This window comes from Tenuifilum sp. 4138str, from assembly GCF_041102575.1.
GTDB classification, from domain to species: Bacteria; Bacteroidota; Bacteroidia; order Bacteroidales; family Tenuifilaceae; genus Tenuifilum; species Tenuifilum osseticum.
This window is the reverse complement of sequence record NZ_JBGCUE010000007.1, coordinates 1-115,343: the sequence shown is the minus strand read 5'-3', so window position 1 is coordinate 115,343 and position 115,343 is coordinate 1. Positions and strand designations below refer to the sequence as shown.

At 43.5% G+C, this 115,343-nt stretch carries 94 protein-coding genes and 4 tRNA genes (1 of these 98 running past the window's edge); 53 read left to right on the top strand and 45 right to left on the bottom strand.

Going from position 1 to position 115,343, the window contains the following annotated elements; all coding sequences use genetic code 11:
* The 6 genes in view from AB6811_RS08355 to AB6811_RS08330 are tightly spaced (at most 26 nt apart) and all read right to left on the bottom strand, a layout consistent with a single transcriptional unit that may run on beyond the window.
* Window positions 1-48, bottom strand: partial view of a tetratricopeptide repeat protein gene (locus tag AB6811_RS08355; RefSeq protein ID WP_369489997.1) — the 5' end (the start) only. It extends 543 nt beyond the left edge of the window; only the first 48 of its 591 coding nucleotides appear in the window; its start codon is at window positions 46-48; the stop codon falls past the left edge of the window.
* Window positions 49-74: 26 nt separating this feature from the next.
* Window positions 75-1,343: a tetratricopeptide repeat protein gene (locus AB6811_RS08350; protein ID WP_369489996.1), complete on the bottom strand. Its 1,269-nt coding sequence runs from the start codon at window positions 1,341-1,343 to the stop codon at window positions 75-77.
* The gene (locus tag AB6811_RS08345) at window positions 1,331-3,505 is read right to left on the bottom strand and encodes an urea transporter (protein WP_369489995.1); all 2,175 of its coding nucleotides are present in this window, start codon (window positions 3,503-3,505) and stop codon (window positions 1,331-1,333) included. The genes AB6811_RS08350 and AB6811_RS08345 overlap by 13 nt, the downstream gene beginning before the upstream one ends.
* Window positions 3,506-3,524: 19 nt before the next feature.
* Window positions 3,525-4,871, bottom strand: a complete 1,347-nt coding sequence (locus AB6811_RS08340) for an alanine racemase (protein ID WP_369489994.1) — start codon at window positions 4,869-4,871, stop codon at window positions 3,525-3,527.
* Window positions 4,872-4,891: 20 nt separating this feature from the next.
* Window positions 4,892-5,938 carry an ATP-grasp domain-containing protein gene (locus tag AB6811_RS08335; protein WP_369489993.1) on the bottom strand — a complete coding sequence of 349 codons (1,047 nt, stop codon included), beginning with the start codon at window positions 5,936-5,938 and terminating at the stop codon, window positions 4,892-4,894.
* Window positions 5,939-5,942: 4 nt separating this feature from the next.
* On the bottom strand, window positions 5,943-6,188 hold the full coding sequence (locus AB6811_RS08330) for an HPr-rel-A system PqqD family peptide chaperone (protein WP_369489992.1): 246 nt from the start codon (window positions 6,186-6,188) through the stop codon (window positions 5,943-5,945).
* A 142-nt stretch (window positions 6,189-6,330) separates the two neighbouring features.
* On the opposite strand from AB6811_RS08330, the gene AB6811_RS08325 reads away from it, so the two are divergent.
* The 6 genes from AB6811_RS08325 (at window position 6,331) to AB6811_RS08300 (ending at window position 11,206) form a co-directional block, all read left to right on the top strand.
* Window positions 6,331-9,120, top strand: a complete 2,790-nt coding sequence (locus AB6811_RS08325) for a tetratricopeptide repeat protein (RefSeq protein ID WP_369489991.1) — start codon at window positions 6,331-6,333, stop codon at window positions 9,118-9,120.
* Window positions 9,121-9,155: 35 nt separating this feature from the next.
* Window positions 9,156-9,437: an ATP-dependent Clp protease adaptor ClpS gene (locus AB6811_RS08320; RefSeq protein ID WP_369489990.1), complete on the top strand. Its 282-nt coding sequence runs from the start codon at window positions 9,156-9,158 to the stop codon at window positions 9,435-9,437.
* Window positions 9,438-9,447: 10 nt separating this feature from the next.
* Window positions 9,448-9,906, top strand: coding sequence for an NfeD family protein (locus tag AB6811_RS08315; protein ID WP_369489989.1), 459 nt, complete (start codon window positions 9,448-9,450; stop codon window positions 9,904-9,906).
* Between the two features lie 9 nt (window positions 9,907-9,915).
* Window positions 9,916-10,896 carry a flotillin-like protein FloA gene (gene floA / locus AB6811_RS08310; RefSeq protein ID WP_369489988.1) on the top strand — a complete coding sequence of 327 codons (981 nt, stop codon included), beginning with the start codon at window positions 9,916-9,918 and terminating at the stop codon, window positions 10,894-10,896.
* Window positions 10,897-11,027: 131 nt separating this feature from the next.
* A tRNA-Ser gene (locus tag AB6811_RS08305) sits at window positions 11,028-11,116 on the top strand.
* Between the two features lie 16 nt (window positions 11,117-11,132).
* Window positions 11,133-11,206: transfer RNA gene (locus AB6811_RS08300), tRNA-Pro, on the top strand.
* Window positions 11,207-13,864: 2,658 nt separating this feature from the next.
* Here the strand turns inward: AB6811_RS08300 and AB6811_RS08295 are convergent.
* Both AB6811_RS08295 and AB6811_RS08290 read right to left on the bottom strand, forming a co-directional pair.
* Complete coding sequence (locus tag AB6811_RS08295; protein ID WP_369489987.1) at window positions 13,865-15,091, bottom strand: dipeptidase; 1,227 nt, start codon at window positions 15,089-15,091, stop codon at window positions 13,865-13,867.
* A gap of 94 nt (window positions 15,092-15,185) precedes the next feature.
* Window positions 15,186-17,024, bottom strand: coding sequence for a GNAT family N-acyltransferase (locus tag AB6811_RS08290; RefSeq protein WP_369489986.1), 1,839 nt, complete (start codon window positions 17,022-17,024; stop codon window positions 15,186-15,188).
* A 245-nt stretch (window positions 17,025-17,269) separates the two neighbouring features.
* Here AB6811_RS08290 and AB6811_RS08285 point away from each other — a divergent pair, with 245 nt between their 5' ends.
* The 5 genes from AB6811_RS08285 (at window position 17,270) to AB6811_RS08265 (ending at window position 22,890) form a co-directional block, all read left to right on the top strand.
* A complete protein-coding gene (locus tag AB6811_RS08285) occupies window positions 17,270-18,115 on the top strand; it encodes a hypothetical protein (RefSeq protein ID WP_369489985.1) in 846 nt (281 codons plus the stop codon).
* Between the two features lie 79 nt (window positions 18,116-18,194).
* Window positions 18,195-19,868 (top strand): energy-dependent translational throttle protein EttA, encoded by a 1,674-nt coding sequence (ettA, locus tag AB6811_RS08280; protein WP_369489984.1) that lies wholly within the window; start codon window positions 18,195-18,197, stop codon window positions 19,866-19,868.
* Window positions 19,869-20,385: 517 nt separating this feature from the next.
* Window positions 20,386-21,684: an AAA family ATPase gene (locus AB6811_RS08275; protein ID WP_369489983.1), complete on the top strand. Its 1,299-nt coding sequence runs from the start codon at window positions 20,386-20,388 to the stop codon at window positions 21,682-21,684.
* A complete protein-coding gene (locus tag AB6811_RS08270) occupies window positions 21,681-22,319 on the top strand; it encodes an RloB family protein (protein WP_369489982.1) in 639 nt (212 codons plus the stop codon). Before AB6811_RS08275 ends, AB6811_RS08270 begins: the two co-directional genes overlap by 4 nt.
* 214 nt (window positions 22,320-22,533) lie before the next feature.
* On the top strand, window positions 22,534-22,890 hold the full coding sequence (locus tag AB6811_RS08265) for a DUF4870 domain-containing protein (RefSeq protein ID WP_369489981.1): 357 nt from the start codon (window positions 22,534-22,536) through the stop codon (window positions 22,888-22,890).
* Window positions 22,891-22,897: 7 nt separating this feature from the next.
* Here AB6811_RS08265 and AB6811_RS08260 read toward each other — a convergent pair whose 3' ends face one another.
* Window positions 22,898-23,074: a hypothetical protein gene (locus AB6811_RS08260; protein WP_369489980.1), complete on the bottom strand. Its 177-nt coding sequence runs from the start codon at window positions 23,072-23,074 to the stop codon at window positions 22,898-22,900.
* Window positions 23,075-23,246: 172 nt separating this feature from the next.
* Between AB6811_RS08260 and AB6811_RS08255 the strand changes: the two genes are divergently transcribed.
* A complete protein-coding gene (locus AB6811_RS08255; RefSeq protein WP_369489979.1) occupies window positions 23,247-25,811 on the top strand; it encodes a M14 family zinc carboxypeptidase in 2,565 nt (854 codons plus the stop codon).
* A gap of 13 nt (window positions 25,812-25,824) precedes the next feature.
* Complete coding sequence (locus AB6811_RS08250; RefSeq protein WP_369489978.1) at window positions 25,825-27,474, top strand: alkaline phosphatase family protein; 1,650 nt, start codon at window positions 25,825-25,827, stop codon at window positions 27,472-27,474.
* Here AB6811_RS08250 and AB6811_RS08245 read toward each other — a convergent pair whose 3' ends face one another.
* From AB6811_RS08245 to gldE, 4 genes are read right to left on the bottom strand one after another with little or no spacing between them, the layout of a single operon-like run.
* Window positions 27,475-28,167, bottom strand: a complete 693-nt coding sequence (locus AB6811_RS08245) for a phosphoglycerol geranylgeranyltransferase (RefSeq protein ID WP_369489977.1) — start codon at window positions 28,165-28,167, stop codon at window positions 27,475-27,477. It lies immediately after the preceding gene.
* Window positions 28,148-28,786: a 4'-phosphopantetheinyl transferase superfamily protein gene (locus tag AB6811_RS08240; RefSeq protein ID WP_369489976.1), complete on the bottom strand. Its 639-nt coding sequence runs from the start codon at window positions 28,784-28,786 to the stop codon at window positions 28,148-28,150. Before AB6811_RS08240 ends, AB6811_RS08245 begins: the two co-directional genes overlap by 20 nt.
* 7 nt (window positions 28,787-28,793) lie before the next feature.
* The gene (gene gldD, locus AB6811_RS08235; RefSeq protein WP_369489975.1) at window positions 28,794-29,369 is read right to left on the bottom strand and encodes a gliding motility lipoprotein GldD; all 576 of its coding nucleotides are present in this window, start codon (window positions 29,367-29,369) and stop codon (window positions 28,794-28,796) included.
* Window positions 29,356-30,675: a gliding motility-associated protein GldE gene (gldE, locus tag AB6811_RS08230; protein WP_369489974.1), complete on the bottom strand. Its 1,320-nt coding sequence runs from the start codon at window positions 30,673-30,675 to the stop codon at window positions 29,356-29,358. Before gldE ends, gldD begins: the two co-directional genes overlap by 14 nt.
* A gap of 176 nt (window positions 30,676-30,851) precedes the next feature.
* Here gldE and AB6811_RS08225 point away from each other — a divergent pair, with 176 nt between their 5' ends.
* The 7 genes from AB6811_RS08225 to AB6811_RS08195 all read left to right on the top strand — a co-directional run bounded on the left by AB6811_RS08225 (window position 30,852) and on the right by AB6811_RS08195 (window position 36,737).
* Window positions 30,852-32,312, top strand: coding sequence for an efflux RND transporter periplasmic adaptor subunit (locus AB6811_RS08225; RefSeq protein ID WP_369489973.1), 1,461 nt, complete (start codon window positions 30,852-30,854; stop codon window positions 32,310-32,312).
* Window positions 32,313-32,317: 5 nt separating this feature from the next.
* Window positions 32,318-33,688, top strand: coding sequence for an ABC transporter permease (locus tag AB6811_RS08220; protein ID WP_369489972.1), 1,371 nt, complete (start codon window positions 32,318-32,320; stop codon window positions 33,686-33,688).
* Between the two features lie 21 nt (window positions 33,689-33,709).
* Window positions 33,710-35,185, top strand: coding sequence for a TolC family protein (locus AB6811_RS08215; protein WP_369489971.1), 1,476 nt, complete (start codon window positions 33,710-33,712; stop codon window positions 35,183-35,185).
* 146 nt (window positions 35,186-35,331) lie between these two features.
* Window positions 35,332-35,404 (top strand) — tRNA-Gly (locus tag AB6811_RS08210).
* A 68-nt stretch (window positions 35,405-35,472) separates the two neighbouring features.
* Window positions 35,473-35,557: transfer RNA gene (locus tag AB6811_RS08205), tRNA-Leu, on the top strand.
* A 312-nt stretch (window positions 35,558-35,869) separates the two neighbouring features.
* Window positions 35,870-36,109 carry a hypothetical protein gene (locus AB6811_RS08200; RefSeq protein WP_369489970.1) on the top strand — a complete coding sequence of 80 codons (240 nt, stop codon included), beginning with the start codon at window positions 35,870-35,872 and terminating at the stop codon, window positions 36,107-36,109.
* Window positions 36,110-36,152: 43 nt separating this feature from the next.
* Window positions 36,153-36,737 (top strand): cysteine hydrolase family protein, encoded by a 585-nt coding sequence (locus tag AB6811_RS08195; protein WP_369489969.1) that lies wholly within the window; start codon window positions 36,153-36,155, stop codon window positions 36,735-36,737.
* A gap of 551 nt (window positions 36,738-37,288) precedes the next feature.
* On the opposite strand, the gene AB6811_RS08190 is transcribed toward AB6811_RS08195, so the two are convergent.
* Together AB6811_RS08190 and AB6811_RS08185 are read right to left on the bottom strand one after the other, a co-directional pair.
* A complete protein-coding gene (locus tag AB6811_RS08190; RefSeq protein ID WP_369489968.1) occupies window positions 37,289-37,501 on the bottom strand; it encodes a hypothetical protein in 213 nt (70 codons plus the stop codon).
* 274 nt (window positions 37,502-37,775) lie between these two features.
* Window positions 37,776-37,994, bottom strand: coding sequence for a hypothetical protein (locus AB6811_RS08185; RefSeq protein WP_369489967.1), 219 nt, complete (start codon window positions 37,992-37,994; stop codon window positions 37,776-37,778).
* 882 nt (window positions 37,995-38,876) lie between these two features.
* Here AB6811_RS08185 and AB6811_RS08180 point away from each other — a divergent pair.
* The 13 genes from AB6811_RS08180 (at window position 38,877) to ftsZ (ending at window position 54,166) form a co-directional block, all read left to right on the top strand.
* On the top strand, window positions 38,877-39,341 hold the full coding sequence (locus tag AB6811_RS08180; RefSeq protein ID WP_369489966.1) for a division/cell wall cluster transcriptional repressor MraZ: 465 nt from the start codon (window positions 38,877-38,879) through the stop codon (window positions 39,339-39,341).
* On the top strand, window positions 39,342-40,241 hold the full coding sequence (gene rsmH / locus AB6811_RS08175) for a 16S rRNA (cytosine(1402)-N(4))-methyltransferase RsmH (RefSeq protein ID WP_369489965.1): 900 nt from the start codon (window positions 39,342-39,344) through the stop codon (window positions 40,239-40,241).
* Window positions 40,238-40,615, top strand: a complete 378-nt coding sequence (locus AB6811_RS08170) for an FtsL-like putative cell division protein (protein WP_369489964.1) — start codon at window positions 40,238-40,240, stop codon at window positions 40,613-40,615. The genes rsmH and AB6811_RS08170 overlap by 4 nt, the downstream gene beginning before the upstream one ends.
* 19 nt (window positions 40,616-40,634) lie before the next feature.
* Entirely contained in the window at window positions 40,635-42,758 is a 2,124-nt protein-coding gene (locus tag AB6811_RS08165; protein ID WP_369489963.1) for a PASTA domain-containing penicillin-binding protein, read from the top strand.
* Between the two features lies 1 nt (window position 42,759).
* Window positions 42,760-44,223 (top strand): UDP-N-acetylmuramoyl-L-alanyl-D-glutamate--2,6-diaminopimelate ligase, encoded by a 1,464-nt coding sequence (locus tag AB6811_RS08160; protein WP_369489962.1) that lies wholly within the window; start codon window positions 42,760-42,762, stop codon window positions 44,221-44,223.
* Window positions 44,220-45,473: a phospho-N-acetylmuramoyl-pentapeptide-transferase gene (gene mraY / locus AB6811_RS08155; protein ID WP_369489961.1), complete on the top strand. Its 1,254-nt coding sequence runs from the start codon at window positions 44,220-44,222 to the stop codon at window positions 45,471-45,473. Before AB6811_RS08160 ends, mraY begins: the two co-directional genes overlap by 4 nt.
* An 11-nt stretch (window positions 45,474-45,484) precedes the next feature.
* The gene (murD, locus tag AB6811_RS08150) at window positions 45,485-46,819 is read left to right on the top strand and encodes a UDP-N-acetylmuramoyl-L-alanine--D-glutamate ligase (protein ID WP_369489960.1); all 1,335 of its coding nucleotides are present in this window, start codon (window positions 45,485-45,487) and stop codon (window positions 46,817-46,819) included.
* A 16-nt stretch (window positions 46,820-46,835) separates the two neighbouring features.
* Entirely contained in the window at window positions 46,836-48,005 is a 1,170-nt protein-coding gene (locus tag AB6811_RS08145; RefSeq protein WP_369489959.1) for an FtsW/RodA/SpoVE family cell cycle protein, read from the top strand.
* The gene (gene murG / locus AB6811_RS08140) at window positions 47,974-49,101 is read left to right on the top strand and encodes an undecaprenyldiphospho-muramoylpentapeptide beta-N-acetylglucosaminyltransferase (protein WP_369489958.1); all 1,128 of its coding nucleotides are present in this window, start codon (window positions 47,974-47,976) and stop codon (window positions 49,099-49,101) included. The genes AB6811_RS08145 and murG overlap by 32 nt, the downstream gene beginning before the upstream one ends.
* Entirely contained in the window at window positions 49,082-50,503 is a 1,422-nt protein-coding gene (gene murC, locus AB6811_RS08135) for a UDP-N-acetylmuramate--L-alanine ligase (protein ID WP_369489957.1), read from the top strand. Before murG ends, murC begins: the two co-directional genes overlap by 20 nt.
* Complete coding sequence (locus AB6811_RS08130; RefSeq protein WP_369489956.1) at window positions 50,496-51,302, top strand: cell division protein FtsQ/DivIB; 807 nt, start codon at window positions 50,496-50,498, stop codon at window positions 51,300-51,302. Before murC ends, AB6811_RS08130 begins: the two co-directional genes overlap by 8 nt.
* A 5-nt stretch (window positions 51,303-51,307) precedes the next feature.
* On the top strand, window positions 51,308-52,642 hold the full coding sequence (gene ftsA, locus AB6811_RS08125; protein ID WP_369489955.1) for a cell division protein FtsA: 1,335 nt from the start codon (window positions 51,308-51,310) through the stop codon (window positions 52,640-52,642).
* Between the two features lie 63 nt (window positions 52,643-52,705).
* Complete coding sequence (ftsZ, locus tag AB6811_RS08120) at window positions 52,706-54,166, top strand: cell division protein FtsZ (protein ID WP_369489954.1); 1,461 nt, start codon at window positions 52,706-52,708, stop codon at window positions 54,164-54,166.
* Window positions 54,167-54,286: 120 nt separating this feature from the next.
* Here the strand turns inward: ftsZ and AB6811_RS08115 are convergent, their stop codons facing one another.
* On the bottom strand, window positions 54,287-54,925 hold the full coding sequence (locus AB6811_RS08115) for an NUDIX hydrolase (protein ID WP_369489953.1): 639 nt from the start codon (window positions 54,923-54,925) through the stop codon (window positions 54,287-54,289).
* A gap of 219 nt (window positions 54,926-55,144) precedes the next feature.
* Between AB6811_RS08115 and AB6811_RS08110 the strand changes: the two genes are divergently transcribed.
* The 6 genes from AB6811_RS08110 to AB6811_RS08085 all read left to right on the top strand — a co-directional run bounded on the left by AB6811_RS08110 (window position 55,145) and on the right by AB6811_RS08085 (window position 63,112).
* Entirely contained in the window at window positions 55,145-56,527 is a 1,383-nt protein-coding gene (locus tag AB6811_RS08110) for a tetratricopeptide repeat protein (protein ID WP_369489952.1), read from the top strand.
* A gap of 5 nt (window positions 56,528-56,532) precedes the next feature.
* Window positions 56,533-57,906 carry an LPP20 family lipoprotein gene (locus AB6811_RS08105; RefSeq protein WP_369489951.1) on the top strand — a complete coding sequence of 458 codons (1,374 nt, stop codon included), beginning with the start codon at window positions 56,533-56,535 and terminating at the stop codon, window positions 57,904-57,906.
* 560 nt (window positions 57,907-58,466) lie between these two features.
* On the top strand, window positions 58,467-58,745 hold the full coding sequence (locus tag AB6811_RS08100; protein WP_369489950.1) for a co-chaperone GroES: 279 nt from the start codon (window positions 58,467-58,469) through the stop codon (window positions 58,743-58,745).
* A 34-nt stretch (window positions 58,746-58,779) separates the two neighbouring features.
* Window positions 58,780-60,414, top strand: a complete 1,635-nt coding sequence (groL, locus tag AB6811_RS08095) for a chaperonin GroEL (protein ID WP_369489949.1) — start codon at window positions 58,780-58,782, stop codon at window positions 60,412-60,414.
* Window positions 60,415-60,495: 81 nt separating this feature from the next.
* A complete protein-coding gene (locus AB6811_RS08090) occupies window positions 60,496-62,460 on the top strand; it encodes a PAS domain S-box protein (RefSeq protein WP_369489948.1) in 1,965 nt (654 codons plus the stop codon).
* Between the two features lie 13 nt (window positions 62,461-62,473).
* On the top strand, window positions 62,474-63,112 hold the full coding sequence (locus tag AB6811_RS08085; RefSeq protein WP_369489947.1) for a response regulator: 639 nt from the start codon (window positions 62,474-62,476) through the stop codon (window positions 63,110-63,112).
* Here AB6811_RS08085 and AB6811_RS08080 read toward each other — a convergent pair.
* Window positions 63,109-63,489 (bottom strand): response regulator, encoded by a 381-nt coding sequence (locus AB6811_RS08080; RefSeq protein ID WP_369489946.1) that lies wholly within the window; start codon window positions 63,487-63,489, stop codon window positions 63,109-63,111. The two genes, AB6811_RS08085 and AB6811_RS08080, sit on opposite strands and share 4 nt — an antisense overlap.
* Before the next feature lie 18 nt (window positions 63,490-63,507).
* Window positions 63,508-64,665 (bottom strand): methyl-accepting chemotaxis protein, encoded by a 1,158-nt coding sequence (locus tag AB6811_RS08075; RefSeq protein ID WP_369489945.1) that lies wholly within the window; start codon window positions 64,663-64,665, stop codon window positions 63,508-63,510.
* A 115-nt stretch (window positions 64,666-64,780) separates the two neighbouring features.
* On the opposite strand from AB6811_RS08075, the gene AB6811_RS08070 reads away from it, so the two are divergent.
* On the top strand, window positions 64,781-65,128 hold the full coding sequence (locus AB6811_RS08070; RefSeq protein WP_500812350.1) for a hypothetical protein: 348 nt from the start codon (window positions 64,781-64,783) through the stop codon (window positions 65,126-65,128).
* A 33-nt stretch (window positions 65,129-65,161) separates the two neighbouring features.
* On the top strand, window positions 65,162-65,617 hold the full coding sequence (locus AB6811_RS08065) for a GatB/YqeY domain-containing protein (protein WP_369489943.1): 456 nt from the start codon (window positions 65,162-65,164) through the stop codon (window positions 65,615-65,617).
* Here the strand turns inward: AB6811_RS08065 and AB6811_RS08060 are convergent.
* Both AB6811_RS08060 and trhA read right to left on the bottom strand, forming a co-directional pair.
* The gene (locus AB6811_RS08060; RefSeq protein ID WP_369489942.1) at window positions 65,614-65,949 is read right to left on the bottom strand and encodes a DUF2185 domain-containing protein; all 336 of its coding nucleotides are present in this window, start codon (window positions 65,947-65,949) and stop codon (window positions 65,614-65,616) included. The two genes, AB6811_RS08065 and AB6811_RS08060, sit on opposite strands and share 4 nt — an antisense overlap.
* 12 nt (window positions 65,950-65,961) lie before the next feature.
* Entirely contained in the window at window positions 65,962-66,603 is a 642-nt protein-coding gene (gene trhA / locus AB6811_RS08055) for a PAQR family membrane homeostasis protein TrhA (RefSeq protein ID WP_369489941.1), read from the bottom strand.
* A 302-nt stretch (window positions 66,604-66,905) separates the two neighbouring features.
* Between trhA and lepA the strand changes: the two genes are divergently transcribed.
* Together lepA and AB6811_RS08045 are read left to right on the top strand one after the other, a co-directional pair.
* Window positions 66,906-68,693, top strand: coding sequence for a translation elongation factor 4 (gene lepA, locus AB6811_RS08050; RefSeq protein WP_369489940.1), 1,788 nt, complete (start codon window positions 66,906-66,908; stop codon window positions 68,691-68,693).
* 9 nt (window positions 68,694-68,702) lie between these two features.
* Window positions 68,703-69,479 (top strand): hypothetical protein, encoded by a 777-nt coding sequence (locus tag AB6811_RS08045; protein WP_369489939.1) that lies wholly within the window; start codon window positions 68,703-68,705, stop codon window positions 69,477-69,479.
* Between the two features lie 53 nt (window positions 69,480-69,532).
* Here the strand turns inward: AB6811_RS08045 and AB6811_RS08040 are convergent, their stop codons facing one another.
* The 6 genes from AB6811_RS08040 to AB6811_RS08015 form a co-directional block, all read right to left on the bottom strand.
* On the bottom strand, window positions 69,533-70,768 hold the full coding sequence (locus tag AB6811_RS08040) for a glycoside hydrolase family 16 protein (protein WP_369489938.1): 1,236 nt from the start codon (window positions 70,766-70,768) through the stop codon (window positions 69,533-69,535).
* Between the two features lie 19 nt (window positions 70,769-70,787).
* Window positions 70,788-71,168 carry a DUF1987 domain-containing protein gene (locus tag AB6811_RS08035; RefSeq protein ID WP_369489937.1) on the bottom strand — a complete coding sequence of 127 codons (381 nt, stop codon included), beginning with the start codon at window positions 71,166-71,168 and terminating at the stop codon, window positions 70,788-70,790.
* Window positions 71,169-71,278: 110 nt separating this feature from the next.
* A complete protein-coding gene (locus AB6811_RS08030) occupies window positions 71,279-71,971 on the bottom strand; it encodes a response regulator transcription factor (RefSeq protein ID WP_369489936.1) in 693 nt (230 codons plus the stop codon).
* Window positions 71,972-71,982: 11 nt separating this feature from the next.
* On the bottom strand, window positions 71,983-73,572 hold the full coding sequence (locus AB6811_RS08025) for a sensor histidine kinase (RefSeq protein ID WP_369489935.1): 1,590 nt from the start codon (window positions 73,570-73,572) through the stop codon (window positions 71,983-71,985).
* 118 nt (window positions 73,573-73,690) lie between these two features.
* Window positions 73,691-74,098, bottom strand: a complete 408-nt coding sequence (locus AB6811_RS08020) for an IPExxxVDY family protein (RefSeq protein ID WP_369489934.1) — start codon at window positions 74,096-74,098, stop codon at window positions 73,691-73,693.
* 68 nt (window positions 74,099-74,166) lie between these two features.
* Window positions 74,167-75,222, bottom strand: coding sequence for an endonuclease/exonuclease/phosphatase family protein (locus AB6811_RS08015; RefSeq protein WP_369489933.1), 1,056 nt, complete (start codon window positions 75,220-75,222; stop codon window positions 74,167-74,169).
* A gap of 155 nt (window positions 75,223-75,377) precedes the next feature.
* On the opposite strand from AB6811_RS08015, the gene AB6811_RS08010 reads away from it, so the two are divergent.
* The 3 genes from AB6811_RS08010 to AB6811_RS08000 are packed head-to-tail and all read left to right on the top strand — an operon-like array spanning window position 75,378 to window position 81,050.
* Window positions 75,378-78,095, top strand: coding sequence for a carboxypeptidase-like regulatory domain-containing protein (locus tag AB6811_RS08010; RefSeq protein ID WP_369489932.1), 2,718 nt, complete (start codon window positions 75,378-75,380; stop codon window positions 78,093-78,095).
* Window positions 78,096-78,115: 20 nt separating this feature from the next.
* Window positions 78,116-78,979 (top strand): DUF5689 domain-containing protein, encoded by an 864-nt coding sequence (locus AB6811_RS08005; RefSeq protein WP_369489931.1) that lies wholly within the window; start codon window positions 78,116-78,118, stop codon window positions 78,977-78,979.
* A 16-nt stretch (window positions 78,980-78,995) separates the two neighbouring features.
* Complete coding sequence (locus AB6811_RS08000) at window positions 78,996-81,050, top strand: DUF5689 domain-containing protein (protein ID WP_369489930.1); 2,055 nt, start codon at window positions 78,996-78,998, stop codon at window positions 81,048-81,050.
* 72 nt (window positions 81,051-81,122) lie between these two features.
* On the opposite strand, the gene AB6811_RS07995 is transcribed toward AB6811_RS08000, so the two are convergent.
* The 7 genes from AB6811_RS07995 to AB6811_RS07965 form a co-directional block, all read right to left on the bottom strand.
* Window positions 81,123-82,286, bottom strand: coding sequence for a sigma-54-dependent transcriptional regulator (locus tag AB6811_RS07995; RefSeq protein ID WP_369489929.1), 1,164 nt, complete (start codon window positions 82,284-82,286; stop codon window positions 81,123-81,125).
* A 160-nt stretch (window positions 82,287-82,446) separates the two neighbouring features.
* Window positions 82,447-83,364 (bottom strand): Ppx/GppA phosphatase family protein, encoded by a 918-nt coding sequence (locus AB6811_RS07990; RefSeq protein ID WP_369489928.1) that lies wholly within the window; start codon window positions 83,362-83,364, stop codon window positions 82,447-82,449.
* Window positions 83,361-84,002: an HD domain-containing protein gene (locus tag AB6811_RS07985; RefSeq protein WP_369489927.1), complete on the bottom strand. Its 642-nt coding sequence runs from the start codon at window positions 84,000-84,002 to the stop codon at window positions 83,361-83,363. Before AB6811_RS07985 ends, AB6811_RS07990 begins: the two co-directional genes overlap by 4 nt.
* A 138-nt stretch (window positions 84,003-84,140) precedes the next feature.
* Complete coding sequence (locus tag AB6811_RS07980) at window positions 84,141-84,458, bottom strand: hypothetical protein (RefSeq protein WP_369489926.1); 318 nt, start codon at window positions 84,456-84,458, stop codon at window positions 84,141-84,143.
* 1,191 nt (window positions 84,459-85,649) lie between these two features.
* Complete coding sequence (locus tag AB6811_RS07975) at window positions 85,650-85,859, bottom strand: hypothetical protein (protein ID WP_369489925.1); 210 nt, start codon at window positions 85,857-85,859, stop codon at window positions 85,650-85,652.
* Between the two features lie 509 nt (window positions 85,860-86,368).
* Window positions 86,369-86,761, bottom strand: coding sequence for a hypothetical protein (locus AB6811_RS07970; protein ID WP_369489924.1), 393 nt, complete (start codon window positions 86,759-86,761; stop codon window positions 86,369-86,371).
* Between the two features lie 92 nt (window positions 86,762-86,853).
* The gene (locus tag AB6811_RS07965; RefSeq protein ID WP_369489923.1) at window positions 86,854-87,993 is read right to left on the bottom strand and encodes a PcfJ domain-containing protein; all 1,140 of its coding nucleotides are present in this window, start codon (window positions 87,991-87,993) and stop codon (window positions 86,854-86,856) included.
* A gap of 358 nt (window positions 87,994-88,351) precedes the next feature.
* Between AB6811_RS07965 and AB6811_RS07960 the strand changes: the two genes are divergently transcribed.
* From AB6811_RS07960 to AB6811_RS07945, 4 genes are all read left to right on the top strand, one after another.
* A complete protein-coding gene (locus AB6811_RS07960) occupies window positions 88,352-89,518 on the top strand; it encodes an ATP-binding protein (protein ID WP_369489922.1) in 1,167 nt (388 codons plus the stop codon).
* Window positions 89,519-89,653: 135 nt separating this feature from the next.
* Window positions 89,654-90,940 (top strand): radical SAM family protein, encoded by a 1,287-nt coding sequence (locus AB6811_RS07955; protein WP_369489921.1) that lies wholly within the window; start codon window positions 89,654-89,656, stop codon window positions 90,938-90,940.
* Between the two features lie 10 nt (window positions 90,941-90,950).
* Window positions 90,951-91,181 (top strand): hypothetical protein, encoded by a 231-nt coding sequence (locus AB6811_RS07950; protein ID WP_369489920.1) that lies wholly within the window; start codon window positions 90,951-90,953, stop codon window positions 91,179-91,181.
* An 18-nt stretch (window positions 91,182-91,199) separates the two neighbouring features.
* Complete coding sequence (locus AB6811_RS07945) at window positions 91,200-91,445, top strand: thioredoxin family protein (protein ID WP_369489919.1); 246 nt, start codon at window positions 91,200-91,202, stop codon at window positions 91,443-91,445.
* A 37-nt stretch (window positions 91,446-91,482) separates the two neighbouring features.
* Here AB6811_RS07945 and AB6811_RS07940 read toward each other — a convergent pair whose 3' ends face one another.
* The 3 genes from AB6811_RS07940 to AB6811_RS07930 all read right to left on the bottom strand — a co-directional run bounded on the left by AB6811_RS07940 (window position 91,483) and on the right by AB6811_RS07930 (window position 95,081).
* Window positions 91,483-92,415, bottom strand: coding sequence for an NYN domain-containing protein (locus AB6811_RS07940; RefSeq protein ID WP_369489918.1), 933 nt, complete (start codon window positions 92,413-92,415; stop codon window positions 91,483-91,485).
* Between the two features lie 136 nt (window positions 92,416-92,551).
* Window positions 92,552-93,211 (bottom strand): response regulator, encoded by a 660-nt coding sequence (locus tag AB6811_RS07935; protein WP_369489917.1) that lies wholly within the window; start codon window positions 93,209-93,211, stop codon window positions 92,552-92,554.
* Window positions 93,204-95,081 carry a PAS domain-containing sensor histidine kinase gene (locus AB6811_RS07930; protein ID WP_369489916.1) on the bottom strand — a complete coding sequence of 626 codons (1,878 nt, stop codon included), beginning with the start codon at window positions 95,079-95,081 and terminating at the stop codon, window positions 93,204-93,206. Before AB6811_RS07930 ends, AB6811_RS07935 begins: the two co-directional genes overlap by 8 nt.
* 88 nt (window positions 95,082-95,169) lie before the next feature.
* Here AB6811_RS07930 and AB6811_RS07925 point away from each other — a divergent pair, with 88 nt between their 5' ends.
* Together AB6811_RS07925 and secDF are read left to right on the top strand one after the other, a co-directional pair.
* Entirely contained in the window at window positions 95,170-95,604 is a 435-nt protein-coding gene (locus AB6811_RS07925; protein WP_369489915.1) for an aspartyl protease family protein, read from the top strand.
* Between the two features lie 92 nt (window positions 95,605-95,696).
* The gene (secDF, locus tag AB6811_RS07920; RefSeq protein ID WP_369489914.1) at window positions 95,697-98,666 is read left to right on the top strand and encodes a protein translocase subunit SecDF; all 2,970 of its coding nucleotides are present in this window, start codon (window positions 95,697-95,699) and stop codon (window positions 98,664-98,666) included.
* 407 nt (window positions 98,667-99,073) lie between these two features.
* On the opposite strand, the gene AB6811_RS07915 is transcribed toward secDF, so the two are convergent.
* The gene (locus tag AB6811_RS07915; protein ID WP_369489913.1) at window positions 99,074-99,292 is read right to left on the bottom strand and encodes a hypothetical protein; all 219 of its coding nucleotides are present in this window, start codon (window positions 99,290-99,292) and stop codon (window positions 99,074-99,076) included.
* A gap of 498 nt (window positions 99,293-99,790) precedes the next feature.
* Window positions 99,791-99,961 carry a hypothetical protein gene (locus AB6811_RS07910; RefSeq protein WP_369489912.1) on the bottom strand — a complete coding sequence of 57 codons (171 nt, stop codon included), beginning with the start codon at window positions 99,959-99,961 and terminating at the stop codon, window positions 99,791-99,793.
* Window positions 99,962-100,965: 1,004 nt separating this feature from the next.
* On the opposite strand from AB6811_RS07910, the gene mutS reads away from it, so the two are divergent.
* Window positions 100,966-103,545 (top strand): DNA mismatch repair protein MutS, encoded by a 2,580-nt coding sequence (gene mutS, locus AB6811_RS07905; RefSeq protein WP_369490046.1) that lies wholly within the window; start codon window positions 100,966-100,968, stop codon window positions 103,543-103,545.
* On the opposite strand, the gene cysK is transcribed toward mutS, so the two are convergent.
* The 7 genes from cysK to AB6811_RS07870 form a co-directional block, all read right to left on the bottom strand.
* Entirely contained in the window at window positions 103,542-104,459 is a 918-nt protein-coding gene (gene cysK / locus AB6811_RS07900) for a cysteine synthase A (protein ID WP_369489911.1), read from the bottom strand. The two genes, mutS and cysK, sit on opposite strands and share 4 nt — an antisense overlap.
* Window positions 104,460-104,462: 3 nt before the next feature.
* Window positions 104,463-105,233 carry a serine O-acetyltransferase EpsC gene (gene epsC, locus AB6811_RS07895; protein ID WP_369489910.1) on the bottom strand — a complete coding sequence of 257 codons (771 nt, stop codon included), beginning with the start codon at window positions 105,231-105,233 and terminating at the stop codon, window positions 104,463-104,465.
* Between the two features lie 552 nt (window positions 105,234-105,785).
* A complete protein-coding gene (gltX, locus tag AB6811_RS07890; protein WP_369489909.1) occupies window positions 105,786-107,321 on the bottom strand; it encodes a glutamate--tRNA ligase in 1,536 nt (511 codons plus the stop codon).
* A 63-nt stretch (window positions 107,322-107,384) separates the two neighbouring features.
* A complete protein-coding gene (locus AB6811_RS07885) occupies window positions 107,385-108,788 on the bottom strand; it encodes an MltF family protein (protein WP_369489908.1) in 1,404 nt (467 codons plus the stop codon).
* 79 nt (window positions 108,789-108,867) lie between these two features.
* Window positions 108,868-110,916: a putative porin gene (locus AB6811_RS07880; RefSeq protein ID WP_369489907.1), complete on the bottom strand. Its 2,049-nt coding sequence runs from the start codon at window positions 110,914-110,916 to the stop codon at window positions 108,868-108,870.
* 715 nt (window positions 110,917-111,631) lie between these two features.
* Window positions 111,632-112,231, bottom strand: a complete 600-nt coding sequence (locus tag AB6811_RS07875; RefSeq protein ID WP_369489906.1) for a hypothetical protein — start codon at window positions 112,229-112,231, stop codon at window positions 111,632-111,634.
* Between the two features lie 7 nt (window positions 112,232-112,238).
* Entirely contained in the window at window positions 112,239-114,395 is a 2,157-nt protein-coding gene (locus AB6811_RS07870; protein WP_369489905.1) for a zinc metalloprotease, read from the bottom strand.
* Window positions 114,396-115,343 lie beyond the last annotated feature (948 nt).

Here is a 115,343-nt window from a genome sequence, read left to right as displayed (position 1 = left end):
AGCAAAATCCTGAGCCGCTAAGTTTACCGACATTGTTGTCAGCACCATTAAGATTAGATTTTTGACCTTCATAGCTATTGAAATTTAATGGTTAATGTAGCATTTACTCCAAATGCATTAAGTACTAGCTTTGATGTTTTAGTATAATTCACCAAATCCCAGGAATAGTTGTTTATCTCAGAGTAATGACCACCAACCCTTAAAGAAAACTTTTTAGCAGGGATAACTATACTACCATAAAAACTTTTAGAAGGAATGATAAATGAGTTGTACAGCTCCGTGCCTAAATTACGTGAATACAAGAAAGAATTGCCAATCATCATCCCGGATTCAACCCATAAATATTTAAATACTTTGAAACCAACATCAAAATTCGACTGATAAGTACTTCCCCAGTTTTTATCAAATTGGTAAAAACCACTAACCGTTGAATACAGGTTTAAATTTGAAAAAGGCAAATAGGTGATGTAAGCCTCCGTAGCAAACTGGTTTGAATTTGCAAAGTTGCTGTAGTTGAAATTTATACCCCCTCTCAGATACCAACCTATTAATGTAAAGTTTAATCCAAATAACGATTCGGTTGATAAATTTATGGAAGAACTCCTGCGCCCATAAGTAGAAACGTTCGACACATCGGTAAAAAATACCCAGTGGGTATACCCTGAAAACTCAAAACCTTGAGTAATTAGGCTTTTGTAACTAAAATAAAATTGATTTTGTTTGTATGTATCGTAATTGCCTGAGGGATCGGAGGGTGAGTAAAAAGTAGCTACTTTTCTGGTATTTGAGTACTGGAAAAAACCGTTAGCCCTTTCTGAAAAATTGAAAGTTAACCCTGCATTTAATACGGCCAGATTTTCAATGGCCTCAAAGTTTAAGGGGTTGGTTTGATATTTTTTGACATCGTATCCTGTATATGAATAGCTTAATATTAGTTCAGGAGCCTTAGCCATGGGTACGGACTTTAAATGACTATTTTTATCATTCTCGGAAAGGGTGCGGAGAAATTGGAGTGCATTAGCCTGCCTGCCTGCCAAAAGGTAGCAATAGTACAAATATTCGTTTGTTAAAGTATCGAAAGGGTTTTGCTGTTTAGCGCGAGTAAAATTTCTATACGCATAGGCATACCTTTGATTTTCATAGGCCAAAATACCTAACCTCATCCTTAGGTAATAGTAATCATTCCCCTGATTTAAAATTTCTTTGGCAGTCCTTTTTAAATTCTTATAATCCTTGCCAAGGAAATATTGATAGTTTAACCTATCAAGCGATGCAAAATCGGTTTGTGCACCTAGCCTGTAGGTTAACACCAAAACTGAGGCAATAACAATTATAGTTCGCATTTCGCAAGGGTGTTATTTTGTTCCTGAATAATTTCTACTTTACCGTTTGCACGAATTTCTAAATCAAATCGTTCTGTTAGAACAGTTCTATTTAGAAATCTGCCCTCAACGGTGGTTTCGAACCTAAAACCTTCGATGTCAAATTCGCTTCCAATTCTTGTAACCTTTACCCTGTATTCAGCTTGCAATAATTGAATGAATGGCGCAATAAAATCATGGAGGTAAAGAGCTATTCCACCAAACCATTTATTTGCGGGTATTGAATCAGCTACCTTTATCCCTTCAAAATAGGTTAAGGGTATCCTATATGCAGCAAGGTAAAATTTGTATAACAGTGATTTTTTACTTCCCTCAAAATGGGTAAAGTAGAAATACACATCATCAAGCTCAAAGAATGCTTTAGAATTTGTTTTGTTGCACTTTATAAATAGCTTATTTAAATAGGTAATACCCACTTCCCAAGTAAAATTTTCAGTAATATTTTCATGTTGAACTTCCCAACTAATCAACTTGCCAGGTTTAAAGTTTAGCATGGAATTAAGCAATGGATCAGATTCAATATTGCAAACATTTTGGTCAGTAGCGGGATAATCGAATGTTTTGAGTTCAGTATCATTAACAATGTATGATGATAATGGGTATTTAATGGTTTTTGAGCCAATGTACTCGGTTGCCTGAATCTGAAAATGGAGGTGGGGGTAAGCTGAACGCCCTGAATTGCCAACCTCGCCTACTTTTGTTCCAAACTTTACTTTATCGCCAACCTTAACGGTAATTGATCCCTTTCTGAGGTGCGAAAGTTTGGAATACAAACCAGCTGCATGCTTAATTATTACGGTATTCCCCCAATTCTTATTAATATTTATTTCACCTACAGGATTATCATCAACACCGTCGTCAACCTCAACCACTTCGCCATCGGCAGGAGCAATTACATTTTTCCCGTAACAGTAATAATCGGTTTGTAAATGACCATCACTTTTAAACTGTTTACCATCGGAGTCTAAAACAATGAAATCCCATGCATGCGCCCACTCCCCTTTGTGAGTATAATTGCCATGATGACCTTGATTTACGGTCCAAACTCCGTAAAAGGGTAACCTAATCCTAATCCACCCATAGTTAGGAAAACGTTTAGCAAACGATTGATAGGAGTAAAGATTTAGTTCGGGTTTCCCTTCCTGCACCATCACCTCCCTTAACCCAGAAACCGACATCCTAAAACGCATGGAGTAAATAAACATAAGTACAACAATATTAAAGGGTAGCGAAAGGATTGGCAAGCCAAGCGTTTTAAAAATAATTGCTAGCCCAATAGTTACCATTGCAATTACAGGTGTAATGGCCACAGCCCACCAGTAGGAAGCCGTTGAGGGTATATAGTAATACCCACCAATGGCAATTGCGCTAAGAATAAAATTAAACCCAATATAGCTATACCCCAACGTAGTCAAATCTAGACCAAAAGTTAAATAGGCAATATAAGCCACGCTATACCCAATAACCGATAACGAAAATGCAATTCGTGAGTATGCCATCAATATCAATGCTACCAAAACCCCGGCTAGCACATTAAACTGAAAGAATATTGAGCCCAACGATATAAAATAACCATTAATAAAATTGGATTTTACATGGTTAAGCCACCAGTCGTGAATGTCAATAAAATTAAAACCTCCAACATCAAAAATTCTATTGAGTAGGTAGACACTACTCTGATTTATTTCGGTTGACGTCAGCTGCCAGGTAGCACTTAGCACTAGCCACATGCTTAACACAAATGGAAGCGATAGGTAAGGTAAGTAGTACTTTCCTAAAACTCCCTGTAGTGTAATATTAACAAGTAATGTAAAAAATCCGGCAATGGCAGCCAAAAGCAGAAGTGTAATGCTAATATCATAGTAAAATCCTAACCCAAATCCAACCAGTAAAGCATTAAAACCATATAAACCCTTAGCGGTTGTTTCCCTATCAAGTTTTATCAGATAAGATGTAAGTGTGGCTACTAATGCTGAAACCAACCCAGCAATCCCAATCGAAAAATCGATAAACGTTATGAGTAACAAAAAAATGGCTAAAGAGTATTCGCTTGAAAAAAAGATTTGCGAGTAACTCCTGATTAGTCCCTTAATGATTGTATTTAATCCATTTATCGCTCTCATAAACAAGTATGCTGATGGTTTACTTTAGGTGATCTGGAATATTCTCATTTGAAACAATGCTATCAATGCTCTCAGCTTTACGAATAATATGTGTTTTTCGGTTAGTATCAATTAGTATAACGTTAGGTCTGGTGGTAATAAACTGTAACCACTGCGTGTTATTGTAAGCACCCGTTCGGGATATCAAAAAGTGCTCACCTGTTTTCAAGGGAGGAAACATAATTGATGGACGTAATACGTCAATATTCATACAGAGAGGGCCATATATTACGGTTTCCTCAACTAAGCCCGAATGAGACTGTGTAGGATTTATCTTGTGGTCGTACCAAAACGATGTAAAAAGTAAGTTAACACCAACATCTACAATTAAGGCCCTGCGTCCATCGGTAAGCCGTTTATTTGCTATAACTGTACCTGCTATACTTCCGGCATCGTCAATTAATGCTCTCCCTGTTTCAAGAATTACAGTGGGTAATTTATCGGGTTTAATTTGTGAGTTGATAATTGCTGAGGTTATGGCATCAGCATACTCATCGAACGAGGGGGTTGTATCTTCACCGGAAAGGTATGCACCTCGCAGGGTGTTACGCGATGCAAAACCACCACCCATATCGATATATGCTATGTAATGGTTAAACTTTTGCGCAATACTGGCCGCTAGTTCCGACAGCTTTGCAGCAGCAATGCGGTATGCATCGGTTGTCATTATATATGTTCCGATATGGGTGTGCAAACCCATTAACTTAAGCTGTGGATTTGCCATTATTCTGTTAATTGCGTCCCAAGCCTCGCCATTTTCAAAGTTAAACCCAAACCTATCCCATTTGGGGTAAATACCTACATCCATGTTGACCCTAATAGCAACCCGGGCATTAACACTATTGGCTTGACATACCTTTGCAAGAAGGAAAAGCTCATCGAAATGATCAATGTGAATGTAAGCACCCTCCTTGGCTGCCCTTAAAAGTTCGGCCTCTGTTTTTCCGGGGCCGTTAAAAATAATATGTTCACCGGGAATGCCATTAAGTCGAGCCTTTTCGTATTCAAATCCCGAAACCACTTCGGCCCATGATCCTTCCTGATGAAAAATCCTGCAAATGGCATCCAGGTAGTTAGTTTTATAGCTCCAAGCAACTTGCACTTTGGGGTAACGCACGCTAAATGCGCGTTTTAAATCATTAACATTTTTGCGAATTACTGATTCCGAAAAGATATAAAGTGGGGAGCCATACTTTTCAATTAGTTCGTCAACTTTTAAACCATCAATAAATTGCACAGGTGCTACTGCAATGCCTACGCCATGCTTTGAGGGAATTCCGGGCGTTAGCTTTGTGATGGTTGGACGTTCAAAATTTTTCTTTTCCATTGGTTTAACCTTTTAGTATTTTACAATTCTCCACTGGTTACCAGCTTTGAAAACATGTCAATATCTACTATCATATCCCATGAGTAACGGATAAACATTTTCCCAATTTCGTAAGATGTGTAGGGCTTAACATCCATTCCCATGGCAAGTTTTACTAATGCTTCGGGTAAATTTTGTCCGGCTCCAACAGCAAGGTAAACCCAAGCCGGAATTCGAGGATTTATTTCAAGGATATATAGCTTGTTATCGGCTGTACGAATAAGCTCCAGCTCCATGCCACCCCTCCACTTTGTTTGTGAAATGATTTTATGAGTTAGCTCAAGCATTGAATCGTCCGAGATGGTTACCCCTCCCCAGGCTTTGCCTTTGTCTGTAATATACTGCTTACGCATGGCAACTGCTGAAATCACCTGCCCATTCCCATCGCCAAGGGTAATTACGTTCACTTCGGTTCCTTCAACAAATTCCTGCACAATTACAGGATACCCCCACTTAGCTGACACCTTTGAAAAATAGGCTTGAGCCTGTTCCTGAGAGTATGCCTTGTAGGCATCATAATATTTTCCCTTTACCATTACCGGGTAAGTGTATGAACGTAAAACATTTGCAAGGTCATTCATACTGTAAGCCTCTTCGCTTTTTGGAACATTTACGCCATACTTTTTACCGTACTCTGGCAAGCTTGATTTATGCCGCTCCTCAAACTGCTCCAGGGTAGGAAGAAATGTTTTAATACCAAGCTGATTAATTTGATTTTCAAGCTTAATAAACGAGAAAAGTTCGGCATCAAAGTTGGGAATTATCAGATCGATGTTTTCTTTAGCATTGATTTCCTTGATTCTTTCAAATAAAGCCTCTTTTCCTTTCGAGGGGTATGGAATCATGTAGGTTTTATCTACCCATTCCTTCATGTAGATTCCGGGTTCTAGATGATCGTATGCCAACCCAACTATTCTGGCATCAAAGTCAGTTGACTCTTTTATGCCTCTAATTACAGGCATACCAGGCCCCGGACTATCAATATTATTTAGGCCGGTAATGGCTATTGTTATTCTTTTACGTTCCATAGCCCTACTCCTCAAGTAGTAAATTATTCCGCTTTAAATCGCTAATAAAATCCTGTAAATACCTTTCCAGGACTAACTCGTCAACTTCATACTCTGAAAGCAACTTATCCTTAATTTCATCTTGCGATTTTCCGGATTTTAGCATTGTTAAAATTTGAAAGCCAGAATCGTTAAGTGTGAATGTGTCTCCTGTAATTGGGTTGAATATAAACCCGTTCTCGCTTATAGCTATGCTTTGATTTACTTTCATGGCTAGGAGTTTTATGTTAAGTTACTATCTTTTTCATTTGTTACAACCCTTTTTAAAAATACCCTACTTTAATTAATATTTTTCAATTTGGCTTTAATACACTATTTTTGAATGTCTTAAAATATTCCAACGCATTGAAGTTATGAAGTTGTTGAAAATTATAGCCTTACTCCCATTTTTCTTTTCATCAGTTTCATCGTGGTGTCAGGTAGATAGCATCGGAGTAAAAAGCGGAGGTATGCAGAGAGCTATGGCTGACTCATTACTAAATGCAAAAAGTTACGCTAAGGCAATCCCTAAATACAAGGAACTACTTGACCAATTTCCCCGCGATCCTGAAATAAAGTATGCATTGGGTGTATGTTACCTTAAAGGGACAAGAGATGTAGAGATGGCGCTGAAATACCTGAAGGATGCATCAACTTCCGATCTCAATACAATGGTTTACTTTTATCTTGCCGAAGCCTTGCGACAGTCGTACCAGTTTAACGAAGCCATTGACTACTACCGCCGATTTGTTGTAAGTGGAGGATCGCCCGACATTAAACTCGATGAAGTTGAAAAACTTGTAACTGTATGTGAGAACGGCTCTTTCCTTACCCGTTACGTTTATAGCCCAACTGTTTTCGACCGAAAACAGGCTAGCCCCAGTAACTTTCTGAACTACTACTCATCGCTATTGCCCGAAGGTTCTTTTACTCCAGTCCCCGAAAACCTTCGCACTGCCACCGACAAGCAAATGGGTTACACCACTGTAATGTTTTACCCCAAGAATATTAAACCCGGCGATTACCTTTACTACTCCAGCTATGGCAAGTCTACATCGTGGGGTACCGATATTTTCCGCATTCAACTACTTGATAACGGGAAGTGGAGCAAGCCCGAGAATTTAGGCGATATTATCAATTCCTCGTTGAACGAGGAGTACCCATTTATTATGCCCGATGGCGTTACCCTTTACTTTGCATCGAAGGGACATTACGGAATGGGTGGCTACGATATTTACAAATCGGTTTATAACCCCGATAAAAAGCAGTGGAGTACCCCTGAGAATTTAGGCTTTCCGGTAAACTCAACGTACGATGATTTTTTATTCCTAACTGGTAACAACGACACACTTGCATGCTTTACCTCGAACCGACTAAGCATGCCCGATACATTAAATGTTTTCCTTATCCGAAACGACATCAACCCTACCCGACGCACTCCAAACAGCTACAAGGAATTGCTCTCAATAGCAAGGCTTAATCCTCTTGAGTCAAAACCTAGTGTCTCACCTAAAGCACCCAGTTCAAAAGTTGAAGCCGATAAACCTAAGGCTGAAGCCGCTGAGAATAAAAAGCCGGCAAAGTTCAACTCCGTAGAAAACGACCCCGAGTATAGTCGTGTTTTAGCCAAAGGCTTTGCTGCACAAAAACTTGCCGATTCGCTTAAAATTAAGTTAGAGGACTTGCGAGGCCGTTTCGATTATGTAACTACAGCCGAGCAGCGAGTTAGGCTTGAAAAGCAGGTAACCAAGGTTGAGGATGATATGCTTGCCGCCCAAAAGGAAGCCGATTTGCTTTTTGCCCGTGCCAGCCAAATTGAACAGGAATACCTTACCGGGAAGCGCAAACCAAAGGACGAAAGCAACACCTCGTTTGTTGCCGATAACCCCGATTTTATCTATCAGGCACAGTTTGCCTCAACCGTTTTCCGCACCGACGAAATCAATAAACTTGCCGAAGCCGAAAAGTTAACACCACAGCTTACCCGTTTCAGAAATTCAGCCCTTGAGAGGAGGGAGGCCTACAATAGATGCCTCTCAGCTAATGACAACAATAACAATGCTTGCGCAGCTGAATATAATCAGCTGGTTGCAGCCATGAAACAATACTCCGACCATTTTAAAAAGTATTGGGATAAAAAATATCAAATTTACTCCGATTGCATTGAAGTGGCCCGTGTAAAAAGCGGTAACCGCGATACCGAAGTTCGAAAGCTAACCACCGATGCCCAAAACAACTTTAGGGCCGCAGTGGCCATTCTTAACAACCTCGATTCAACCGGCCAGGTTGAAAGCGTTTTTGAAGCCTCACTCTTAAGGAACTTAGGGTTAATGCAGCTTGACCTTGCCTTTGCAAAAATTTGGCGATTACGCCTCATGGAACAACAGCTGCTAAGCAATGTCATTAAGCTTGAAAGAAATATTTTTGGCCAATCAAGCCTAAACCTAGCTCAGGAGGAACCCAAACCTACCAAAACCGTGGAAGAGGTTGCAGTAGACATCCCTAAGCTAAAAAGTGAACCGGCCATTAAACAGGCCACACCAATCATTGCCATAATTGACGAAATACCCGCTGACTTTGGCGTTACCGATAAACCCTACTATTCCGACGAAAAGCCAATACCCATTGATGAACCACTTCCCAGTGGGGTAATCTATCGTATTCAGATTGGCGCTTTCAGCACCCCACAAAAACCTTCATTCTTTAAGGGTATGGTTCCTGTTTACGGATATAAAACCGGAAACATCATTCGCTACTACATTGGTAACCTTACCCGCTACTCCGATGCGGAAAAGGTGCTTGCTACAGTTAAGCAAAAGGGCTTCAAAGATGCTTTTATCGTGGCCTGGCTCAACGGGACACGTATTACAACCCAACGCGCTCAGCAACTTGAGGACGCAGTACAGCAGATTCAACCGTCAAAGACTGACAACCGCTTGTACATAGTAGAAGTAGGACGATACAAAACCCCTTTAACCGACTCGGAAATCAATACTGTTCGAAACCTCTCGCAGGGAAAGGAGCTATCCCGTAAGGTTGATTCCAATGGCGATCACATTTACATCATTGGAAATTTTAACAGTATCGATGAGGCCAACCGCGTAAAGGAAAATCTGATTGCAAGCGGAATGCTCAAGGCGGTTGTTATTGATATTACACCATAAAATAGCTATATTAGCCTATTAAATGTTTACGTGATATGGCAGTTAAGGAAAAGGTTCAAGGTAAAGGAAAACTTCTGCCTTCGGCAGAACTTGAGTACATTTTAATCCTTCACAACGACGATGTTAACACCTTTGATTTTGTAATTGATACGTTGGTTGAGGTTTGTAACCACGATCCTCATCAGGCAGAGCAATGCGCCCTTATTACCCATTTCAAAGGTAAGTGCGATATTAAGCATGGTGAATTTGAAATGCTTGAGGGTATGATGAACGAGTTGCATCGCCGAGGGCTTAGCGCTACCATTGCATCAAACTAATAGCTAAACTATGTTCTGGATTATTGCACTTATCGTTTTAGGTCTGTTTTTGCTGGTGGTGGAATTCTTTATGATTCCCGGTGTTACAGTTGCGGGCATTGGTGGTTTTTTAATCATTATATACGCTGTTTACTCTGCCTACGCCGACCATGGAACCACAGCAGGACATTTAACGCTCCTTTTTACAGCAATTGCATCAATTGCAACTCTTGTTTTTTCGCTAAGGGCTAGAACCTGGAAACGTGTTTCGCTCGAAACTAGCATCAGCTCAAAAGCTGTTGATGATCTAGAGAACGAAATACAGGTGGGCGATGAAGGGGTTACAATCAGCCGTCTTGCGCCAATGGGCAAAGCCTCCATTAAGGGTAAAACCGTCGAGGCCTCAACCATAGGTGAACTTATTAACCCAAACACACCCATTGTTGTAGTACATGTTGAAACCAATAAAATTATTGTCAAACCTAAATAACTCTAAACTATGAATGAAGTTGGTGCACTACTTCTGATTATTGCCCTGAGCGTTGTAGGCTTATGGATAATCTTTTACTTTGTACCTCTTGGACTTTGGTTCCAAGCGCTGGTATCAGGAGTTAGGATATCGCTCCTGCAACTTATTTTTATGCGTTGGCGTAAGGTTCCGCCACGAGTAATAGTTCAGGCCATGATTGAAGGGACAAAGGCAGGACTTACCCTTAACCGTAACGAGTTGGAGGCTCACTTCCTGGCTGGTGGTCGGGTTTCCAAAGTTGTTCATGCCTTAGTATCGGCACAAAAGGCCAATATCCCACTCGATTTTAAAATGGCCACTGCCATTGACCTTGCCGGCCGCGATGTATTTGAAGCTGTTCAGATGTCGGTAAACCCAAAAGTGATTAACACACCCCCAGTAACCGCCGTTGCAAAGGATGGTATTCAGCTCATTACCAAAGCCCGTGTTACCGTGAGGGCAAACATCAAGCAGCTGGTTGGTGGAGCTGGTGAGGAAACCGTTTTGGCCCGTGTTGGCGAGGGTATTGTTACCGCCATAGGTTCATCGCTTAGCCACAAGGAAGTGCTTGAAAACCCCGATAAAATATCCAAAACCGTTCTCGATAAGGGGTTAGATGCAGGAACCGCTTTCGAAATCCTTTCGATTGATATTGCCGATATTGATATAGGCCGTAACATTGGAGCCGTACTGCAAATGGATCAAGCTAACGCCGATAAAAATATTGCACAGGCTAAGGCCGAGGAGCGTAGGGCAATGGCAGTGGCCCTTGAGCAAGAAATGAAAGCCAAAGCCCAGGAAGCCCGTGCAAAGGTAATTGAAGCTGAAGCTGAGATTCCTAAAGCTATTGCCGAGGCATTCCGTAGCGGTAACCTTGGTGTGATGGACTACTATCGAATTAAGAATATTGAGGCCGACACCAACATGCGCGATAACATTGCCAAATCGGGCAACGAGCCTAAAAAGAAATAACTATAAGTAAACTGATAATCAATAGAAGAGAGGGAGCAATCCCTCTTTTTTTTGTAATTATTTTGCACATAAAATAAGATTTTATACTTTTGCGTTGCTTTTAGCGGAAGTAAGACTGATTAAGCAAGCCCGGAGAGGTGGGTGAGTGGCTTAAACCAACGGTTTGCTAAACCGTCGTACTCCGCAAGGGGTACCGGGGGTTCGAATCCCCCCCTCTCCGCTGAAAGTTTAACGTTCGGGGTGTGGCGCAGTTGGTTAGCGCACCTGCTTTGGGAGCAGGGGGTCGTGCGTTCGAGTCGCACCACCCCGACTGGTGACAAGGAAGCAAACCGCTTCCTTTTTTCATTTTTCCCATGCTGGTTAGCGCATCCCGCCTGTGGGCGGGAGGGTCGTGCGTTCGAGTCGCACCACCCCGACCAAGATAAAGAAGGAGGCAGTCTAGCCTCCTTTTTCTTTTGTGAGTTCTTCTCCCTCATTCATTTTAGCCAAATTCAAGTATTTCAGTTCCCTTAAGTTTTATCTTTTGCCTCTCTCTTCTACCAACAACTATCAACCATCAACCAACAACTAATCAATCAGTTGGTTAGCGCATCCCGCCTGTGGGCGGGAGGGTCGACCGTTCAACTCGCACCACCCCGACCAAGATAAAGAAGGAGGCAGTCATGCCTCCTTTTTCTTTTGTGAGTTCTTCTCCCTCATTCATTTTAGCCAAATTCAAGTATTTCAGTTCCCTTAAGTTTTATCTTTTGCCTCTCTCTTCAACCAACAACTATCAACCATCAACCAACAACTAATCAATCAGTTGGTTAGCGCATCCCGCCTGTAGGCGGGAGGGTCGACCGTTCAACTCGCACCACCCCGACTGGCGACAAGGAAGCAAACCGCTTCCTTTTTTCATTTTTCCCATGCTGGTTTGCGCATCCCGCCTGTGGGCGGGAGGGTCGACCGTTCAACTCGCACCACCCCGACTGGTGACAAGGAAGCAAACCGCTTCCTTTTTTCATTTTTCCCATGCTGGTTTGCGCACTGTGCGTTCGAACCGAGCGTCACACATGTGACGCGAGCTCGTGAGCGAAGCGAACAATCCACCACCCCGACTGGCGACAAGGAAGCAAACCGCTTCCTTTTTTCATTTTTCCCATGTTGGTTAGCGCATCCCGCCTGTGGGCGGGAGGGTCGACCGTTCAACTCGCACCACCCCGACTGGTGACAAGGAAGCAAACCGCTTCCTTTTTTCATTTTCCCCATGTTGGTTAGCGCATCCCGCCTGTGGGCGGGAGGGTCGACCAATTTCGTTATTCGTGATTCGTTGCTCGTTGTTCGGGAGTATTGGAACACTGATGACGCTTATTAAGCAGGTTTAGGCTGAATATTACTCATTATTGGCTACTTTTAATTGATAGTTCAATATATCATCAATCTATGTCGACTAGATAATAAAACAGGCTTTCTTTTTGTCATCCTGAGCGAAGCGAAGGATATATTGAATAGTGTGCAGTGTATAGTGTGCAGTGTACAGGGAAGATGGAGAGTAGTGTTTGGTTTTTAGTGTTTCATGAAATGCTTTTTTTCACTATCAACTATCAACTCTTCTTGTCATCCTGAACGCAGCGAAGGATCTCTAATCGACCCTAATGAGATGTTTCGCTAGTGCTAAACATGACAATAGCTCCACGAACAACGAACAACGCCCCCAGCCCCGTAGGGGCTAAACATTTGTAACACCATGGCTAACCCTACGTTTATTGCGATGCACGCAATACTTTTTCCAAAGAGCAATACTGAAACGTTGCATCGCAATGGGAAAGCATGGCAAAGAGCGACATATCCGTTCTTTCTTGTCTTGATACTAGAAAGAACCAAATAAAATAAAGGCTGAAAAGCTCGACTCATTGTAGGGGGTCTGGCTTTTATGCCAATACAAGTTTCTTCCGCTCTATTGCCTCTCAGGGATAAGGTCTGGGATGAAGCAGTTTCTCACGAACAACCTAGATGACCCCTCTAAATCTCCCCTGAGAGGGGAGACTTTAGCCCTGCAATAAGGTCTCCTAATTGCATACCCCTCTCCTGTCAGGAGAGGGGAGGGGGTGAGGTCGTTTTTCACGAACAACGAACACCGCTTCCAGCCCCGTAGGGGCTAAACATTTGTAACACCATGGCTAACCCTACGTTTATTGCGATGCACGCAATACTTTTTCCAAAGAGCAATACTGAAACGTTGCATCGCAATGGGAAAGCATGGCAAAGAGCGACATATCCGTTCTTTCTTGTCTTGATACTAGAAAGAACCAAATAAAATAAAGGCTGAAAAGCTCGACTCATTGTAGGGGGTCTGGCTTTTATGCCAATACAAGTTTCTTCCGCTCTATTGTCTCTCAGGGATAAGGTCTGGGATGAAGCAGTTTCTCACGAACAACCTAGATGACCCCTCTAAATCTCCCCTGAGAGGGGAGACTTTAGCCCTGCAATAAGGTCTCCTAATTGCATACCCCTCTCCTGTCAGGAGAGGGGAGGGGGTGAGGTCGTTTTTCACGAACAACGAACACCGCTTCCAGCCCCGTAGGGGCTAAACATTTGTAACACCATGGCTAACCCTACGTTTATTGCGATGCACGCAATACTTTTTCCAAAGAGCAACACTAAATCTTTGCATCGCAACGGGAACGCATGCCAAAGAGCGATATATCCGTTCTTTCTTGTCTTGATACAAGAAAGAACCAAATAAAATAAAGACTGAAAAGCCCGACTCGTTGTAGGGGGTCTGGCTTTTATGCCAATGCTTAAGTTATTCCTTGTTGGTTGAGGAATATCAATAAAAGGAATGAAAGTAAAATGAGATGCTTCGGCTGGGCTCAGCATGACAAAGGGAGTGAAGAAGACAAAGGTATTGTCAAGTATCCTTAACTAGACAATATTGACTCCAAATTTGTGAGATGTCATCTGATTCTTCGAACAATATGTGCTTTTCCTATCCCCGCTCCTTCCTCTTTTCCACCTCGCGGAAAACTCGTAAGAAGTTTTCGCCCCAAATCTTGCGTATATCGCTTTCGGAGTAACCCCTACGGAGCAGCTCCATGGTTATGCGGTACATCTGCGAGGCATCGGCACAACCATCAACACCGCCACCGCCATCAAAATCGGTGCCTATTCCCACATGGTCAATTCCCATTACTTTAACCATATGATCGATGTGGTCAGCCACATCGGCCACGGTAGCCAACGATGCGGGGTATTTCTCCTCAAGCTCATACCACTCCGTTGTAGCCTGTTTTTCCTGCTCGGGGGTTAAGCCCCGGAAGTTATTCCACTTCCTACGGAGAGCACGGTAAGCGCTATCGCGAGCGGGGTTGGGTTCACCCTTTTTTACATACTCGCTCAGGATACACATCTGTACCACTCCCCCATTCCTTGCAATGGCACGGAGCATATCGTCGGTTAAATTGCGGGGATTATCGCAAATGGCGCGGGCGCAGCTGTGTGAGGCAATAACAGGAGCCTTTGAAACCTCCAGTACATCGTAGAATGCCTTATCGGATATGTGCGACACATCCACTATCATTCCCAGGCGGTTCATTTCCGCAACTACCTCGCGGCCAAATTTGCTTAGTCCATTGTGGCGTGGGCCTTCAGGATCCGTTGATGAGTCGCATATCTGGTTATTCCGTGTATGGCAAAGGGTGATATAACGAGCTCCCATATCGTAGAATAGCTTTACCTGGCTAAGATCATCACCTATGGGGTAACCATTCTCAACCCCTATGTAAATGGCGCGTTTACCCTCCTTTTTTAACCTATACACATCGTCGGGTTTAGTTGCAATTGATGCACGGTTACTGTGCTTGTTAACGGTAGTGTAAATAGCTTCAAATATCTCTTTGGCTTTTGCATTAACCTGAGCATACATTTCAGGTGTGCACTCGCGTTGACCAATGAATACTGCAAAAAAGGCAGCATCTAACCCACCCTGCTCCATTTTTGCCAAATCCACCTTGCTGCCAATTGCGGTGTTGTTTTGGCCGGTAAAGTCAAAGCCAGTGCGGAGAAAATTTAAAGGGGTATCGGTATGGGTATCAATGGTAACCATCTTGGAATGGAGTGCTTTGGCACGCTGTTCGAGCTTTGCATCATCGGTTACGGTACGATTGGAACACCCCCAAAAAGCAAAAGCTAAGAAGATTAAGAAATATCTGTTCATATGGATTTTTTTTAATAGACTAAACCATTAACCATTAGTTTAAAAGTTTACTCATAAAAAAAGGCAGCGTTTTTGCTGCCTTTTCTGTTCTTTTTTACTCTGCCTGATCCTCAAAGGTGTAGTCGGTAATGTTAAACCTTTCCAGTATCGATTTATCGTTGATCTCCTTGGAAAGCGAAGTGATGGTTTCAGCAGGTACCTGGAAAAGATCGAGTATTAGCAGGCCATCGAGCGCATTGTTAAACTTAGGATCGACATTGAAACCAATTATTTTGCCATTTAACTTAACATACTTTTTCAGCAGCACGGGCATGCGGTAATCGTATGGTTCAACCTCCTGGATAAACTTATCGAGTTTCCCAAGATCGTCGCTATTGTTAAAAATGATATCGAACTCCTCATCCTTAATTGGCACCTTGAATTTATTACGCGATTTTATAAATCGGGCAAAGTCATGGTCGTAGTAGTTCGATTTCATGAAGCTAATAATTACACCCTTGGAGTAATCGGAGAATCGGTTCGATATACTTACAGGGCCAATAAGGTAGCGGTACTCCGGGTTTTTAATAAGGAAGTAGAGAATCCCTTTCCAGAGTAGGAACAACGGTAATGGCTTGCGTTGGTAATCGGGCACAATGAACGAACGGCCAAGCTCAATGCACTGCTCAAGAATTGGAGCAAAGGCTTTATCAATTTTAAAAAGTGTTTGGATGTAAAATCCTTCAATACCGTACTTTTCAATTATCTCTTTCCCTTTCCCGGCACGGTATGCACCAACAATACGTCGCTCGTCCTCATCCCAAATAAATAGCTGCCAGTAGTAGAGGTCAAACTCGTCCACGTCAATTTTACGGTTTGTACCCTCGCCCACATCGCGGAAGGTAATTTCGCGTAGGCGACCTATTTCAGTCATCAGGTTAGGCATCTCAACTGAAGGGGCGCAAATAACCGCATAGTTTTTGCTACGGAACAACAGGTAATTTTCAATCAGCTTTGAAACCTCATCCTCTATCACTTCCTGTGGAACAGGAGGAATGATTGGTTCGGGTTCAGGTTCCGATTTTAGCTTATACTTAAAGAACTTATCCACATCGATGGTCGATCCCAACGAGTATGTTTTAACTCTAAGGAACCGACCAAATTTCTCAATATCGCAGTAGTTATCCTGTTCCTCAACGCTAATTGGGTAACCAATACGCACCCTGATAGTTTGGTTCTTTTTGTTAAGTAACTCCGAAGGTAACTTGGCAGTACGGAGGAGCGGGTGAATTAGTCCAAGCAAGTGGAACAGGCGGCTATTCTCGCCCTGAAAGTAAATGGGAACAACCGGAACGCGTGCATTCTTGATGAACTTAATCATTGATCTTTGCCAATGCCTGTCTGTTACACCGGTTTCATCAACGTTGTCGTAGTAGGTTGACACCTCACCGGCAGGGAAAAGACCAAGTGCACCACCCTCCGATAGGTGTGTGTAAGCCGCTTTTAACCCGCTTATATTTGAACTTTTTTGATAACCACCATTTTCAAAGGGGTCAACAGCAAATACAAATTTTTCAACCTGGGGAATACGCTTGATCAAGAAATTTGAGAGCAGCCTAATGTCATCGCGCTGCTGCTCAAGCATAATTTTTAGAAGCAAAATACCATCCATTCCACCAAACGGATGGTTCGAAACCGAAATAAACGCTCCATTCTTTGGAATCCGTTTTAGCTCCTCGGGGTTAACCTCGAACTTAACCTCAAGGATATCGAGCGCTGCATTGAGAAATTCAAGCCCCTGAAGGTTTGCCACGTTAGCGTACTTCTTGTTAAGCTCATTGAATCGGAGTATGTACATTAGTAAACGGGCAAACCCATCTCCAATGATTGGGCCAAGGTTTACAGCCTTCTTGATCTCATCCGCATTGACAATCTTATTTCTACTTTCTGTCATTGGAATTGTGTTAGGTTAAACCATGCTATATCGTTTCCACCATGCGCAAAGGTAAGAAAAAATGCTAAAAAACATTTTTTAGATACTCTATTACCAATAAAACCTTTTAACGACAGTCATTAATTTATTGATTAAATTAAATCGTTATTGAAGGAATTTTCAGATTTGAACCTATCAGTATTGAAAAGTGTATTAACTTTGTGTATGGCAATCGAAAAACTCAAAAACCATAAAAATAGATTATCATGAAGAAGCTATCACTTATTATCGGACTGGTAGCCATAACCCTATGGGGCATGGCGCAACGTAACCTGGTTAGGCCCGAGGATGTAAAGGCATTTATGGCTTCAACAACCTATGTGGTACTTGAAAACAATCCTACATCGCAATTTAATATCGAAATCCGTGAAGCCGTTGAACGTTCATGGAAAATCACCCCTTACAAGTTCATTACCGCTAAGGAGTTTAACGATATGCGCAAGGATATCGACAAGTCGTTCTTGGTGCTAATCCAAATGCGGTTCGACAAGGACAAGATTGCTCCCACCTACAATTTCCTGAGCGTATCGATGGGGGCTGCCGTTTCAAAAATTACCGATATGCCCGATATCTGCTCCGTTCCACTTAGCTACAAGGATTTACCAGAAGACACATACACCTACAAGCTTGAGGGTATTATACGTTTCATGCAAAACTATATCACCGCCATTAATGAGAATCCAAAGCTTATCAAGAAGGATGCCTTTAAGTTCTACAACAAGAACATGAAACAGGTAAAAAGTAAGGAACTGTGGGTAATAGAAAGTGGACTTGAAAAGAGTGTTCGCCCACTTGCTGAAATCCGTAAGGTTTACAAGTTTAACATCAAGGTTGTAAACCCCGAGGACATACAAAAGGCTATCCAGGAAAAGAACCCAAATATTCTTTACCTGCATAAGGTTGGCCCGGAAGGCAGTCGCTTACAGTGGCGTGTTTGGAAAATGATTCTGGGCGCCGGCGACGACCAACTCTACTACTACGATATGCATACCATATCCAAATCAAAAGGCGATGGTTTCCTATCCAAGGACTTTGCAAAAATCAACAAGTAGTAGAATCTGAAAATATTTTTTACCGCCGACGGGTATTTGCCTGCCGGCGGTTATTTTTGCAGCTGAAAACGTAAACACAATGGCCGACGAAAAAATTATCTTTTCCATGGTGGGGGTGAGCAAAACTTTCCCTCCCCACAAGAAAGTGCTGAACAACATCTACCTGTCGTTTTTTTACGGTGCTAAGATTGGTATTATTGGTTTAAACGGTTCGGGTAAATCGACCCTGATGAAGATTATTGCAGGGGTTGAGAAATCGTACGAAGGGGAAGTGGTGTTTTCACCGGGCTACACAGTGGGCTACCTGGAACAGGAACCTCAACTGGATGACAATAAAACTGTCCGTGAGGTTGTTGAGGAGGGCGTTCAGGAGGTAGTTGACCTGCTCAAGGAATACGAAGCGGTAAACGCTCGCTTTGCAGAGCCTATGAGCGACGATGAGATGAACAAACTCATTGAAAAACAGGGAGAACTAACTGAAAAGTTAGAGCATTTGGATGCATGGAACCTGGACTCGAAACTTGAAAGAGCTATGGATGCTCTCCGGTGCCCGGAGGGCGATACACCCGTTAAGGTGCTATCAGGTGGAGAGCGCCGCCGGGTTGCCCTTTGTAGGCTTCTGCTTCAGCAGCCCGATGTACTGTTGCTGGATGAGCCAACCAACCATCTGGACGCAGAGTCGGTTCAGTGGCTCGAGATGCACCTACAGCAGTACAAAGGAACTGTTATAGCCATTACCCACGACCGTTACTTCCTCGATAACGTTGCAGGTTGGATCCTGGAACTCGACCGTGGCGAAGGAATTCCCTGGAAAGGGAACTACTCCTCATGGCTGGAGCAAAAATCGTTACGCCTTGCACAGGAGGAGAAGCAGGAGAGCAAACGCCGTAAAACCCTTGAGCGCGAGCTGGAATGGGTGCGTATGTCGCCTAAAGCCCGTCATGCCAAGTCAAAAGCCCGCCTCTCGGCATACGATAAGCTCCTGAACGAGGACGTAAAACAGAAGGAAGAAAAGCTTGAAATTTTCATTCCCAACGGGCCTCGACTTGGCGATTTGGTAATTGAAGCTAGCAATGTTTCCAAGGCCTTCGGCGATAAGCTGCTTTTCGAAAACCTTTCGTTTAAGCTTCCACCAAACGGAATAGTAGGTGTTATTGGCCCCAACGGTGCAGGTAAAACCACACTCTTCCGCCTGATTATGGGGCTTGAGAAGCCCGATAGCGGCGAATTCCGTGTAGGCGAAACCGTTAAGCTGGCCTATGTTGACCAGCAACACAAAGCAATTGACCCCGATAAAACGGTATTTGAGGTGATATCGGGCGGCGCCGATAATATCTTGCTGGGCGGCCGTCAAATAAACGCCCGCGCATACGTGGCACGTTTCAACTTTTCCGGTGCCGATCAGGAAAAGAAATGTGGCATGCTATCGGGTGGGGAGCGGAACAGGCTTCACCTTGCTCTTGCTCTTAAAGAGGAGGGAAACGTAATTCTGCTCGATGAGCCTACCAACGATATCGATGTGAACACACTGCGAGCCCTTGAGGAAGGATTGGAGGACTTTGCCGGCTGCGCCGTGGTAATCTCGCACGACCGTTGGTTCCTCGACCGTATTGCTACTCACATACTTGCCTTTGAGGGTAACTCCCAGGTTTACTTCTTTGAAGGAACCTACTCGGAGTATGAGGAAAACAAAAAGAAACGGCTTGGCGACGATACACCCCATAGGATAAAGTACCGCAAGCTAATGGAATAAACTAAATACCGGCTTTAAGGCCGGTATTTTTTCGTAATTAGGCATTCTGCATTGTTTAGTTAACCATAGGACTACTGATTACTAGTATTAGCAAGAGTTAGCGTCCCATTATCGTTATATTTTATAGCAATAGATCAAATTGCACATCTTCATGCTAATTATCGCTATTTTTTGGCTCAATTTAAATAACAAAAACAGACATTTCTTAATTCATCCTGAGAGAGTTTAAAAATCTCAATATATCGCATTGAGATGTTTCGTTTCGCTCGACATTACCAATAACCTTAACTAAACAACAATGATTTTAGATTAATAATTTTAAATTCACACATATAATTCTAAATCACAACCTTTATTCAACTCTCGCAACTGAGAATCATAATTTAAATGTAAAACAAAGAAGTTCTTAGAATGATTTTAGATATATTTTGAAAACCATTTGCATTTTTTATGTTAATTTTATCTGTTTAATCATTTTTTAGTTTATTTTTGCATATCAATTACACAACATCAAAAAATGATAATCAACTTTAGCATAAAGAACTTCGGCTCTGTTAAAGATAGGCAAACACTATCCTTTAAAGCTGAAAAATCTGATCACTTAGAAAATAGTTATATTATCCATGCAAATGGACTTAGACTATTAAAAATTGCTCTAATTTATGGGGCCAATGCTTCTGGTAAGACAACCATACTAAAAGCGCTTGAATTTCTTAGAAGTTTAGTTTTAAATCCCAAAACTCAAAAAAACGAAGAATTAGATTTTCAACCATTTATGTTTGATCCAGAAACGCCTAATCAAAACTCAATAATTAGTATTGAATTTATCGCAAACAATACAAGATACTTTTATGAAGTCGAGTTTTCTAAAAAAACTGTAGTTTATGAATTCCTTAACTTCCACAAGCCAAATAAGGCTAATGTATATAAGCGAACAACAGATATTAAGAATCAATTAACAAAAATAAAATTTGGTAACAAAATTAAAATTGACGAAACTTTTGAAAAAAATCTTGAAGCAAACACACTTTGGAACAACACAGTCTTGGGTGGATTTATGAAAACGAATGTGGATGTGAAAGAGTTGAAAGAGGTTGTTGAATGGTTTAAGAACTATTTACACCCACTGATATACTCAAAAACATTATTAGAGGGATTTGTTACCTCAAAAATTGATAAAGGAGAATTATCTAAACTTGATATAATAAATATCCTTAAAAAGGCTGATTTTCATATTTCGGACATTGTAATAAAAAAAGAAGAAATAGAAATTCCAGATAATTTTATTGATTTTGTGAAAAAGCAACTAAAAGCACCAAACGATGAAATTAAGAAGTTGGAAGAAAAAGGTAAAGTAACTTCTATTAATATTGAGTTTGAGTATACGGTAAATCAAATGAAATATACACTCCCAATCGAAATGGAATCACAAGGCACAAGAAGATTCTATTGTTTCGCAGGTTTACTTGCATTGTTAATTAAAAAATCAACTGCATTTCCTATTGATGAATTAGAGTCCTCGCTCCACCCTGACTTATATACACATTTCATTATTTCTTTTTTGCTTAATTCCAATAAGTCACAAATAATAGCAACTACGCACAATAGGGAAATACTTGACAACAGAGATATTTTTAGAAAAGATGCTATTTGGTTTACAGATAAAAAAGAAGATTGTTCCACAGAATTGTTTTCTTTAGCTGATTTTGATAGTTCAATAATAAGAAATACAACAAATATCTACAATGCCTATAAAAGTGGGAAATTAAAGGCGTCACCAAATCTAGGTGATACTTTCATTGATTTGAATATATGAGACAGTCTAGGAAGAATAGAAATCTTGTTGTTCCAACATTTTCATTTGTTGTAGAAGGGGAGACCGAGATTTGGTATTTGCAAATGTTGAAGCGTAATGAACAAAAACTGAGAATAAATATTGAGCCAAAACTACCTCAAAGAAAAAGTATTGAAGAACAATATCATCTTGTAACAAGCCTTGCAAAAAGAGAGTATTCAAAAATATTTTGGATAATTGACTTAGACGTAATAATTAAAGAATCTAGAGTGAATCAAAAAGATAATTTAACACCTTTGCAAAGATTAATTAAGTGTAAAGAAGAACTTAAAAAGAATTACAAAAATGTTACTGTAATCATTAATAATCCCTGCTTAGAGTTTTGGTTTTTGCTACATTATAAAGAAACATCAAAACTTTTTAATACTTGCAATGAGGCTGCAAAAGAATTGAAAAAATATTTACAAGACTACGAAAAAACTCAAAAATACTACACTAAACAGGATAACGATATTTACCTTAAACTTAAATCTCATTTAAAAAATGCTATATCAAACTCATCAAAATTGGGTGAATTCGATTTGAATAATCAATCAAAGACAATTTGTGAAATGTTCCTTCTTTTTGAAGCCGATGAATTAAAAAAAATATTATAAAAAAATGCTGGAGGCATAATACTAATAACTATATACTTCAATTATGGTTAATGAAGTTTAATCAAGAGCACTCCAATCAAATTTTTGGCGAGATTGATTGTCAAATTTTTGTAAAGTTCAACATGGACAAAATTAACATGAATTTTGTGCAATTTTTATTACAAATGCAGCAAATCGCTCTAACTTTTCGTAATTTAGTATAAATACATTCATTATGGAAAACATTACTTACACAAGCAACGATGAACGCACCTTCAGCATGCTCTGTCATCTTTCAGCACTGTCGGGATTAATAATTCCCTTTGGGCATATTATTGGGCCACTTGTTGTTTGGTTACTTAAAAAAGAAGAATTCCCTGAGGTTGACCGGCAGGGTAAAGCAGCATTAAACTTTCAGCTATCGCTTACCATATACTCAATTGTAGCAGGTATTCTTGTAATCTTTTTGGTTGGCTTCGTGCTACTGGGTGCCATCTTCCTTTTAGGGCTTATTTTAACCATTATAGCATCGGTAAAATCGTCGAATGGCGAGCGCTTTGAGTATCCACTTTCCATAAATCTCATAAAGTAAAAGTCGGCTAGAACCTAACTTCAATCCCAAAATCAATTCTACGGAGGTCCTGAAGTATTTTAGGGCTTCCCCAGTTTGCATTTATGGTTTGCCCATAGTATTCGGTGTTGAGTAAGTTTTCGATGTGCAGGAAACCCGATAGTCCTTTCCAGATATTATTCGCTTTTACATTAACATTTACCAAAAGAACCGGATCGTAGTTAACAAATAGCCCATAACGTTGGCAGCAGTTATAGAATATAATTGCTCAAAAGTTTCAGGTTGATTTTGTTGATATTACACTTCATTTTGGCTTAAGGATTTCACTCAAATCTATCAAATTTTACTTAAGTTTACAACATCAAAAATCACCTAATATGGCATTTAACAAAACCCTCCTTCTTTTTTTTATTACTGGTTTACCCTGTTTTGTTTTCCCACAAAACAACGAGTATTACTTTAGGTTTCTTGAGTCTAACCGCAACAAGGTAAACACCATAATCACTCAAACCGTATCAATTGATAATATCAAGGGAGATACTATTTATGCCTATGCCAACCAGCAGGAATATGACGCTTTTCTTAAGCTAGGGTATAAGGTTGAAATGCTTCCACATCCATCGAGCCTAAGTGCCAAGGCTGTTGTAATGGCAACAACCATTGAGGAGATGGCAGGATGGGATAGGTATCCCACCTATGAGGTATACAGAGCCATGATGAAAAAATTTGAAACAGACTACCCTACCCTTTGTAAGCTCGATTCCATTGGAACTACCGTTCAGGGACGCAAACTATATATTTTAAAAATTTCAGACAATGTGGAAAGCAATGAGCCTGAACCCGAGGTCTTTTATACCAGCACCATGCATGGCGATGAAACCACTGGATACATCCTACTGCTTAGGCTTATTGACTACCTACTATCGAACTACAACGCTCTGCCCCAGGTTAGGGAACTGGTTGATAACCTGCAAATCTATATTAACCCTAATGCCAACCCCGATGGGACTTACTACGGCGGTAATTCAACCGTTGTGAATGCAAGACGTTCAAATGCTAACGGGATTGATATTAACCGCAACTTCCCTGACCCGCGAGCCGGCCAGCACCCCGACAACAACCAGTGGCAACCGGAAACACAGGCCATGATGAACTTTGCGACGCAGCATCAATTAGTGCTTTCGGCTAACTTCCATGGCGGTGCTGAAGTGGTAAACTACCCTTGGGATACCTGGACATTGGCACAGGAAAAACACCCCGATAACGATTGGTTTGTAACCCTTTCAAGGGCATACGTTGATACTGTTCACAAATACAGCCCATCAACATACATGGATGGATTTGAAAATGGAATAACCAATGGGGGCGATTGGTATGTGGTTACTGGGGGAAGGCAGGATTACATGAATTACTACCGCCGCTGCCGCGAGATTACCATTGAATTATCCAATACAAAGCTACTTGGCTCTGAACTGCTACCAACCCTTTGGAACTACAACAGCGCTTCGCTTATCAACTATCTAAAAAGTGCCCTTTATGGGTTTGGAGGAACTGTTAAGAATACCTCGAACGAGCCCATCGATGCTGAAGTTATAATATTAAATCGCGACAGGCTAAACTCATCCGTTAAAACTAACCCTTCAAACGGACAGTACTTTAGATTGATAGAGCCAGGTACCTACCAAATTGTAGCTATTGCAAACGGCTACAAACCAAGCATAATTGAACAACTAACGGTATCGGCAAATGAATACCAAACGGTAAATTTCACGCTAGAGCCTGACAACGAAGTTCAAGCAACCGAAAGTTTTGAACAGGGTGTACCAGAACGTATGACATTTACCAATGGAACCTGGATTGCAAGTAATACTGCAGCAAACACTGGAACCTATAGCCTAAAATCGCCCTCAATTGCTAACTCGCAATCAACCGAATGTATCCTAAACATCGATGTCAGAAAACCGGGACTAGTTAACTTCTATCATAAGGTTTCTTCCGAAACAGGTTACGACTTTTTAAAGTTTTATATTGATGGTAAGCTTCAAGGCCTTTGGAGTGGTATTGGCAACTGGGAAAGGTTTACTACAGCGCTTGATGTTGGAGCGCATTTGCTTAAGTGGGTATACATAAAGGATGGGGATGGAACGGCAGGTTCCGACTGCGTTTTTATCGATGATTTATCGTTACCCAAGTGCAATGGCCAAATAAACCTAACTACCACTATCAACTCAAATGCCTACGAGAATCTAAAAATCATCCTTGGCGACAGCATCAGAACAACTAACACTAGCGGAATGGTTGCATTCTTGAACTATCCGCTCGATACAACTGTAAACCTTGAAGCCTACTCCGAGAGCAACCTTTTAGGTAGCAATCAGGTTGAATTGTCGTGGCAAAGGGTTAACTACTGGGCTAACCTTAGCTCTCACTTCCAGGTTACATTTGAGTTTAACTCTAAGGGAAGCCCATTGCAAAACGCAATCATCAACTTTAATGGCGAACAGAAACAAACCGACCTTAACGGTAGAGCACTATTCAGCAATGTTCCATTTGGTTTACAACACCCATACTCAGCAATCAAAGATGGGTATAACCCCGCCTCTGGCACGGTAAGGGTAGCCAGCGATACCCTTTATACAATCTCCACTTACCCCACAAATGTTGATACAAAACCATTTGAAGAGTGCTTTTCGGTTTACCCAAACCCAATAGAAGGAAATTTTTGGGTTGATATAGCACTTACTGAAAGAACATTCATTCAGGTAAAACTTACCGATTTAACGGGTAAAACCATTGCCTATATCCATTCCGGCAATGCTAATCCTGGGGTAACTCGATTTTTTGGCGATAGCAAGGCAATGAATATTCAACCCGGCATTTATATTTTTGCGGTTGATTGCAAAAAGTTTTCTTTACGCAAAAAAGTAGTTTTTATTAATTAAACCCGATTTAACCATGCGCCTTTCAGTATTTATTTCAACAATCTTGGTATTAGGACTTATTGAAACCTCAACCGCACAGCTAAACCGTTCCATACCCTCGGAAAAGCCAAAACTCATAGTAGAACTAGTAGTCAGCCAAATGCGATTCGATTACATCTCGCGCTACTGGGATAAGTTTGGCGATAACGGGTTTAAACTCCTTGTTAACGAGGGAACCTACTGCCGCAATGCCCGTTATAACTACTTACTTACTCAAGCTTACCCAGGTTTGGCAACCATTGCCACAGGAACTAACCCATCAGTGCATGGAATTATTGCCAATAAATGGTTTAACCGCAATACAGGAAATGAGGTTGAGGCAACTGCCGATGATAAGGTGAATACCGTTGGTGGCAGCTTTTTTAGCGGTAAATACTCTGCAAAGAATTTGGTCACCAGCACTTTTGGCGATGAGCTAAAGCTGAATAATGCAAACTCCAAGGTAGTTAGCATTGCCCTTGATGCCGGGTCGGCAATCCTCTTAGGTGGGCATAGCGCAAATGGTATGTACTGGTTCGACACCGAAAAAGGTTTATGGGTTAGCAGCAGCTACTACACCGACGCACTTCCGGCGTGGGTAGATACGTTTAATAGCAAAGGTTTTGCTAAACTCTATACCGACAGGGAATGGAAGGCTTTACAGCCAATTCAGGAATACGAAGAAGCCGACACCGCTGCTGTGAAGTCAGATGAGAAGAAGAAAAGTTTAGCTGAAAAGCTAAAAGGCATGATGGATGGCATTATTGGAAAGCCCCAACCCAAAACCGACTTTAAGGTTTTACTTGAAAACCCCTACGGCAACCTACTCACCAAGGACCTCGCCATAGCAGCGGTTGTGGGTGAAAATCTTGGGGCCGATGAGCATCCCGACTTGCTTTGCATTACCTTTAGCGCTAACCGATTTATTGGTAGCAAATTTGGCCCACACTCCATTGAGATGGAGGATACCTACCTCCGCCTCGATAGGGAACTTGCCCATTTCCTTGAGTTTATCAACTCAACTGTTGGCAAGGAGAACTGTCTTTTTATACTAACCTCCGACCAAGGTGTAGCATCAACCCCCGATTACCTTGAAAAATCGAAGATTCCTGGTGGTTATTTCGACCCCAAAAAGGCTATGATACTCCTAGGAAGTTACCTCAATGCACTCTACGGACAGGGTAACTGGATTACCGGCTATCACGATAAACAAATCTACCTGAACCGTAAACTTATTGAGGATTCCAACCTTAACCTTGCCGATTTCCAGCAAAAGGTTGCTGATTTTATGCTAGAATTTAGCGGCGTTTCCAATAGCACCACTGCGCATAACCTACAAAACGGCAATTTCGCAAACGGAATCATGGTTAAGTTCCAGAATAGCTACAACCAACGCCGCTCCGGCGATGTAATCATCAACCTTGAACCCGGATGGGTTGAGCGTAACGGGAAAGTAACCTCGGCAAACTCACCCTACGACTACGACTCACATGTCCCATTAATATTCTATGGATGGAAGGCAAAACGCAAATCGGTACTTAATCCGGTTTACATCAATGATTTGGCACCAACTCTCTCCATACTTCTTGGGATTACCTGGCCAAATGGCGCAACCGGAACGCCCATTAAGGAGATGATTGAGTAGTTAACCAAACATTCGCGGGTTTGTCTCAAGCCCATTACCAACCACTACAAGGTTAGCTCCGGCACTAAGAGCATCGGTGAACTGCTGCTTACTGCGTATGCCCCCACCAACAATGAGTGGAACCGAAATGGCTTTCCTTACAGCCTCAATCACCTTAGCAGGTACTTCGTTTTTTGCCCCACTACCCGCCTCAAGGTAAATGGCTTTTAGTCCCAGAAGTTCGCCTGCAATGGCGGTAGCCACTGCTATATCGGGCTTACTTGCGGGAATGGGCATGGTTTGGCTCATGTATTGAACCGATGTGGGGGCTCCCCCATCAATTAGAATGTACCCTGTTGGGATTACCTCAACGCCACTCTGCTTTACCATTGGGGCTACAGTTACATGGTGGCCTATCAAAAAATCGGGATTACGACCCGATATTAACGATAAAAAAAGGATTCCATCGGCAACAGGTGTAAACTGCATGGCGCTACCGGGAAATAGCACCACAGGCAACGATGTTTTTCCCTTTAGATTGTTTACAAAGCTATCGAGCGGTTTGGAAACCAAACTCCCGCCTACAAGAAACATCGACGCCTCAGCCTTTTGCCCATTGGCAACAATGGCATCAAAGTCCACCTGCGACTCCTTGTCGGGGTCGAGCAGTATGGCAAGGCCACCCTTTACTATTTTATCGTATAGCGTTCCCATTCAAAATACTATTCATACCCACCCATGTAAGGCAATACTGATTGATAAAGGTAAAAAAAACTTTTATTGTTTTCCACCCTGTACCATTTTGTACTTTAGCAAAGAGACAGCCACGTTTTAGCGTTTCATATTCAAATATCACATCAATATCACGACTAAACACTAAACTTTTTGGCCATGGAAGCTTGTAGATGGATTCCTTTGCACACCAGGTTAGGGCAAAGTGCTCATCGGAGTATTGAATTGATTGTAAAGATTCATGTTCAGTAAGGTATTTCCCTGAAACCCTTTTGAAATCACGACCTAAATGCTCTACATCAACACCAACTGGTTGATTGGTAGAGTAAGCAATGGCTACGAGACCATCGGTGTGGGTAATGGAGATAAAAACATTTGACTCAGGAATAATGGGCCGTCCTTCCTGGTCGTAGCTGTAACTTGCAGGGAAACCCTCGGACTGCAGCAGGGCTGCTGTTGCAAGCCGCTCCCTTTGGCGCGATTCACTCTTTTGTAAAGGAGCCGAAAAACCCGTAAGGGTTATCAGTTCCTCAACGCTTTCAGTGATTAGCCATGTAGCTATCCGTATATCGTCATGTGATATGGAGTTAGCCTTGGGCATAAGAACTCTACTTCCACCTAATAGTTTCAATCAGATGAATCACATCTGCTTTAAAAAAGTCGATGGCTGGAGCAAGGGAGTCCTTATTGGGCTGGCAGCGGAAGTAAAGTGCTCCACGTAGGTAATGCCTGCTTGAGTCAGTAACGTAAAACTGCACTGAACTGGCAGAGTTCCCTTTGATGTCGTACAATATGCCATAAACCCTCTTATCGGGATTTGAGAAAAGCTGCTCATCTATGGCGTCGGCCTTGTAGGTATGCTTATAGGCTAAGTTACGGGCATCCTCGGTTAACTGGCTCAAATTGCCCGAAATATCCTTATAGCTCAGGTGTATCTTGGCCTTATAGGCCGGAAAGCTCACGCTTATCCATTCGCCCTCACCCTGTTGGTTTTCTTCCTTTACAATGGAACCATAAACCGGATACTCAAAATTAAAGGGGTAAATGGTATCGAATAATCGGTATTGCTTTTCGGGGAACGATATACGGAAATACCCACGCGGTTTAGGAACTGGACTTTCAGTACAAGCCACAAGCACGACAAAAAGAAGCAAAAATATCAATCTTACCTTAGTTATTCTCATTGGGACTAATATTAACCTTAACCCGTTTAATTCTGCGGTTGTCCACTGCATCAATAGTGAAAGTGAACTGTTTGCATTTTACCACTGAGTTCACCTTAGGGATTTGCCCAGTGTTTTCCAGAATTAAGCCTGCAATTGTTTCGGCTTCGCCACGAATATCGTCAAAGATATCATCATCGCACCCAACAATCTTACAAAAGTCGTTTAGCATCACCTTGGCCTCAAAAATGTAATTGTTATCGTCAACCTTTGTGTAAAGCCGTTCCTCTTCGTCGGATTCATCGGCAATTTCGCCAACAATCTCCTCAAGTATATCCTCAAGGGTAACAATTCCGCTTGTGCCGCCATACTCGTCTACCACTATAGCAAGGTGTATATGTTTCTGCTGGAACTCAGTGAGCAAGTCGTTAATTCGTTTGCTTTCCGGTACAAAATAGGGTGGCCTGATGAGTGTTTGCCAGGAAAAATCGTCGCTCTTGTCAACGTGGGGGATTAAATCCTTAACGTAAAGTATTCCCTTTATATCATCGAACGACTCATTAAAAATGGGTATTCGGCTATAGCCCGACTCAATAACCACCTCTTTAAACCTACTATAGGAGGTGTTGTAGTCAAGTGCAACCACGTCGAGTCGGGGTTTCATAATCTCACTAACCATGGTGCTTGTGAACGACACTATTCCCTCAAGAATTTGTCGTTCCTCGGCTAGACCATCGGAAGTAAGCTCTATGGCATCGCCAAGCTCATCCATTGAGATTTTTTGGGGAGTGGCCATCCGCCTGCTTATGACCACCGACGACTTAATGAGTAATTTTGTAATTGGCTTAAACATTGAAATGAGCAGCCCAATGAAGGGCGCAAATCGCTCGGCAAATTGTAATGACCTATTTGATGCCAATATTTTGGGAAGAATCTCACCAAATAGAAGCAGTATGAAAGTAATTATAACCGTTTGAAACAGAAACCCGAGCAAGGGTGCTTGGCTAAAGTCAAGAACCGATAGGGTTATAAAGGTTGAAAGTATTACAATGGCTACATTAACAAGGTTATTTGCAACCAGTAAGGTTGCCAGGAGTAACTCGGGGTGCGAGATGTTTTTTAAGGTTTTTGATTGCTTTTTCCTGCTCTCAAGTTCCTTAAAATCCTTTGGTGTTAACGAAAAGTAGGCTACCTCGGAACCGCTGAAAAGCGCCGAGAGAAATAGTAGTATAATTAACACCAATAGGCCAAGATAGAATTCAAGTGATGGGGTTTTTACAATAACTCCCTGGGCAATCTCATTAAGGAAACTACTAAAACTTTCCAAAATTAAAGTGGGTATTGGTTAGCCCTGTAAAGTTAGCAAAAATAATAAATAGCGCAAAGTATTTGACGATGCGCTATTCAAAGTTTAGATTTAAATCAATAATATTCTTTAACAATTCACGTTTTAAACCAATGTTAAGTTTTTCATTCTTTTGTATAAACAAACCTAACCAAACAATGAAACGTAAATACTGGTTTATTTTAATTGCAATTGCAGTTGTTGTTATTTTGCTTACAGCAGTTTTCAACTCGGGTTCAAAGGACAAAGCAGCTCCACAGTTCACCCGTGCCGAGGTTGGAGAGTTTGAAATAGTGGTTAACGTTACAGGTGAACTTACGGCGCAGAACTCTGAGGACATTACAGCACCAACCGAGTTGCGTGGCCGTTCGTTCCGAGTTACCGATGTAAAAATCCAGGACCTAGTCCCTGAAGGGACTGTTGTGGACTCTGGCGATTACGTGGCCACCCTTGACCGATCAGCTTTGAGCAACCAGCTCAAGAATACCGAAGATGAGCTGGAAAAGAGCCAGCAGGCCTACCTAAAAACCCAGCTCGACACCACGCTCCAGCTCCGGGAACTAAGGAATAATCTTATTAACCTGAAGTTCGATATGGAGGAGAAAAAACTTATTCTGGAGCAGTCAAAGTATGAGCCTCCAGCCACACAGCGTCAAGCACAAATCAACCTAGAGAAGGCTGAAAGGGCATACCAGCAAGCCCTATATAACTACAACCTGAAGAAAGATCAAGCCGAAGCCTCCATGAAGGAGGTTTCCATAAACCTTGAACGCCAGCGCCGCGAACGGCAGGATATGCTGGATGTTATCAGTAAATTTGTTATTAAAGCACCCAAACAGGGCATGGTGATATACTACCGCGAATGGAGCGGACAAAAGCGTAAGGTTGGTTCAACCGTAAGCCCTTGGGACCTCACCGTAGCCACTCTACCCGACCTCTCAGTGATGAACTCCAAAACCTATGTCAATGAAATTGACATAAGCAAGGTAAAGAAAGGGCAGCCGGTTAGAATTACCGTAGATGCCTTCCCCGATAAAAAATTCACAGGCGAGGTGATTGAGGTTGCCAACATTGGCGAACAGCTACCCAATACCGATGCAAAAGTGTTTGAGGTGACAATTAGGGTAAATGAATACGATCCCATTCTCCGCCCATCAATGACTACGGGCAACCAGATTGTTACCAACACTTACGATTCAGTTCTTTACATTCCCCTTGAGGCTCTTCATGCTAACGATAGCATTAGCTTTGTTTACACTCGTAAGGGTAAACGTCAAGTTGTTGTGGTGGGCGATATGAACGAGAATTTCATCATTGTTGAAAAGGGGCTAAAACCTGGCGAAGAGCTTTACCTTTCAACACCAGAAAAACCCGAAAAATTTGAGTTCACCGGTTTTGAGCTAATCCCTGAAATCAAAAAAAGGAAAGAGGATAAGCTGCGACAGGAGGCTGAGTTACGCCAGCAGCAGCAAGAGCTTATGAATAAGCGTAAAAACGGTTTCGGTATGCCCGGACAAGGGAATGTTATGATTATTTCCACTGATAAACCTGCCGATAATAAAAATAGCAGCAGTGCACCTAAAAACACTGCAAAAGATCAAAAGAAAACAAAACCCTAACAGTTATGTTTCAAATCGACAGGCTATACCGGCGATACTCACACGATATAACCATTGCCCTTGAGGCTATTATGGCCAACAAGCTAAAATCGGTACTTACCGCACTCGGAATTATTTTTGGGGTTGCTGCGGTTATCAGCATGCTGGCCATAGGTAATGGTGCACAACAGGAGATACTGGAGCAAATGAAAATGGTTGGGGTTAACAATATCATAGTAAACTCCATTTTTGAGGCTCCTGATTCCCAATCGGAATCGGAGAACGGAAACAAGCAGAAACAAAAGTTCTCCCCTGGCCTCACACTCTCCGATTTAGAGGCAATCCAGCAGGTAGTTCCCTCGGTGGTTCACATCAGCCCTGAAATCAACTTAAATTCATATATCCAATACAATGGATTACGGATGCAGGCAAAAATACTTGGCGTTACCAACGACTACTTTGCTCTTTTTAACCTACCGCTCGATGAGGGAACCTACTTTAATGCCAATCAGGAAGAACATGGAATCCCGGTTTGCGTTATAGGGGCAAACATCAAAACAAAATTTTTCAGTACCGAGAATCCTATTGGAAAATACATCAAGTTTGGTAATGTATGGCTAAAGGTCATTGGGGTCCTCGCCAAATCGGATATTAAGGTTACAGGGTTCGAAAATAGCGGCATAAACGTTTATAACGATAATATCTACGTTCCAGCCAAAAACATTTTGCTGCGATACCAAAACCGGGCTTTGGTAAACTCTAAGAAGTTAAATCAAAGTAACACCATACGTGGGTTTGGATTTATAATTTTCGGTGGAAGTACTGAAACACAAGCCCCCAAAAACTACCACCAGCTCGATAGGATTATACTACAGGTAAAGGGCACTGAGGATATTGCATCAACTTCGGAGATACTCAGCAGAATGTTACTACGCAGGCATTCCGGTGTAAAGGATTACGAGATTACCGTGCCCGAACTGCTGCTGAAGCAGCAACAGCGTACCAAGGATATCTTCAATATTGTTCTGGGAGCTATTGCAAGCATCTCACTTATAGTAGGTGGCATTGGCATTATGAATATCATGTTTGCATCGGTTATGGAACGTATCAAGGAAATTGGTACCCGTTTAGCTATTGGCGCTAAAAAAGCCGATATTGTTGCCCAATTCCTTTCCGAGGCAGTACTTATAAGCGTTACCGGAGGTTTGATTGGTGTTATTGTTGGAGTTATCCTATCCAAGCTGATTACGCATTTTGCAGGAATACTTACCATTGTCAGCTTCTCATCAATAATCATTGCATTTGGAGTATCGGCTGCGGTTGGTGTAATATTTGGCCTGTCGCCCGCCAAAAGGGCTGCCGAGAAAGATCCAATTGAATCGTTACGTTACGAATAGTGTTACCATAAAAAAGTTGATATGAAAGGAATAATTACGTTTTTAATACCATTGCTTTTTGCAGTAAACCTTTTTGCCCAAAAACCAATTAATAGGCTTACATACGATGAGGTACTACAGCTAGCCAAAGATCAATCGCCACAAGCCATACTGGCCAAGCATCGGTTTAGGGCAGCCTACTGGCAATACCGAACCTACGTTGCCGAACTAAGACCAAACCTTACCCTTACGGGAACAATACCCCAGTTCAGCCGCTCCCTAATACGGTACCAGAACCCGGACGGGTCATATACCTACATTGAGGAAAACTCCAATACCACCTCGCTCGGTTTATCGCTTTCACAAAATATTGGCTTAACCGGAGGTCAAATTTTTGTACGAAGCAACCTGGAACGTACCGATTTACTGGGCTCCGATAAAACCACCTCATACATGAGCGTACCTGTTTCCATTGGTTTCTCCCAGCCGCTTTTCGCCATGAATCAGCTTAAATGGAGCAAGCGCATTGAGCCAATTAAGTACGAGGAAGCCAAACGTGCCTTTATCCAAAGCATGGAGGCCATATCAATGGAAGCCACGCGGCTATTCTTTGACCTTGCCATGGCTCAACAAAACCTTGAAACCGCCAAGCTAAACTACTCCAATACCGATACCCTGTATAAAATTGCTCAAGGCCGATACAACATTGGAACCATTGCCGAGAATGAGTTGCTGCAGATGGAGCTGAGCTTCCTGAATGCCGGAACAGCGCTAAGCGAGGCAGAGGTTGACTTACAGCTAAAAAAGATTAGGCTTAAATCGTACCTGGGCCTCAACGATAGCTACGATTTGGAAATTGTGCTCCCCGATAGCATTCCATCGTTCGACCTCGATTTTAACCGTGTGCTCACCCTGGCCAAGGAGAATAACCCTCAAATCCTTAGCTACCAAAGACAACTCCTGGAGGCCGACAGGGATGTAGCCCAGGCCCGCGCCGAACGCGGCCTTAATGCCAACCTGTTTGCCACATTTGGTCTAACCCAAAGGGCAACCGAACTAAAGGATGCTTACATCGACCCACAGGATCAGCAAACCGTGAGGGTTGGAATTACTGTACCCATTCTCGATTGGGGTTTAGGTCGCGGAAAGGTGAAAATGGCACAGTCGAACCGTGAGGTTGTTCGCACCACGGTTGATCAGGCCCTTACCGATTTTGAACAGGATGTGTTCCTAAAGGTAATGCAGTTTAACCGACAAGACGACCAGGTGCAAATTGCCAAAAAGGCCGACCTGGTTTCACAGAACCGCTACGAGGTTACCAAACAGCGATTCCTCATAGGTAAAATTGATGTGCTAACCCTTAACGTGGCACAAACCGAGCGCGACCAGGCCAAGCAAAAGTACATAAACACCCTCAGCGGTTTTTGGCAGTACTACTACCAGATGCGCCGGCTAACCCTGTTCGACCTTGAAAAGAACCAACCCATTACTACCGATTTTGAACTTTTGCTAAGGTGATTAACGTAATGCAACCTAATACTTTGCAAGTAACAAAAGCGGATGGATAAAAAATTTTGCAGAAAAATTTTGCAGAAAAAATGAAATGATATATTTTTGCAGCACCAAACAACAAGCACAACGGTGCAAGTTAAGTTTGAAATACTGCGGAAGTAGCTCAGTTGGTAGAGCATAACCTTGCCAAGGTTAGGGTCGCGAGTTCGAGTCTCGTCTTCCGCTCAAGTTCTTTTGGAAAGTTCAAAGTAAGTAGGCTTTGAACTTTTTAAGTTTAAAGAGCCAACCATTCTGCCCGGATGGTGGAACTGGTAGACACGCAGGACTTAAAATCCTGTGGCCATTGCGGCTGTGCGGGTTCAAGTCCCGCTCCGGGTACTCAAAGCCACGCCTAAAGCGTGGCTTTGGTGTTTTTATATCCATTCCTTATGAGATTTTAACTAATATTTATCAGAATCATTTTTAACCGTAAACTTTTCTCCTCTATTCACAATTGTTATAAGTGTATAGTAAATCAAATCAGCTATTTAACCAACTTTAAATATTCTCTCAACTCTCCTTCATATTATTTTTCACCCTCCCCCTTTTAATGATAAACATCACCCTTTTTATTGGTTAAAATGTTGACAATGTTATTTTTATTCCATAACTTGAGGTTGCAATTGTAGGTAAATCCATTTCAAAAAGGGTATGTACAGGGGAAAGAACAGCATTGTGGTTGATTATGTTGGCCGAATTCACATGAACACCGATCCGTTTTGGTTTTACAACCTCGTAGTATTTTTCGATGAGGATAACCAGAACCGGTTGCCGGAGGGCATGCTGTCGTTCTACCACCTGTTTGTGGATCAGCTGGACATGAAACTATACGAGGAGCAAATACCCCAAAGTATCAGTAGTAGCCGAGCATGTTTTTTCTACATGAACTAACCGGTTGGTGAAATTCTTGCTACATTTACCAAAACATTTATCCATGAAACGTCGAGTACTTTACACTGCCACCCTATTGCTTATAGCAATGGCAGGCTGGGCAATCCCCGACACATCGCGGGTGGCCCTTGTAATAATTGACATCCAGGACTTTTACTTTCCTGGCGGAAAGTCGGAGCTGGTTAATCCCATACCGGCTGCACAGAATGCCGCCAAGGTACTGGAGCATTTCCGAAACACCCAACAGTTGGTGGTGCATGTTGGCCATAATGCCACTGAGGGGCAAGGGTTTTACTCGCTGGTTAAACCCGCCGAGGGTGAAATGGTATTCATGAAGAGCACTGTTAACGCCTTTGTCGATACGGGTTTACTGGAATACCTGCAGGGGCAACAAGTTTCAAAGCTGGTTATTTGTGGCATGCAAACGCAGATGTGCGTTGAGGCTGCAGTGCGCGCTGCCGCCGATTTGGGGTTTAAGGTAACCCTTATCCACGATGCCTGCGCCACCAAGGATCTGAAGTGGGAAAACGAAACCATTCCGGCTAAAATGGTTCACCTATCGACCCTTGCCACGCTCCGTAGCTATGCCAAGATTATGAGTACCAAGGAATTTTTGGGGGTTAAGTAGAATAAACAGTGTAAGGCATTTGAGGGATATGGACTCTTAAATCCATATCCCTTTTTTGTTTGCGTTAACCTTAACTAATAGTGGTGTTGAATCAATGACGGTTAATTAAGGTTATTAGCCACGGTGATTTCGTCGAAGCATCTCTTTGTATCCCATTACTTTTATAATGAGATTCCTCGACTAGCTCGGAATGACAATACCCCTTGCATCCTTACGCTCTATGTCATGCTGAGCGCAGCCGAAGCATCTCTTTGTACCTTTTATCCTTTCATCTCTTTTGGTTAGTTCTCTGGCAATCACTCTTTGCCATGCTTTCCCATTGCGATGCAACGCTTCAGTGTTGCTCTTTGGAATACCATAGCGTGCATCGCTATTCATGTGGGAGTAGCCATAGGGTTACAAATGTTTAGCCCCTACGGGGCTGGAAACGTTGTTCGTTTTTCGTGGAATTGACCTCACCCCCGCCCCTCTCCTGATAGGAGAGTGGAGAAGCATTTAGGAGACCTTATTGCAGGGCTAAAGTCTCCCCTCTCAGGGGAGATATTGAGGGGTCATCTAGGTTGTTCGTGAGAAACGGCTTCATCCCAGACCTTATCGCTGAGAGAGAATGGTGCGGAAGAAGCAAGCGGTGGCATAAAAGCCTGACCCGACAATGGGTGGGGGGGGTGGAACGTGGTGGTGGGCTTTGGAAGCGATACCACATGAGTCACGCCACAGGCGTGGCGAATAGTATCGCGTGGCAGTTCCACCCACGGGGAACCCATCGGGTTGGGCTTTTCAGCCTTGATTTTCTTTGGTTCTTTCTTGTATCAAGACAAGAAAGAACGTGTAAAGGATCTTTGCCATGCTTTCCCGTTGCGATGCAACGCTTCAGTGTTGCTCTTTGGAATGTCATAGCGTGCTTCGCAATACATGGGAGTAATCATTGGGTTACAAATATTACGCCCCTACGGGGCGGGAAGCGGCGATCGTTGTTCGTTGCTCGTTGTTCGTTGTTCGTTGTTCGTTGTTCGTTGTTCGTTGTTCGTAAAACTATTGTCATGCTGAGCTAGTCGAAGCATCTCTTAGTACCTTCAACTCTTCTTTAATGCAATTCCTCAACCAACACCGAGTTACATATGCAGTGGCATAAAAGCCTAACCCGGCAATGGGTCGGGGGTGGAACGTGGCGGTGGGCTTTGGAAGCGATACCACATGAGTCACGCCACAGGCGTGGCGAATAGTATCGCGTGGCAGTTCCACCCACGGGGCACCCATCGGGTCGGGCTTTTCAGCCTTGATTTTCTTTGGTTCTTTCTTGTATCAAAACAAGAAAGAACGTGTAAAGGTTCTTTGCCATGCTTTCCCGTTGCGATGCAACGTTCCAGTGTTGCAATTTGGAAAAAGCATTGCGTGCATCGCAATACATGGGAGTAATCATTGGGTTACAAATATTACGCCCCTACGGGGCGGGAAGCGGCGATCGTTGTTCGTGGAATTGACCTCACCCCTAGCCCCTCTCATGACAGGAGAGGGGTGAAACAATTGGGTGACCTTATTGCAGGGCTAAAGTCTCCCCTCTCAGGGGAGATTTAGAGGGGTCGTCTAGGTTGTTAGTGAATCGTTGTTCGTGATAGCCGCATCATAAAATCTGTGTAACACCGTGTTACATTGTGTAACTCTGTGATACCAGTTTAGTTGATAGTTGATGGTTGTTGGTTGTTAGCAGAAGAGAATTTAGCCCTGATGTCATGCTGAGCACTGCCGAAACATCCCTTTGTACCTTCTTCACTTTTATAATGAGATTCCTCGATAAACTCGGAATGGCAACACCATTGACTCCCTCACTCCCTTTGTCATGCTGAGTGCTGCCGAAGCACCCCTTTTTTCTTTTATTCCCTTTTATCTAAACGACATTGGGTGTAGAATTTTTATTCCACTAAAACATTACTTAGTGGAAGGGTACTAGTGGTTACACAACTTATCAACCAAAATCAAAAATCATCTGCCACATTCCAATCATCAACAATTACAGGGATTTCAACATAATTTTCTGACCGTCAACCAAAAAAGTTATTAACAAAGTGTAAAAAAGTGGGAAAAAGTGGTTGAAAGTGGAATTTTATTGTATATTTTTACAAATTGAAAACTGAAAACACAATGTCCACATTTATCGGCGATTACGAGTGCAAGGTTGATGAGAAGGGGCGCGTCCTCTTCCCCTCATCGCTTCGTAAGCAGGTGAAGTCTGAATCGCCCGATAGGTTTGTTGTGAAAAAGGACATTTACGAGGAGTGCTTAGTGCTTTACCCCATAGAGGAGTGGGAGCATCAAACGGCGATAATACGCCGGAACACAAACCCCTACAACAAGGAGCATAACCTGTTCATCAGGGAGTTTTTCAGGGGTACAGCCGAGGTAACCCTCGATTCAAATGGTAGGTTGCTATTGCCAAAACGTTTGCTGGAGATGGTTGGAATTGGTCGCGATATTGTGATGGCCGGGATGAACGGTAAGATTGAGATTTGGGCAAAGGAAAAGTACGAATCGGCACAGCTGGGCTCGTCCGATTTTGCCAATCTGGCTGAACGAATACTGGGATCAACACCTTTAAAGGATGAGTAAATGGCCTACCACGTTCCAGTACTGCTTACCGAGAGCATTGAGGGGCTGAACATCAGCCCCAATGGTGTGTATGTTGACCTAACTTTTGGGGGAGGTGGACATTCACGCGCCATTCTGGAAAAACTTGGTAGGAAAGGCCGTCTCATAGCCTTTGACCAGGATGAGGAGGCACTAAAGAATGCCATTGACGATAGCCGTTTCATGTTAATCCGAAGCAATTTCAGGTATTTCCGAAACTTCCTGCGCTACCACGGCATTGATCGGGTAAATGGCATCCTTGCCGACCTGGGAGTATCGTCGCATCACCTCGATAGCCCTGAGAGGGGCTTCTCGTTCCGATTCGAAGGAGCGCTCGATATGCGAATGAACCGGAACGCCAGGCTTACCGCACAGAAAGTGGTAAACGATTACCCGGTAGAGGAACTGGCCAGAATACTGAAGCTATACGGCGAGGTACAGGGTGCAGGGAAAATGGCATCGGTAATTGCTAAGGCACGCGAAAGCCAAAAGATTGAAACTGCCGACCAGTTACTCGCCATTCTAAAACCCTTAGTACCCTTTAAGATACAGAATAAGGTATTGGCACAGGTGTTTCAGGCTATACGCATTGAGGTTAACCGCGAGATGGAAAGCCTAAAGGCGATGCTTGAGAACTCATCCAAGTGCCTTTTACCGGGAGGTAGGTTAGTGGTAATATCGTACCACTCGCTTGAGGATAGGATGGTAAAGAACTACCTGCGCTACGGGAATATTGAGGGGACTGATAGCAAGGACCTCATGGGCAACAGGCCCACCCCCTTTGAGCAGGTGAATAAAAAGGTGATTACTCCCACCGAGGAGGAGTGTTTGGCAAACAATCGCGCCAGAAGCGCCAAACTTAGAATTGGGGAAAGGTTATGACAGAGCAAAACACACCGGAATTTGACGATGTAAAACCAACGCAGCAGCCCGAGGACAAGAAAGGGAAAAAGGTTGGCGCAAAGGACTTTATTAGTGGCCGAATCCTTACCCATGAGATGGTATCGGGCCAAATGCCGTACATTATTTTTTTGGTGGTGCTGGCCATTATTTACATTGCTAACAACTACCACTATAACAACCTTTTAAGAACTGAACTCAAGTTGCGAAAAGAGGTGAAAAACCTCCGTGCCGAATCAATAACTACCGCTGCTCAGTACATGTCGATAAGCCGACAGTCGGAAGTGGTTAAACTGGTTGAGGAGAAAGGGCTTGGCCTAATTGAATCGAGGGTTCCGCCCAAAAAGCTGAAGTAACCGTTAGTAAAGCAGTCCCATGACAGTAAAGAACAACATACTAATTCGGATTGCAGGAATTTACATCCTACTGCTACTAGTGGGTATAGGTATCGTTTTCAAAATTGTTTTCATACAGGTAGTTGATGGGCACGAACTCAGGGAGAAAGCAAAAAAGATAACCTACCGCGATATACTTGTTGAGGCCAACAGAGGCGATATCCTTGCTGCCGATGGCAGAGTATTGGCCACATCGGTACCATACTTCGACCTCCGCATGGATTTGCTGGCAGCCGGCCTAACCGACTCGGTGTTCAAAGCTAATATCGACTCACTGGCAATATGCCTATCGCAATTCTTTGGCGACCGGTCGTGGTACTCGTACCGCTCTGAGCTTACCAATGCCCGCAAGTATGCTAAGAATCGCCGCTACTACCCCATAGCACCTCGTAAGGTAAATTACCTTGAGCTACAGGAAATATCGAAATTCCCGTTGCTGCGCTTGGGGGAGAACAAGGGTGGGTTCATTGCCGAACAGGTAAACAAGCGAATGCTTCCGCACAACTCCATGGCAGCCCGCACCCTTGGTATAGTAAACCTCAATGGAGGGGTTGTTGGGATTGAAAAAGCGCTTGACCCAGTGCTAAGAGGCAGAAATGGATTGCGTGTTCATGCCCGGATACCCGGCAATACATGGGTTGAGGTAAATAGCATGAACAAGGTTGAACCCGAAGACGGCGTTGATATTCTTACCACCCTTGATGTGCAGCTACAGGATGTGGCTGAGGCGGCATTGCGCAAACACCTTGAAGGGCATGGCGCAGGTCATGGTTGCGCCATAGTGATGGAGGTGGCCACCGGCGATATTAAAGCCATTGCTAACCTCCGGCGCAATGAGGATGGAACCTACGAGGAGGTTTACAACTACGCCGTGGGCGAAAGCACTGAGCCCGGATCAACTATCAAAACTGCCACCCTAATTGCCCTGCTCGAGGAGGGCGATATTAACCTCAACGATACGGTAAATACCGGCAAGGGAAAACTACAGCTATACGACCATGTGATTTCCGACTCAAAGGAGGACGGTCATGGGAAGATTACCGTTAAGGAGGTTTTTGAGGTTTCGTCGAATGTGGGTGTAATAAAGCTGGTTCAAAAGGTGTTCAAGGGCAAGGAGAAAGATTTTGTAAAAAAGCTCTATGAGCTAAAGCTGAACGAGCCAACGGGTATTATCATACCGGGCGAGATAAAGCCCCAAATCCGGTTCCCGGGCGATAAGGGTTGGTCTGGCCTATCGATGCCCATGATGAGCATCGGGTATGAGATTCGTCTTACCCCCCTGCAAATCCTTACCTTCTACAACGCCATTGCCAATAATGGCCGCATGGTTAAACCCCGGCTGGTAAAAGCATACCTAAAGCACGGACAGGTGGTTGAGAGTTTTCCGCCACAGGTAATCCAATCGTCCATTTGCTCGCGTTCCACCCTTAAAAAGGTACATGAGGTGCTGGAGGGAGTTGTTGAAAGTGGTACAGCAATCAACCTTAAAAATCCAAGGTACAAAATAGCAGGTAAAACGGGTACTGCCCAAATAGCCAAGGGACGTAAGGGTTACAAATCGGGAGGGCGAGTTAGCTACCAGGCCTCGTTTGTAGGCTACTTCCCAGCCGAAGACCCAAAATACTCATGTATTGTTGTTGTGAACTCTCCTTCAAATAGCGTTTACTATGGTAATGTGGTGGCTGGACCCATTTTCAAGGAGATTTCCGATAAGGTCTTTGCTACTAGTCCTGAGTGGTTTAGCGATATTAAGGGCGATAAACTAAAGGATTTACCACAAGCCAAAACTGGGCAATTGTCAAAGCTTGAGTATGTAATGGATGAGCTCGACATACCCTTTGATGGCAATGGGAAAAGGACCGATTGGGTAACCGTTCAGCGCGATAGCACTAAAATAGTTACAAATCCAATTCGTTTAGCAAAAAGCAAAGTACCAAATGTGGTTGGAATGGGATTACGCGATGCCATTTACCAGCTGGAAAGCTTAGGGTTAAGGGTTGTGGCCAAGGGACGAGGCACCGTGCGCTCACAGTCGGCAAACCCCGGCGAACCTGTTATTAAAGGTTCAACAGTTTACTTAGAAATGAGTAGAGGAGAAAGTTAACATGGCAAAACTTCAAAACATAATACCCGTAAAGCTGATTACCAAAACGGTTGGTAATATCAATGTTGATATTGATGAGCTAACATTCGATTCCCGCAAGGTTAAGGGTGGTTGCTGTTTCTTTGCCATACGTGGTACCCAAAGCGATGGCCATAGCTACATTCCACAGGCCATAGCATCGGGAGCAACGGCTATTGTTTGTGAGGAACTACCTGCCGAATGTCCTGCAAATGTTACATTCATCCAGGTTGAAAACTCATCGTTAGCCTTGGGTTACATGGCATCGGCCTTTTATGGAAACCCATCGCAAAAGTTAAAGCTGGTTGGTATAACGGGTACCAACGGTAAAACCACCACTGTTACCCTACTCTACCGCCTTGCCAGGCGTATGGGGCATAAGGCTGGCTTACTATCAACAGTGGTAAACTATGTTGATAACGTAGAAGTTCCATCGACCCATACTACCCCCGACCCGATACAGCTTAACGCTCTGCTAAGGCAGATGGTTGATATAGGATGCGAGTACTGTTTCATGGAGGTTAGTTCCCACTCGGTGGTTCAGAACCGTATAGCTGGATTGACATTTGCCGGTGGCATTTTCAGCAATATAACCCACGACCACCTCGACTACCACAAAACCTTTGCAGAGTACCTTAAGGCCAAGAAACGCTTCTTTGACGAGTTGCCCTCCGATGCCTTTGCCCTAACCAATACCGATGATAGGAATGGTATGGTAATGGTACAAAACACCAAGGCAAAGGTTTATACCTACTCGCTACGCTCCATGGCCGATTTCCGCTGCAAGGTTATTGAAAGCCATTTTGATGGGATGATGCTTAACATGGACGGGGTTGAGGTTTGGACAAGGCTATTGGGTCGGTTTAACGCATACAACCTGTTAGCAATTTACGCAACCCTGATGCTTTTGGGTTTTGATAAAAACGATATCCTTACCGGCATAAGCGATGTAACTCCGGTTTCGGGGAGATTTGAGTATGTTCGCTCCTCGCACGGCGTAACTGCTGTTGTTGACTATGCCCATACACCCGATGCGCTGGAGAATGTGATTAAAACCATAAACGAGATTAAAACCGAGAACCAACGCCTGATTACAGTGGTGGGTGCGGGTGGTAATCGCGACAAAACCAAGCGCCCCGTTATGGCCAAGGTGGCCACGGAGCTAAGCGATATTGTAATCCTCACCTCCGATAATCCCCGGTTCGAGGAACCCGAAGAAATCATCAACGATATGAGAGTAGGCGTTGATGCCTCGCAGGCAAAAAAGGTGATAACCATTGTGGATAGGCGTGAAGCCATAAGAACAGCCTGTATGCTTGCCCTTAAAGGCGATATCATCCTGGTTGCAGGTAAGGGTCATGAAAACTACCAGGAAATCAAGGGTGTAAAACATCACTTTGACGATAAAGAAGTGCTAACCGAAATTTTTAAATCGTTGCAGGTATGATATACTATCTGGCTCAATACATAAGCAAATTCTGGGATTTCCCCGGTTCAGGGTTATTCCGGTACATCTCGTTCCGGTCCGCAATGGCATTCATTGTATCGATGGCCTTTGCCTTGCTAATTGGTAAGCGCATTATCCGATACCTGCAGCGTAAGCAAATTGGTGAGGAAATCCGAAACCTTGGCCTTGAGGGCCAAATGCAGAAAAAGGGTACCCCAACCATGGGAGGTATCATTATCCTTCTTTCAATGCTTTTGCCGGTACTGCTTTTTGCCGATATCCTGAACATCTACATCATTGTAATGCTGGTTACAACCGTATGGTTGGGAGCAGTGGGCTTTGCCGACGACTACATCAAGGTTTTTCTGAAAAACAAGGAGGGCCTTTCGGGTCGTACCAAAATCATCGGACAGGTATCGCTTGGGTTATTTGTTGGCTTGGTGATGTGGCTTAGCCCCGAAATTGTGGTTAGGGAAAAAGTTGAAAGGGTTAAAAAAGATGTTCAGATTGAAACTGTGGTAACAACGGAGTATAACGACAATCAACCCGTAACCGTTTCAAAGGCTAAAAAGACAACGCAAACCACCATCCCCTTTGTAAAAAACAACGAGTTTGACTACAACCTACTCAACCCGTTTAAAGGCGAAGGTTACGAGTATGTAACCTGGATTATCTTTATTCTGGTTGTAATTCTTATAATCACAGCCGTATCAAACGGTGCAAACCTAACCGATGGACTTGACGGATTGGCAACCGGGGTTTCGGCGGTAATCACCACCACGCTGGGCGTGTTCGCTTACCTATCGGGTAACGTGATTTATGCCGAATACCTGAACATCATGTACATTCCCCATTCGGGCGAACTGGTTGTGTTTATGAGCGCATTCATTGGCGCGCTGGTGGGATTCCTTTGGTACAACAGCTACCCTGCACAGGTATTCATGGGCGACACCGGTAGCCTTACCATTGGCGGTATTATTGCCGTTTTTGCCATACTTATCCGTAAGGAACTGCTCATACCAATCCTTTGCGGGATATTCCTGGTGGAAAACCTCTCAGTGGTTATACAGGTTAGCTACTTTAAGTACACCAAACGCAAGTATGGTGAGGGTCGAAGGATATTCCTTATGTCGCCCCTGCATCATCACTACCAGAAAAAAGGCTACCCTGAACCCAAAATTGTAACCCGGTTCTGGATTGTAGCCATTCTACTTGCAGTTATTACAGTTGTTACATTGAAAATCCGCTAAAAAAGAACAATATGAAGCGAATAGTTGTACTCGGAGGAGGAGAAAGCGGTGCAGGAGCCGCAGTGTTAGCCCAGAAAAAGGGATTCGACGTGTTCCTGTCGGATATGTCGGAAATAAAGCCCTGCTACAAGGAGTGGCTTAACAAGTACGATATCCGCTTCGAGGAGGGTAAGCATACCGAGGAACTAATCCTCAATGCCGACGAAGTGATTAAAAGCCCGGGGATTCCTGACAAAGCCCCAATGGTTGTTAAAATCAGGGAAAAGGGCATCCCCATAATTTCCGAAATTGAGTTTGCTGGCCGATACACCAACGCCTACACCGTTTGTATTACTGGTAGCAACGGCAAAACCACTACCACCTCGCTTATTTACCACATGATGCAGAAAGCTGGTCTAAACGTTGGGCTGGCTGGTAATATTGGCAATAGTTTTGCTTACCAGGTTGCCGAATGCAGCTACGACTACTACGTTATTGAGCTAAGCAGCTTTCAGCTCGATGGAATCTATAGCTTTAAACCCGATATTGCCATACTGCTTAACATCACCCCCGACCACCTGGACAGGTATGACTACAAGATGCAGAACTATGTGGAATCAAAGTTCAGGATTACCCGAAACCTCTCGGAAGACGACTGCTTCATTTTCTGCTCCGACGATGCAGTAACCGTGGAGCAACTCAAAAAGATTGTACTACGCGCCCAGCAATTGCCCTTCTCACAGAAAACAAAGGAGAACCAAACCGCATGGCTCGAAAACCTCGATATGTTCATAAATTACGATAACAGCGATTTCAGCATGTCAATAAACGACCTCTCCCTGAAAGGGAAGCATAACATTTACAACTCCATGGCTGCCGGTATTGCTGGTCATGTGCTAAATATCCGTAAGGAGGTTATTCGTGAATCGCTTTCCGATTTTCAGGGAGTAGAGCATAGGTTGGAATATGTACTAACTGTGCGAGGTGTTAAGTACATTAACGACTCAAAGGCTACCAATGTGAACTCCGCATGGTATGCTCTGGAGAGCATGACAACCCCCGTGGTTTGGATTGCAGGCGGTACCGATAAAGGGAACGATTACTCCGAGCTTATGGATTTAGTTAAGCAGAAGGTGAAAGCCTTAATCTGCCTGGGAGTGGATAACTCAAAGCTTCACGCAGCATTCGATGGCATTGTTCCCGTAATTGTTGATGCCAAATCGGCCGAGGAGGCTGTGCAGCACGCCTACAAAATATCGGTTCCGGGCGACACGGTACTGCTTTCCCCGGCCTGTGCAAGCTTTGACCTGTTTGAGAACTATGAGGATCGTGGACGCAAATTCAAAGCGGCTGTTCGCGCGCTTTAATATAACCCAGTGAGCTATGGGAGCACTGTTCGAAAAATACTTAAAGGGCGATAGGGTGATTTGGATGATTGTTATCTTCCTTTACCTTTCATCGCTCCTGCTCATCTACAGCTCATCGAGCTCACTAGCTTTCCGCTATCATGGCGGAAATACAACCTATTTCCTGATTAAACAGCTTGTTTTCCTGCTGGTTGCATTCATAGTAATGTGGACAGCGCATCTCATAAAGTACAGCGTTTGGTATAGGCTTGCCAATATACTTCTGGCATTGTCAGTTCCCTTACTCGGTATTACACTTCTTTTTGGACGTAACCTCAATGCTGCATCGCGTTGGCTGGAGATACCCGGATTGGGCATTTCGTTTCAGTCATCGGACCTGGCAAAGGTGATTTTAATAATGTATGTGGCCAAGTATCTCTCGCAAATGCAGGAAAGCACTGATGATTTTAAACAATTCTTAATCCAGCTAATTGCACCCGTAGCATTTGTGTGCGCTCTAATTTTACCGGCAAACTTCTCAACCGCAGCTTTGCTTGGCTTAACCTGTTGGTTAATGATGTTTGTAGGGCGAGTTAACCTAAAATACCTTTTCGGAATTACTGGGATAGGCATTGTACTGGTGGGAGCCTTTATTGCCATATCGCTTCAGTTTAAAACCCTGAGCAGAGCCCAAACCTGGGTAAACCGCATTGAGAATTTTATTAGCGACGACAAAACAGAGGGGAACTATCAGCTGGAGCAATCGAAAATAGCCATTGCAACCGGGGGTATTATTGGTAAAGGGCCTGGACGCTCAACCCAGCGTAACTTTTTGCCACACCCCTATTCCGACTTTATTTACGCAATAATTATTGAGGAGTATGGTGTGGTAGGCGGAGTATTTACCCTAATACTCTACCTTATGCTACTTTACCGGGCGGCACTGCTGGTTAAAAAATCGAACCGGCTATTTCCAGCATTCCTTGCCTTTGGATTGGCCTTAATGCTAACGCTGCAAGCGTTAATTAATATGGCCGTTGCGGTTGGAGCCATTCCCGTTACGGGTCAGCCATTACCACTTGTAAGTTTGGGAGGTTCATCGCTGATAGTTAGCAGTGGTGCACTGGGTATTATTCTGGGTATTAGTCGAAGTCAAGATAAAAAAGAACTATTCGATGGAGAAGAACCGGTTAAGGATAATAATTAGCGGTGGTGGTACTGGCGGGCATATATTCCCTGCCATTTCCATAGCCAATGCCATTCGGGAGCAAAACCCCGATGCTGAGATTCTGTTTGTTGGAGCCGAGGGCCGAATGGAAATGGATAAGGTGCCACAAGCCGGATACAACATCGTAGGCTTGCCTGTTGCCGGCTTCTCTCGAAGCCTTACCCCAAAAAATCTCATTGTGATTATTAAGCTGATTAAGAGCTTATTAAAAGCAAACCGCATAGTTAAGCATTTTAAACCTCACGTTGTGGTTGGTGTAGGAGGATATGCCAGCGGACCTATTGTAAAGGCAGCACAGCGTAAAGGTATCCCTACGCTACTACAGGAACAGAACTCTTATGCCGGGGTTACCAATAAGCTTTTAGCCAAAAAGGCTAAAACTATCTGTGTAGCCTACGAAGGCATGGAAAAATACTTCCCTGCACAAAAAATAATATTAACCGGCAATCCTGTTCGGCAGGATATTGAAAACCTTTCCGTTACACGCAATCAGGGACTTGAACATTTTGGCATTGGAGCCGACAAAAAGGTTTTACTCGTTTTAGGCGGAAGCCTTGGAGCCCGAACAATTAACCAGAGCCTCATGGCTTCGCTCCACTTCATCAAAACCCGACCCGATATTGTGGTGATATGGCAAACCGGGAAACTTTACTACCAAACAGTAAAAGAGGCACTTGACAGCAATCCGGTTGAAAATATCAGGCTGTACGATTTCATTGCCCGCATGGACTTGGCCTATGTTTCAGCTAACACCATTATTTCTCGAGCAGGTGCTGGAACAATTTCCGAACTCTGCCTGGTTGCAAAACCTTGCATACTTGTACCATCGCCAAATGTTGCTGAAGACCACCAAACCCGTAACGCCCAGGCACTGGTTTCACGCAATGCAGCCATTATGATACCCGATAGTCAGGCAAAAGAGCAACTGGTTAAAGCAGCCTTTGAACTGCTTGATAACCCTGCGGAACAGAAAAAATTATCGGAAAACATTGCCCGTTTGGCACTAAGAAACTCGGCTAAAACTATAGCCCTTGAAGCTTTAAAACTGGCAGGTATTGAAAAAAATAAAAATTGAACCGATGGAGCTGAATGCAGTAAAAAGGGTTTACCTACTTGGGATTGGAGGGATTGGAATGAGTGCCATTGCCCGTTACTACTTGCACTACGGTGTTCCTGTTGCAGGGTACGACAGGGTTTCGTCCGATATTACCCAAACCCTTGAAGCTGCAGGGGCAAATATCCATTACACCGATAGCGTAGGGGCTATTCCAACCGCATTCCTGAACAGGGAAGAAACACTTGTTATCTATACACCAGCTATTCCTGCAAACCACAGCGAGCTTGAATATTTCCGCAGCAATGGGTTTGTACTGATGAAACGCGCACAGGTTCTTGGATTACTAAGTTCAAACTATAAAACCCTTGCCGTTGCGGGCACTCACGGAAAAACTACTACATCAACCCTGTTGGCCCACCTTTTGGCTACATCAATGGGCTGCGATGCCTTTTTGGGAGGCATATCGCGCAACTACTCCAGCAACCTAATACTTGCCGACCAAGGCAAGCAGCTACTTGTGGTAGAGGCTGATGAGTACGACCGTAGCTTCCTTACACTTCACCCATATCTTGCAATTGTTACCTCGGTTGATGCTGACCACCTTGACATTTACGGCACTTACGATGCAGTACTTAATGCTTTTCAGGAATTTGTGTCGCAAATAAAACCCGGCGGGTATTTGGTTGTAAAGCAAAATATTGCATTCAAACCTACAGTGGGCAAGGGAGTTGGAGTAATCACTTACGGATTTACGCCCGACTGCCATTACTACCCAACAAACATTAGCATCCACGATGGGCTTTACAGGTTTACCCTTGTAACTCCCCAGGGTTCAATAAACAATCTTACGCTAGGAGTACCAGGCCATTACAACCTGGAGAACGCGATTGCCGCATCGGCAGCAGCGTTAACCCTTGGCGTTCCGACTGAAAAGTTAGCTCACGGCTTAGAGTCGTTTAGGGGTGTTCAGCGCCGCTTTGATGTAAGGTATAGGGGAACAAAAATCATCTACATTGATGATTATGCACACCATCCCAGCGAAATTGAAGCGTTGGTAAGATCGGTTCGTGAGGTTTTCCCTAACCGAAAAATAACCGGGATATTTCAACCTCACCTCTACAGCCGCACCCGCGACTTTGCAGGGGAGTTTGCTGCGGCACTCGACAAGCTTGACAAACCAATTATCACCGAAATATATCCGGCAAGGGAACTTCCAATTGAAGGGGTTACATCGGAAACCATAGTGAAGCTGATGAGTAACAGTAATGCACAAGTTGTTCCAAAGGCCGAATTAATTAACTGGTTAAAATGCAATAATGTGGATATTCTCCTCACCATTGGTGCAGGCGATATCGACAGAATGATAAGCGAGATAGTTAATACACTTGAAGCAAAGGAGAATAAAGCAATAAATGAATAGGAAGTTGCGCATAGGGCTTAAAGTTTTGGCTTGGCTTTTTGTTCTGGCCTGGTTTATTTATGGGCTTTCCTATGCCAGTAAAGTGTATAAAGGGAAACGCTGCACAAAACTTGAGGTAAGAGTTCTCGATAGCGCAAAGCTCAACTTTGTGAGGGCTAAGGATGTATACAGAACCATTGTAAAATCAAAATACTCACCTATAGGGCAGAGCCTTAACAGCATAAATACTAATAGAATTGAGCGGGAAGTTTACCAAATGGCTGCTGTACGCGATGTTCAGGCATTTAAAACCGCTAAAGGCGAAGTAATAGTTGAAATTACTCAACGCCAACCCGTTTTAAGAGTTTTCAATGCAAAAGGGCAAACCTACTATATCGACGATTCTGGTAAAATACTACCCTACTCATCGGGGTTTGCTGCTAACACGCTGGTGGCAAACGGTAATATCGTGGAGCCCTTTAAGGTTGTGCCCAACCTTGATGTTACAGCATTTACCGATAGCACAAAGGAAGGCCCAAAAAACTTTATACACAAGCTTTACGAGTTTGCAATGTATGTAAACAACGACAGGTTCTGGAATGCCCAAATAGAACAGGTTTACGTCAGGAACCGGAATAATATTGAGCTTATTCCCTTGGTTGGGCCCCATATCATTGTACTGGGTAATTTGGATAACTACGAGGTTAAGCTCAAGAAACTTAAACTCTTTTACGAGAAAGCGTTACCAGCCGAAGGCTGGAACAAATACACCGTAATTAACCTAAAATTTAAAAATCAAATAGTTTGCACAAAATACTAACAACTATGGCACAGGACAACAACACTTACGTAGCTGCAATTGACCTTGGTACAACCAAGGTAGTTACCTTAATAGGGAAACGCACCACAAACGGACGCTTGCAGATTGTGGGCTTTAGCTCTACCGATTCCACCGGTATAAAAAAGGGAATGATTCAAAACATTGAGGAAACAGTAAAGGCCGTTGAAAAAACCGTTCGCGAGGCCGAATCGCAGGCTGGCGTTAAAATCAAATCGGCCTTTGTTGGAATAGCAGGGCAACACATCTACAGCATTAAAAACTATGGCTACATCACGCTGGGTTCCGAAGAAACTGAGATCAAAAAGAGCCACATCAAGCGTCTTATTGAGGATATGTATAATATCCCTGTTGATACAGGCGATAGCATTCTTCATGTACTGCCGCTGGATTTCTCAATCGATAATGTAAAGATAGAGGATGATAAACCCATAGGCATGCTAGGCCGAAGGCTTGGCGCCAACTTCCACATAGTAATTGGGAAAACCTCATCGGCAAAGCACATTGAAAAGTGTGTGGATCGTGCAGGGGTAAAGGTATCGGAACTTATACTTGAGCCCTTAGCCTCATCCAAGGCTGTGCTCACCGACGAGGAGCGCGAAGCAGGCGTAGCCCTAATCGACATAGGAGGTGGCACCACCGATTTGGCCGTTTACTACAACGGCATTGTACGCCACACGGCAGTTATACCCATTGGCGGCTCAATCATTACGCAGGATATTAAGGAGGGTTGTCAGATTCTTCAAAAGCACGCCGAGATGCTAAAACTCCATCACGGATATGCACTGATGAGCATGGCCCCCGATAACAAAATTATCACCGTTCCGGGAATAGGCGGAAGGGAACCCAAGGAAATATCGATGCGAAGCCTTGCAGGAATTATTCAGGCTCGCATGGAGGAGATACTTGAATATGCCATGTACGAAATACAGATGTCGGGCTTTGCCAATAAGCTTACAGCCGGTGTAGTAATAACCGGTGGAGGCGCGCTGCTAAAGCATATTGTTTCGCTTATAAAATTCAAGTGGGGTTACGATGTTCGTATTGGTTACCCCTCTGAGATGTTATGCTCCGAATCGCTTGAAAATTACAACTACCCACAATACTCAACCGTTATTGGCCTGGGTTTAATGGGGCTGGAGTATATCGATGCAGGCGAAGCCTCACCATGTACAACCACGGAAATCAAAATCGAAGAAAATAAAACTGAAGAATTTGTTGAGTTTCAGGCAAAGGAGTCAAAGCAAACCAGTAAACGTACTCTGGGAATGAAAATAACCGATGTGCTCTCCAAGCTCTTTGCCGAGGATGATATAAACTAACCCGTTATTGTCTTGTGCCTTCTATTAAAACTGGTGTTTGTGTAAAACTTAAAAACGAATGTTATGGGTGACGATATAATAAATTTTGACCTGCCAATTATAAACCAATCAATTATAAAGGTAATTGGAGTTGGTGGAGGCGGAGGTAATGCCGTAAACTACATGCATAGAATGGGGATAAAGGACGTTGACTTTGTCCTTTGTAACACCGATGCCCAGGCATTAGTCAATAGCCCGGTAGAGTTTAAGGTTCAGCTTGGCGCTACCCTTACCGAGGGCCGTGGAGCCGGTAATAAACCGGAGATTGGGCGTCAGGCTGCCATTGAGAGCTTGCAGCAAATTGTAAGCCTGCTGCAGAAAAATACCAAGATGGTTTTTATTACAGCAGGGATGGGCGGTGGTACCGGAACAGGTGCTGCACCAATTATTGCAAAGGCGGCAAAGGAGCTTGGCATACTAACCGTAGCCATTGTTACCATTCCTTTCCGTACGGAAGGGCGCAAAAGGATGATGCAAGCCATTGAGGGTATTAGGAATATTAGCCAGCATGTGGACTCGCTGCTGGTTATAAACAACGAGAAATTGCTTGAGGTGTACGGCAACCTGAAACTAACCGAGGCATTTGCCAAAGCCGACGATGTTCTGGCAACCGCCGCCAAGGGTATTGCCGAAATTATTACCGTTCACGGTTATATCAATGTTGATTTTGCCGATGTTGAAACCGTGATGTATAATAGTGGCGTTGCCCTCATGGGTTCAGGCAGGGCTAATGGCGAAAACCGCGCACTCGAAGCGGTTAAACAAGCCCTTGAATCACCCCTGCTCAACAACAACGACATATCGGGAGCACGCAACATACTGCTAAACATCACCTATGGGCAGGATGAGATTACCATGGAAGAGGTTGGAGTAATCATTGATTACGTTCAGCACGCCGCAGGCGACGATGCCGATCTAATCTGGGGTAATGGCTGCGACCCATCGCTTGGCGAGGATCTAAAGGTTACGGTGATTGCCACAGGCTTTGGTACCAACAGCATACCGGAACTCTATGTAAAAGAGCGCAATATTGAGGTAATTTCGCTCGACTCCGAACAGCATGCCACTAAGGTTGAGCTGGTTAACGACGCCCCTGAAATTGACCCTATCCCTGCCAGGCAGACTAGCAAGCCCAAAAAACAACCTGTAATAGATCCTGCCCAAAGGGTAATTGAATTCGATGTTAATTCAGATGTTTTTGAGGTAAAAACTGTGCAGGCCGTAAAAGCTAACGAAAATGAGATAGACATTCAACCATCCTCGCCTAAACCTGCTACTCCGCAGGCAGCACCATTTGCCGGAACTAGCAATAATAAGTGGGCCAACCTCGATGAAATTGAGAACGTTCCAGCATACAAACGCCGCAACATGAATATTGAGCCAAACGAACCTCCAAAAACAACAACCATTTCCAGGGTTACCCTTGACGACGACGACATCATAATTAACCCTGAAAACCCCTACCTGTACGACAACGTGGATTGATTGTAATTTAGCAAATATGGAATTGATTGCTTTGCGTAGCCTAAGGGCTGCGCTTTTTTTTTAATATTGCTTGATCCAAAAATTTTGTGGAATGCGAAAGTTAATAGTTACAATGCCCTTTTAAAGGCTCCTCCTCACCACCTCCTCAAACTCCGAGAGTATCATGGCGGTGGCACCCCAAACCATCTCATTCTGGAAACTATAATAGGGTGCGGTTATTGGACGACCATGGGAGGTTATCACCTTTACTGATTTTTTTGAGTCATCCAGCAAATGGGCTATATCAACCTCAACTATATACTCAACCTCCTGCAGGTTGGGGGAAAATTGTGGTTTCTGAGCAACTATGCCTACAAATGGTTGAACCAGAAGATTACTGACAGGAATAAATAGTTCCGTTAACTGACCAAGAATGGCAATTTGATTGGGTTCAACTCCAACCTCTTCATAGGTTTCCCTCAGTGCGGTTCCCTCAATGCTGGCATCGCTCTCGTCGACCTTACCACCGGGGAGGCTAACCTGTCCGCTATGGGGACCATCGTAGGTTTGGCGCTTAATCAGAACAAAACTCAACCCTTTGCCGGAGGGGTAAAGCAGTATCATTACAGCACTTTTCCCTGTTGCCATGTTGGGAGTAGTATTCCCAAGCAAATCGGCACGAACCGATGGCTCCATTCGCTTCTGCGCCTCATATCCGGGCAAAGGTTTTCCCAGGTTTATTTCTATTCCTTTAACAATTCTTGCCGCTGAACTGCTCATATCAGTTGGTATTGTTTTTCAAAATTAGCTTTTTGGCTTACTTTTTGAATGCTTTCATCACAAAAAATGATATTAAAGCAAGACCAGAAAAAAGGTTTGCCAAATTTTTCTATATTTAAGGGTTGAAAGAAAGTGTTTAAATTAACTTTATTTGATTTTAATTTTATCTCATTGATAACGTGTTTCCTAAAGAATATTAATTAAAAGCAATATTAGCCTATGAAACGACTTTTACTCCTACTTCTAGCAGCAACAGTTCTGGTTGGTGGCGGATGTGCCTCAAAAAAGTATGCCAAAAAGGGAATGAAGTTTGAGCAAGCCGGTTTGTGGGAGCAAGCCGCCGATGCTTACATCCGTTCGCTTACCGCCAAGCGCGACAATATCGATGCTATTGTTGGCCTTAAACGTGCAGGCCAACGCGTGCTGGATGAGCGTTCGCTCAAGGTTATTAAAGCATATGAGAACGACGACCTTAAACAAGCTGTTTACACATACCTCGATGCTGAAAGCTTTAAAAACCAAGCCGCATCGCTTGGTGTTGAGCTTTCCATATCGAATATGGCAACCGATTACTTTAACGATGCAAAGCCCAAATACGTTGAAAAGATATACTCCGAAGCTCAAACCCTATTGGATGCAGAAAAGTTCAAGGATGCCGAGTTGCTGCTTACGGAGGTTAAACGCCTTCAGCCCGATTATGGTAATACGCAGGATATGCTAAAGGTTTCCAAATGCGAACCACTATACAGGCAAGCCAAGCAGTTCATGGATGCCGCCCAGTACCGTAAGGCCTATGCCAATTTAGATAAAATAGTAAAAGAATTCACCAACTATAAGGATTCACGCGATTTACGCGATGAAGCACTGCAAAAGGCAACCATTACCATAAGGGTTACCGACTTTAAATCAACAACCTACAATACTGAAAGTATTGCCAAATCGGTTCAGGCCGAAGTTGTAAGCAAGTTAAACGCTCTAAATAACCCATTCGTTAAGGTTATTGATGTTCAGAGTACCGATAAAATAATTGAGGAACAGCAACGAAGTGTAACTACAGGTTCCGACCTTGAGATAGGTAAATTACTTGCTGCAAAAGCCCTGCTAAGCGGCGAAGTTTCGGTTATTGAAGTGACACAAGGCAAGCTAAATAAAACCGAAAAACGGGGATATATCCGCGAGGAAACTAAAACCAAGGATCCTAAAACCGGCGAGGAAAAGGTTAATGTCACCTACCGCAAGGTTCTTTACTGGGTTTACAACCAAAAGAATAGCGTATCGGTTGCCCTAAAGTTCCAGCTTACCTCAACCGAAACGGGAGCAGTAATGGTATCGGATTTCATCAGGAGCAACCAAGCCGATGAGGTTAACTATGCCACATTCGATGGCCCATCATCCAAGCTGGTTCTCGGCTACTGGGAAAAAATTAATGTCGACTCGCCCAAGGATGTAATTAACGACAACCAGCTCGATGTGCGAAATCTACAGGAGTTACTAAAAGCTAAACGCGATATTGCCAGCATGAACACACTCATGTCAAACGCCATTGAGGATATAGCAAAACGAACAGCACAAAAAATCAATCAGTACAACCCCGAAGAGTAAAAACGATGAAACGGATACTGGTATTACCGCTAGTAACAGCAATAATGCTGGGATGCGGAGGGAGTAAAAAAGTTGCACAAGCACCTATCACCCCATCGTGGGTTCAGGGACGTCCCACTCAGGCTGGCTACTACATTGGAATAGGCTCTGCCCGAAAAACAACCCCCGACTACCAGCAGGCTGCCAAGCAGAGCGCTCTTGCCGACCTGGCTAGCGATATTTCGGTTTCCATTTCGTCACAATCGGTGCTAAATGCCTTTGAAAGCCAAAACTACTTTTCCGAAGATTTCCGGTCATCAATTAGGGCTGAAGCCCAAAAGGAACTTGAAGGTTACGAGGTGGTTGATAGCTGGGAAGACCAAAACACCTACTGGATTTACTATCGCCTATCAAAGGATACCTACAGGCGAATGGTTGAGGAGAAAAAGGCAGCTGCAGCGGCCAAATCGCTCGACTTCTACGATAAGGCCATTACAGCCATTGATGGTAACGATTCCCGAACTGCACTGCTAATGCTAGTTAAGGCATTGGAACCCATTAAGCCATTTTTTGCCGAAACCATTACAACAACATATCGCGATAAGCAAATCTTTCTTGGTAACGAGATTATTTCTACCCTAACAAGTACATTAAATTCGCTAACACTAAATGGACCTAAAGCCGTAAACGTTAAGCTAGGCTTTGGTATTGAAAGCAACCAGCTCACGTACCTTGTTACCAGTAGTAACGGCATGCCACAAAAATCAATTCCGCTAAAAATCAGCTACACTGAACGTCCACTTACCAACAACAGGATTATCACCAATAATCAGGGTGAAGCATCGATTAGCATTGATGCTGTTCGCTCCCGCAAGCTAAACGAAACCATTTCGGTAGAAGTTGATTTTGAATCGATTGTAAAGGAAGCCACTCGCGATTTTGCCATAGGCAAAATTCTTGCCCGGTTTAAAACACCATCGGCCGAAACGCAGGTCAACGTAATCAGGCCAAAATTTCTTGTGTCGTCAACCGAAACCAACCTAGGTGTGGCTATAGAACGTAAGCCACTTGCCGAATCCCTTAAACGGAAAATCCTTGAAGCAGGCTTCCCGATCACCGAAAACCCAACCGAAGCCGATTACAGGATCAACATAAACTCATCAACCCGGCAAACTGGCCAAAGCGGTCAGTATATCCAGGTTTCCCTGAACCTACAAGTTACTGTAACCAATGCAAGCGGCAATACCGTTTACTCCCATAGTACCGACCGTATAAATGCCTCGCATTTTGAGGCACAAACGGCAGGCGTAAATGCTTATACCAATGCAGCAAAGCGCATTGAAAGCAACATAGTTGAGGAACTTATTGAGAGAATAATCAAAGGCGATAGAGCTTATTAGTGTTTAGTTTATAGTGTACAGTGTTCAGAAGTGTTTGGTTTTTTGTGCTTAGTTTGCTTTAAACCGCTATTAGTCAATTGAAACACAAAAAACATCGTAACAAATTGTTTCTACTGACAAATTTCCTGTAAAATATTTCAGGATACGAATTTCGGTTTAACGCACTCTAATCTCCCATTCTACCATTCCGAATCATTCCGGTTCATTCCGGTTCATTCCAACCCATTTCCCTCACCATCAACTAACAACAATCAACCATCAACTAAACTTGTCATCCTGAGCGCAGCGAAGGATCTCTAATAGAACTCAATGGGATTTTTTGCTAGCGCTAAACATGACAAAGTACTTAAAACAGCTGTCAACCAAAAACTATCAACTATCAACTATCAACTATCAACTTCAACTCCTGCCATTGCTGCCACTTTCAACTCTCCTCTGACATAATTCTGTCAGTTTCTTCATGCAAAAAAGTCAGTTTTAAGGTTTGGCACACGATGTGTAAATAACCTTAACGTGAAATTTTGGAAAACTAGTTGTAAACCTAAAAAACATAAGAAGCTATGTCGAACGTAAAGGTAAAACCTCTAGCCGATAGAGTGCTAGTAGAGCCCATGGAGGCCGAAGAAAAGACCTCGAGCGGAATCTACATTCCCGACACCGCAAAGGAAAAACCACAAAAAGGAACCATCATTGCAGTTGGTCCCGGCACCAAGGATGTTAACATGGAGGTAAAGGTTGGCGATGTTGTACTCTATGGCAAGTATGCAGGTACAGAAATCACCATCGATGGTAAGGATTACCTCATCATGAAACAATCCGACATTTTGGCTGTTATCTAAATCATTAATTGTAAACAATTAAAAACGATAGACTATGTCATCAAAAGTATTAACCTTCGACATCGAAGCACGCGACAGGCTTAAAAAGGGTGTTGACCAGCTGGCAAATGCCGTAAAGGTTACCCTTGGCCCCAAAGGTCGCAACGTGGTTATTGAGAAGAAGTTTGGTTCGCAGCAGGTAACCAAGGACGGTGTAACCGTTGCCAAGGAAATTGAGCTCCCCGATCCTCTTGAAAACGTTGGGGCACAAATGGTTAAGGAGGTTGCCTCCAAAACCGCCGACAATGCTGGTGATGGTACTACCACTGCTACCGTTCTGGCACAAGCCATTGTTAACGTTGGTTTGAAAAACGTTACCGCTGGTGCTAACCCTATGGACCTAAAGCGTGGTATCGATAAGGCTGTAGCCAAAGTAGTTGAACACCTCAAAAAGCAATCGGTATCGGTTGGCGACGACTACCTGAAGATTGAGCAGGTTGCTACCATATCGGCTAACAACGATAACGAGATAGGTAAACTCATTGCCGAGGCAATGAAGAAGGTGAAGAAGGAAGGTGTCATCACCGTTGAGGAGGCTAAAGGTATTGAAACAACCGTTGAGGTTGTTGAGGGTATGCAGTTCGACCGCGGTTACATCTCGCCATACTTCATCACCGACCCTGAAAAGATGGAAGCCGTTCTGGAAAATCCCCTCATACTGATTACTGACCGCAAGGTTTCGACTATGAAGGATTTGCTTCCTATTCTGGAACCAGTTGCTCAGAACGGTCGTTCGTTGCTCATCATTGCCGAGGATGTTGAAGGCGAAGCCCTTGCTACCCTTGTTGTTAACAAACTACGTGGCTCGCTAAAGATTGCCGCCGTTAAGGCCCCTGGCTTTGGCGATCGTCGCAAGGAAATGCTTGAGGATATTGCCATCCTCACCGGTGGTGTGGTAATTAGCGAGGAAAAAGGCTTACGCCTCGATAGCGCTAAGATGGATATGCTTGGCCGTGCCGAAAAGGTTACCATTGACAAGGAGAACACCACCATTGTTAACGGTGGCGGAAAGAAAGAAGCCATCGATAAGCGCGTGGCTCAAATCCGCACCCAGATTGAAAACACTACCTCCGATTACGATCGCGAAAAGCTACAGGAGCGCTTGGCTAAGCTAGCTGGTGGTGTTGCTGTACTCTATGTTGGTGCTGCCACCGAGACCGAAATGAAGGAAAAGAAAGACCGCGTTGACGATGCCCTTAGCGCTACCCGTGCCGCTGTTGAAGAGGGTATTGTACCCGGTGGCGGAGTTGCCTACATCCGTGCCATTGAAGCTCTTGAGAACCTCAAGGGTAACAATGAGGATGAAACTACTGGCATCCAGATTGTGAAGAGGGCTATTGAAGAACCTCTCCGTCAGATTGTGGCTAACGCCGGTCTCGAAGGTTCAGTGATTGTTCAGAAGGTTAAGGAGGGCAAAGCCGACTTTGGTTACAATGCTCAAACCAACAGCTTTGAGAACCTGTTCCAGAGCGGTGTTATTGACCCAACCAAGGTTACCCGTGTAGCCCTTGAGAACGCCGCTTCAATTGCCGGTTTAATCCTTACCACTGAATGCGTAATTACCGAGAAGAAGGAAGATAAACCTGCCCCAATGGGCAACCCTGGAATGGGCGGTATGGACATGATGTAAAATTCATGGCAAAATAGTGGAAACGGAGGGGTAATTCCCTCCGTTTTTTTTATATTTGGTTATAACTAATATTCCCCTGCCATGACCAGAAAGAAAAAGAATTCTGCTTTTGTAAACCAAATTTTTGAAGAAACCCGAAAAAATATTTCTGACAGGCTTAATTTAATTGCCATGCTTGTTGCCATTCCTGCATGCACATTGTCAGGTATTCGTCTTTTTACCATTGGATTTAAACCACTTTTTCTTATCGATTTAGTCTTTGCTGTAATTGTTACCCTTACATATATTTTTAAGGCGCGCTTTCACTACCAATTGCGTATAACGTTCCTATTGGCTTACTTTTTCTTAATAGGAGTCCTATCGCTTCACACCTTCGGGTTGATGGGGTTTGGCGTGTTAATACTTTTTATTGTATCGGTAATACTTACTGCGCTTTTTGGGCTCAGGTACGGAATGGTTGCCATTGCAATATCATTGATTACTGTTAGCTTTTCACTTTATGCATTTTACAAGCAATGGATCACCTTCGATTTAAACTTTAATTCTCTTGCCTACGACGGATACCACCTATTCACTAGAGGTATTTTCTTTTTTTCATATTTAGTTGTAACCGTTGTTATAGTTGGCTACATAAACCGAAGCTTTGCTCAGGCTTATAGCAAACTTGAATTAAGCGAGTCGAGGCTAAACCTTGCCATATCGAGTGTAGATGAGGTGGTTTGGGATTTCAACCTAATTAATCGTAGCTTTTTTGTAAGCGATAAGTTTGACGACGTAGTAAAAATTAGTTCAAAAGACAACATTAAAACCCTAAAGGATTGGCTATTACGCATACATCCCGACGATAGAAAACCTTTGCTCGAAAGAATACGTACCCATATTTTAGGTGAAACCCCAGTGATTTGGGCAGAATATAGATTTAAAGACGACTATGGACAATGGCAATGGTTGCAAACCCGTGCTAGAATTATTGAACGAAAAGCCAATGGTTTCCCTGAAAGAGTTATTGGTACACACTCCAATATTACCATCTACAAAAAGTTACACGAAGAGTTGCTGGAGGTTGAAAACCGTTACCGAACTCTATTTTTAATGGCCAACGACCCAATACTTATAGTTGCGAAAAATGGTTTAATTGTTGATGCAAACCTAAAAGCATCAAAAATTTTTGGATACACATCCGATTCAATTACAGGTCAAAACATTGCTGACTTATGTTCGAAAAGCGATAGTAACTCACTGAACTTTATCAATCTCTTTGCAGATAATAAAATTATCCCTACTAATAGGTTTGAATTAATAATGCTTCGGAATCAATCTGAACCATTTCCGGTTGAGGCAAGCATTGCTTCAATTACCGATTTTGGGGAAAGTTTACATCAAGTTGTAATACACGATTTAACCCTGCTGCAAAGGTTTGAGCGTGAAAAAATAAATGCGGTTGCTGAAATGGAAGAACGTGAAAGGCAGCGGCTTGCCAGTAATTTGCACGATGATGTGGGCCCCCTACTTTCAAGTCTTAACATGTACCTTTCGCTTTTGGCTAACCATAAAGGCAATCAGGATGAGCTGGTTGCCAGTATGCAAGACATACTCCGCGACACCATTGCCAGCGTTAGGGAGATTTCACACAATTTAAGCCCACAAAACCTACTAACTGACGGTCTGGTGATTGCCCTTACTCGTCATTTTGAACGGTATAACAGTATTATCAATATCCATTTTGATCATAATCTTGAAAATCAACGTTTAAGCAGGATAATTGAAATTACCTGCTACAGGATTTTAAAAGAGTTTCTGAATAACACCATTAAGTATGCGAATGCAAGTAATGTATACGTTAAACTTTTCCTTGAGAACTCAAAATTAACACTCACTTACCACCATGATGGTGAGGGTTTCGATTTTAAGAAAGAAATGCAGAAATCAAAAGGTATTGGTTTGATAAACATAGTAGAAAGGCTTAACTCCATTAAGGCAAAATACAGGGTTAATAGCGAACCTTTCAAGAAAGGCTTCAGCTTTGAGCTAACCATGAATGTTTAAAACATAAGTTAATATGAGCCCCAAGCGAATAGTAATAGCTGATGATCACCAAATCCTTCGTGACGGTATAAAAGCACTGCTTTTAGCCATGGATGATGTTACCCTGGTAGGAGAAGCTGCTAATGGCTCGGAACTCATTGACTTAATCAATAGAACAACTACCGACCTTATCCTGCTTGACATTCGGATGCCAGTAATGGACGGCATTGAAGCCGCAAAAATTATCAGAGGGAAAGGCTATCAGATGCCTATTCTGGTGCTTTCTATGTTCGACGATTTTAATTTTTACGATGCCCTGTTGGACATTGGGGTTAATGGCTTTTTGCTTAAGGAAAGTGGCTATAACGAATTAAGCATAGCCATTAAATCGGCACTTGAAGGCAGAGCCTATTTCTCTCCCGAATTGATGTTAAAGTTGCTGCGATCAAAGAAGCAAGAAACATCAATAAAAGTAACTGAAAGAGAACGCGAACTAATTACACTTATCTGCAAAGGGTTTTCAACAAACGAAATTGCCAAACAGCTGAACCGAAGCATAAGTGCAGTGGAAAAGGCTAGGGCCGAATTACTTGTTAAGACAAAAACACCAAATTCTACCGCCCTGGCAGTTCATGCAATAAAGCATAATCTGGTTAACCTAAGCGATATCTAAAAATCAAAAATCTCTACTAATTTCTCAAGGGTGAGGTCGTCCTTATGAAGGTAATATGTTGCACCAGAAAATAGCATGTTTTTCATGGTTTCAAGGTCTTTGTTAAACGAAACGGCCACCACCCTGGTAGTACGATAGTATTCCTTACTAATCTCCTTTGTAGCAGCAACACCGCCAATACCTGGCATATTAACGTCCATGAAGATTACATTGTAAGGTGAATTCTTACTCACCATTTCAATTGCATCCTCGCCAGTTGATGCTGTTTCCAATTGGCTAAGCTTATTTCCTAACACGGTTTGAACTAACAGGCTTAATGTTTTCACAAAGGTTGGGTTATCATCAACAATCAAAACCCTATAGCTGCTGAGAGTCATGGTATTTCATTTTTTTAGTTAAATAAACTTAGATTTTAATCGCTTCACTCTAGATATATCTAGTTTAAAATATCCAATTGATTCAACCAGTTGCTCTGCCTGGGCATTAATTTCCTCAGCACTGGAAGCCAGTTCCTCACTGGTTGAAGCGTTTTGCTGAGCAATACTATTTAGTTGCTGTATAGCAGCATTAATCTGATTTATACCATTTCGCTGTTCCTGAGTTGCAGCGGCTATCTCCTCAACCAAAAGGGAGGTCCGTTCAACTTCTGGGAGCAACCCATTAATAAGGTTCCCCGACTCCTCCGCAAGGTTTTGGCTGTTTTTTGAAATTTCAACTATCTCATTTGCTGCATTCTTACTATGCTCTGCAAGCCTGCGTACTTCAGCAGCAACTACAGCAAAACCTTTTCCATGTTCACCAGCACGAGCGGCCTCAACGGCAGCATTTAATGCTAATAGATTGGTTTGGAATGCAATATCGGATATTATATTGATTTTATCAGATATGGCACGTGCTGCATTAACACTTCTGCTTGAAGCCTCACGAACCCTTTCCATTTTCCCCTGCATCTCTTTAGCAATAAATTTAGCCTGTTGTGAGTTGTCGGCATTCTGTTCGATATTGGATGCTATTTCCTCAATCGATGCCGAGACCTCCTCTACTGAGCTTGCTTGATTGTTTGCTCCTTCAGAAATTTGCTCCGAATTTGAAGTAAACTGGACACTTGCGGTAGAAAGCTGATTTGCAGACAATGAAATTGCTGTAGTTACCTCTGTGAGCTTGGCGGTAAGCTTCTCCGTGGAATTAGCCAGAACACCTATTTCATCGTTCCGTTTTAGTAAGTCCTTATCAACATTAACTGATAAGTCACCTTCGCTCAACGAATCCAAAACATTTACGATATTTAGCAAAGGCTTTTTAATAATGCGGTTAACATAAACATAGGCCAAAACACTAATTGCAACCTGCAGAGGAAATCCCCAAAGGTTGTGTATAGGCCCAATTTTAGCAATAACTCCTGAGATAAAGGCAACAAGTATTATTGCCAAACCAGTAGCAATCCCAATTTTGAATAGTAGAGATTTCTTGAACAATAGACGCATTACGATGATCATAATTGTAATACTAACTGGTCCTGCTAGAATTACTGAAAGCCAAGTTACTCCGTACATACCGTAATAATTATTAGTTTCAATACAAAGGAATACATTTGCTCTGCTACAGTAAAGATGTTTTTTTCAAATATGAATGAAGAAAACCTCATAATTCATAAAAACCTTTACTAAATTGCTGGGTAAATTGAAAGAGATGAAAAAATCAATTATTGGGATTACGCTTGGCGCAATAGCCGGAGTATTGGATATAATTCCTATGATTCTTCAAGATTTAAGTTGGGATGCTAACCTTTCGGCATTCACTCTTTGGTTGGTGGTAGGATTCTTGATTTCAGTCACGGATATCAAGATTCCGGGTTGGCTTAAAGGGGTATTGCTGGCTTTTCTTGTTCTTCTGCCATCGGCCATTATTATTGGTTCAAAAGAGCCTTTTAGCTTGATTCCTATCGCAATTTTGACATCGATACTAGGGGCACTCTTGGGCTATACTTACCATAGAGTTGTTAAAAAACTTAGCTAACTTTGTAGGAGAATTAATATAATCCAAATAACCATGACATTAGAGGAACGCATAAACCAGGATATCAAGGCAGCCATGATGGCAAAGGATAAGGTGCGCCTTGAGGCTTTAAGAGCCGTTAAAAGCGCCATTCTGCTTGCTAAAACCGATGGCGAACACAAGGATTCACTATCGGCTGATGTTGAAATGAAAATACTGCAAAAACAGGTTAAGCAACGCAAGGATGCTGCCGAGCAGTACATTCAGGCTGGGAGAAAGGAGTTGGCCGATAAGGAGTTGGCCGAAGCCTCAGTAATTGAGGAATACCTTCCCAAGATGCTCAGTGCTGATGAGCTAAAGGCTGAACTCCAAAAGATTATTGCTGAAGTTGGGGCAAAGGCTCCTTCCGACATGGGAAAGGTAATGGGAGTTGCATCAAAGGCACTGGCTGGCAAAGCCGAAGGTAAAGCCATTGCCGATATGGTAAAACAGCTTCTTGCAGGTAATTAGTCCTCCACTGGTCGGAACTTATCAGTTCCCTCAATACGCTCCAGCTCCGACCCGGTTTTCAGTTTCAGGTACGGAATTATAGCCGGGTCGCAGTTGGCAATATAGTTCAGGTCGAACATCATGAAGTGGTAGGGATTCTCAACGTATTCCTCATCTTCGGTTCCGGAATAAAAGCGCCAACCGCTATCCTCGGTTTCCTCAGGCCTTTCACGATGCATGTAACCCACAGGCTCACCATCAACGGTTATTTTGTCCGAAGCGTAGCAGTACCTTCCCGAGGGTATTAAATCCTTAACGTCTTCAGGTCTTATTTTATACTTAAACTCCCCCATGTTTTGCCATTATTAAATTAAAAAGTACAATGCAAAAAAGTGACACGCACTGCCAAGTATAATAAAAAGGTGAAATATACCGTGAACAAAAGCATAGTGATCTTTAAGGTAGAAAATAACGCTTGAGCTGTAGGCTAAACAACCTGATAGTAGAAACCATAACGATAGGTTGGGAGTATTTTTAATAATAGGAACAACGGCAATTAATCCAATCCATCCCATTGCAATGTAAAGCCATGCCGATACGCTTCGGTACTTTACGGAGTAAAACCATAGCTTAAACACCACTCCTGCTACAGCCATTCCCCAAACCAGCCCAAAAACAATCCAACCCAACCAACCCTTTATGCTCAGCAAAGCAAAGGGGGTATAGGTTGCTGCTATTAAAATATAGATTGAAGAATGATCAAACTTGTTTAGGTTGAACTTAACCCGAGGGTTTATAGCGGAATGGAAAAGTGTTGATGCTGTGTAAAGGTTTATTAACCCTGCTCCAAATATTGAGTAAGTAACAATATGCCAGGCTGTGCCATGTAAAGCAGCTCGTATAACCAGTAGAACTGTGGCAGCAATAGCAAGCACTATACCAACCCCATGGCTTGTGCTATTAACAATCTCCTCATACTTTTTAATTCTTTTCCTTGACGAATTCATACAAAATGCTTTTAAAACCTTATAAAGGTAGTTAAAATTGGGGTTTGTTAAAACTAATTACTATTTCATTTGGTTAAGGATGCTGAATATTCCATGACCAGAAAGCCTGAAACGCTTTACTGTGCCCTAAACCCCTATGCTTTCCTTTATAATCAAAATTCAGCATGAAAGTTTAATGCTTTTAACTTTATCCATTAAACCTTGTCCTTTATCCTTTATCCTTTAAACTTTATCCTTTCCCCCTCCCCTATTCGTAATTCACAACTTTTCAGTATCTTTGCAGTTCAATTGAATAGAACAGGATGGAGAATATCAGGAACTTTTGCATTATTGCCCACATTGATCATGGGAAAAGCACCCTGGCCGACAGGCTACTGGAGTTAACCAATACCCTATCGGACCGCGAGTTACAGGAACAGGTGCTGGACAGCATGGACTTGGAGCGAGAGAAGGGCATTACCATTAAAAGCCACGCCATACAAATGGAGTATACCTTTCAGGGCAAACAGTATAAGCTTAACCTGATTGATACACCGGGACACGTAGATTTTTCGTACGAAGTATCGCGAGCCATAGCCTCATGCGAGGGCGCACTGCTGGTGGTTGATGCCACTCAGGGCATACAAGCCCAAACCATATCGAACCTCTACCTTGCACTTAACCACGACCTAGAGATAATCCCTGTTATCAACAAGATAGATATGGATGCAGCCATGGTGGACGATGTAAAGGATCAGATTGTTGATTTACTTGGCTGCAAGCGCGATGAGATAATCCCTGTTAGTGCAAAAACCGGCGAAGGTGTGGACAAAGTACTTGAGGCTATTGTTACCCGTGTTAAGCCGCCCGTTGGCGACCCAAATGCACCCTTGCAAGCCCTGATATTCGACTCAGTTTTCAACTCGTTCCGAGGCATTATTGCCTACTACAAAGTATTTAACGGAACTATTCGAAAAGGCGATAAGGTAAAATTTTTCAATACAGGACGGGAGTACGAGGCCGATGAGGTAGGTATTCTTCGATTAAAGTTACAGCCTCGCGATTACATTAGCGCCGGCGATGTGGGTTACATCATATCGGGCATTAAGGAATCGAATGAGGTTAAGGTGGGCGATACCATTACCCATGTGGAGCGCCCATGCGATAAGGCCATTGCTGGTTTTGAGGATGTTAAACCTATGCTGTTTGCAGGCCTTTACCCGGTTGATGCCGATGAGTATGAGGATCTCAGAGCTTCGCTTGAAAAACTGAAACTTAACGATGCCTCCATCACCTTTGAGCCCGAATCGTCGCTTGCACTAGGCTTTGGGTTCCGATGCGGATTCCTGGGGCTGCTGCACATGGAAATTGTGCAGGAACGCCTTTACCGCGAGTTCGACATGGATGTAATTACCACCGTGCCCAACGTTTCGTACCTTGTTCACACAACAAAGGGAGAGGTTGTTGAGGTTCATAACCCCAGCGGCTTACCTGCCCAAACCACCATCGATTACATTGAGGAACCCGTAATTTCGGCTCAAATTATTACAAAATCGGAATACCTTGGCGCAGTGATGAAGCTCTGCATCGATAAGCGAGGAATTCTCAAAAATCAGGTATTCCTTACCTCCGACAGGGTTGAACTTTCGTTCCGGTTACCCCTGAGCGAGATTGTGTTTGACTTTTACGATAAGCTCAAGTCCATTTCACGTGGTTACGCCTCGTTCGATTACGTGATGGATGGCTACCAGGAAGCAAAGCTTGTAAAACTCGATATACTCCTTAACGGCGAAATGGTCGACGCGCTTTCGTCGCTAATCCACCAGGATCATGCCTACGATTTTGGCCGCAAGATGTGTGAGAAACTAAAAGAACTCATTCCCCGCCAGCAGTTCGATATCGCAATCCAGGCTGCCATAGGCTCAAAGATTATTGCACGCGAAACTGTAAAGGCGCTTCGCAAGGATGTAACCGCAAAGTGTTATGGGGGTGACATCACGCGTAAGCGAAAGCTGCTCGAGAAACAGAAGAAGGGAAAGAAACGAATGCGCCAGATAGGTACAGTTGAGGTGCCCCAGCAGGCTTTTCTGGCAGTTCTAAAAATGGATTAGCATAACAAAATGGTATTACAAAAAATACGAAAGGCCCGAAGGACGCTTCAGCTGGGATTAACTTCGGGACAAACAGGTATTTATAACCGTTACCTTAGAGAGAATGAGGGTTGGGATGCTCACCTTACCAACTCAAAACAAGCTATTACCAATGCTGTAAATCGGTTTAATCCAAAGAGCGTATGTATTTTGGGTAGCGGTTTGCTACTTGATGTTCCAGTTGATGAGCTGCTCACACGAGGCATAGACTTAACCCTTGTTGATTTAGCCCACCCTGCTAGTATCATCAAAAAGTACTCATTAAACCCTCAAATACATTTTGAAACGCACGACCTAACAGGAGGGCTAATACACTACCTACAAGCAACCAAGCTAAAGGATATAAACTTTTTCACACTCATAAACCTTGTTTCAAGGGCAAAAGCCTACACCACCGATGCCGATCTTGTTGTTTCGCTAAACCTGTTAAGCCAGCTAAGCGATATACCCATTGAATTCCTTAAACAAAAGAAAAAACTTACTGACTGGCAGTGCGTTGAATTAGCAAGTACAATTCAACAAAAGCACATAGAAAGCCTTCCGAAAGGAAAATCGCTATTGATATCGGATATTCTGGAAGAGTTTTACGATGAGCGAGGTTCGCTTATTGCTACTCGCCCAACTGTATTTATTGACCTATCAAACCTCACCCAGGTTCAGGAATGGCAATGGGATTTTGACACAGCCAAAACCTATAACGAGGATGCCATTACAAAGCTAAGGGTGGTTTCGGGATTAGTGCAATAAAAAAGGACTAACCCTAACCGGGAAGCCCTTATAGTTTAGCGTATTGTTTTGCTCTATTTAACCGGCAACCAGCAACGTACCCAGTCAATTTCCATGTATGCAGGAAGTTTAGCATCGTCAATTTTACCGTTTACGCTCGATGCAAAAACCAGGTACATTGGCATATCAGGAGTAACATTCCTTTCAACTTTATATGGAGTTCCATTTATACTCCAAACTATGTTGCTATTGTTCCATTCAACTCCAAGAATGTAGAAATTCTGACTACACTTAACCCCGCCTATGCTACTAATGCTCTTTGATATTTTATTATTGCCCTTGGATGTGTAGTATGCACCGGAGAAAGAGTTGGGCTTACTATCGGTTTTTACAAAAATGTCAATCTCAGGTAATACAGTATTACCAACAAGATAAAAAGCATGGGTTACACCCGGAGTGCACGACAGGCGAATTTTTGCCTCAACCCTTCCTTCCTTTAACCTCAGTATATGGCCAGTGTTGATAACGCCCGAAGTGTACTCGTAAGTTTTGGGGACAAAGCCAAACTTCGTATCCCAGCCAATCCCTTCGGACTTTTCCTTTCGGGTTACAATGCGCAAAACGCTATCCTTGATCTCAAAATTTTTATCGGTATAGTTCTGCTTATCGGTGGTAAATGAATAGTTCTTGTTAAGGAGCGCATCGCCCCAAAAGAACTTTGTAAGCCATTTTTGATGATCAATGGCATTGGAATCAAAATCGTCGTAGAATTCAAGTTTCCACTCTCTAATCTCATTGAACTTGCTGCTGTCGCGCTCTAGGCTAAGAAACCATTTAATTTTATCAGAATTTTGTAGCTTTTGGTACTCAACCAGCTTAGCGTAAACCTCGCTTTGTTCAAACTTATTCTTTGATAAAAGGTATTTTTTGCGATTTTGAAATTCAGCTGATTCCACCTTGCTTTTTAGCTCAAGATACCTTGAAACTGTAGGCGTAATCTCGCCCCCTTTATTCAGGTAAACTTTAACCTCCTTGGATTTAGCTAAGGAAAGATACTCTTTTTCGGTATTGAACTCTGCGGAGCCCTTATATGTCAACTTTTTAAGTTCGGCCTTAACCCTCTGATGCTCACCACTCTTAAACCACTGGGTTAGTTCGCGGAAGCGTTTTAGCTCAGCAGATTCGGCGTATTCAATAAACTCATTGTACTCGTTCTGAAGAGCGCTTCTTTTTGACTCAACCTGTTGGGTATCCTTAAATGCGCCAAAAAGGCGATTGGTAAAAACTTTAAATTTCGAGGGAACTGCCATTGGTTTAAGGTTTAGGGTATTACTGTTGAATTGGTATCATTTTAAAGGGAATCTTCAGGTGTTCAGCATAATCCTCTCCCGCTTCAATCATATCCTCATCGTCCTCCATGTAATGCCAGTTCACTACCACTGAAAAACCCTTTTTATGAACTTCGCGGAATTTTTCGAGAATCTTTAGGATCATCTTTGATGAGGATGTATTGTAGTAGTCGAACTTCATGTTAATCTCGGTTTTCTCGTTAGGATTTTCAATGTACTTGTCTATCCAATCCAGAACCGGCTGATAAAATGAGTTAACATCCTCAGGCAAAGAGTTCCCTGCAAATTCAATAATCGCTTTATCTTTATCGAGAACAACCTTTGGGGTTTCCATGGTTGGCTCTATCTCAACTCTATCCATATCAATTATGGCTTTTTATACTTAATAACCATAAAGTTATTAAATATTTATTTAAAACCAAACCTTACCAATACAAAAAAACGAAAAAAAGTTGAATATATTGACTGCAGCTAGTAAATCATTTTAAAACCTTTGCCACGAACGTTAATAATTTCAATGGTTGGATCGTTAGCAAGGTATTTACGCAACTTTGTAATATAAACATCCATGCTCCGAGCGTTAAAGTAGCTATCGTCGGCCCAAATGGTTTTAAGGGCAAAGTTGCGGTCAAGCAGGGTGTTGCGGTTTAGGCAAAGATACTTGAGCAATTCGCTTTCCTTGGTAGTAAGCTTACGTACATCATCCTCGTAGGTAAGGGTTTGCTTGGTGGCATCGAAAACGTACTTGCCAATCTGGAAAAGGGTTTGCTCTGCCCCGTTGGCATCCTTGCGTGTACGGCGTAGGATAGCCTCAAGCCTCATGAGCAGTTCCTCAATGCTAAAGGGTTTGGTCATGTAATCGTCCGCGCCAATGGCAAATCCTTCAATTACATCCTCCTTCATGGATTTGGCGGTAAGGAAAAGAATGGGCATGCTGGGGTTTACCATTCTGATTTCTTTGGCTAGGGTAAAACCATCTTTTAAAGGCATCATCACATCAAGGATGCAGATGTCGTAGTAGTTGTTCTGGAAGCCCTTGTATGCCTTTTCGCCATCCTTATAAAGGTCAACATCGTATTCTTTAGCTTGAAGATACTCCTTGAGTAGGTATCCGAGGTTTTCGTCATCCTCAGCAAGCATTACTCTAATTTTTCTTTGGTTCATGGTTATACTAGTTATTTAGGTATGTACGATTGTTCTGCTGGTCCGCTCCAGGGCATGAAAAACGAAAAAGTACTCCCCTCGCCCAGCTTGCTCTCAACCCATATTTTTCCGCCATGCGCCTCCACTATCTTTTTAACGTAGCTAAGGCCTAAGCCAAAGCCCTTCACGTTATGTATATTGCCGCTTGGAACCCTGTAAAACTGGTCAAAAATCTTTTTAAGGTTGTCGCGGCTAATGCCGATACCATTATCCTTAACTGCAACAACTATTCCATTAGACACGTCTTTGGTAATAATGTTTATTACCGGATTACCATTTCGGTACTTGGTGGCATTATCGAGTAGGTTATTTATAACATTTGTGATATGAACCTCATCGGCCTTAACGATGGGCGATTTGGCATTGAATTCATGAATAATTATTCCATCCTGGGAGTTGAGCTGCAGGGCAAAGTTATTGGTTACCTTTTTGATGACCTCGTGAACATCAACCTCCTTGATCTTAAGCCGCAGCTTGGCGCGTTCAAATATTGCCATTTGTAAAACCTTTTCCACCTGCAAGCCGAGCCGCTTACTCTCATCGGCTATAACACCACCCAGGTAATCGAGGTTTTTACGCTCATGGGGTATGCTTTTATCGTTAAGCATTTGCGCAGCAAGCGATATGGTTGATATGGGTGTTTTTAGCTCGTGGGTCATGTTACTTACAAAGTCATTTCTGATTTCCGATATCCTTTTCTGCTTGAAGATAATGTAAAGCGTGATTGTAAATATAGAAATAATTAACAATGTGAGCAATAGGGTTCCAAATGTCATGGGGCCCAATGATCCCAGCAGGTAAGTTTTTTGGTTTGGAAAGTAAAGGGTTAAAAAGTAACGGCGTGCAAAGAAATCGTTAGGGAAAAGTTTGTCGCGCAGAACAAGACCCCTGAAGTTTGCCTTAAACCGTGAGCTGCTGTATATGGTGCTATCCTTCTCGTTGGTTACCCGATACTCGTACCGGGCATCAATGCCCTTGCGGGCAAGTTCGCGATGAATAATGGAATCGAGCTGTTCCTGCGAAATTCTTTCGTGTAGCGGGAGCTCAACCCGGATCATGCGGTCAACAATGTTCTCAACAAAAACCGTTTTCTTGAGCAGTTTATCGTTTACATTAACGCTAAGCTGTTGCCGATTCGATTCAGTTGGATCCGATGTAATTTTAATCGGTAAGTTACCCAGTAAGCTCGAATCAAAAAGGGTTTTGGTTATTGCTGGCAGCTTAAGGGTATCGAGGTTATTCAGTGTAAAAACCTGTTGGCTTATTTGCTTGGTTCTGAATCCACTTTTGGTCTTGTTCAGGATATCCTGGCGGTACGACATTCGGGCGGAACCGCTGGTGTTTACCGAGTAGTAGGGCTTTATTTCATCAATTACCTGAACTATGGTTTCCTGCTTTTCTACCTCATCAATTATGCGTTCCATTGCCAGGCTGGCTGTTTGGGCAAACTGCTCCTCTTTGATTTGTACAGCAATCCTTATCCATTTGGACTGTAGTAGAACCAAGCCTATTGACGCAATGGTAATAACCCCTGTAAGTATGAATAGTAATTTCCTGCTCATGAGAGCAAAGGTAATTTTTATGAAATGGTTTGGACTACTCTTAACAAAGTTTAACCCTGAAGAGTGTTTTGATAACAAAATTACGTAGATTGCTGATTATGAGGCTAAACTGTTTTAACTATTCAGCGCAGTAGGGTTCCTTAAGCTTTAGGAGAGAGGGTTGTACGTGGGTTATAACCTGAATTCCTTTTATTGATTTCAAACGCTTAAGCGTATCGGCAATAAACTGTTCGTCGGTATCGCCACTAATCTCCATAATATAATCAATGTTTGATAGCTTTGAATGTAGAACCCTACCTGTAACCTTATTGCCTATAAGGGTGATTACCCTACCTGCATAGGTTTGCCTATCGGTAAACGAAGGGAAGCCCAAAATATCCTCAAGTTCAATATTATGGGTCAGAGAGAATGTGCACGCCTGATTGATATTCCACACCATTTGGCTTATACTCAACGATGAAGCGATAGCCAGAAGCTTGAACTCAGTTGGCTCATCTTTAAGTATTTGCCTTTTTGATGCAACCATGAGGTAATGGGTTTGTCCACAAAGTTAAAGTTTTTGAATAAAAAAAACGGGCGTTGGCCCGTTTTATACTACTTTTTCTTTATCAGGAATAAATACACCGGGAAATGGTCGGAATATCCACCGGTAAAATTGTTTCCAACGTAGGTTCGCCAGGGGTAGCCGGCAAATTGACCGCTTGGTTGCTGTAAAAATGGTTTATTAAACACTTTTGACTTGAAGAATGTCCACGTAGACTTATCGCCGTTTAAAAGAGCTTGGGTAATAATGAGGTTATCAAAAAGATTCCATGAATCGCGGTAGGCCAATGTTCCAATCCCTTCGTGGTATAAGCTGCCCATGGCATTGAATAGTTCACCCGGCTTCAACTTTTCACGGTAAGGATTTGCTCCCAGCCCCTTTACAATGCTGGGACTATCGGGGTCATCGTTCAGGTCGCCCATAATAATTATCTTGGCATTAGCATCGGTTGCCAGAATGGAATCGACAATGGAACGGGTTAGCTTGGCAGCAGCCATACGGAAAGGCAGGCTTCGCTTTTCGCCACCCCGGCGCGAAGGCCAATGGTTAACAATGATATGCACGGGTTCACCATCGAGTAAACCGCTAACAACCAGCTGATCACGGGTTTTAAAGCTAGGATTTTCCGGGACATAAAGCCTGGCCGAACGGTGCGAAGTAACCCTAAAAAACTCGGGGCGGTAAATCATACCAACATCTACTCCACGGGCATCGGGCGAATCGTAATGAACAATTGAATACCCTGAAGGTTTAAGCTTTGGGGAAGCAATTAAATCTTCAAGTACGTTTCTATTTTCAATCTCACAAACTCCAAGTATTGCAGGTCCCCCGGGAAATAATTCCCCGCCAATTTGCGAAATTACATATGACATGTGGTCAATCTTATGCCAGTACCGGGCCGACGTGAACTTATTTGCTCCCTCCGGGGTAAACTCAGTATCGTTAGGGCCTGGTATGGTATCGAACAGGTTCTCCAAATTGTAAAACGCTATGCAGCTTACCTTAAACTGTTCTTTTTGCTCAGTGGCCTGAGCAAACAGCAGATGAACAGAAAGTAGCAAAAAAGCAAACACCATTGTGGCCCTTTGTAGTAATATTTTACACATATACTGTTAATTTTTAGAAAAAGTGTGCCGACAAAGATAAAACTAAACGAAAAAAAAGAATGTAAAAAATGAAAAATTATATTAAAAAGTATCATTTTTGCAAGTACAATTATAGGTTTAAATTTTAGAATTATCCACTGAAACTGAATATTTAAATGAGGCGATTACTTTTAATGTTAATGGTTGGGTTATTTTACAGCACAACCACGGTACTGGCTCAATACAATGTGAGCGGGTACGTTAAGGACTCCCAAACCGGTAGTGCTTTGCCCGGTGTAACCGTGCAAGTGGTGGGAATAAACCAAATGACAACCACCGATGCTAACGGCTACTATCAGTTTTCGGGCCTTCAGGCAGGTAAGTATATTTTTGATTACATCCTATCCGGGTACCAAACGGTTGAAAATGAGGTAAATGTTGAAGGCAATCTTCAACTGCCCGATGTTTTAATGAATAGAGGCTTAACCGACGATGCTTACGCAACGTTTAATGAGGTGACAGTTTCGCTCGACGACCTCGAGAGCGAATCGAAAGGGCAAGCCGTGAGCGGGTTACTTCAATCGCAAAACGATGCGTTCTCCTCAGCTGCTTCGTTCACTTTTAGCGCAGCCCGTTTCAATATTAGGGGATACGAACCGGAATACTCGCTACTGTTCATGAACGGTGTTCCTGTTAACGATCCTGAAAGCGGTTTTGCCGGATGGAGTTCGTGGGGCGGTTTAAACGATGTAACCCGAAACAGGGAATCGAGAAATGGGTTAACCCCAACCGATTGGTCGTTCGGCGGGCTTGGCGGTGCATCCTTTCTGAATGTAAGGGCATCGCAGCAACGTATCGGAACACGTATTTCTTATGCATCGAGCAATAGAACCTACACCAACAGGCTCATGTTTACCCATTCAACCGGGTTAATGGAGAATGGGGTTGCTTTCACCCTAAGCGGTTCCCGCCGTTGGGCTGAAGAGGGTTATGTTGAAGGGACCAACTACGATGCTTGGGCTTACTTTATTGGCATTGAAAAGAAATTTAACGATAAGCACTCGGTAGCATTTACCACCTTTAATGCACCAATAAAAAGGGCCATGCAGGGCGTATCGACCGATGAGGCCAATAACCTTGCCGGATCTAACTTTTACAATCCCAACTGGGGTTACCAAAACGGCGAAAAACGCAACGCTCGCGTTAGGTTCCAGCAAGAGCCTACCTTTATTCTTAACCACTACTGGGATATTAACTCAACCCTGAAGCTGACCTCTACAGCAGGATTCTCGTTTGGCACATACCAAACAACCGGCCTTAACTGGTACGATGCTCAGGATCCCCGCCCCGATTACTACCGTAAACTCCCCAGCTACTGGGTTGATTCCGACCCTGCAGTTGTAAGCCAGTTAGCCGATGCTTTCAGGAACGACCCATCGGTTGGACAGCTTGATTGGGATTACATGTACCAGGTAAACTACAACAGCAAGGATGCCAACGATAGCCTTCGTTCAAAGTACATTGTTGAAAACAGAATTACCGACTCACGCCAGCTTACTTTATCGAGCGTGGTGAACTGGAGCATCCTTCCGGAACTTAAGCTTAATGGCGGAATCGATGCGTCAATCTATAATGGAAAGAACTATAAACGAATGGACGATTTGCTGGGTGGACAGTACTGGTTGGACATTGACCAGTTTGTTGAGCGCGATTACTTTGATAACCCAAACCTTGCCCAGAACGATTTGGATAATCCGAACCGCAAGGTTAAGGTTGGCGATACCTTTGGTTATAGCTACGACGCCAACGTAAACAATGGAAACCTATGGGCAGTGGCAAACTACGCCCTAAACCGTATCGATATTTATGCCGGAGCAAACTACAGCTATAGTGAGTTTTGGCGTACCGGGAACATGCGGAATGGCCGCTTCCCCGATAACTCCAAGGGCGACTCGCCAAAACAGGTGTTTCATAATTATGGGGTAAAAACCGGTGCTACCTGGAAAATTACCGGTCGCCACTACCTCGATGCTAACCTTGCCTACCTTACCCGAGCTCCGTTCTTCCGTAATTCATACATTTCGCCCCGTACCAGTAACTTTGTAATTCCGGGCTTAACCAGCGAGCGAATTGCCGCTGTTGATGTAAACTACAACCTTCGTACCCCATACATCAAAGCCAGAGTATCGGCATACTACACAAAGTTCATGGATCAAACCGAACTCAAATCGTTTTATGACGATACCTATCGCACCTTTATAAACTACACCATGCGCGGGATAGAGAAAGTTCACAGAGGTGTTGAGGTTGGAGCCGAAATTAAACTTTCCACAACGTTAACCCTTAATACTGCTGCCTCGCTGGGTTCATACCAGTTTACCTCAAGACCTCTGGCAACGGTTACTCAGGATAACCTGGGAACAGTACTGCAGCAGGATCAGGTTGTTTACATCAAGAATTTCTATGTACCTAACACGCCTCAAACTGCAGCAATGTTAGGTTTAAGGTATGCATCGCCCAAGTACTGGTTTTTGGGTGCCGAGGTTAGCTACTACGATCATTCCTATATTGATTTTGCCCCTGGCAAGCGTACCGCTGAAGCCTTACAGGGACTTGAGCCCAACGACCCCCGTCGCGATGCACTAACCCGACAGGAGAAAATGCCTTCGGCCATGCTTATCGATGCCAATATTGGAAAATCGTGGAGGTATAAATCGTACTTTATCAACCTTAACTTCCAGGTTACAAATATTCTTGATAAAACCGATTTCAGAACCGGAGGGTTTGAACAGGCCCGCTACTCAATTACCGAGCAAACTTCAAACAAGTTTCCTCCCAAGTATTTCTACGGTTTTGGTCGTACATACTTCTTGATTTTAGGTCTTAGATTTTAAAACGAATTAATTTGGTTAAGATGAGAAAAGTAGTATTTATACTCACAATCCTAGCAGCAGGAGCACTAATGTTATCAGCTCCCGGATGTGTGGATTTCACATACGATGAGGTTGAACCAAGGGTGGATTCAACAACGCTTGTTGCCAATACTACCATTGCTGAGCTAAAGGCCATGTACCCTAGGGAGCTGTACCAGCTAAACGAAAACACTTTCTTCCAGCGCGATTCAATTATCATTGAAGGTGTTGTTACCTCCGACGATAAGGAAGGCAATTTCTACAAGAGCATCTTCATTCAGGATGCAACAGGTGCAATTGAGCTAAAGCTCAATAAAACATCACTATATAACGATTACAAACGCGGCCAAAAAATTGTGGTATACTGCAATGGTCTTTACCTTGGCGATTACGGTGGGCAAATACAGCTTGGTTCCATATACAATAATAATGGAAACTGGGAAATTAGCGGGTTGGAAGGTGATCCAATAATTAAAATGCACGTATTCAAAAAGGGTAAACAGCTTGTTGATGTTGCCCCATTAGCCATGACCCCTGCCCTGCTCACGCAGGTTAACATTGGTAAATTGGTAAAGTTTGATAATGTGCAAATAAAGGATACCCTGTCGCCAATTACCGATACAACTTATACTTATGCCGATAACGTTAACAAGGTTACGGTTAACCATACCCTGGTTGCCTGTTCACAAACGTACCCAAGTACAGTTGTTCTACGCACAAGTGGCTACGCACGCTTTGCCGGTACAACAATTGCCACCAAAAATGGAACAGTTACAGGTATTCTTACCTACTATAAGGGAACTTACCAGCTGCTAATGCGCGATTTGAACGATATCAATTTTACAAACGATAGGTGTCAACAGTAAAAGGGAGAAGATGTATATGAAAAGGAAATATTTTATAGTACTTGCCATACTGGCCCTTGCTGGGTTAGTATTAGTAACTGGCTCCTGTGTAAAGGAAGATTTTGATACACCTCCCCTTTACAGCAAGGTTGCCACCTGGGAAAAGAGTATTACCATTGCTCAGCTAAAGACACTTTACAATACAGCACCAGCGCTAATTAAAGATGTTGCCCCTACCGAGTATTGGGATACGATTATAGTTCAACCCAAAGACACCATTATTGGAATATTTGTTGATGCCTATGTGCTCTCGAGCGATTCGGCTGGTAACTTTTATGAAACCGTAACCATAGCCGATGAAACAGGAGGTATTGACCTAAAGATAAACACAAGTGACATTTACGCTACCTACGGACTAAAACCCGGTAAAAGAGTGCTTGTAAAAGTTGACAATCTGGCTATTGACAACTATGAGGGTATGTACCAAATAGGTTTAGGCTATACCGATGGTGGTGTACTTAAGGTTACGGGTATCGACCCCTCGGTAGTTGCCAAAACCATTCAGGTAACCGGCGAAAAAATCAGCTTAAATCCAGAAACAATCACCATCCCAACCTTAAGCACTGATAAGGTGCAAAAACTTGTTAAACTTGAGGGTGTTCAATTCTGGAACCCTGCTGCAACCTATAGTATTCCAGGAGTGAATACAAACCGCATACTTGTTGACCAGAACGGGAACCAAATCATTTTACGAAACAGTGGTTACGCAAAATTTTCCAAGGATCAAGTTCCAACCGGTAGCGGTTCCATTACAGGTGTTCTAAGCATATATGGGAGCACCTACCAGCTCCTTATTCGCGATACACTTGATGTTAAGTTTGATCAGCCCCGGTTTGGTTCAGAGGCACCAGCTAAAAACACTACCATAGAACAGCTTAAGCTTTTCTACGACGGCTCTGCGCTATACCAAATACCATACGATTTAGTCATTGAAGGAGTTGTTACAGCAAACGATGAGTCCGGTAACCTTGACAAACAGCTCTTTATTGAAGATGAAACGGCTGCCATTGAGTTTAAGGTTGATGTTACCGGTCTTTATGCCGATTTCCCTGTGGGGACTAAAATCAGGGTAAAATGTAAGGACCTTTACATGGGTACCTACGGAGGTGTTATACAGCTTGGTGGCAATTATGGTGGCCAAATAGGAAGGCTTGCCGCAAGCGATTTTTACAAAAACGTTTTTGTAATTAGTAGCGGTAATGATGTTAGCGTAACCGAAACTTCAATTGGTCAGCTAAGCAACAATTTAATTGGCAAAGTTGTTACCCTGTCAGGAGTTCAGTTTGCCGATTACGAGCTGGGTAAAACTTACGCTGAGAGCTCTTCAACCACAAATAGAATACTTGAAGAGGTGGCTACCGGCAAAACCATTATTGTTAGAACAAGTAACTATGCAGATTTTGCTGGTGTTGAGTTACCAAAAGGCCGTGGCAAAATCACAGCCATCCTTACAAAGTATAACAGCGATTTTCAGCTTACCATCCGTAAAGTTGGCGAGGTTCGCTTAATTGAACCCAGACTAAACAAAAATTTCATTTTGAATGAGGATTTCACACTGGCTACGGTAAATAGCCCAATCAGCATTAACGGTTGGCAAACCATAGCTGTAGCCGGAACAAAGGTTTGGAATGCCAAACAGTATAGCGGGAATGTATATGCCGAAATGAATCCCTACCAATCAGGCGAACCCGATAATACGGCATGGCTTATTTCTCCCAAGTTTACTGTTTCAGGTGATGTTGACACCTACTTTAAGTTTGATAGCCAGTATAACTATTGGGGAAATGCTACCCTTGAGGTTTACATATCGAACGATTATGATGGAAGCAGCCCTCAAACCGCTACATGGACCAAGCTAAACGATGCCTACATAGTTAAGCAGGCTGATGGGACAAATCGTTGGGTATCGTCAGGTATCCTCAATATAAAGAACTTTGCAGGTGATGCCTATGTGGGCTTTAAATATACAGGTAGCACTTCCATGTCAACCGCATTTAGAATTGACAATGTGATGATTTACACCCTGCAATAAACAGCAATAAACATTGATACATTTAGAAAAGGCTGGGTAACCCAGCCTTTTCAATTTTATCTCCATTATGCCCTAAAAAACAGGACCGGCAAAGGCCTTAACATCGTTTCCGGTTATTTGCTTATCGCAAAGTATAATCAAACGCTCAATAACGTTTCGCAACTCTCGAATATTACCAGTCCATTTGAGCTTCTGAAGCTCTTCAATGGCATCGGGGCTAATAACCTTGGGGGGAATACCATACTCGGCACAAATCTGCTCGTTGAAGTGCTGGGCAAGAAGAGGGATATCCTCAAGCCGGTCGCAAAGGGGCGGTACGTTGATAATTATAACGCTAAGGCGATGGTATAAATCCTCACGAAAGTTCCCCTTTTCAATTTCCTGGGTAAGGTTTTTATTGGTTGCAGCAATTACACGCACATTTACAGTGATATCCTTATCGCTACCAACCCGGCTAATCTTATTCTCTTGTAAAGCCCTAAGCACTTTTGCCTGAGCGCTAAGGCTCATGTCGCCAATTTCATCGAGGAATAGGGTACCGCCATCGGCCTGTTCAAACTTACCCTTCCGCTGCTTTATGGCCGAGGTGAATGCACCTTTCTCATGGCCGAAAAGCTCGCTCTCAATCAATTCCGAGGGGATTGCAGCACAGTTAACTTCCACAAACGGCATGGCTGCCCGGTTGCTCTTCTCGTGTAACCAACGGGCTACCAGTTCCTTACCAGTCCCATTGGGGCCTGTTATTAGAACACGGGCCTCGGTGGGTGCCACGCGGTCAATCATCTCCTTAACCTTTACTATTGCGGGCGATTGCCCTACAATATCGTAAGCCTTGGAAACCTTTCGCTTAAGCGTTTTGGTTTCCTGTATCAGAACGGTTTTATCGGTAGCATTCCGAATAGTGATTAGTAACCGGTTAAGATCAAGTGGTTTTTCAATGAAATCAAAGGCTCCTTTTTTGATTGCATCAACAGCCGTGTCGATATTACCGTGTCCGGAAATCATTACCACGGGTACATCGGGCTGACGCTCCTGTAACTTCTCAAGCACCTCTATTCCATCCATCTGCGGCATTTTGATATCGCAAAGCACCAGCTCATAGGCACCATTATCAAACATCTCAAGTCCGGCATGGCCGTCCTCAGCAACATCAACATTATGCCCTTCAACCTCCAGGATATCTTTCAGTGTATTACGAATAGCCTTTTCGTCGTCAATTACCAATATTTTGGACATAACCAGTATTTTGGTGTAAAGATAAGAAAAATAGTTAGATGTTACCAGCTAACAGTTCCAGCCCCAAAACCCTAAAAACCTCTCGTTTCAATCCTATAATTCGTAATTTCAGGACGGGTCAAGTTGAAACCTTTATCCTTTATCCTTTATCCTTTATCCTTTAATCTTTAACCTTATTACTTAGTTCCACCCAAAATCCTTCCTTCAGGGCGTAATCGGTCTGGAACATTCTTTTGATGTCAAGCTTTTGTACCAGCAAGTTTACAAATATCGATGCTGGAACAATCAAATCGACCCTTATGGGGTCAAGCCCTGGCAGTGCAAGCCTTTGGGCGTGTGTTGACGTAACAAAAAAGCGATGTAGCTTCAAGTATTCATCAACAGGTATTTCGGCCGAAAACTTTGATGTGTCATGAATAATTCCTTTGTGCACTAGTATTTTTCTGAAGGAATCGAACGCGCCTGAACTACCAGCCATAACCCTGGGATTTAGGTTTGCTGCCGCCAGTAACAATGGTTCAACTGTTTGAAGCATGTAGCTTTCAATGGCTTCAAGCTCATGGGGAGTAATGGGATCGGAAATTGGGAAACCCTCGGCAATTCGGGTAACGCCAAGGTTAAAGCTTTGCAACCAGAATATTTGTTCCGAGTTGGCTAAAATGGTCTCGTTGCTGCCGCCTCCAATATCAACCACAACTGCTGGACTTTTACCTAAACCTATAGCTGCATTTACCCCCTTCCATATCAGCTCAGCCTCCCGATTACCATCAATAACCTCAACATCGATGTTGAACCTTTGCTTAACCTCATCTACAAACTCTTGCCTATTCGACGCATCGCGCACAGCCGACGTGGCAAAAGCGAAGCAACGGTTAGCGCCTAAACGTTTTGCAGTAATTAGGTGTGTGTTTATAGCTTTAAAAGCCCTTTGCATGGCTTCGGGTGTAAGACTACCGCTCCTAAAACCTCCCTCGCCAAGCTTTACAGGCAACTTGCTCTCATGAAGAATTTTTCCAGAGGTTTGAGCCACCAATAAGTTAAAGGTATTGGTGCCCATATCGATAATAGCTACAATCATCCTTTATAGTCCCACTCCCTATAGAATTGCTCTAAAAAAGTTTCCATAAACCTATGCCTCTCCTCGGCCAAGGCTTTAGCCGTAGCGGTGTTCATCCTATCCTTCAGGAGTAAAAGCTTTTCGTAGAAATGATTAATGGTGTGTCCTTTGGCCGTTTTATACTCCTCAAAGGTTGAATGGAACTGAGGTTTCACATTGGGAAGGTACAAGGGACGGTGCTTTGAACCCCCAAAGGCGAAAGCCCGGGCAATGCCAATTGCGCCAATGGCATCGAGCCTATCGGCATCCTGAACAACCATGGCCTCCAGGCTGCTAGGTGCAGTATCGATCCCAGCCCCTTTGTACGAAACTTGCTCCACTATCTCCAAAATCCTATCAACCTGATGATTGTTGTACCCAACAGCTAAGAGCATTCGGGTGGCATTGGGATATCCATTGGCCCCCGAAAGTTTCCAGTCGTCGGTATCGTGAACAAGCGCTGCTGGCTCAACCAGGGCAAGGTTTGCCCCCTCAGCCTTGGCAATATGCAAAGCCAACTGAGTTACCCTTTGAACATGCCACCAGTCGTGCCCGGTAGTATCGTGCTCAAAAAAATCCTTAACCAGCCTGTAAAGCTCGGCTATATCTGTCTGATTCATTAATATTAGTTGAAATATAAACGATGATGAAATTAACGAAAATAACAGTCTATATGTATAAATTAGTGTTAAACTCAATTGTTTAACATCTGTTAATTAATAAAAAAGCGCGTCTTAAACGCGCTCAAAAAATTCATCCTAATACTTTATTGTTTCATGAAGTTCGAGCGTGTCTCTTCCTGAAAACTCCTTTATTAACACATTTCTATTAAAAACTGAAACATGAACACTGTCCCCAATTACTATTAAATCTAATTTCCAATCATCATTATATTCATTGTATATTGTAAAACCATTTGGAACTATGACTGTATCTCTCCAAATACCTTTATTGTCTAAATAACTAACTTTATAAGTTTGCTGATTACCTGTAATTACTACAGGAAAAGTATAATTACCTTTATAGCATGATGTTAGTGCAACAGTTAACACTGGACCTAACAAAAAACGTTTCATGTTTTTCTGATTTTAAGTTATACACAAAAGTAAAAAATTTCTACTGATTTAACGCATGTGGTGCGGCAAAGAAATAAATTCAATCTGATAACTACAGTCCTACAAAAAATTTAAGAGTATAGCATCAGATATGAATAGTAAATGGTGGGGTTGAATTTTCTTATAGTATTTCTTTGCCTCTGGTGAAACAAAACCATTTAATGCCTATAGGTTAAACTATTTTATAGAAATAGATAATAGATTACATTAATATTCCTCGTGGAAGATAAAGGTTCAATGTTGTTAAGTTTTGAATATTTGTCATGCTGAGCCCTGTCAAAGCATCGCTTTACCTTAAACCCTTTTATTCTGATTGTTTTTTTGGAAATCGCTCTTTTCAGTTTTTTTCTGTTGCGATGCAACGTATTCCCCATGCTCTTTGGAAAAAGTACTGCGTGCATCGCTATACATTTAAGGATAATCTTGGTGTTACAAATATTACGCCCCTACGGGGCTGGAAACGTTGTTCGTTGTTCATGGAATTGACCTCACCCCCGCCCCTCTCCTGACAGGAGAGGGGAGCGCTGTTAAAGTCTCCCCTTTCAGAGGAGATTTTGAGTGGTCATCTAGGTTGAATGTGGGAAACAACCTCACCCAACCATTTTCCCTAAGAGGGAATGGAGCGGAAGAAGCAGGCAATGGCATAAAAGCCTGACCCGACAATGGGTCGTGGGTGGAACGTTGTGGTGGGTTATGTAAGCGATACCACATGAGTCACGCCGAAGGCGTGGCGAATTGTATCGCGTGGCAGTTCCACCCACGGGGTACCCATCGGGTCGGGCTTTTCAGCCTTGATTTTCTTTGGTTCTTTCTTGTATCAAGACAAGAAAGAACGTGTAAATCGCGCTTTGCATTGCCTTTCTGTTGCGATGCAACGTTTCACCCTTGCTCTTTGGAAAAAGTACTGCGTGCATCGCTATACATTTAAGGATAATCTTGGTGTTACAAATATTACGCCCCTACGGGGCTGGAAACGTTGTTCGTTGTTCATGGAATTGACCTCACCCCCGCCCCTCTCCTGACAGGAGAGGGGAGCGCTGTTAAAGTCTCCCCTTTCAGGGGAGATTTAGAGGGGTCATCTAGGTTGCCCCTCTCCTGACAGGAGAGGGGAGCGCTGTTAAAGTCTCCCCTTTCAGGGGAGATTTAGAGGGGTCATCTAGGTTGAATGTGGGAAACGACCTCACCCCAGCCCTTTTCCCTAGAGGGAATGGAGCGGATGAAGAAGGCAATGGCATAAAAGCCTGACCCGACAATGGGTCGTGGGTGGAACGTTGTGGTGGGCTTAGTAAGCGATACCACATGAGGCACGCCACAGGCGTGGCGAATTGTATCGCGCAGCAGTTCCACCCACGGGGCACCCATCGGGTCGGGCTTTTCAGCCTTGATTTTCTTTGGTTCTTTCTTGTATCAAGACAAGAAAGAACGTGTAAATCGCGCTTTGCATTGCCTTTCTGTTGCGATGCAACGTTTCACCCTTGCTCTTTGGAAAAAGTATTGCGTGCATCGCTATACATGTGGGAGTGGCAATGGGATTACAAATGTTACGCCCCTACGGGGCTGGAAGCGTTGTTCGTTGTTCTTGAAACCATTGTCATGTTGAGCGCAAGCGAAACATCTCAATGGGTCGATTAGAGATCCTTCGCTGCTCTCAGGATGACAAGAAGAGTTGACGGTTGATAGTGAGTAAAAGCATTTCACGAAACACTAAAATCCAAACTCCAAACACCCCAATACACTGTACACTGCACACTGTACACTATTCAATAGATCCTTCGCTAACGCTCAGGATGACAATGAAAGTGTCCTAAATCATTTTAATAAATCTGTTCAAAGAACTAGGGGGTTAAACCACTTTTTAATTGTTTACTGGATTAGTCGTAAAGAAATGCATCCCCATTAGGATCTTCCTCAAAATCGGTAGAACGACAGCGCGGGCAGCGGGGTGACGCATTAAACCTAAACTGTCCGCCACACTTGCATTTGCCCACAAATTCCTCAATTGCAGCCTCATAGCTATCCTTCGGCAGTGGCTCACCCGGAAAAAGTTCCTTGATTAAACTATCGTAGTGTGCGGTAGCAAGGCTATATGGCTGATTCAAACCTTTAAGGTACCTTAAGTGTAATTCGCCTAACTGCTCAAAGTTTACAGACTTATGTTTTCCGCATGTATCGCAGCGGAGCATGTGAAAAGTAAATCCACCGCCATCCATTATTTTAAAACGTTGGCCGCAATTTTTACAAATACCATAATACTGTATCCCCATAGCTTTTAAAATTTTGTTTTGATGACAAATATGAAATGGTGAAACGACAAATTCTGTCGGTATTAAAATTACTGGAAATTTTTGCCATTTGACTACTCCCACCCTTCAAGTCCATCGAAAAGAGTTGGGCCGGATTGAATGTTTTTGCGCTTGTTGCTCTTTTTTCTGTAGTTAAGGAAGAAAAATCGCTGGGCATCAAAAGTTGAAATTGCCTTTCTTACCCTGTTTACCGTTTCCCTGCTCACCTCAACATTGGCCACCCCTTTTATTTGAGTGATTTCAAAACATCGCTTAGCGGAGTTCTTTTCTACCTGGACAGTTGCCTTTTCATCGCCGCTGACATGCAGGAAAAACGAACGTTTTGCCATTAATTCCCGCGTATATGAGGCCACACAGTTCCGCATTTTTTTGCCTTCGGCAGCAAGAGCCTCAGGCGAATCAATCAGATTAATCCCCTTGGGCAGGGTTAAGCTATCAGTATAAAGTGGTTTTGGTTTTTTGCTTAAGCTTGACAAGGACTTTAGGTTTATTGCATAATCGTGGAAACCGGCCAACAACTCGCGGGTTGAGTCGTAACTATTATTGAACCTGATTGGGCTAACATCACCTGAACTTTGAGTATTTTCCTTGGATAGCAATTCGAGCATTTCGCTCAGCTTTTGATGTGCAATGCAGCAATCAGCCTTTACCTTGCAGTAGTAGGCCAAGTTGATGTAACGGAAATACTGAAAATTACGGGCATACTGCATAGTTAGCTTTTCAATACGCTCAAGTGTAGTTTGAGCATTTTGAGCAACCATGAGGAGCAGTAAAGCCACGTTTATCTTGTCCCACGAGTCGAAAAAGGGTTGCGATAACACATTCCTGTAAAGCATCCGTGGCGAAACCTTTGCTGACAATTCATCGCTAACTATTAATTGTGCGAGTGCCAAAGGATTGGTAACTCTTCGTTCAATAATTGGCTTAAGCAGCAAAGCATTTGCGAAAAGAATAGGGTAAGGAAACGCTTTTACTAGCCAATCTATCCCAAGCGGATTACAGAATGTGTCCAAATGTTCGGTAGAACTGAGGAAACTAAAATTCGAAGGAATTGAGAGCACTGTGCCTGTGGTATTGCTTACCTCAACCACAAACTTTTCAGGCGTATTTCCGTTTTGCTTGTTCCAAAAAATCCATCGGGTAAGGTGTTGCTCCTTTACTTTACCGTAGCTTAAAGTTGATTTCCCCAGCATAAACTAATGATATGATAAATTATCACCCCCTGCCTCCCAACCTAAAATTAGGAACTAAACCCTGCGAAACCAAGGTTTGAACTATCAAATTTTAAACATGTTAATAATTTAACTATATTGCTGTCTGTCTTTTTCTTATACATAACATAGACCTGATATCCGAAAGTGAAATGTACCCAGAAATCAGAATATCAAAACCACATGTTGCATCTTTCCTGCTAATAGCTTATCGACAAAGGATGATTGAAATAATGATTACATTAAAAGTTGCGTGTTTTAATTTTTTGCATATTACACTGTGCAAATAAATAATAAAATGCACAGTATATAGTGAAAATAATTAACTTTACCTAAAAAAATGGAGCAACTTAACATCATTTACCACGAGTTAACAGATAAGGTAAACACTGGGTTTACAAGGTATTTGCTTCCAAAAATCAACTGGAATGCCAGACTTATAGCCATTACAGGGCCAAGAGGAGTTGGAAAAACTACACTAATGCTACAAAAAATTAAGATTGAAAACAAAATAGATGAAAGTCTTTACGTTTCGCTCGATAATATTTATTTTTCAAACCATACATTGTTCGAATTGGCTGGTTACTTTTATAGGTATGGCGGCCGCCATTTGTTTATTGATGAGGTACATAAGTATGAAACCTGGTCACAAGAAATAAAAAATATTTACGATAGTTTTCCCGATTTGCAAATTGTGTTTAGCGGTAGTTCTATTCTCGATGTTTATAAAGGTTTTGGTGATTTAAGCAGGCGTGTTGTCCCCTATCATTTAAATGGATTATCATTTCGCGAATATTTGATATTCGAAACAGGGCAAGACACGGAAGTATATAGCCTTGACCAAATACTTTCTCAAAAAGTGAAAATAAAACTCGAAAATCCTTTGATTCACTTCAAAAAGTACTTAAATCATGGGTATTACCCGTTTTACAAGGACAACGATTTTATGATTCGATTAACAGGAACTGTAAATGCTGTTTTAGAGGTAGATATTCCAAAATATTTAGACTTGAAGGTTTCAACCATCGATAAACTAAAACATTTGTTGCAAATAATTTCCGAAAGTGTTCCTTTTAAACCAAATTACTCTAAAATTGCTGATTTAATAGGGGTATCCAGAAATTCATTACCCGATTATCTTGCTTATCTAGAAAAAGCAGGCTTAATTCTTGAGTTAACCAACGAAACCAAAGGTATTAGAAGGCTAGGAAAAGTAAACAAGGTTTACCTGAACAATCCGAACTTAGCCTACATGCTAAGTGGTGAACATGCCAATATTGGCAATATCAGAGAAACATTTTTCTTCAATCAACTTAAATTAAATCACAAAGTATTTTCTTCTGAAACAGTAGATTTTAAGGTAGAAGGTAATGAATTTGAAATAGGTGGCAAGAGCAAAGGCAATAAACAGATTTCCAAACTTTCCAATGCCTATATAGTAAAAGACGACATTGAGTATGGTTTTGGAAATACCATCCCGCTTTGGCATTTTGGTTTGTTGTATTAGTAATAGCTACTTTACCCCAAACCCCATTTCTAAACACTAACTATTTCCCCTTTGCTGAACTGACTCTTTCCCCTTTGTATTCAAAATCGGCTAATGGTAAAATGTTTACTACCTTTGTTGCCAATAAGCAAAGCTATGACTCGACGTATTCAACCCTTTGCCGTTTACAGCGATGGTAGGGGGAATATATTTGAAAACCCCAAACTATTTGCGGCGGGACGCTCGGGAAACCATGTTTATCCCCTGTACCTCGACGAAATGATACCCCTGCCCTATGGCAGCGAACTCTTTGAGCTTCCCGGTCGTAAGGTTTTAGGCTATTCCCGAAAGGGTGAGCTGGTTGAAAGCAATCAGGGGATTGCCTGCGCTGCCTTTATTGCACCGGCCCACACCCAGCTCTCCATAGCTGCATGGGCTAACACACCCAATGCTCCTGTTCTGCCGTTGTATGCCTACACGGCTATTGGCTGGTACAACGGACAGTTCTACGTTCCAGCCTTGCGAATCGACCCCGATACCCGACAGGATTGCGAAAACTTCAACCAGAAAATTATTATAAAACGAGGCAAAGAGCTAAAATTGCGGTTCCCAAACAATAGGCTAATCCTCCACCTGGTGGATAACTGCGCCTTTACCTACCTTTGCCCTGCTGCCCGAAACTACGTGATGAATAGGTGGGAGGCCCCGTTACCTACCTCGCCCACCTGTAACGCTCGCTGCGTGGGATGCATTTCCAAACAGGACGAGAGTGAATCGCCGGTGCACGAGTCGCAGCACAGGCTTACCTTTGTGCCTACTGTCGATGAAATTGTTGGAGTAGCCGTTCCGCACCTCGAAACAGCACCTAACCCGGTGGTTAGTTTTGGCCAGGGGTGCGAGGGTGAACCCCTGATGCAGTTGGAGTTGCTACGCGATGCCATTAAGGCTATAAGAGCAAAAACCTCAAAGGGTATAATTAACCTGAATACCAATGGTAGTAGGCCAAAGGCGGTTGAGGAGCTTTTTAGGGCTGGACTCAACAGCATCAGGGTAAGCATGAACTCAGCGCAGGAAAAATGGTATAACCTATACATCCGTCCGGTAAACTTCACACAAGCCGATGCCATTGAGTCGCTCAGAATTGCCCGACGGTTTAATGCATGGTCGTCAATCAACTACTTTGTAATGCCCGGCATTACCGATACGGCCGAAGAGCTGAATGCGCTGAAGGTGATTATTGACTCTGCGCGTATCAACATGATACAGTGGCGCAACTTCAACATTGACCCCGATTGGCTTTTTAGCCGAATAGAATTTGACGGTCAGGGTGAGCCCCTGGGGATAAAACAAATAATGGAACAAATACGTAAACTATATCCCTGGGTTTACTTTGGTTACTTTAACCCGCCATCAAACATTATTGAGAAGTATCAGTTTAAATAGATATAGAGCAATGGAAACATACATCTGTAAAACTTGCAATTTAAAGTTTGATGCTAACGGAAGCAAAACGGAATGGATTGATGCCGCATTTGGCCCATGCAGCAAGATGGTAGCCAAGTGTCCAGAATGTGGGAACGAGTGCGATGAATACCGTGCTCCCAAGCAGGGTTCAGTTGATAACCACCATCATGTTTCACACACCCCAGCATGCGGTTCCTGCTGCGGGGGATGTGGACTATAACCAATAAGCTAAAATGATATGGTTGAGATTAAAGTCCTTGGAATAGGCTGCCCAAACTGCCACAAGCTGGAGGCTATGTGCCACGAGGTGGTAAACGAGCTGGGTATTGAGGCGCGCATTGAGAGCGTAACAGACATGAATCAATTTATGGATTACGGGGTGCTGCTAACCCCTGCCCTGGTTATAAATAACGAGGTCAAGGTTCAGGGGAAACTACCCCTTAAGCCCACTCTTGTAAACTGGATTAAGCAAGGGGACAAATAGCATGAATGCCTGCATTTGCAGGCATTCAGTGTAAGTTCTACCAAGTATTCACATCGTAATCGGGCACCTTGCGAACTCGCTTGGCTACCTCCTGGCCTTTCTCGTTGATGCCAATTACAAACTCAACCATATCGCCCTCAATGAGTTCCTCAAACTCACCATCTTCAACATCCTGGTAGTGGAAGAAAAGGTTGTTGGGCGGATACTGAATGAAACCGTAGCCATTGTTCACACTTAAAATGCGTGCGCGCTTGGCTTCCTCATCGGTAATGATTTCTTTAGTCGCCTGTCGGGGCTGGCTGTAGTCCTGAACCGCAAAGAGGTTCTCAACCACCTTATCCTTACGCTTTAACCCATCGTTAATGAGTTCGTGCATGGGTAGGGGGTAAGTAACCTCACGAAGCAACTCCTGCGAGGTGCGCGTGGTTACCTCGCGGCCTTGGTCGTCGGTGTAATCAAAATCCCACGCTAAAACCATAACCTTAGTTCCCAACGAGTTGATTTTGCGGATAAGCGGAACGTAGTCGCCATCGGAGGTGATAAGCACCAGAACGTTAAAGCGCTTGTAGAGCGTTTGCTCAAAGGCTTCAAGGGCAAGCCAAACATCAATTCCTTTATCCTCGCGGCGTCCACCACGCGGGCGAATGGGAAGGTAGTGGGTAATAACCCCTTCGGACATCAGGATATCATCGAATACCCTGTCGTTGTAGAGCTGATTTCCACGCTGGCTTGCCTCCTGGGCGCTGATGCGGCCACGGAAAAAATGTGCCTCAATCAGCTGGCAGAAATTAGGGTCTACACCCTCCTCGTTGGCAACCATATGCCGAATAAACTCATGTAAACCGGCAATATTCAACCTCTTTTTCCGCTGATGGAAGTAGTTGTAGTAGTTGCTTACATGCAGGAAGTAGTTCCCGTCGTAGAACACGCCAATGCGTATCAAATCCTTTCTCTGGTTTTTTAGAGCCATGTTTAATAGATTTTGGATTGTTAATTAACTTAATTAGCTGCTAGTCTCTTTGAGTGCAAAGAGGCTGCAAATATAATTCTTTAGCAATCACACAAAAAAAATATATCTAAATAATGCGATATCTTAATGCAAACGTTTACAGGTCGATAATTCCATTTTTAATGGCATACTTAACCAAATCGACAGTAGTGGTTAACTCCAACTTTTGCATGATATGATTTTTATGGGACTCCACGGTTCTAACGCTGATAAAAAGTTTATCGGCAATAAGCTGATTTGAGTATCCCTGTGCAACCATTCGAAGTATCTCCATTTCGCGAGGTGTTAGCTTTTTATCCTCGTATTCCTCAACCCTTTCGGGGTTTTTGATTTGCCTGAGGTAACTTTTAAGGATGATTCCCGATACCTCTTTGCTAAAATACTCGCTCCCGCCATAAACCTGTTCAATTGCCTCAACCAGCTCCTCGCGCGAGATGCTTTTATGCAGGTACCCCTTTGCGCCATTGCGGAGCGAGTTGAAAATGTACTCCTGTTCGGTATGCATGGAAAGGATTATTACCTTGGTTCCAGGGTACTTGGTGGTAACAACCTTTGCCATCTCAATCCCCGACATTTCCGGCAGCGATATATCAACCAGTAAAATATCGGGTTTTGCAACCTCAATCTGGCTAAGCATGGTTTTAGCGCAATCCGATTCTGCCACAACCTCAATGTTTGGCAAGTTAGTCAGCAGCGATCGGATGCCATCGCGAACCAGCTGGTGGTCTTCAACCAGTGCAACTCTTATCTTATCCATTTACCGTTTGATTTTGTGGCTTTAATGGAAATTGGGCAACTATTTTAGTGCCCTTCCCCTGTGAGGAGATAATATTGATACTTCCGTTCAGCAGGATTGCCCTCTCCTTCATATTGTATAAACCATTACCGGTATCGGTGGGCGTGGAAGTGTTAAACCCTACGCCGTTATCCTCAATAATCAGGTGTAGGTTGCTAAAGTCGGCGTAAACAGTAATGTTGGCTCTACTTGCCCCGGAATGCTTTATTACATTGGTAAGGGCTTCCTGAACTATCCTGTAAACATAGGTTTTAAGGAGTTGGTCAATAGGTTCCGGCAAAACACCAACGGTAAGACCAACACTAATTCCCGAATTGCTTTCCACCTCGTTGCACAGATTCCGAAGCACCACCGCTAAGCTAAACTCCTTAAGGGCGGCAGGCATTAAGTTATTGGAAATGCGTCGCACTTCCTCAATTGTATGATTGAACATTTGCTTTACCTGTGCAAGGGTAGCATTCAGTTCGCCATCTATATCGTGGGGTATGCTTTCGAGCTTAAGCTTTATGGCCACAAGGTTCTGTCCCAACCCATCGTGTAGCTCACGCGATAGCCTCTGGCGCTCTTTTTCCTGACCATCAATTACCGATTTCACCTGGCGCATACGTTGCAGCTGCAGCTCACGCTCCATAAACTTACGGTGGGTAATATCGCGCACCACAACCGATTCAGCTACTTGACCCCTGAACTTAATGGATTTTACCTGAACCTCAACATAAAGCATATTACCATTGCTTTGCCGCAACAAACCTTCCACTGTAGGCTGACGCCCTTCCCTAGCCTCATTAAGCAAATCCTCATCAATCTTAATGATATCGAAAAGGCGAAGCCTGTATAGGGTGCTCTCGGGGTATCCGGTCATCTCAGGGAATGCAGGGTTGAAGAAAATAGGGACTCCGTCGTGGTGTATCACAATGGCATCAACCGATGCCCTATAGAACTGATTTAGCCTATCGTTTACCTCAAGCTGGTTCGATTTAAGCTCATTGAGCTGAAACCTGATGCGGTAAGCCATTGGCTTTAGAATTGGAATGAACTCACCCTTAGTGTTTTCTATCTCATGGTTTTCGGTTATACTCTTTTCAACCAGTAACAGCTCATTTTCAAGACCTGTTGCCTGCTGCATTACCTGCAATAACATTAATGCCGAAATAATCAATGTAATTATTACCAGTGCAATAAAAGTCCTAACCAGTATTCTGCCAATGTTTGGTTTGAGTTGGTTATCCAGAACCTCCTGATACCCTGAGACAGAAACTGGTTTACTTAACTCAACCCACTGGCTGGCATTTTGGTTTACCCTGATATTGTTACCAAGCGCAAGCTTAAGTTCGGCGCCAATCAACACCGCTAAATCGGGATTAACCCTTTCAACAAGCAGAGCAATCAGGTTGTTCCCATTACTCGCAAGCTTTAAAAGGGTGTAATCGTTGAATAATTTCAAATCCTTCAGCTGTGTTTCGTTTTGGTTGAAGTGAACTGTTAAATTTCCAGCATCGTCCAGTGAGTATAAAGCTTCTTCGTTTTCGGTTTTTACAATAACCTGCTGCAAGTCATTTCCATCAGTAAGTAAATGTTTTATTGAATTCCGAAATTGAGAATCGTTAAATGTGCTATTCTGATTCAGCTTAACCTGCGATAGCTTAATGCCTATCCCTTCAAGCCTCTGGGCAATAGCATTTACGGTTACCCTTTTAAATTCCTTTGCCCTGTTCAACTCGCTTGCAAACCAAAGAAGTAAAGCTGTAAATGTTAAAACAAATAGGAAAAGGTAATGGCGTTGGAATGAGTATTTTAAAAGATTTTTGAATAAAATATTTTTATAGTTCATGGTTTAGGCATATAATTTTGGCATTGTAATTTACGGAAACATTGAAATAATTCAATACCTTCAGCTGAAAAATTTTTAGTTGCACGGCATGGTTATAAGCATAAGGTTTAGGGTGATTGATTTTGACGACGATGGCTACCATTGGCTGGTTGAGTGCTCAGTAAACAATGCAGATTACTGGTTGGTGGTCGATACCGGAGCTACCCGAACAGTAATTGACCAATCAGTATTAGGTGAAATTGAAGTTAAAAGTCACCCTCAGGGTTTGGTTATTGGGTTTGGGTCACAAACCAACAGTATCGATACAGCAACCCTAAGCTCTGTTTGGATTGGTGGAATTGAGTTCACTAACCTTGAAGTGGCTGTTGCCGACCTAAGTAACCTCATTGAGCTCTACTCCCAAATGGCTAACGTTAAGCTGGCAGGAATTCTGGGGTGCGATTTTTTGATGCGCAATGCCACAAGCATAAACATTCACAGGAAACGCATTTACCTGAAACCTGTTAAAGGTGAAAATGAGTAACAGCTAAAGGCTGTTTGTATGTTAAAAAAAATTATATTTGCCCGATATTTTTGAAAACTGGCAAATTATCAACTTTTTAATACTTTAGAACGATGCAGAATAAAGGTGCGATCCGATTTATTGCCATTGCATTAGCGCTGGTGTGCTTGTACCAGCTTTCGTTTACTTATGTAACCTGGCGGGTTGAAAGCAAAGCCCGCGAATATGCAACGGTTAACAACATTTTTGATTCCAAGAAGTACGAGCATTACCTCGACTCCATGTCGCAGGAACAGGTGTACAATTTCCTTTTCGTACGAAAGTATAACTACAAGGAGTGTAAGGAAAGGGAAATAAACCTTGGCCTCGACCTGAAAGGCGGTATGAACGTTATGCTCGAGGTGTCAGTTACCGATTTGGTTAGAGCCTTGTCCAACAACAGTCAGGACAGCGCTTTTGTAAAAGCGCTAAACCTGGCAACCCAGATGCCCGGTAGCGAGCACTTTATCGACAAGTTTGGCAAAGCCTTTAAGCAGGTGGCTCCAAATGCTCGGTTGGCTTCAATTTTCAATACCCCTGAACTACGGGGTCGTATTAACTTCGATTCTTCGGACGAGGATGTACTTAAGGTGCTGAAGCAGGAAGCCGAAAATGCTATTGATAACTCCTTCAACATTCTTCGTAACCGTATCGACAAGTTTGGTGTTGCACAACCCAATATTCAACGCCTCGAGAATTCAGGACTCATTCTAATTGAATTACCCGGTATTAAGGAACCTGAGCGTGTTCGTAAACTTCTACAGGGAACTGCAAGCCTTGAGTTTTGGGAAACCTACGAGTACAGCGAGTTGTTCAACAACTTTATGGCTGCCAACAGTACCCTTGCCGAAATCAACAAGGCAAGTCAGCCAACTGTTACCGAAACCGCTAAAAAAGATGAAACCACTGAGCAGAAGGATGAACTGCTAAGCAAACTTAAGGAAACCGAAAAGACCGATACCTTAAAGGCCGCAGCCGACATGGCTAAGGATTACCCCTTATTCAGCATTCTGCAGCCTAACCTATACAACAATCAACCCGCACCTGGCCCTGTGGTTGGCTATGCCCACTTTAAGGACACTGCCCAGGTAAATGAAATTCTCCGAATGCCTAAGATTAGGGCATTATTCCCTCCCGATGTAAAATTCCGTTGGGGAGTTAAATCGCCCAAGTGGGACAAGAATAAGGTATTCTATGAGCTTATTGCTCTTAAAGTAACCACCCGCGATGGCAAAGCACCCCTCGATGGTGGAGCCATTACCGATGCCCGCGAAGCTTTTGGCGATCGAAAGGGCGAAGCCGAGGTTGACATGGAAATGAATGCCGAGGGAGCACGTATTTGGGCACGCATGACCGGCGAAAACGTTGGTCGTTGCATTGCCATTGTGCTCGACGATTACGTTTACTCATTCCCCCGTGTTCAAACCGAAATCAAGGGTGGACGTTCACAAATTACTGGCGATTTCACCATAAACGAGGCTAAGGACCTTGCCAACGTGCTAAAGTCGGGTAAACTTCCTGCTCCTGCTCATATTGTTCAGGAACAATTGGTTGGTCCATCGCTAGGAAAAGAGGCGATTAACTCAGGGTTACGCTCATTTATTGTTTCATTTATCATTGTACTGATTTTCATGGTTGTTTACTACAGCCGTAGCGCTGGTTTAGTAGCCGACTTTGCCCTTGTAACCAACCTGTTCTTCATCATGGGCGTTATGGCATCGTTTGGTGCTACCCTAACCCTACCCGGTATTGCAGGTATTGTGCTTACACTTGGTATGGCTGTTGACGCCAACGTACTTATTTTTGAGCGTATCCGTGAGGAACTCCGCGGTGGTAAAGGTTTAAGCCTTGCCGTTAAGGACGGTTACCGCAATGCCCTCTCCGCTATTATCGACGGTAACGTTACCACATTGCTAACCGGTGTTATCCTGTACCTGTTTGGTTCAGGACCTATCCGTGGTTTTGCTACTACCCTGATGATTGGTATTATCACCTCAATGTTCTGCGGTATATTCATTACAAGGCTATTCCTGCTTTGGATGGAAAAACGCAACATTCCAATGATTTTCTCTACTAAACTTTCGGAAAATGCTTTCCAAAAAGTTAACATCGATTTCATTGGGCTACGTAAAAAGGCTTATGTCTTCTCCGGCACTTTGATTGCCATTGCAATTATTTCGTTGGCCGTTCGTGGTTTGAACCCGGGTATCGATTTCGCAGGTGGACGTTCATACATTGTTCGCTTCCAGAATACCGTTTCAACCCAGGAGGTAAGTAAATCGCTTAAAACATACCTTGGCGAAGCCCCCGAAGTAAAAACCATTGGTGCATCGAACCAGGTAAAAATTACCACCAAGTACAAAGTAGCCGATAACGACCCCAATGTAGATAACGAGGTTGATTCATTGATTTACCTCGGTGTTAAACCGTTTATGGCCGATGGTGCTAACTTTAGCGACTTCCAGCACGATTACAAGCAAAGCTCCATTAAAATTGGGCCTACCATTGCCCACGATATCAAACGCGATGCTTACATTGCCGTATTCTTTGCGCTTGTCGTAATATTCCTTTACATCCTTATCAGGTTCAGGTATTGGAGCTATAGCGCTGGTGGTGTGGCTGCACTCTTCCACGACTCGCTAATCACCATTGGATTGTTCTCAATCCTTTACTACAGGGTGCCTTTCAACATGGAGATTGACCAATCGTTTATTGCAGCTATCCTAACCATTATTGGTTACTCCATTAACGATACGGTTATTATTTTCGACCGTATCCGTGAGTACATGGGTCTGCACCCCAAACGCACCAGAAAGGAGAATATGAATAGCGCTATTAACGATACGCTGAGCCGTACATTCTCTACTTCATTCTCCACGCTCATTGTACTTATCCCAATGTTCTTCTTTGGCGGTGAAGTTATTCGTGGTTTTGTTTTTGCTCTTATAGTTGGTATTCTAATTGGTACCTACTCCTCAATTTTTGTAGCAGCACCAATTGCTTATGAACTAGAGAAACGTAGAGAGAAAAAGAAAAACAAGTAATCTATATTGATATTTAAAAAAGGCGACCCTAACGGTCGCCTTTTTCTTTTACTAATCTCCCCTAAAAATATTTCCGCCTCACCTTTTTTTATTTGCCCAATTGAATTTGTTAATTCATGGTATTTTTGGCTTTGGTGTTCATTTTAACATTCCTCAAACATCAACATATTCCGTCTATTCCGCCTCATTCCTTCATAAAATCACCCATGTCTATTCCGACTCATTCCTCAAAATTCATAGTACTTGGATTAAATTCCTCGAAGAGGAGTGATATTCAATGTTGTTTAGTTAATGTTATTTGTCATGCTGAACCCAGTCGAAGCATCTATATCCTCCTTTATTTCTTTTTAATGTGATTCCTCGACTAGCTCGGAATGACAATCCCCCTTTTTTCCTTACTCCCATTGTCATGCTGAGCTAGCCGAAGCATCACTTTGAACCTCCAACTCTTTATTAATGCAATTCCTCAACCAACAAGGAGCGACATAAGCAGTGGCATAAAAGCCTGACCCGGCAATGGGTCGGGAGTGGAACGTGGCGGTGGGCTTAGCAAGCGATACCATATGGGTCTTGCCACAGGCGTGGCGAATAGTATCGCGTGGCAGTTCCACCCGCGGGGTACCCATCGGGTCGGGCTTTTCAGCCTTGATTTTCTTTGGTTCTTTCTTGTATCAAGACAAGAAAGAACGTGTAAATGGCTCTTTGCAATGCATTACCGTTGCGATGCAACGTTTCACCCTTGCTCTTTGGAAAAGGTGTTGCGTGCATCGCAAAATAATTTTAACACCTCAATACCCTGGGTTAAAACCCAGGGCTAATGTGATTTGCCCTTTCAGGGCGATTTGTGTGCGTCTAAAGACGTGTGCTAGCTAGTGAGTTCTTAAATCTTAAATCGAGATCCCTCGACTACGCTCGGGATGACAATGGAGTTGTAAATGTTACGCCCCTACGGGGCGGGAAAGGTTGTTTGTTGTTCGTGGAATTGACCTCACCCCCGCCCCTCTCCTGACAGGAGAGGGGAGAAGCATTTAGGAGACCTTATTGGAGGGCTAAAGTCTCCCCTCTCAGGGGAGATTTAGAGGGGTCATCTAGGTTGTTCGTGAGAAACCGCTTTATCCCAGACCTTATCCCTGAGAGAGAATGAAGCGGAAGAAGCAGGCAGTGGCATAAAAGCCTGACCCGGAAATGGGTCGGGGGTGGAACGTGGCGGTGGGCTTAGTAAGCGATACCAAATGAGTCACGCCGCAGGCGTGGCGAATAGTATCGCGTGGCAGTTCCACCCACGGGGCACCCATCGGGTCGGGCTTTTCAGCCTTGATTTTCTTTGGTTCTTTCTTGTATCAAGACAAGAAAGAACGTGTAAATCGCTCTTTGTAATGCATTACCGTTGCGATGCAACGTTTCACCCTTGCTCTTTGGAAAAGGTGTTGCGTGCATCGCAAAATAATTTGAACACCTCAATACCCTGGGTTAAAACCCAGGGCTAATGTGATTTGCCCTTTCAGGGCGATTTATGTGTGCGACTAAAGACATGTGCTAACTAGTGAGTTCTTAAATCGAGATCCCTCGACTACGCTCAGGATGACAATGGAGTTGTAAATGTTACGCCCCTACGGGGCGGGAAAGGTTGTTTGTTGTTCGTGAAACTAATGTCATGTTGAGCACTAGCGAAACATCTCATTATGTCGGTCAGAGATCCTTCGCTGCGCTCAGGATGACAAGCAGAGTTGATAGTTGATGGTTGATAGTGAAAAAAAGCATTTCACGAAACACTAAACTCCAAACACCCCTAAACACTATATACTGCACACTATTCAATATATCCTTCGCTTTACAGAATGACAAAAGGAGTTTATAAACGAAATTGGATTAAGATCTAATATCGAACGGTAGGGTCTAAAAAACCTAAAAAAAATCTAAACAAAAAAAGACAGGCCAAAAGCCTGTCCTGTATATGGTTAGGTATTAGTAAGCAATCACAGCGTTCCTCTACTGAAACCTAAGTGTTGAAAATGTTGTTGAAAATTTTTAACTTTACTGCGATTATTTCCAATCCTTACTAATACCTGAACCATTTGAAATCCCCGGCTGTGAAGTCGGGGGTTTCGCTTTATTTGAGCGCAAAACTAGCCAAAAGTTTAATCCTTATTCCTGGCAATTTTATGTTGTAAAGTAGTTTTAACGTTTTTTTCAACAGGGCAGAATTGCTATGCAACTATTTGGTATTTTTGTAAACGTTCCGGAAAACTAATAAACGGTGAGCAAGGAGAATGATATAAACATTGTGGAAACTCCGCTGATGAAGCAGTACTTGAGCATCAAGCGTAACCACCCCGATGCCATACTGCTTTTCAGGGTTGGCGATTTCTATGAGACATTTGGTGAGGATGCCATTAAAACCTCGGAGATTTTAGGGATAACCTTAACCCGCCGGGCAAATGGTGCTGCATCGTTTGTTGAACTTGCCGGATTTCCACACCATGCCCTTGACACCTATCTGCCAAAGCTTGTACGTGCCGGCCAAAAGGTGGCAATTTGCGAGCAGCTCGAAGACCCCAAAAAAACCAAAACCATAGTAAAAAGGGGAATTACTGAACTGGTTACCCCGGGAGTTTCGTACAACGATAATGTTCTGGAGCGTAAGGAGAACAATTTCCTGGCCTGCGTCTATCTCGATAAAAAAGCGGGAGGAGTGGCTTTCCTTGATATATCCACCGGTGAGTTTTACACTTCCGAGGGAAATTTGGACTATGTGGATAAGCTTATCAACAACTTTAAGCCCAAGGAGATACTTGTTGAGCGAACAAAGTACAAGGAGTTCCTCGAGCAGTTTGGAAGCAAGCATTATGTAACGCGGCTCGACGAGTGGGCCTTTAACGAGGATGCTGCTCGCGAAAAACTGACAAAACACTTTAAAACCCAATCACTAAAAGGGTTTGGTGTCGACTCGTTGCGGTTTGGAATTACCGCTGCTGGCGCCATACTCTACTACCTTGATGTTACCCAACACACACAAATAGGACACATTCAGAGCATTTCCCGTATCGACGAGGATAGCTTTGTATGGATTGACAGGTTTACCTCGCGCAACCTGGAACTGTTCAGCTCCATTAACGAGGGAGCCAAAACTTTCATTGAGGTTATCGACAAAACCTCCTCGCCCATGGGCGCCCGCCTGCTGAAGCGTTGGGTAGCCTTACCCCTAAAAAATACCGACTCCATTAACGATAGGCTAAACGTTGTTGAACTATTTGTTAACAACGAGGATATGCGCGCTACCCTTACCGACAAGATAAGGGATATGGGCGATGTGGAACGAATCATTTCAAAGGCTGCGGTGGGTCGTATTCAGCCCCGCGAGATGGTACAGCTAAAAAATGCCTTAAGCCTGATTGATGAGGTTAAAACCATCTGCGATCAAAGCGCTGAACCCACGCTGCTTCGCATATCGGAGCAGCTGAACCCCTGCCACCGCATACGCGAGCGCATTGAACAGGAAATTGTCCCCGATGCTCCCATGATGCTTGGAAAGGGTCAGGTGATTGCAAAAGGTGTTAACGCTGAGCTCGACGAGTTACGCGACATCCTTTTCTCCGGCAAGGAGTACCTCTTAAATATCCAGCAGCGCGAATCGGAGCGAACGGGAATACCGTCGCTTAAGGTTAACTTCAACAACGTTTTTGGCTACTATATTGAGGTTAGGAATACCCACAAGGACAAAGTTCCAGCGGATTGGATTAGGAAACAGACCCTTGTATCGGCGGAACGCTACATTACCCAGGAGCTAAAGGAGTACGAGGAGAAAATTCTTGGCGCTGAGGAAAAGATATCCGAGCTGGAGCAAAACCTTTACCAGAACCTGGTTCACAGCCTTGCCGAGTATGTGGGCTCCATACAGCTTAACGCATACCTCATAGCCCAGCTCGACTGCCTGCTATCATTTGCCCACTGCGCAGTTGAGTTCCAGTACAACCGCCCCCAGGTTAACCTCGACGATGTAATTGACATCAAACAGGGACGACATCCGGTTATTGAGCGCATGCTGCCGGCAGGCGAGCAATACATAGCCAACGATGTTTACCTCGACACACGCGAGCAGCAAATTATCATAATTACTGGGCCCAACATGGCCGGAAAATCGGCATTGCTAAGGCAAACCGCCTTAATTGTGCTTATGGCACAAATGGGCTCGTTTGTTCCCGCCCAAGCGGCCTCAATTGGTGTAGTCGATAAGATATTCACCCGTGTTGGGGCATCGGATAACCTGTCGCTTGGCGAATCGACCTTTATGGTGGAGATGCAGGAGGCTGCCAGCATCCTGAATAACATCTCACCCCGGAGCCTGGTGCTACTCGATGAGATTGGTCGTGGAACATCAACCTACGATGGCATTTCAATTGCCTGGGCAATTGTTGAGTACCTGCATGAACACCCCAGCGCAAGGGCAAAAACCCTCTTTGCCACTCACTACCACGAGCTGAACGAGATGGAAAAATCGTTCCCACGTGTTAAAAACTACAATGTAACCATAAAAGAGGTCAACAACCAGGTTATTTTCCTGCGTAAGCTGGTTAGGGGTGGCAGCGAGCATAGCTTTGGAATACACGTAGCCCGGATGGCCGGTATGCCCCCAAGCGTGGTAAAACGCGCCAACGAGATACTTGCTGAGCTGGAGAGTTCCACCCAACGCCAATCGCTAAGCAAACCGGTTGATGAGCTTGGCACCCACCGTGAGGGCTACCAGCTAAGCATCTTCCAGCTCGAGGACCCCGTACTAAAGCAAATACGTGACCAGATTAAAAAGATTGATATCAACAACCTTACTCCCATCGAGGCGCTTAATAAGCTGAATGAGATTAAACGCCTTACCGGGCTTTAAACCAAATCCCAAATACCCTTTACACTCAGGTAGCGCTCACCAGTATCGTAGGCAAAGGTTAAAATTCTTGGGTTGGCCTGTTTTACTGACAGCAGTTTTTTAACGGCTGCAATATTTGCACCGGTTGATATCCCAGCTAAAATCCCTTCGGTTCGGGCAAGTAACCGCATGCATTCAATCGCCTCATCGGCTTTTACCGTAATTATTTCATCTATCACACCGCGGTCGAGGTTTTGAGGCACAAAGCCAGCCCCAATCCCCTGAATGGGGTGCGGAGCCCGTTGCCCGCCGGAGAGAACAGGCGAGTCGAACGGCTCAACTGCTATTACCTGAATGTTGGGGAATGCTTCTTTAAGTGTTCGACCAACGCCGGTGATATGCCCGGCAGTACCCACCCCGGCCACAACCATATCGAGTCCATCCGGAAAATCGGCTAAAATCTCCTTGGCTGTGGTAAGTGAGTGTGTGTTTGGATTGGCAGGGTTGGCAAACTGCATGGGCATCCATGCCGATGGCAGTTGAGCCATAAGCTCCTTTGCTTTATCAATTGCGCCATGCATACCCTGCGCTGCTGGTGTTAGAATAATCTCAGCTCCGTAAGCTTTGAGTATTACCCTTCGCTCAACCGACATGCTCTCAGGCATGGTCAGTATCAACCTATAGCCTTTTACAGCCGCAACCATGGCAAGGCCAATCCCGGTATTACCCGATGTTGGCTCAACTATAACACTGCCCGGTTTCAAAAGTCCTTCCCTTTCAGCATCCTCAACCATTGCCATGGCAGCCCTATCCTTGATACTTCCGCTCGGATTGCGCCGCTCATCCTTAAGCCAAACCTCAGCGTTTGGGAAAATCCTGCTAAGCCTAATGTGTGGGGTTGCTCCAATTGATTTATCGATACTCAAGTATTTCATCTATCACTTCATTTTATGGTTAAACTTTCCCTGTTGTACAATCACTTTGCTCTCATGGTAAACCATTGAGAAAGGCGGAACGCTTTTGATAAGCCATACATTCCCGCCTATTACGCTATCATGTCCAATTACGGTCTCGCCCCCAAGTATGGTGCTGCCTGCGTAAATAATCACATCGTCCTCAATGGTGGGATGGCGTTTTGTGGCCGATAGGCTCTTCGATACGCTTAGCGCGCCTAGGGTTACGCCTTGGTACAGCTTTACCCGCTGGCCTATTATGGTTGTTTCGCCAATCACTACTCCTGTTCCATGGTCGATACAGAACTCCCGCCCAATGGTTGCTGCCGGATGAATATCAATGCCTGTTTTACTATGTGCGTACTCGGTAATCATCCTTGGCAAAATGTTTACCCCTACCCTATGCAGTAGGTTTGCAACGCGGTAATGGGCAATGGCAAAAAATCCGGGGTATGCAAGCAGTACCTCCTCAAGGCTTTGTGCTGCTGGGTCGTTTAGGTAGATAAAGTTTGCATCGTGGCTAAGTGTATCAAGGACACCTTGGAATCCTTGGTAAACAATTTCCAATTGCCTTTGGCATTGACTGGTATCGGGATTAAAATACCGTAACGCCTTGTAAAGTTTACTGTAAGGCTTTTCTGTATCAACCGTTTGTCCGGCACCAAGCAAACTTTCAATAACCAGCTCTGTAAGGCTATCGCTTAAGTCCTCAACCATTCGGCGGGTTTCAATGTAGTTAAGTTTGTTCTTTTCCATAAAATCAATCTGTTTACCGTTTTAGTAACTAAAAGCCATATAAAATGAAAAAGCCCCTCCGGGTATGTACCGGAAGGGCTTGAGTTATGGATTGAGTTAACTAGTTCTCAACATCGCGCATAGCAATTCCCCTGCGGTACAAACCTATACCACATACAACACCAGGTAGCAGCTATGCTTTCAATGTTTCTCATGCCACAAAGATAATTAAATCCGAATTCGTCAACTGTGATAAGTAATTAAATGTTTTTTGTGCATCTTCTGGCTAATCTCCTCAAAAAATAATGCGTTCCTATTATTTAGCCCGGTTAAATTTGTTAATTCATGGTCATTTAATTTAGCCGTTCACTTTTTACTATTCCTCTAACTTCATCTAACTCCATCATATTCTGTTTATTCCGACTCATTCAACCTCATTTCCGCCTCAAACATTGCGTTTCACGGCTCACGTTTAACGAACTAATACTTCCTCTAACTTCTTCTAACTTCCTCATATTCCGATTCTTTCCGAGTCATTCCGCCTCATTCCGATTCATTCCATCTCATTCCGATTCATTTCTTACCATTCAGAATTAAAATGGCTTGGTTAAGCCTTGTAAGGGTTTCGTCCTTGCCCAGAATTTCGCAAATATCGGCAATCCCGGGGCCTTTCGATTCGCCAACAAGGCAAAGCCTTACAGCGTTCATAACCTTGCCCATGCCGTAACCCTTAGCGTTGATAAGGTCTTTAAGCGCTGTTTCAATCTCGTGCGAGTTCCAGGAGCCCAATGCTTTTAGCGTTTCGCTAACATCTGTTATCATATCGGGTGTTTCGGGCTTCCAGTGCTTGGCAACAGCTTGCTGGTCGTACTCCAGGGGGCGTTCAAAGAAATAGTTTGTTTGCCCCCATAGCTCATGCACAAAGTTAACGCGCTCCTTAACCAGCCCAACAATTCGTGTGAGCTTGTCGATTGGTACATTGATATTGTACTGTTCAAGAACAGGCTGGAATAGCTCAGCAACCTCGGCGTCGGATTTGCGGATAAGGTACTGGTGGTTGAACCATTTTGCCTTTTCCGGGTCGAAACGTGCGCCCGATTTGTTAACGCGCTCAATGCTGAAGAGCTTTATGAGCTCATCCATGCTGAACAGCTCCTGGTCGGTTCCGGGATTCCATCCCAAAAGGGCAAGCAGGTTCACAAATGCCTCGGGAAAGTAACCATCCTCGCGGTAACCACGCGATATTTCGCCATCAGCGCTTTTCCAGAGCAGCGGGAAAACCGGGAATCCCATTTTATCGCCATCGCGCTTGCTCAGCTTGCCATTCCCCGATGGCTTTAGCAGTAGCGGAAGGTGTGCAAACTTTGGCATCACATTCTCCCAGCCCAGGGCGCGGTAAAGCAGCACGTGCAGGGGCAACGATGGTAACCACTCCTCGCCACGGATAACGTGCGAAATCTCCATAAGGTAATCGTCGGTTACGTTGGCCAGGTGGTAGGTGGGTAGCATATCGCTACTCTTAAACAGCACCTTGTCGTCAAGGGTTGATGTGTTAACCCTAACCTCGCCGCGGATAAGGTCGTGCATCACCACCTCCTCGTTCTCAGGCATCTTAAAGCGAATAACCCATTGGTCGCCACGCTCAATGCGGCGCTTAACCTCATCGGCTGGTAGTGCCAGGGAATTCTCCATCCCATTCCTTATGGCGTAGTTATATGTAAATGCCCCGCCTTGGGCTTCGGCCTCGGTGCGCATTTTGTCCAACACCTCGGGTGTGTCAAAGGCATAGTATGCATGACCGCTCTCCACAAGCCTATCGGCATACTGCTTGTATATGTGCTTGCGCTCGCTTTGGCGGTAGGGCGCATGCGGGCCACCCTCACGAACGCCCTCATCTATCGTTATTCCGCACCAGTTCAGCGCCTCGTTAATATACTCCTCGGCGCCGGGGACAAACCGTTGCGAGTCAGTATCCTCAATTCTGAGAATGAAATCGCCACCGTGCTGGCGGGCAAAAAAGTAGTTGAATAGCGCTGTACGCACTCCTCCAATATGCAAAGGGCCGGTAGGACTTGGTGCAAAACGCACCCTAACTCTACGATTACTCATTTTCATCTAAAATTTTGCGCAAATGTATGAATAAAGCAGGTTACAGCAAAAAAAAGGAGAGCTTTACTCTCCTATGATATTCTTGTAGTGCTGGTACCTTTCCATTATCTCCTTCACGTAGTTTGTGGTTTCAACCCCCTTTAACCTGCCGTGCCTAACAACGGGGTCGTTAGCAAACTGGGACTTATTCCGGATAAAGTACTCCACGTTATTGTCCCAAACATTGGGGTTTCGACCGTGTTTCCGGGCAAGGTTTCGGGCGTCAATTATATGGCCTATCCCTGCATTGTACGATGCTAGCACAAACTTTACCATTTCGTCCTTGGGAATATCGTAAGCGGCAAATCGGTCTTCCAGCCACTTGATATACTTCACGCCGACCTCAATTTGCTTGACAGGTCCAACCGTACTATCAACTCCGAAATACTCGGCGGTTTGGGGCATCAACTGCATAAGCCCCGATGCGCCCCTGTGCGAGGTAACATCGTGCCTGAAGCGCGACTCCTGGTAAACCAGCGAGGCTAAAAGCCGCCAGTCCCAGTCAATGCCCTGGCTGTACTTCTTAAAGTACTCGTCCCACGGCGAAATCTTGCCGGTGTAAATGAAAAAGTAATCGCTGCTGGCGCGCCTGTTAAAGCGTTCCTGGGCAAAATACTTTAGCTCAATATTGCGGTAGTGAGCCGTTTTTAGGTAACCCTCCAGCCAGGTATCAACTTTTTTCCGGAGCTCAACGGAGGTTTTCCTTACAGCCCAGGCCGTTTTTTGCGGGAATCCTATTTGAACATCTATGTTGATATTCTTGTAGTAGTTTGATTTTACCAGGGCTACGGACTGGTCGCAAACTGCATAATCGATTTCCCCTGTAGCTACCAGCTCAATCAGCTTGTCGGCATCGTAGTTAGGGAGCTCAACAACGGTTATTCCCCCACCTATTTCATCGGATAGGTTTTTTAGGCGCTGTGCGCCTGCTGAGCTTTTTTGCACGTAAACCAACCTACCCGATAGTTCAAGCGGTTTTTGAATGGCAGGAGCGCCGTTTTCATCGGGTATCCTTTGAACCAGCACCTGGCTGGTTTCGCCATGTGGCAAGGTAAAATCAACCTCCTCCTTGCGCTGGGCTGTTATGGCTAAGCTGCTGGCTATGATATCAACCTCGCCCTTCCTGAGCATCTCAAACGATTTGTCGATATCGTTCTCGGTCACGATTTCGAGCTTTACCCCTAAATAGGTAGCTAAATCGCGAAGCATATCGTACTGGTAACCCATTGGTTCACCCTTGTAGATAAAGTAACTTGTTGCGTTATAATCGGTTACAGCAACAAGTTTGCCATCGGCCAGTATATCGGCAAGGTCTCGCTGAACTTCCTCGTCCTTAACCCCTTTTTTCTCACAGCTACTGACCGAGAAAAAAATTAGCATAGCCAAAAAAATCAACCCATTACGCAGGTAAATAACTTTTCGAACCATAATATGACTTTTTTGGTTTAACCAAACAGAAACGCAAAATTAGCCTAAAGTGTTGAATTACAATTGAGAATTTTGACGACTAGTCGTAAAACATCCACGAAACTCCAAACTTAACCATACGTGGATTGTACGGGTAGTGGAGTGTTGTAAAATACTGATTATCAATTAATCCCTGGTTGGCATGGTCAAGCTTAATAAATAAATTGGCACGTTTCCACCGGGCATTCAGGAATACATCGACGAACGGATAGTTGCCAATTTTTCGAACGCGCTGGTTATGGTAAACCCCAAGTGCTGGATTATAGGCATCGGCGTAAAACTCGGTACGGTAGAATCCGCTAACACCAAGCTGCATGGTAAGCACATCCTTTACCACGGGGTACTGCACGTAAAGTGCACCAAACCCCGCAAGGGAGGGCAAGCTTAAAACATCGGCATTGGTGCTTGCCTGCCAAATAACCTTACACACAGCGTTGAACCAACCGAGCCTGAATTTTTCCTGAATGTAGGCCGAGGTTACCGTAACCTTAGGTTCCTGGGCAGGTAACGAGAGCGTGTCAAAGTAAACATAGTTAAGGATATGCTCAATGCTATACCCTGCCTCAAAACCAAACCTATCGGCTCCAAGGCGTGCGCTTAACCTGAAACGGCTCTCCTTTTCAAAAGTGTTGTCCCATTTGTAATGATTTGAAAAATATCGATTTATAAAGATATCGGGTTCCCTATCGGTAATGCTTAGCTCCCCTGCTACGTAAGGCAGCTCCTTCGATTTCCATGGCGATATGGATAAACGGCCAAGCAGCTCCTTATCGGCTGCCCTGTACCCGCTCATGTAAAAACGTGCAGCGCCACTGTACGATAGGTAAGGGCTTTGGCTGTAAACCCCCAGGCCAAAGTGACTGGTGTTGAGCTTGGTATTGCTGTAGGTATATATAAAGTTATCGGGTGTAAAGTTGTAGTAGCTCCCCATTAGGCCCGATACCCATGCCCGTAATCCGGGTATGCCCGGGTATTTGGCAATTTGGCTTAGCTCCACAAGCAGTATCGACTGGTAGGTGGCAAGGTACACCGAGTCGTGGGTAGATGTGGTGCTGATATAAAAATTGCCATAATACGATGAATCGGTTTCGGTATCGGCGTAAACCCGTGTGTAGCGGTTGGCATCAAGTATCAGCTTGGCCGTGAGAATCGATTTCAGATTTTCAAGGCTATCGTTTAGCCTTTTTGTAATAATATCGTAACCCACCACTCCGGCAAAACTCCTTTTACGGTACTCCACCGATGCGTCCTTAAGCCTGAAAGGCACCAGGTTGGGCTCCATAACGGTATCCTGTATGAACCTATCGTCCTCCAGCCCGCCATTTTCCTGATTCCGAATGTATGTGTAAGCAAACGTTCCCTGTGCCGATACCCTATGCCTGTAGTAACTTGCAAAGGCCGTAAAATCGTTATTACGGGTTAGCTGCCTTTCGTATATACCCTTGGTGCTGAAGTAGTCGTACTGCAACCCGAAGTTCAGGTACCTGTTCACATTCTGCGTATGAAAAACCCTAAGGTTTTGCTCAGCATTTCGCCTTTTGCCGGCAGTTGAATACTCCAGCAGCGTATGCGGGCGTCGTACGTTGTACTGCTTCCTATCCAGCACCGGCTGCTCGTAGCTGGAATAGCCCTTTGAAAACAGGAACGGAAAGCTAACCGGCCGTTCAAAAAAATGGTCACTCTGCACAGGCGAGCCCATGTTGCCCAGGTAGGTTAAGGGCGATAGGCTCTTTTGCCCGGGTAGTATCATATGCACCAAAAATAGCGAGCTGTCAAAGGCTTGTGTTTGAACCAAATCATAGGTTTCCCGGTCAAAATACCATGCAAACGACTTGCTCTTAGGGTCTTGAATGCCAAGGTAACCGTAAATGTTGCGCTCATTGGGTTTAAGCGTATCGGTAGCCGACCTGCCTACACCCCTTGCACTACCCTTATCAAAAGGGACATTCCTACCCCTTAGCGAATCGCTCCGGGAGTGTTTACCGGCTAGTGTACGAGCCCCCTCCTGCGAATAGGCGTAGCTGCTCGATAAGCACACCGCCACAAAAAGCAGTAGGCAAGCAAATGGAACTGATAAAAACTGTTTCAAACCAGCTATTTTAGGATTGCAAATATATGAATGATACGCGTTAAACAATGCTAAGTAACACAAAAAAGATTGAAACAGAACAAACAAGCCAGAGTTGGTGCTGACTCGGAATGACTCGGAATGAGATGGAATAAGACGGAATGACTCGGAATATGAGGAAGTTAGAAGAAGTTAGAGGAAGTTAGAGGGAGATGAAGTCCGTTAAACGTGAGACGTTAACCGTTGAAAGTTAAAAGATAAAAGTTAAAGGTTAAATGGACATGGGTAATTTTAAACTCTCTCGCGCGCTTGTAAACGAGTGCGGCATACGCCACTCATTGCTGGCGCGGACTTGTAGTCCGTGACAAATACATACTACACTTTTACTTATTCAAGCTGTGCTTCATTGAAAACACCTTTTAAAATAACCACACGGATTGGCTTTGCCGAACTACAACCGCACGGATTACAACCGACCGAAGGGAGCTCACCGAAGGTAAATCCGCGCGAGCAGAGGAATTATAAAAAACTCAGGCGCAGCCTGTTGCTGATAGCGCGACGGCGGTGCAACCGCCGCCGAACACGGTTCGTTTATTGCTTATTACAGCCTCGGCCTAACTAGGCTTTTTATTGCCTCGGCTCAACTGAGGGGGCTTTTATCCTTAAAGCAGACCTACAGCAAAAATTAGCTTTGTGCCACAAGTTACAAACTTGCGGCAGTTGGGTGGGAGTAAAATTATTTGATTCTTTCTTTTGCTAATTTCTCTATATACTTTGACCCAAAGGTTCTTGGTATTTCATCTCCAAGTTTTTGTTTCCCTTTTTCAACCCAACTACCTGACTCATATTTGTAAATAATTACCTCGCTATCAGATTTTTCATTGTAATATTCAGCACTGCCAGATTCAGATGTTTCTTTATAAGGCCCTTCTAAATCTGTTTTATCTACGAAAAAAGTATAAACATCAAAGTTTTGGATCAATTCTTCTTTATTTTCGGTAAAAAAGTTTCTCGCAGCACAATTAATATAAAACAAAGGCTTGTAATTTTTTTTATCACCACAATTGCCGTTTGGGTCTTCTACCGCTTTAATTGTCCACTTTTCAGGAAATTGTTTTGAAATTGCATAAATACATCCTTGCCCAACATGAACATCTTTCATATAAAACTCATAATATATTGCAGTGACATCGTCCTCCTTTTCAATACTATAGGATGTTGTCCATATATAATCAGGATTTTTAACTAAAGAAAAGAAATCAACGGTGGATTCGTTATTTTGTGCTTTACATGAAGCAAAAAATACTACTAAAATTATAGTTAAATATTTTTTCATTGTATTATTATTTTGTTGTTACTGCTCTAAAATACCCTTTCCATCCAGCGTGTTTGTATAAGGCTTTTCCAGTACGTGTATATATTGATTTTCGTATACAACCTTGGCAATATCCTTCAATGTCTTTTGATAGTGATTCCTCAGCAGCACCCGAGATTCCAATAGCCTCAATCACTGTTACCTTGTCTGTTTCTTTATCATACGACACAACAACACCAGTATGTCCATCACTTGAGCTCCTACTCCATAAGAAAACATCACCAGGTCTTATATCTTTGAAATCCTCTTTTTCACTATTCTTCACATGCTGTAAGAAGCTATCAAAGCTTCCATCTTGCATGCTACTTAGCATAAGTGATGTGTAAAACGGACTTGGAACTTCTTCCAATCCACAAGCCTTCTGTAAGAATCGAGCTACAAATTCGGAACAATCCATCTCATCAGTACCTTTTTCATCTAAACTGGTTCTGCTATCACCACCGCCATATGCATATGAATTACCTAAAAATTCTTCCATTTCTGTTAAAGCAATCTCAATTGCAGATTCTTCTTGGTCTTCTTTTTTCTCCCCCCAAATTTCATTAAGCTTATTTATATCATGAAGAATAACCTCTAATATTTTGTCAATAATGTCCTTATCTTCTTTCTCCTGTTCTCTGGATGGTAATATCAGACCTAAATAATTTAACCATTGTGTTACATCTTTCTTAGATGATTCGCCTATTATTTGTATCACCATATTCATCTTGCCTTCTGTGTCATAAAATGAAATTAATCCATAATTTTTTGTATATCCTGCCTTTATCGATTTATTATACCGAAGCTGACTAAAACTTTTTATTCTTATAGTTTCTCCTAGTACTATATTCTTCCTGGCACTATATATTGCTATTTTATATGATTTTCCTTCTAATTTATAATCTTCAAAATATATACCCTCATTCCACAAATTAAATGTGTTATCATTAGTTTTTAAACCCTTAAAAACTTTTTTGGCAATCCCCTGAAATGATGCCTTTCTTACCGACCAGTTTTTATATTTATCAACACTTAAATAAATATCTTTTATCTTTGAATTATTGTAATAATTCTCATATTCCTGATAAATATGATTAAACAATTCTAATCTTGTTTCTATCTCTCTTTCTTGTTCGTCTGGATATAATCCAAACAAAACATTTCCTAACCATGTAACTCCATAAATTCCTATCTCCCCCTCTCCCTCCTCCTCCAGCCAGCTAAACCATACCCTTTGTGGGTCGTGGATTAGATCCCACTGGTACTTATCGAGCTTGGTGGCATCGGTTGCCGTAGCCAGCCCTGAGCCTGTTGAAGGGTAGTCCATGAGGTTATCGGTTTTGCCCTGGGGTAAAGTTACAAAATTTTTCTCGCTAAAGGTGTGGCGGAGGGAAAAAATTCCGTGGCCCAGCTCGTGGGCAACAGTGCGGGCCAGCGCAGCGGCATCCACATTGCCATCGGAACCGGTGGGTGCCACCACAAACCCAAACTGGCGGTTAAAGGGCATGTAACCCTGCAGGCCACCATCGGCCCTGGGTACCAGAAACAGGTAGGCGGCCTGGGAGTTTATGCTACCCTGCCACGCCTTAAACGCTGAAATTACGCTGTTCATCTCGGGGTTGTACGCGCTTAGCAGCTCATTTTCGGCATGGTCAAGGCCGTTTTCGCCCAGGTCAATACCTGTAAAACCCTTAATAACCTGAACATTCCAGCTTACCACGGCCTGGGAGTATATCCGGTTCAGATAGTTTTGGAGGTTGCCATGAACAGACTGGGTAAAATCAACCCCGGGTAGGGGCACAACGTAAAGGGTAAAGGTCTTGTTCTGGTAAGTTGCAGCCCAAAGCCCACCGGCATAGGCATTCTCCTTGTCCTTTTCGTACTGTGCCACCACGGCGTACTCATCGCCGGGGGTGGTACCCGTAAGGTTGAAGGTTTGCAGTGGGGTGTTAGCGCCTGTAGTAGGAGTAAGGGTACTACCACCTAATATCCTAACCTTTAGCTTGGAGTAGTCGAGGGAGTCGGCACCCCGTCGTACGTGCATCTCAACTGGTTCTGGGATACCGGCGGCAAGGGCTTTCCACGGCAGCTTGTATAGCTTACCATCAATGGAAATGTCGTTATAAAAGTTCTCAAGGGCATCCATCCGCAGGCTATCGAACCCGTACTGGGAATTGAGCGCAGGGGTAAACCGCCCATTGCTGGCGCGGACTTGTAGTCCGTGACAAATACCTCTTACACACTTTATTACTTATTCGAATTTTGCCTCATTGAAAACACCTTTCAAAATAACCGCACGGATTGGCTTTGCCGAACTTCAACCGCACGGATTACAACCGACCGAAGGGAGCTCACCGAAGGTAAATCCGCGCGAGCGGGAGAATTATAAAAAACTCAGGCGCAGCCTATTGCTGATAGCGCGACGGCGGTGCAACCGCCGCCGAACGCGGTTCGTTTATTGCTTTTAACAGCCTCGGCCGAACAGGGGTTCTTAAATCTTAAATCGAGATCCCTCGACTAGCTCGGAATGACAATAGAATTGTAAATATTTTGCCCCTACGGGGCTAGAGACGGCGTTCGTTGTTCGTGTATCGTTGTTCGTGAATGCTACGTTATACTCTCTGTGCAACACGTGTTACACTGTGTAACTCTGTGATACTTGCTGTTGCTCGGTTCATGAGATGGTTGTCATGCTGAGATAAGTCGAAGCATCTCTTTCCCCTTTTACTTTTATATGAAATCCCTCGACTACGCTCGGGATGACAATATCATTGGCTCCCTAACTCCCTTTGTCATGTTGAGAGCAAGCGAAACATCTCATGGGGTAGATTAGAGATCCTTCGCTCCCCGCTAGGGCGGGACAGGCCGCGCAGGATGACAGGTATGTATATTTTGTTAACTAAACGACATTGATACCTTTATATCTATTATGCTATAATGTTACATTAGGAATTGTAAGCAACTTTTTAAAACTATAAAATAAAAAAACAATTATATCCTAATAAAAAAGCCCCGCGGGGTAATCCCGCGGGGCGTAAGGGGGGCGGCGACCTACTCTCCCGCTGTGACGCAGTACCATCGGCGCTGGCGGGCT

Excerpts from the sequence above, each read along its gene's own strand:
- AB6811_RS08060 (WP_369489942.1), bottom strand. The coding sequence starts at position 65,949 with ATGGGGGAGTTTAAGTATAAAATAAGACCTGAAGACGTTAAGGATTTA.
- AB6811_RS08115 (WP_369489953.1), bottom strand. The coding sequence starts at position 54,925 with ATGAGCAGTTCAGCGGCAAGAATTGTTAAAGGAATAGAAATAAACCTG.
- cysK (WP_369489911.1), bottom strand. The coding sequence starts at position 104,459 with ATGAAATACTTGAGTATCGATAAATCAATTGGAGCAACCCCACACATT.
- AB6811_RS08000 (WP_369489930.1), top strand. The coding sequence starts at position 78,996 with ATGAAAAGGAAATATTTTATAGTACTTGCCATACTGGCCCTTGCTGGG.
- AB6811_RS08330 (WP_369489992.1), bottom strand. The coding sequence starts at position 6,188 with ATGAAAGTAAATCAAAGCATAGCTATAAGCGAGAACGGGTTTATATTC.
- AB6811_RS08250 (WP_369489978.1), top strand. The coding sequence starts at position 25,825 with ATGCGCCTTTCAGTATTTATTTCAACAATCTTGGTATTAGGACTTATT.
- gldD (WP_369489975.1), bottom strand. The coding sequence starts at position 29,369 with ATGAGAATAACTAAGGTAAGATTGATATTTTTGCTTCTTTTTGTCGTG.
- AB6811_RS08085 (WP_369489947.1), top strand. The coding sequence starts at position 62,474 with ATGAGCCCCAAGCGAATAGTAATAGCTGATGATCACCAAATCCTTCGT.
- murG (WP_369489958.1), top strand. The coding sequence starts at position 47,974 with ATGGAGAAGAACCGGTTAAGGATAATAATTAGCGGTGGTGGTACTGGC.
- AB6811_RS07915 (WP_369489913.1), bottom strand. The coding sequence starts at position 99,292 with ATGGGTACCCCGCGGGTGGAACTGCCACGCGATACTATTCGCCACGCC.
- AB6811_RS07950 (WP_369489920.1), top strand. The coding sequence starts at position 90,951 with ATGGAAACATACATCTGTAAAACTTGCAATTTAAAGTTTGATGCTAAC.
- AB6811_RS07955 (WP_369489921.1), top strand. The coding sequence starts at position 89,654 with ATGACTCGACGTATTCAACCCTTTGCCGTTTACAGCGATGGTAGGGGG.
- AB6811_RS08020 (WP_369489934.1), bottom strand. The coding sequence starts at position 74,098 with ATGGTTGCATCAAAAAGGCAAATACTTAAAGATGAGCCAACTGAGTTC.
- AB6811_RS07975 (WP_369489925.1), bottom strand. The coding sequence starts at position 85,859 with ATGGGTGCCCCGTGGGTGGAACTGCTGCGCGATACAATTCGCCACGCC.
- AB6811_RS08345 (WP_369489995.1), bottom strand. The coding sequence starts at position 3,505 with ATGAGAGCGATAAATGGATTAAATACAATCATTAAGGGACTAATCAGG.
- AB6811_RS08320 (WP_369489990.1), top strand. The coding sequence starts at position 9,156 with ATGGCAGTTAAGGAAAAGGTTCAAGGTAAAGGAAAACTTCTGCCTTCG.
- AB6811_RS07995 (WP_369489929.1), bottom strand. The coding sequence starts at position 82,286 with ATGTCCAAAATATTGGTAATTGACGACGAAAAGGCTATTCGTAATACA.
- AB6811_RS08255 (WP_369489979.1), top strand. The coding sequence starts at position 23,247 with ATGGCATTTAACAAAACCCTCCTTCTTTTTTTTATTACTGGTTTACCC.
- ettA (WP_369489984.1), top strand. The coding sequence starts at position 18,195 with ATGGCCGACGAAAAAATTATCTTTTCCATGGTGGGGGTGAGCAAAACT.
- AB6811_RS07985 (WP_369489927.1), bottom strand. The coding sequence starts at position 84,002 with ATGAATCAGACAGATATAGCCGAGCTTTACAGGCTGGTTAAGGATTTT.
- AB6811_RS08180 (WP_369489966.1), top strand. The coding sequence starts at position 38,877 with ATGTCCACATTTATCGGCGATTACGAGTGCAAGGTTGATGAGAAGGGG.
- AB6811_RS07990 (WP_369489928.1), bottom strand. The coding sequence starts at position 83,364 with ATGATTGTAGCTATTATCGATATGGGCACCAATACCTTTAACTTATTG.
- AB6811_RS08045 (WP_369489939.1), top strand. The coding sequence starts at position 68,703 with ATGGTATTACAAAAAATACGAAAGGCCCGAAGGACGCTTCAGCTGGGA.
- AB6811_RS08110 (WP_369489952.1), top strand. The coding sequence starts at position 55,145 with ATGAAACGACTTTTACTCCTACTTCTAGCAGCAACAGTTCTGGTTGGT.
- murD (WP_369489960.1), top strand. The coding sequence starts at position 45,485 with ATGAAGCGAATAGTTGTACTCGGAGGAGGAGAAAGCGGTGCAGGAGCC.
- AB6811_RS08030 (WP_369489936.1), bottom strand. The coding sequence starts at position 71,971 with ATGAACCAAAGAAAAATTAGAGTAATGCTTGCTGAGGATGACGAAAAC.
- AB6811_RS08200 (WP_369489970.1), top strand. The coding sequence starts at position 35,870 with ATGTACAGGGGAAAGAACAGCATTGTGGTTGATTATGTTGGCCGAATT.
- AB6811_RS07965 (WP_369489923.1), bottom strand. The coding sequence starts at position 87,993 with ATGCTGGGGAAATCAACTTTAAGCTACGGTAAAGTAAAGGAGCAACAC.
- AB6811_RS08275 (WP_369489983.1), top strand. The coding sequence starts at position 20,386 with ATGATAATCAACTTTAGCATAAAGAACTTCGGCTCTGTTAAAGATAGG.
- AB6811_RS07930 (WP_369489916.1), bottom strand. The coding sequence starts at position 95,081 with ATGAACTATAAAAATATTTTATTCAAAAATCTTTTAAAATACTCATTC.
- AB6811_RS07910 (WP_369489912.1), bottom strand. The coding sequence starts at position 99,961 with ATGGGTGCCCCGTGGGTGGAACTGCCACGCGATACTATTCGCCACGCC.
- AB6811_RS08185 (WP_369489967.1), bottom strand. The coding sequence starts at position 37,994 with ATGGGTGCCCCGTGGGTGGAACTGCCACGCGATACTATTCGCCACGCC.
- rsmH (WP_369489965.1), top strand. The coding sequence starts at position 39,342 with ATGGCCTACCACGTTCCAGTACTGCTTACCGAGAGCATTGAGGGGCTG.
- AB6811_RS08005 (WP_369489931.1), top strand. The coding sequence starts at position 78,116 with ATGAGAAAAGTAGTATTTATACTCACAATCCTAGCAGCAGGAGCACTA.
- AB6811_RS07925 (WP_369489915.1), top strand. The coding sequence starts at position 95,170 with ATGGTTATAAGCATAAGGTTTAGGGTGATTGATTTTGACGACGATGGC.
- AB6811_RS08105 (WP_369489951.1), top strand. The coding sequence starts at position 56,533 with ATGAAACGGATACTGGTATTACCGCTAGTAACAGCAATAATGCTGGGA.
- AB6811_RS08080 (WP_369489946.1), bottom strand. The coding sequence starts at position 63,489 with ATGACTCTCAGCAGCTATAGGGTTTTGATTGTTGATGATAACCCAACC.
- AB6811_RS08325 (WP_369489991.1), top strand. The coding sequence starts at position 6,331 with ATGAAGTTGTTGAAAATTATAGCCTTACTCCCATTTTTCTTTTCATCA.
- AB6811_RS08340 (WP_369489994.1), bottom strand. The coding sequence starts at position 4,871 with ATGGAAAAGAAAAATTTTGAACGTCCAACCATCACAAAGCTAACGCCC.
- floA (WP_369489988.1), top strand. The coding sequence starts at position 9,916 with ATGAATGAAGTTGGTGCACTACTTCTGATTATTGCCCTGAGCGTTGTA.
- ftsA (WP_369489955.1), top strand. The coding sequence starts at position 51,308 with ATGGCACAGGACAACAACACTTACGTAGCTGCAATTGACCTTGGTACA.
- AB6811_RS08145 (WP_369489959.1), top strand. The coding sequence starts at position 46,836 with ATGGGAGCACTGTTCGAAAAATACTTAAAGGGCGATAGGGTGATTTGG.
- mutS (WP_369490046.1), top strand. The coding sequence starts at position 100,966 with ATGAAGCAGTACTTGAGCATCAAGCGTAACCACCCCGATGCCATACTG.
- AB6811_RS08040 (WP_369489938.1), bottom strand. The coding sequence starts at position 70,768 with ATGGCAGTTCCCTCGAAATTTAAAGTTTTTACCAATCGCCTTTTTGGC.
- AB6811_RS08025 (WP_369489935.1), bottom strand. The coding sequence starts at position 73,572 with ATGAGCAGGAAATTACTATTCATACTTACAGGGGTTATTACCATTGCG.
- AB6811_RS08015 (WP_369489933.1), bottom strand. The coding sequence starts at position 75,222 with ATGTGTAAAATATTACTACAAAGGGCCACAATGGTGTTTGCTTTTTTG.
- AB6811_RS08170 (WP_369489964.1), top strand. The coding sequence starts at position 40,238 with ATGACAGAGCAAAACACACCGGAATTTGACGATGTAAAACCAACGCAG.
- AB6811_RS08130 (WP_369489956.1), top strand. The coding sequence starts at position 50,496 with ATGAATAGGAAGTTGCGCATAGGGCTTAAAGTTTTGGCTTGGCTTTTT.
- AB6811_RS08315 (WP_369489989.1), top strand. The coding sequence starts at position 9,448 with ATGTTCTGGATTATTGCACTTATCGTTTTAGGTCTGTTTTTGCTGGTG.
- AB6811_RS07870 (WP_369489905.1), bottom strand. The coding sequence starts at position 114,395 with ATGGATGCCCTTGAGAACTTTTATAACGACATTTCCATTGATGGTAAG.
- AB6811_RS08290 (WP_369489986.1), bottom strand. The coding sequence starts at position 17,024 with ATGACAGAAAGTAGAAATAAGATTGTCAATGCGGATGAGATCAAGAAG.
- AB6811_RS08225 (WP_369489973.1), top strand. The coding sequence starts at position 30,852 with ATGAAACGTAAATACTGGTTTATTTTAATTGCAATTGCAGTTGTTGTT.
- trhA (WP_369489941.1), bottom strand. The coding sequence starts at position 66,603 with ATGAATTCGTCAAGGAAAAGAATTAAAAAGTATGAGGAGATTGTTAAT.
- AB6811_RS08195 (WP_369489969.1), top strand. The coding sequence starts at position 36,153 with ATGAAACGTCGAGTACTTTACACTGCCACCCTATTGCTTATAGCAATG.
- AB6811_RS08190 (WP_369489968.1), bottom strand. The coding sequence starts at position 37,501 with ATGGGTTCCCCGTGGGTGGAACTGCCACGCGATACTATTCGCCACGCC.
- AB6811_RS07945 (WP_369489919.1), top strand. The coding sequence starts at position 91,200 with ATGGTTGAGATTAAAGTCCTTGGAATAGGCTGCCCAAACTGCCACAAG.
- AB6811_RS08265 (WP_369489981.1), top strand. The coding sequence starts at position 22,534 with ATGGAAAACATTACTTACACAAGCAACGATGAACGCACCTTCAGCATG.
- AB6811_RS08090 (WP_369489948.1), top strand. The coding sequence starts at position 60,496 with ATGACCAGAAAGAAAAAGAATTCTGCTTTTGTAAACCAAATTTTTGAA.
- AB6811_RS07875 (WP_369489906.1), bottom strand. The coding sequence starts at position 112,231 with ATGAAAAAATATTTAACTATAATTTTAGTAGTATTTTTTGCTTCATGT.
- AB6811_RS07935 (WP_369489917.1), bottom strand. The coding sequence starts at position 93,211 with ATGGATAAGATAAGAGTTGCACTGGTTGAAGACCACCAGCTGGTTCGC.
- AB6811_RS08240 (WP_369489976.1), bottom strand. The coding sequence starts at position 28,786 with ATGCCCAAGGCTAACTCCATATCACATGACGATATACGGATAGCTACA.
- AB6811_RS08100 (WP_369489950.1), top strand. The coding sequence starts at position 58,467 with ATGTCGAACGTAAAGGTAAAACCTCTAGCCGATAGAGTGCTAGTAGAG.
- ftsZ (WP_369489954.1), top strand. The coding sequence starts at position 52,706 with ATGGGTGACGATATAATAAATTTTGACCTGCCAATTATAAACCAATCA.
- AB6811_RS07960 (WP_369489922.1), top strand. The coding sequence starts at position 88,352 with ATGGAGCAACTTAACATCATTTACCACGAGTTAACAGATAAGGTAAAC.
- AB6811_RS07970 (WP_369489924.1), bottom strand. The coding sequence starts at position 86,761 with ATGGGGATACAGTATTATGGTATTTGTAAAAATTGCGGCCAACGTTTT.
- secDF (WP_369489914.1), top strand. The coding sequence starts at position 95,697 with ATGCAGAATAAAGGTGCGATCCGATTTATTGCCATTGCATTAGCGCTG.
- AB6811_RS07980 (WP_369489926.1), bottom strand. The coding sequence starts at position 84,458 with ATGAAACGTTTTTTGTTAGGTCCAGTGTTAACTGTTGCACTAACATCA.
- AB6811_RS08220 (WP_369489972.1), top strand. The coding sequence starts at position 32,318 with ATGTTTCAAATCGACAGGCTATACCGGCGATACTCACACGATATAACC.
- AB6811_RS08350 (WP_369489996.1), bottom strand. The coding sequence starts at position 1,343 with ATGCGAACTATAATTGTTATTGCCTCAGTTTTGGTGTTAACCTACAGG.
- AB6811_RS08270 (WP_369489982.1), top strand. The coding sequence starts at position 21,681 with ATGAGACAGTCTAGGAAGAATAGAAATCTTGTTGTTCCAACATTTTCA.
- gltX (WP_369489909.1), bottom strand. The coding sequence starts at position 107,321 with ATGAGTAATCGTAGAGTTAGGGTGCGTTTTGCACCAAGTCCTACCGGC.
- AB6811_RS08160 (WP_369489962.1), top strand. The coding sequence starts at position 42,760 with ATGGCAAAACTTCAAAACATAATACCCGTAAAGCTGATTACCAAAACG.
- AB6811_RS08295 (WP_369489987.1), bottom strand. The coding sequence starts at position 15,091 with ATGAACAGATATTTCTTAATCTTCTTAGCTTTTGCTTTTTGGGGGTGT.
- AB6811_RS07940 (WP_369489918.1), bottom strand. The coding sequence starts at position 92,415 with ATGGCTCTAAAAAACCAGAGAAAGGATTTGATACGCATTGGCGTGTTC.
- AB6811_RS08065 (WP_369489943.1), top strand. The coding sequence starts at position 65,162 with ATGACATTAGAGGAACGCATAAACCAGGATATCAAGGCAGCCATGATG.
- AB6811_RS08335 (WP_369489993.1), bottom strand. The coding sequence starts at position 5,938 with ATGGAACGTAAAAGAATAACAATAGCCATTACCGGCCTAAATAATATT.
- AB6811_RS08035 (WP_369489937.1), bottom strand. The coding sequence starts at position 71,168 with ATGGATAGAGTTGAGATAGAGCCAACCATGGAAACCCCAAAGGTTGTT.
- AB6811_RS08285 (WP_369489985.1), top strand. The coding sequence starts at position 17,270 with ATGAAGAAGCTATCACTTATTATCGGACTGGTAGCCATAACCCTATGG.
- AB6811_RS07885 (WP_369489908.1), bottom strand. The coding sequence starts at position 108,788 with ATGGTTCGAAAAGTTATTTACCTGCGTAATGGGTTGATTTTTTTGGCT.
- epsC (WP_369489910.1), bottom strand. The coding sequence starts at position 105,233 with ATGGAAAAGAACAAACTTAACTACATTGAAACCCGCCGAATGGTTGAG.
- AB6811_RS08075 (WP_369489945.1), bottom strand. The coding sequence starts at position 64,665 with ATGTACGGAGTAACTTGGCTTTCAGTAATTCTAGCAGGACCAGTTAGT.
- AB6811_RS08245 (WP_369489977.1), bottom strand. The coding sequence starts at position 28,167 with ATGGGAACGCTATACGATAAAATAGTAAAGGGTGGCCTTGCCATACTG.
- mraY (WP_369489961.1), top strand. The coding sequence starts at position 44,220 with ATGATATACTATCTGGCTCAATACATAAGCAAATTCTGGGATTTCCCC.
- AB6811_RS08165 (WP_369489963.1), top strand. The coding sequence starts at position 40,635 with ATGACAGTAAAGAACAACATACTAATTCGGATTGCAGGAATTTACATC.
- groL (WP_369489949.1), top strand. The coding sequence starts at position 58,780 with ATGTCATCAAAAGTATTAACCTTCGACATCGAAGCACGCGACAGGCTT.
- AB6811_RS08215 (WP_369489971.1), top strand. The coding sequence starts at position 33,710 with ATGAAAGGAATAATTACGTTTTTAATACCATTGCTTTTTGCAGTAAAC.
- lepA (WP_369489940.1), top strand. The coding sequence starts at position 66,906 with ATGGAGAATATCAGGAACTTTTGCATTATTGCCCACATTGATCATGGG.
- AB6811_RS08010 (WP_369489932.1), top strand. The coding sequence starts at position 75,378 with ATGAGGCGATTACTTTTAATGTTAATGGTTGGGTTATTTTACAGCACA.